Origin of the sequence: Amycolatopsis marina (genome assembly GCF_900111885.1) — a bacterium.
In the GTDB taxonomy this organism is placed as follows: Bacteria; Actinomycetota; Actinomycetes; order Mycobacteriales; family Pseudonocardiaceae; genus Amycolatopsis; species Amycolatopsis marina.
Window position 1 is genome coordinate 230,687 of record NZ_FOKG01000005.1, and the last position, 110,352, is coordinate 341,038.

115 protein-coding genes and 1 pseudogene (1 of these 116 running past the window's edge) are annotated in these 110,352 nt (G+C 68.4%); 50 read left to right on the plus strand and 66 right to left on the minus strand.

From position 1 onward, the window contains the following. On the plus strand, positions 1-972 hold the 3' portion of the coding sequence (locus BM199_RS10700) for a LysR family transcriptional regulator (RefSeq protein WP_177242567.1). Its footprint begins 9 nt before the window's first position; 972 of the gene's 981 nt are visible here — the last part of the coding sequence; its start codon lies off the left edge, out of view; it ends in the stop codon at positions 970-972. 179 nt (positions 973-1,151) lie between these two features. Next, on the plus strand, positions 1,152-1,430 hold the full coding sequence (locus BM199_RS10705) for a hypothetical protein (RefSeq protein ID WP_177242568.1): 279 nt from the start codon (positions 1,152-1,154) through the stop codon (positions 1,428-1,430). Positions 1,431-1,505: 75 nt separating this feature from the next. On the opposite strand, the gene BM199_RS10710 is transcribed toward BM199_RS10705, so the two are convergent. Genes BM199_RS10710 through BM199_RS10720 form a run of 3 tightly spaced genes read right to left on the minus strand, consistent with a single transcriptional unit; the run spans position 1,506 to position 4,320 of the window. Then, on the minus strand, positions 1,506-2,726 hold the full coding sequence (locus tag BM199_RS10710; protein WP_245788280.1) for an aminotransferase class V-fold PLP-dependent enzyme: 1,221 nt from the start codon (positions 2,724-2,726) through the stop codon (positions 1,506-1,508). Next, a complete protein-coding gene (locus BM199_RS10715; protein WP_091672493.1) occupies positions 2,723-3,505 on the minus strand; it encodes a tryptophan 2,3-dioxygenase in 783 nt (260 codons plus the stop codon). Before BM199_RS10715 ends, BM199_RS10710 begins: the two co-directional genes overlap by 4 nt. Continuing rightward, on the minus strand, positions 3,502-4,320 hold the full coding sequence (locus BM199_RS10720; protein WP_091672495.1) for a PaaX family transcriptional regulator: 819 nt from the start codon (positions 4,318-4,320) through the stop codon (positions 3,502-3,504). The genes BM199_RS10715 and BM199_RS10720 overlap by 4 nt, the downstream gene beginning before the upstream one ends. 265 nt (positions 4,321-4,585) lie before the next feature. Between BM199_RS10720 and BM199_RS10725 the strand changes: the two genes are divergently transcribed. Continuing rightward, the gene (locus BM199_RS10725; RefSeq protein WP_091672496.1) at positions 4,586-5,347 is read left to right on the plus strand and encodes a creatininase family protein; all 762 of its coding nucleotides are present in this window, start codon (positions 4,586-4,588) and stop codon (positions 5,345-5,347) included. A 4-nt stretch (positions 5,348-5,351) separates the two neighbouring features. Next, the gene (locus BM199_RS10730; protein ID WP_245788281.1) at positions 5,352-6,887 is read left to right on the plus strand and encodes a benzoate-CoA ligase family protein; all 1,536 of its coding nucleotides are present in this window, start codon (positions 5,352-5,354) and stop codon (positions 6,885-6,887) included. 13 nt (positions 6,888-6,900) lie between these two features. Here BM199_RS10730 and BM199_RS10735 read toward each other — a convergent pair whose 3' ends face one another. The 3 genes from BM199_RS10735 to BM199_RS10745 all read right to left on the minus strand — a co-directional run bounded on the left by BM199_RS10735 (position 6,901) and on the right by BM199_RS10745 (position 9,330). Continuing rightward, positions 6,901-7,818 carry a lysophospholipid acyltransferase family protein gene (locus tag BM199_RS10735; RefSeq protein ID WP_245788282.1) on the minus strand — a complete coding sequence of 306 codons (918 nt, stop codon included), beginning with the start codon at positions 7,816-7,818 and terminating at the stop codon, positions 6,901-6,903. Continuing rightward, positions 7,815-8,597, minus strand: a complete 783-nt coding sequence (locus tag BM199_RS10740) for a GNAT family N-acetyltransferase (RefSeq protein ID WP_091672499.1) — start codon at positions 8,595-8,597, stop codon at positions 7,815-7,817. The genes BM199_RS10735 and BM199_RS10740 overlap by 4 nt, the downstream gene beginning before the upstream one ends. 121 nt (positions 8,598-8,718) lie before the next feature. Beyond that, positions 8,719-9,330 carry a TetR/AcrR family transcriptional regulator gene (locus tag BM199_RS10745; protein WP_091672501.1) on the minus strand — a complete coding sequence of 204 codons (612 nt, stop codon included), beginning with the start codon at positions 9,328-9,330 and terminating at the stop codon, positions 8,719-8,721. A 58-nt stretch (positions 9,331-9,388) separates the two neighbouring features. On the opposite strand from BM199_RS10745, the gene BM199_RS10750 reads away from it, so the two are divergent. Both BM199_RS10750 and BM199_RS10755 read left to right on the plus strand, forming a co-directional pair. Further along, a complete protein-coding gene (locus tag BM199_RS10750) occupies positions 9,389-9,796 on the plus strand; it encodes a hypothetical protein (protein ID WP_091672503.1) in 408 nt (135 codons plus the stop codon). A gap of 12 nt (positions 9,797-9,808) precedes the next feature. Next, the gene (locus BM199_RS10755; RefSeq protein WP_091672505.1) at positions 9,809-11,044 is read left to right on the plus strand and encodes a cytochrome P450; all 1,236 of its coding nucleotides are present in this window, start codon (positions 9,809-9,811) and stop codon (positions 11,042-11,044) included. Between the two features lie 53 nt (positions 11,045-11,097). On the opposite strand, the gene BM199_RS10760 is transcribed toward BM199_RS10755, so the two are convergent. The 5 genes from BM199_RS10760 to BM199_RS10780 form a co-directional block, all read right to left on the minus strand. Further along, complete coding sequence (locus tag BM199_RS10760) at positions 11,098-14,262, minus strand: M36 family metallopeptidase (RefSeq protein WP_091672506.1); 3,165 nt, start codon at positions 14,260-14,262, stop codon at positions 11,098-11,100. A gap of 166 nt (positions 14,263-14,428) precedes the next feature. After that, entirely contained in the window at positions 14,429-15,277 is an 849-nt protein-coding gene (locus BM199_RS10765) for a hypothetical protein (RefSeq protein WP_091672508.1), read from the minus strand. Further along, positions 15,274-15,852 carry an RNA polymerase sigma factor ShbA gene (gene shbA / locus BM199_RS10770; protein WP_091672510.1) on the minus strand — a complete coding sequence of 193 codons (579 nt, stop codon included), beginning with the start codon at positions 15,850-15,852 and terminating at the stop codon, positions 15,274-15,276. Before shbA ends, BM199_RS10765 begins: the two co-directional genes overlap by 4 nt. Before the next feature lie 275 nt (positions 15,853-16,127). Continuing rightward, positions 16,128-17,087 carry an electron transfer flavoprotein subunit alpha/FixB family protein gene (locus BM199_RS10775; RefSeq protein WP_091672512.1) on the minus strand — a complete coding sequence of 320 codons (960 nt, stop codon included), beginning with the start codon at positions 17,085-17,087 and terminating at the stop codon, positions 16,128-16,130. Between the two features lie 38 nt (positions 17,088-17,125). After that, positions 17,126-17,911, minus strand: a complete 786-nt coding sequence (locus tag BM199_RS10780; protein WP_091672513.1) for an electron transfer flavoprotein subunit beta/FixA family protein — start codon at positions 17,909-17,911, stop codon at positions 17,126-17,128. A 264-nt stretch (positions 17,912-18,175) separates the two neighbouring features. Here BM199_RS10780 and BM199_RS10785 point away from each other — a divergent pair, with 264 nt between their 5' ends. From BM199_RS10785 to BM199_RS10800, 4 genes are all read left to right on the plus strand, one after another. After that, positions 18,176-19,012 carry a DegV family protein gene (locus BM199_RS10785; protein WP_091672515.1) on the plus strand — a complete coding sequence of 279 codons (837 nt, stop codon included), beginning with the start codon at positions 18,176-18,178 and terminating at the stop codon, positions 19,010-19,012. Positions 19,013-19,087: 75 nt separating this feature from the next. After that, positions 19,088-19,288 (plus strand): hypothetical protein, encoded by a 201-nt coding sequence (locus BM199_RS10790; RefSeq protein ID WP_091672517.1) that lies wholly within the window; start codon positions 19,088-19,090, stop codon positions 19,286-19,288. 49 nt (positions 19,289-19,337) lie between these two features. Further along, a complete protein-coding gene (locus BM199_RS10795) occupies positions 19,338-20,123 on the plus strand; it encodes a class I SAM-dependent methyltransferase (protein ID WP_091672518.1) in 786 nt (261 codons plus the stop codon). After that, the gene (locus BM199_RS10800; RefSeq protein WP_091672520.1) at positions 20,120-21,610 is read left to right on the plus strand and encodes a 1,4-alpha-glucan branching protein domain-containing protein; all 1,491 of its coding nucleotides are present in this window, start codon (positions 20,120-20,122) and stop codon (positions 21,608-21,610) included. The genes BM199_RS10795 and BM199_RS10800 overlap by 4 nt, the downstream gene beginning before the upstream one ends. Positions 21,611-21,767: 157 nt before the next feature. Here BM199_RS10800 and BM199_RS10805 read toward each other — a convergent pair whose 3' ends face one another. The 3 genes from BM199_RS10805 to BM199_RS10815 form a co-directional block, all read right to left on the minus strand. Further along, complete coding sequence (locus BM199_RS10805) at positions 21,768-21,965, minus strand: DUF397 domain-containing protein (protein ID WP_091672521.1); 198 nt, start codon at positions 21,963-21,965, stop codon at positions 21,768-21,770. Beyond that, a complete protein-coding gene (locus BM199_RS10810) occupies positions 21,925-22,824 on the minus strand; it encodes a helix-turn-helix domain-containing protein (protein ID WP_091672523.1) in 900 nt (299 codons plus the stop codon). Before BM199_RS10810 ends, BM199_RS10805 begins: the two co-directional genes overlap by 41 nt. Before the next feature lie 213 nt (positions 22,825-23,037). Next, positions 23,038-24,765, minus strand: coding sequence for a glycoside hydrolase family 2 protein (locus tag BM199_RS10815; protein WP_091672525.1), 1,728 nt, complete (start codon positions 24,763-24,765; stop codon positions 23,038-23,040). 84 nt (positions 24,766-24,849) lie between these two features. On the opposite strand from BM199_RS10815, the gene BM199_RS10820 reads away from it, so the two are divergent. Next, a complete protein-coding gene (locus BM199_RS10820; protein ID WP_091672527.1) occupies positions 24,850-26,103 on the plus strand; it encodes a glycosyltransferase family 4 protein in 1,254 nt (417 codons plus the stop codon). 7 nt (positions 26,104-26,110) lie between these two features. On the opposite strand, the gene BM199_RS33825 is transcribed toward BM199_RS10820, so the two are convergent. From BM199_RS33825 to aceA, 3 genes are all read right to left on the minus strand, one after another. Next, positions 26,111-26,257, minus strand: a complete 147-nt coding sequence (locus BM199_RS33825) for a hypothetical protein (protein WP_177242569.1) — start codon at positions 26,255-26,257, stop codon at positions 26,111-26,113. 503 nt (positions 26,258-26,760) lie between these two features. Continuing rightward, positions 26,761-28,401, minus strand: a complete 1,641-nt coding sequence (gene aceB, locus BM199_RS10825) for a malate synthase A (protein WP_091672528.1) — start codon at positions 28,399-28,401, stop codon at positions 26,761-26,763. A 118-nt stretch (positions 28,402-28,519) separates the two neighbouring features. Next, the gene (gene aceA, locus BM199_RS10830; protein ID WP_091672530.1) at positions 28,520-29,812 is read right to left on the minus strand and encodes an isocitrate lyase; all 1,293 of its coding nucleotides are present in this window, start codon (positions 29,810-29,812) and stop codon (positions 28,520-28,522) included. A 213-nt stretch (positions 29,813-30,025) separates the two neighbouring features. Between aceA and BM199_RS10835 the strand changes: the two genes are divergently transcribed. Together BM199_RS10835 and BM199_RS10840 are read left to right on the plus strand one after the other, a co-directional pair. After that, the gene (locus BM199_RS10835; RefSeq protein ID WP_091672532.1) at positions 30,026-31,453 is read left to right on the plus strand and encodes a short-chain fatty acyl-CoA regulator family protein; all 1,428 of its coding nucleotides are present in this window, start codon (positions 30,026-30,028) and stop codon (positions 31,451-31,453) included. A 110-nt stretch (positions 31,454-31,563) separates the two neighbouring features. Continuing rightward, entirely contained in the window at positions 31,564-32,424 is an 861-nt protein-coding gene (locus tag BM199_RS10840) for an SAM-dependent methyltransferase (protein ID WP_091672533.1), read from the plus strand. Between the two features lie 6 nt (positions 32,425-32,430). Here the strand turns inward: BM199_RS10840 and BM199_RS10845 are convergent, their stop codons facing one another. Beyond that, entirely contained in the window at positions 32,431-33,249 is an 819-nt protein-coding gene (locus BM199_RS10845) for an MBL fold metallo-hydrolase (protein WP_091672535.1), read from the minus strand. Between the two features lie 52 nt (positions 33,250-33,301). Between BM199_RS10845 and BM199_RS10850 the strand changes: the two genes are divergently transcribed. Beyond that, a complete protein-coding gene (locus BM199_RS10850) occupies positions 33,302-33,799 on the plus strand; it encodes an ABATE domain-containing protein (RefSeq protein WP_177242570.1) in 498 nt (165 codons plus the stop codon). 24 nt (positions 33,800-33,823) lie between these two features. Here BM199_RS10850 and BM199_RS10855 read toward each other — a convergent pair whose 3' ends face one another. Then, positions 33,824-35,164: a M14 family zinc carboxypeptidase gene (locus BM199_RS10855; protein ID WP_091672538.1), complete on the minus strand. Its 1,341-nt coding sequence runs from the start codon at positions 35,162-35,164 to the stop codon at positions 33,824-33,826. Between the two features lie 134 nt (positions 35,165-35,298). Beyond that, positions 35,299-36,057, minus strand: coding sequence for an acyltransferase (locus BM199_RS10860; protein WP_091672540.1), 759 nt, complete (start codon positions 36,055-36,057; stop codon positions 35,299-35,301). Positions 36,058-36,107: 50 nt separating this feature from the next. Between BM199_RS10860 and BM199_RS10865 the strand changes: the two genes are divergently transcribed. The 3 genes from BM199_RS10865 (at position 36,108) to BM199_RS10875 (ending at position 39,091) form a co-directional block, all read left to right on the plus strand. Beyond that, on the plus strand, positions 36,108-37,079 hold the full coding sequence (locus BM199_RS10865; protein WP_091672541.1) for a nucleoside hydrolase: 972 nt from the start codon (positions 36,108-36,110) through the stop codon (positions 37,077-37,079). 123 nt (positions 37,080-37,202) lie between these two features. Then, positions 37,203-38,309 carry a C40 family peptidase gene (locus BM199_RS10870; protein ID WP_091672721.1) on the plus strand — a complete coding sequence of 369 codons (1,107 nt, stop codon included), beginning with the start codon at positions 37,203-37,205 and terminating at the stop codon, positions 38,307-38,309. 296 nt (positions 38,310-38,605) lie between these two features. Continuing rightward, positions 38,606-39,091, plus strand: coding sequence for a DinB family protein (locus BM199_RS10875; protein ID WP_091672543.1), 486 nt, complete (start codon positions 38,606-38,608; stop codon positions 39,089-39,091). A gap of 78 nt (positions 39,092-39,169) precedes the next feature. Here BM199_RS10875 and BM199_RS10880 read toward each other — a convergent pair whose 3' ends face one another. Continuing rightward, positions 39,170-39,562, minus strand: coding sequence for a winged helix-turn-helix transcriptional regulator (locus BM199_RS10880; RefSeq protein WP_091672544.1), 393 nt, complete (start codon positions 39,560-39,562; stop codon positions 39,170-39,172). Positions 39,563-39,665: 103 nt separating this feature from the next. Here BM199_RS10880 and BM199_RS10885 point away from each other — a divergent pair, with 103 nt between their 5' ends. Together BM199_RS10885 and BM199_RS10890 are read left to right on the plus strand one after the other, a co-directional pair. Further along, on the plus strand, positions 39,666-40,562 hold the full coding sequence (locus tag BM199_RS10885; protein WP_091672546.1) for a zinc-binding dehydrogenase: 897 nt from the start codon (positions 39,666-39,668) through the stop codon (positions 40,560-40,562). A 255-nt stretch (positions 40,563-40,817) separates the two neighbouring features. After that, positions 40,818-41,771: a hypothetical protein gene (locus BM199_RS10890; RefSeq protein WP_091672548.1), complete on the plus strand. Its 954-nt coding sequence runs from the start codon at positions 40,818-40,820 to the stop codon at positions 41,769-41,771. 4 nt (positions 41,772-41,775) lie between these two features. Here the strand turns inward: BM199_RS10890 and BM199_RS10895 are convergent, their stop codons facing one another. After that, on the minus strand, positions 41,776-42,390 hold the full coding sequence (locus tag BM199_RS10895) for a VOC family protein (RefSeq protein ID WP_091672723.1): 615 nt from the start codon (positions 42,388-42,390) through the stop codon (positions 41,776-41,778). Positions 42,391-42,537: 147 nt separating this feature from the next. After that, positions 42,538-42,948, minus strand: a complete 411-nt coding sequence (locus BM199_RS10900) for a VOC family protein (RefSeq protein WP_091672549.1) — start codon at positions 42,946-42,948, stop codon at positions 42,538-42,540. A gap of 89 nt (positions 42,949-43,037) precedes the next feature. Between BM199_RS10900 and BM199_RS10905 the strand changes: the two genes are divergently transcribed. After that, on the plus strand, positions 43,038-43,958 hold the full coding sequence (locus BM199_RS10905) for an aminoglycoside phosphotransferase/kinase family protein (protein ID WP_091672551.1): 921 nt from the start codon (positions 43,038-43,040) through the stop codon (positions 43,956-43,958). A 215-nt stretch (positions 43,959-44,173) separates the two neighbouring features. Here the strand turns inward: BM199_RS10905 and BM199_RS10910 are convergent, their stop codons facing one another. Both BM199_RS10910 and BM199_RS10915 read right to left on the minus strand, forming a co-directional pair. Then, positions 44,174-44,875 carry an SRPBCC family protein gene (locus BM199_RS10910; RefSeq protein WP_091672552.1) on the minus strand — a complete coding sequence of 234 codons (702 nt, stop codon included), beginning with the start codon at positions 44,873-44,875 and terminating at the stop codon, positions 44,174-44,176. Next, positions 44,865-45,470, minus strand: a complete 606-nt coding sequence (locus tag BM199_RS10915; protein WP_091672554.1) for an ArsR/SmtB family transcription factor — start codon at positions 45,468-45,470, stop codon at positions 44,865-44,867. The genes BM199_RS10910 and BM199_RS10915 overlap by 11 nt, the downstream gene beginning before the upstream one ends. A gap of 165 nt (positions 45,471-45,635) precedes the next feature. Between BM199_RS10915 and BM199_RS10920 the strand changes: the two genes are divergently transcribed. After that, on the plus strand, positions 45,636-46,211 hold the full coding sequence (locus BM199_RS10920) for a dihydrofolate reductase family protein (RefSeq protein ID WP_091672555.1): 576 nt from the start codon (positions 45,636-45,638) through the stop codon (positions 46,209-46,211). A 9-nt stretch (positions 46,212-46,220) separates the two neighbouring features. Here the strand turns inward: BM199_RS10920 and BM199_RS10925 are convergent, their stop codons facing one another. Then, complete coding sequence (locus BM199_RS10925; RefSeq protein WP_091672557.1) at positions 46,221-46,883, minus strand: response regulator; 663 nt, start codon at positions 46,881-46,883, stop codon at positions 46,221-46,223. Further along, on the minus strand, positions 46,880-47,998 hold the full coding sequence (locus BM199_RS10930; protein ID WP_091672558.1) for a sensor histidine kinase: 1,119 nt from the start codon (positions 47,996-47,998) through the stop codon (positions 46,880-46,882). The genes BM199_RS10925 and BM199_RS10930 overlap by 4 nt, the downstream gene beginning before the upstream one ends. 196 nt (positions 47,999-48,194) lie before the next feature. Between BM199_RS10930 and BM199_RS10935 the strand changes: the two genes are divergently transcribed. Further along, on the plus strand, positions 48,195-48,566 hold the full coding sequence (locus tag BM199_RS10935; protein ID WP_091672560.1) for a DUF6223 family protein: 372 nt from the start codon (positions 48,195-48,197) through the stop codon (positions 48,564-48,566). Here the strand turns inward: BM199_RS10935 and BM199_RS10940 are convergent. Further along, the gene (locus tag BM199_RS10940; RefSeq protein ID WP_091672561.1) at positions 48,557-49,924 is read right to left on the minus strand and encodes a permease prefix domain 1-containing protein; all 1,368 of its coding nucleotides are present in this window, start codon (positions 49,922-49,924) and stop codon (positions 48,557-48,559) included. The two genes, BM199_RS10935 and BM199_RS10940, sit on opposite strands and share 10 nt — an antisense overlap. Continuing rightward, positions 49,921-50,310 (minus strand): PadR family transcriptional regulator, encoded by a 390-nt coding sequence (locus BM199_RS10945; protein ID WP_245788283.1) that lies wholly within the window; start codon positions 50,308-50,310, stop codon positions 49,921-49,923. The genes BM199_RS10940 and BM199_RS10945 overlap by 4 nt, the downstream gene beginning before the upstream one ends. Before the next feature lie 139 nt (positions 50,311-50,449). Between BM199_RS10945 and BM199_RS10950 the strand changes: the two genes are divergently transcribed. Further along, the gene (locus BM199_RS10950; protein ID WP_091672563.1) at positions 50,450-51,199 is read left to right on the plus strand and encodes a Clp protease N-terminal domain-containing protein; all 750 of its coding nucleotides are present in this window, start codon (positions 50,450-50,452) and stop codon (positions 51,197-51,199) included. Continuing rightward, positions 51,196-52,167, plus strand: a complete 972-nt coding sequence (locus BM199_RS10955) for an asparaginase (protein ID WP_091672564.1) — start codon at positions 51,196-51,198, stop codon at positions 52,165-52,167. The genes BM199_RS10950 and BM199_RS10955 overlap by 4 nt, the downstream gene beginning before the upstream one ends. On the opposite strand, the gene BM199_RS10960 is transcribed toward BM199_RS10955, so the two are convergent. Beyond that, a complete protein-coding gene (locus BM199_RS10960) occupies positions 52,154-52,861 on the minus strand; it encodes a flavin reductase family protein (RefSeq protein ID WP_091672566.1) in 708 nt (235 codons plus the stop codon). The genes BM199_RS10955 and BM199_RS10960 overlap by 14 nt on opposite strands. Positions 52,862-52,972: 111 nt before the next feature. Here BM199_RS10960 and BM199_RS10965 point away from each other — a divergent pair, with 111 nt between their 5' ends. After that, positions 52,973-53,464 (plus strand): pyridoxamine 5'-phosphate oxidase family protein, encoded by a 492-nt coding sequence (locus BM199_RS10965; RefSeq protein ID WP_091672567.1) that lies wholly within the window; start codon positions 52,973-52,975, stop codon positions 53,462-53,464. On the opposite strand, the gene thrS is transcribed toward BM199_RS10965, so the two are convergent. From thrS to BM199_RS10985, 4 genes are all read right to left on the minus strand, one after another. Next, positions 53,448-54,716: a threonine--tRNA ligase gene (thrS, locus tag BM199_RS10970; RefSeq protein WP_342741705.1), complete on the minus strand. Its 1,269-nt coding sequence runs from the start codon at positions 54,714-54,716 to the stop codon at positions 53,448-53,450. The two genes, BM199_RS10965 and thrS, sit on opposite strands and share 17 nt — an antisense overlap. A 132-nt stretch (positions 54,717-54,848) precedes the next feature. After that, a complete protein-coding gene (locus BM199_RS10975) occupies positions 54,849-55,487 on the minus strand; it encodes a maleylpyruvate isomerase N-terminal domain-containing protein (protein WP_091672570.1) in 639 nt (212 codons plus the stop codon). 33 nt (positions 55,488-55,520) lie between these two features. Then, complete coding sequence (locus BM199_RS10980; protein WP_091672571.1) at positions 55,521-55,853, minus strand: winged helix-turn-helix domain-containing protein; 333 nt, start codon at positions 55,851-55,853, stop codon at positions 55,521-55,523. Then, positions 55,850-56,587: a hypothetical protein gene (locus tag BM199_RS10985; RefSeq protein ID WP_091672573.1), complete on the minus strand. Its 738-nt coding sequence runs from the start codon at positions 56,585-56,587 to the stop codon at positions 55,850-55,852. The genes BM199_RS10980 and BM199_RS10985 overlap by 4 nt, the downstream gene beginning before the upstream one ends. 125 nt (positions 56,588-56,712) lie before the next feature. On the opposite strand from BM199_RS10985, the gene BM199_RS10990 reads away from it, so the two are divergent. Beyond that, a complete protein-coding gene (locus tag BM199_RS10990; RefSeq protein WP_091672575.1) occupies positions 56,713-57,210 on the plus strand; it encodes a DnaJ family domain-containing protein in 498 nt (165 codons plus the stop codon). A gap of 10 nt (positions 57,211-57,220) precedes the next feature. On the opposite strand, the gene BM199_RS10995 is transcribed toward BM199_RS10990, so the two are convergent. From BM199_RS10995 to BM199_RS11005, 3 genes are read right to left on the minus strand one after another with little or no spacing between them, the layout of a single operon-like run. Then, entirely contained in the window at positions 57,221-57,880 is a 660-nt protein-coding gene (locus tag BM199_RS10995; protein ID WP_091672577.1) for an MOSC domain-containing protein, read from the minus strand. A gap of 29 nt (positions 57,881-57,909) precedes the next feature. After that, the gene (locus BM199_RS11000) at positions 57,910-58,365 is read right to left on the minus strand and encodes a nuclear transport factor 2 family protein (protein WP_091672579.1); all 456 of its coding nucleotides are present in this window, start codon (positions 58,363-58,365) and stop codon (positions 57,910-57,912) included. 25 nt (positions 58,366-58,390) lie between these two features. Further along, positions 58,391-58,927: a carboxymuconolactone decarboxylase family protein gene (locus BM199_RS11005; protein ID WP_091672580.1), complete on the minus strand. Its 537-nt coding sequence runs from the start codon at positions 58,925-58,927 to the stop codon at positions 58,391-58,393. A 108-nt stretch (positions 58,928-59,035) separates the two neighbouring features. Here BM199_RS11005 and BM199_RS11010 point away from each other — a divergent pair, with 108 nt between their 5' ends. Then, entirely contained in the window at positions 59,036-59,641 is a 606-nt protein-coding gene (locus tag BM199_RS11010) for a CGNR zinc finger domain-containing protein (RefSeq protein WP_091672582.1), read from the plus strand. 10 nt (positions 59,642-59,651) lie between these two features. Here BM199_RS11010 and BM199_RS11015 read toward each other — a convergent pair whose 3' ends face one another. Further along, positions 59,652-60,029, minus strand: coding sequence for a DUF4345 domain-containing protein (locus BM199_RS11015; protein WP_091672583.1), 378 nt, complete (start codon positions 60,027-60,029; stop codon positions 59,652-59,654). A gap of 36 nt (positions 60,030-60,065) precedes the next feature. Here BM199_RS11015 and BM199_RS11020 point away from each other — a divergent pair, with 36 nt between their 5' ends. After that, the gene (locus tag BM199_RS11020) at positions 60,066-60,851 is read left to right on the plus strand and encodes an AraC family transcriptional regulator (protein WP_091672585.1); all 786 of its coding nucleotides are present in this window, start codon (positions 60,066-60,068) and stop codon (positions 60,849-60,851) included. A 107-nt stretch (positions 60,852-60,958) separates the two neighbouring features. Further along, complete coding sequence (locus BM199_RS11025) at positions 60,959-61,411, plus strand: MarR family winged helix-turn-helix transcriptional regulator (protein WP_091672587.1); 453 nt, start codon at positions 60,959-60,961, stop codon at positions 61,409-61,411. Positions 61,412-61,432: 21 nt separating this feature from the next. Here the strand turns inward: BM199_RS11025 and BM199_RS11030 are convergent, their stop codons facing one another. The 5 genes from BM199_RS11030 to BM199_RS11050 form a co-directional block, all read right to left on the minus strand. Beyond that, positions 61,433-62,269, minus strand: a complete 837-nt coding sequence (locus tag BM199_RS11030; RefSeq protein WP_091672589.1) for an alpha/beta fold hydrolase — start codon at positions 62,267-62,269, stop codon at positions 61,433-61,435. A 243-nt stretch (positions 62,270-62,512) separates the two neighbouring features. Then, positions 62,513-63,691 carry a THUMP-like domain-containing protein gene (locus BM199_RS11035; protein ID WP_091672591.1) on the minus strand — a complete coding sequence of 393 codons (1,179 nt, stop codon included), beginning with the start codon at positions 63,689-63,691 and terminating at the stop codon, positions 62,513-62,515. 4 nt (positions 63,692-63,695) lie between these two features. Next, entirely contained in the window at positions 63,696-64,673 is a 978-nt protein-coding gene (locus BM199_RS11040; RefSeq protein ID WP_091672592.1) for a class I SAM-dependent methyltransferase, read from the minus strand. Between the two features lie 7 nt (positions 64,674-64,680). Next, on the minus strand, positions 64,681-65,460 hold the full coding sequence (locus BM199_RS11045; protein ID WP_091672727.1) for an enoyl-CoA hydratase/isomerase family protein: 780 nt from the start codon (positions 65,458-65,460) through the stop codon (positions 64,681-64,683). A gap of 56 nt (positions 65,461-65,516) precedes the next feature. Further along, a complete protein-coding gene (locus tag BM199_RS11050) occupies positions 65,517-66,347 on the minus strand; it encodes an ABC transporter ATP-binding protein (RefSeq protein WP_177242571.1) in 831 nt (276 codons plus the stop codon). A 254-nt stretch (positions 66,348-66,601) separates the two neighbouring features. Between BM199_RS11050 and BM199_RS34500 the strand changes: the two are divergent. Further along, positions 66,602-66,790: pseudogene (locus BM199_RS34500) on the plus strand (rhodanese-like domain-containing protein); the annotation flags it as partial. Between the two features lie 51 nt (positions 66,791-66,841). Here the strand turns inward: BM199_RS34500 and BM199_RS11055 are convergent. Then, the gene (locus tag BM199_RS11055) at positions 66,842-67,366 is read right to left on the minus strand and encodes a DUF4396 domain-containing protein (RefSeq protein WP_245788295.1); all 525 of its coding nucleotides are present in this window, start codon (positions 67,364-67,366) and stop codon (positions 66,842-66,844) included. Positions 67,367-67,457: 91 nt separating this feature from the next. Here BM199_RS11055 and BM199_RS11060 point away from each other — a divergent pair, with 91 nt between their 5' ends. Together BM199_RS11060 and BM199_RS11065 are read left to right on the plus strand one after the other, a co-directional pair. Beyond that, positions 67,458-67,901 carry a BlaI/MecI/CopY family transcriptional regulator gene (locus BM199_RS11060; RefSeq protein WP_091672596.1) on the plus strand — a complete coding sequence of 148 codons (444 nt, stop codon included), beginning with the start codon at positions 67,458-67,460 and terminating at the stop codon, positions 67,899-67,901. Continuing rightward, positions 67,898-68,854, plus strand: a complete 957-nt coding sequence (locus BM199_RS11065; RefSeq protein ID WP_091672597.1) for a M56 family metallopeptidase — start codon at positions 67,898-67,900, stop codon at positions 68,852-68,854. The genes BM199_RS11060 and BM199_RS11065 overlap by 4 nt, the downstream gene beginning before the upstream one ends. 182 nt (positions 68,855-69,036) lie before the next feature. Here the strand turns inward: BM199_RS11065 and glgP are convergent, their stop codons facing one another. Continuing rightward, a complete protein-coding gene (gene glgP, locus BM199_RS11070) occupies positions 69,037-71,601 on the minus strand; it encodes an alpha-glucan family phosphorylase (RefSeq protein WP_091672599.1) in 2,565 nt (854 codons plus the stop codon). A 137-nt stretch (positions 71,602-71,738) separates the two neighbouring features. Here glgP and BM199_RS11075 point away from each other — a divergent pair, with 137 nt between their 5' ends. Further along, positions 71,739-73,106: a neutral zinc metallopeptidase gene (locus BM199_RS11075; protein WP_245788284.1), complete on the plus strand. Its 1,368-nt coding sequence runs from the start codon at positions 71,739-71,741 to the stop codon at positions 73,104-73,106. Between the two features lie 78 nt (positions 73,107-73,184). Then, the gene (locus BM199_RS11080; RefSeq protein WP_091672600.1) at positions 73,185-74,636 is read left to right on the plus strand and encodes a neutral zinc metallopeptidase; all 1,452 of its coding nucleotides are present in this window, start codon (positions 73,185-73,187) and stop codon (positions 74,634-74,636) included. A gap of 218 nt (positions 74,637-74,854) precedes the next feature. On the opposite strand, the gene BM199_RS11085 is transcribed toward BM199_RS11080, so the two are convergent. The 6 genes from BM199_RS11085 to BM199_RS11110 all read right to left on the minus strand — a co-directional run bounded on the left by BM199_RS11085 (position 74,855) and on the right by BM199_RS11110 (position 78,948). Next, positions 74,855-75,784 (minus strand): tetratricopeptide repeat protein, encoded by a 930-nt coding sequence (locus BM199_RS11085; protein ID WP_177242572.1) that lies wholly within the window; start codon positions 75,782-75,784, stop codon positions 74,855-74,857. Positions 75,785-75,912: 128 nt separating this feature from the next. Then, positions 75,913-76,212 (minus strand): thiamine-binding protein, encoded by a 300-nt coding sequence (locus tag BM199_RS11090; RefSeq protein ID WP_091672604.1) that lies wholly within the window; start codon positions 76,210-76,212, stop codon positions 75,913-75,915. A gap of 32 nt (positions 76,213-76,244) precedes the next feature. After that, entirely contained in the window at positions 76,245-77,129 is an 885-nt protein-coding gene (locus BM199_RS11095; protein ID WP_091672606.1) for a WXG100 family type VII secretion target, read from the minus strand. After that, on the minus strand, positions 77,129-77,479 hold the full coding sequence (locus BM199_RS11100) for a type VII secretion target (RefSeq protein WP_091672608.1): 351 nt from the start codon (positions 77,477-77,479) through the stop codon (positions 77,129-77,131). Before BM199_RS11100 ends, BM199_RS11095 begins: the two co-directional genes overlap by 1 nt. 2 nt (positions 77,480-77,481) lie before the next feature. Beyond that, positions 77,482-78,048 (minus strand): YbaB/EbfC family nucleoid-associated protein, encoded by a 567-nt coding sequence (locus BM199_RS11105; RefSeq protein ID WP_091672610.1) that lies wholly within the window; start codon positions 78,046-78,048, stop codon positions 77,482-77,484. Positions 78,049-78,090: 42 nt separating this feature from the next. After that, positions 78,091-78,948, minus strand: a complete 858-nt coding sequence (locus BM199_RS11110) for a hypothetical protein (protein WP_143101815.1) — start codon at positions 78,946-78,948, stop codon at positions 78,091-78,093. 137 nt (positions 78,949-79,085) lie between these two features. Between BM199_RS11110 and BM199_RS11115 the strand changes: the two genes are divergently transcribed. After that, positions 79,086-79,586, plus strand: a complete 501-nt coding sequence (locus BM199_RS11115) for a MarR family winged helix-turn-helix transcriptional regulator (RefSeq protein ID WP_091672614.1) — start codon at positions 79,086-79,088, stop codon at positions 79,584-79,586. Between the two features lie 89 nt (positions 79,587-79,675). Here the strand turns inward: BM199_RS11115 and BM199_RS11120 are convergent, their stop codons facing one another. Further along, on the minus strand, positions 79,676-80,044 hold the full coding sequence (locus BM199_RS11120) for a DUF3817 domain-containing protein (protein ID WP_091672616.1): 369 nt from the start codon (positions 80,042-80,044) through the stop codon (positions 79,676-79,678). A 486-nt stretch (positions 80,045-80,530) separates the two neighbouring features. Here BM199_RS11120 and BM199_RS11125 point away from each other — a divergent pair, with 486 nt between their 5' ends. Genes BM199_RS11125 through BM199_RS11145 form a run of 5 tightly spaced genes read left to right on the plus strand, consistent with a single transcriptional unit; the run spans position 80,531 to position 85,401 of the window. Further along, positions 80,531-81,517: a LacI family DNA-binding transcriptional regulator gene (locus BM199_RS11125; RefSeq protein WP_091672618.1), complete on the plus strand. Its 987-nt coding sequence runs from the start codon at positions 80,531-80,533 to the stop codon at positions 81,515-81,517. Further along, positions 81,514-82,557: a class I mannose-6-phosphate isomerase gene (locus BM199_RS11130; RefSeq protein WP_091672619.1), complete on the plus strand. Its 1,044-nt coding sequence runs from the start codon at positions 81,514-81,516 to the stop codon at positions 82,555-82,557. The genes BM199_RS11125 and BM199_RS11130 overlap by 4 nt, the downstream gene beginning before the upstream one ends. Next, positions 82,554-83,333, plus strand: coding sequence for an ATP-binding cassette domain-containing protein (locus BM199_RS11135; protein ID WP_091672621.1), 780 nt, complete (start codon positions 82,554-82,556; stop codon positions 83,331-83,333). Before BM199_RS11130 ends, BM199_RS11135 begins: the two co-directional genes overlap by 4 nt. Then, entirely contained in the window at positions 83,330-84,370 is a 1,041-nt protein-coding gene (locus tag BM199_RS11140) for an ABC transporter permease (RefSeq protein ID WP_245788285.1), read from the plus strand. Before BM199_RS11135 ends, BM199_RS11140 begins: the two co-directional genes overlap by 4 nt. Positions 84,371-84,417: 47 nt before the next feature. Next, positions 84,418-85,401, plus strand: coding sequence for an ABC transporter substrate-binding protein (locus tag BM199_RS11145; protein WP_091672733.1), 984 nt, complete (start codon positions 84,418-84,420; stop codon positions 85,399-85,401). 79 nt (positions 85,402-85,480) lie between these two features. Here BM199_RS11145 and BM199_RS11150 read toward each other — a convergent pair whose 3' ends face one another. Next, positions 85,481-85,918: a hypothetical protein gene (locus BM199_RS11150; RefSeq protein WP_091672623.1), complete on the minus strand. Its 438-nt coding sequence runs from the start codon at positions 85,916-85,918 to the stop codon at positions 85,481-85,483. 381 nt (positions 85,919-86,299) lie between these two features. On the opposite strand from BM199_RS11150, the gene BM199_RS11155 reads away from it, so the two are divergent. Beyond that, positions 86,300-87,169: a helix-turn-helix domain-containing protein gene (locus BM199_RS11155; protein ID WP_091672625.1), complete on the plus strand. Its 870-nt coding sequence runs from the start codon at positions 86,300-86,302 to the stop codon at positions 87,167-87,169. A 48-nt stretch (positions 87,170-87,217) separates the two neighbouring features. Then, a complete protein-coding gene (locus BM199_RS11160) occupies positions 87,218-87,904 on the plus strand; it encodes a 2OG-Fe dioxygenase family protein (protein ID WP_091672626.1) in 687 nt (228 codons plus the stop codon). A 23-nt stretch (positions 87,905-87,927) separates the two neighbouring features. Here the strand turns inward: BM199_RS11160 and BM199_RS11165 are convergent, their stop codons facing one another. Both BM199_RS11165 and BM199_RS11170 read right to left on the minus strand, forming a co-directional pair. Then, the gene (locus BM199_RS11165) at positions 87,928-88,680 is read right to left on the minus strand and encodes an isocitrate lyase/PEP mutase family protein (protein WP_091672628.1); all 753 of its coding nucleotides are present in this window, start codon (positions 88,678-88,680) and stop codon (positions 87,928-87,930) included. After that, positions 88,677-89,141: a carboxymuconolactone decarboxylase family protein gene (locus BM199_RS11170; protein ID WP_091672735.1), complete on the minus strand. Its 465-nt coding sequence runs from the start codon at positions 89,139-89,141 to the stop codon at positions 88,677-88,679. The genes BM199_RS11165 and BM199_RS11170 overlap by 4 nt, the downstream gene beginning before the upstream one ends. Positions 89,142-89,187: 46 nt before the next feature. Between BM199_RS11170 and pdxR the strand changes: the two genes are divergently transcribed. Then, complete coding sequence (gene pdxR, locus BM199_RS11175; RefSeq protein ID WP_091672629.1) at positions 89,188-90,603, plus strand: MocR-like pyridoxine biosynthesis transcription factor PdxR; 1,416 nt, start codon at positions 89,188-89,190, stop codon at positions 90,601-90,603. 55 nt (positions 90,604-90,658) lie between these two features. Here the strand turns inward: pdxR and meaB are convergent, their stop codons facing one another. Both meaB and BM199_RS11185 read right to left on the minus strand, forming a co-directional pair. After that, positions 90,659-91,624, minus strand: a complete 966-nt coding sequence (gene meaB / locus BM199_RS11180) for a methylmalonyl Co-A mutase-associated GTPase MeaB (RefSeq protein ID WP_091672631.1) — start codon at positions 91,622-91,624, stop codon at positions 90,659-90,661. A 4-nt stretch (positions 91,625-91,628) separates the two neighbouring features. Next, positions 91,629-92,816: an acetyl-CoA C-acetyltransferase gene (locus BM199_RS11185; protein ID WP_091672633.1), complete on the minus strand. Its 1,188-nt coding sequence runs from the start codon at positions 92,814-92,816 to the stop codon at positions 91,629-91,631. A gap of 237 nt (positions 92,817-93,053) precedes the next feature. Between BM199_RS11185 and mce the strand changes: the two genes are divergently transcribed. Next, positions 93,054-93,497, plus strand: coding sequence for a methylmalonyl-CoA epimerase (gene mce, locus BM199_RS11190; RefSeq protein ID WP_091672634.1), 444 nt, complete (start codon positions 93,054-93,056; stop codon positions 93,495-93,497). Here the strand turns inward: mce and BM199_RS11195 are convergent. Further along, complete coding sequence (locus BM199_RS11195) at positions 93,491-94,126, minus strand: TetR/AcrR family transcriptional regulator (RefSeq protein ID WP_091672636.1); 636 nt, start codon at positions 94,124-94,126, stop codon at positions 93,491-93,493. The two genes, mce and BM199_RS11195, sit on opposite strands and share 7 nt — an antisense overlap. 77 nt (positions 94,127-94,203) lie before the next feature. Continuing rightward, positions 94,204-94,575 carry an SPW repeat protein gene (locus BM199_RS11200; protein WP_091672737.1) on the minus strand — a complete coding sequence of 124 codons (372 nt, stop codon included), beginning with the start codon at positions 94,573-94,575 and terminating at the stop codon, positions 94,204-94,206. Positions 94,576-94,794: 219 nt separating this feature from the next. On the opposite strand from BM199_RS11200, the gene ccrA reads away from it, so the two are divergent. The 4 genes from ccrA to BM199_RS11220 all read left to right on the plus strand — a co-directional run bounded on the left by ccrA (position 94,795) and on the right by BM199_RS11220 (position 99,214). Continuing rightward, positions 94,795-96,141, plus strand: coding sequence for a crotonyl-CoA carboxylase/reductase (gene ccrA, locus BM199_RS11205; RefSeq protein ID WP_091672637.1), 1,347 nt, complete (start codon positions 94,795-94,797; stop codon positions 96,139-96,141). A 115-nt stretch (positions 96,142-96,256) separates the two neighbouring features. Beyond that, positions 96,257-97,396: a coiled-coil domain-containing protein gene (locus BM199_RS11210; RefSeq protein ID WP_245788286.1), complete on the plus strand. Its 1,140-nt coding sequence runs from the start codon at positions 96,257-96,259 to the stop codon at positions 97,394-97,396. Positions 97,397-97,530: 134 nt separating this feature from the next. Further along, positions 97,531-97,980 carry a universal stress protein gene (locus tag BM199_RS11215; protein WP_091672639.1) on the plus strand — a complete coding sequence of 150 codons (450 nt, stop codon included), beginning with the start codon at positions 97,531-97,533 and terminating at the stop codon, positions 97,978-97,980. 7 nt (positions 97,981-97,987) lie between these two features. Next, entirely contained in the window at positions 97,988-99,214 is a 1,227-nt protein-coding gene (locus tag BM199_RS11220; protein ID WP_091672640.1) for an adenylate/guanylate cyclase domain-containing protein, read from the plus strand. A 30-nt stretch (positions 99,215-99,244) separates the two neighbouring features. On the opposite strand, the gene BM199_RS11225 is transcribed toward BM199_RS11220, so the two are convergent. The 3 genes from BM199_RS11225 to BM199_RS11235 all read right to left on the minus strand — a co-directional run bounded on the left by BM199_RS11225 (position 99,245) and on the right by BM199_RS11235 (position 102,446). Next, complete coding sequence (locus BM199_RS11225) at positions 99,245-100,522, minus strand: aldehyde dehydrogenase family protein (RefSeq protein WP_091672642.1); 1,278 nt, start codon at positions 100,520-100,522, stop codon at positions 99,245-99,247. A 196-nt stretch (positions 100,523-100,718) separates the two neighbouring features. Next, entirely contained in the window at positions 100,719-101,438 is a 720-nt protein-coding gene (locus BM199_RS11230; RefSeq protein WP_091672644.1) for a M50 family metallopeptidase, read from the minus strand. Between the two features lie 9 nt (positions 101,439-101,447). Further along, positions 101,448-102,446, minus strand: a complete 999-nt coding sequence (locus BM199_RS11235) for a DNA-3-methyladenine glycosylase family protein (protein WP_091672646.1) — start codon at positions 102,444-102,446, stop codon at positions 101,448-101,450. 497 nt (positions 102,447-102,943) lie between these two features. Between BM199_RS11235 and BM199_RS11240 the strand changes: the two genes are divergently transcribed. Both BM199_RS11240 and BM199_RS11245 read left to right on the plus strand, forming a co-directional pair. Beyond that, positions 102,944-103,828 carry a ribosomal RNA small subunit methyltransferase A gene (locus BM199_RS11240; protein ID WP_091672648.1) on the plus strand — a complete coding sequence of 295 codons (885 nt, stop codon included), beginning with the start codon at positions 102,944-102,946 and terminating at the stop codon, positions 103,826-103,828. Between the two features lie 50 nt (positions 103,829-103,878). Continuing rightward, positions 103,879-104,646, plus strand: a complete 768-nt coding sequence (locus tag BM199_RS11245) for a class I SAM-dependent methyltransferase (RefSeq protein WP_245788289.1) — start codon at positions 103,879-103,881, stop codon at positions 104,644-104,646. Positions 104,647-104,670: 24 nt separating this feature from the next. On the opposite strand, the gene BM199_RS11250 is transcribed toward BM199_RS11245, so the two are convergent. The 4 genes from BM199_RS11250 to BM199_RS11265 form a co-directional block, all read right to left on the minus strand. Then, complete coding sequence (locus BM199_RS11250) at positions 104,671-105,825, minus strand: acyl-CoA dehydrogenase family protein (protein ID WP_091672650.1); 1,155 nt, start codon at positions 105,823-105,825, stop codon at positions 104,671-104,673. Continuing rightward, a complete protein-coding gene (locus tag BM199_RS11255; protein ID WP_091672740.1) occupies positions 105,822-107,816 on the minus strand; it encodes an acetyl/propionyl/methylcrotonyl-CoA carboxylase subunit alpha in 1,995 nt (664 codons plus the stop codon). Before BM199_RS11255 ends, BM199_RS11250 begins: the two co-directional genes overlap by 4 nt. 13 nt (positions 107,817-107,829) lie before the next feature. After that, positions 107,830-109,503 (minus strand): carboxyl transferase domain-containing protein, encoded by a 1,674-nt coding sequence (locus tag BM199_RS11260; protein ID WP_245788290.1) that lies wholly within the window; start codon positions 109,501-109,503, stop codon positions 107,830-107,832. Positions 109,504-109,590: 87 nt separating this feature from the next. After that, positions 109,591-110,328 (minus strand): SGNH/GDSL hydrolase family protein, encoded by a 738-nt coding sequence (locus BM199_RS11265; protein WP_218160333.1) that lies wholly within the window; start codon positions 110,326-110,328, stop codon positions 109,591-109,593. Positions 110,329-110,352: the final 24 nt, after the last annotated feature.

The window sequence follows — 110,352 nt, forward strand, 5'->3', positions numbered from 1 at the left end:
GAGATTCGGCATCTCAAGGTTCTGACGACCATCGCAGAGCAGGGGAGCATCACCAGAGCCGCACCGATTCTGGGCGTGTCCCAGCCCTCACTCACCGCTCAGCTACGCCGGATCGAGCAAGCCATGGGGTCACCGCTGTTCGAACGCTCGCGCGGCGGCGTCCAGCCGACGGCCTTCGGCCGCACGGTGCTGGCCAAGGCTCGGGCCGTGCTCACCGAGATGGCCGATCTCCGTATCCAGCAGCCACCGGGCACCGACTCCGACCAACCGACGGAACTGCGCCTCGGCAGCCTCCCCGGCCCGCTGCTGCCCGCGGTACTCCCCCGGATCGTCGAGTTGTACGACCGGAGCAGAAGTCCGTTGCGACCACAGGTGGAGATCCACGCGCATACCGACGCCTCGATGGCGGCGCTGCTCGCGCTGGTGCACGCCGGCAGGCTCGATGTCGCCGTGATCGCTCAGACCATCGGCTTCGAGACCACGGTGCCCGACAGCGTGCGGACAGCGGTCATCGTCCCGGTGGAGCCCGTGTTCGTCGCGTTCGCGGAGGATCACCCACTCTCGGCGAAAGAGACGGTGGAGCTCGCCGAACTCGCGGATGAGCGCTGGCTGGTCGACCCACAGGAGGACCTCGGCGGCGCCGCCTACCTGCGTGCCGCGTGCCGCAGGGCGGGGTTCGAGCCGGTGATCGCGCACGAGGTGAGTGACGTCAGCACCGCCCGCGGCTTTCTGACCAGCGGTCAGTGCATCAGCCTCGCGCAGGCGACCTCGCAGGAAGGGCGCGGAATCGTCGTCCGCCCACTGGCGGGCGATCCGCTCGCACTACGCATCGACCTCGCCTGGACCGACCCCTGCCCGGTCGATCCCGCGCTCATCCGCCGCGCCGCCGCCGACGCGTATCCCAAGATGGTCGACCGGAATCCGAGCTTCGAGCGATGGTGGGCGGAGCACGCCGCGGACACGAGGCTTTGAGCGCGCGCTGTGCATATCGAGCCCGCGATACACCCTCTCCGCCTGGAGGGGTAGCGCCGATGTTATGGCGGATTGGGATGACCATCACACCGTCGTATGCGGCAAGGTCTGGACCTACAGAGTGAACTCCACTCCGGCTGGCACCAACGGCCGGGGCCCCTGCACAAGGAAACACGAGTATGTCCACACCAGTGACAACGGTTCCTGGCCGCGCGCCGACCGGACGGAGCTTGGCGATCCTTCGCGCCGTCGCGGCCGGCCGCGCACAACTGACCCTCGGTCGTGAGCCCGACCTGCTGGTGGACGGCATCGCCTGTTGTGACCAGTTCGCGGCACACATGCTCGTTCAGGACGGCCTGATAGCCGCCACCGACACCCACGGCTCGACGAAGCTCGCTCCGGCGACGCTGACGCGGGCCGGAACAGCCCTCCTGGCCTCCGCGCATCCTGCGGCGTGACGCCTGGCGTGAGGAGGGCGCCCGCTCCGATGCGGCCGGTTCGTAACCGGCCGCATCGGGGCGGAGCGGGTTCCTTCAGCTCCTGATGACCTCACCGAGCGCGTCCATCGCGGACTCCAGCTGCCGGTCGGAGAGGTAAGGAGCGGGGCCCAGCCGCAGGTACTCACCCCTGCTGTCGGTGCGCACTCCCCGCTCGGCCAGTGCGCGGCGTACCCCCGCCGCGTCCCGGCAGCGCAGCGCGAGGAATCCGCCGATCCCGGCAGGCGGAGTCTCCCTGTCCCTGACGATCTCCCGCTCCGGCAGGTCCAGCGAGTCGAAGCGATCGGCGAGCAGCCCGACCTGGTGCCAGGAGATCTCCCGCAGCAGCGGGGAGTCCAGCCCGTGCTCGGCGAAGAACCGGAACACCCGCGCCGCGCGGTAGTGGCTGGTCGGGTCGTACGTCGCCCCGGCAAAACGCTCGGCGCCCGGCGCGTACCCCACCCTTCCGGTGGCCCGCTCCCGGTCGAGGTCGCCGAACTCGGCGAACCATCCGGTGACGACCGGGCGGAACCGGTCCGCGTGCGAAGGCAGCCGCAGGACGCAGTTGCCCTCACCGAGCTGCAGGTACTTGTAGCCGCCGCCGAGCACCCATGCCGTGTCGAGCCCCAGGTCGTGAACGGGCGTCGGCACCACACCCAGCGCGTGATACGCGTCGACGACCAGCTCCACGTCGTTGCGTACGCAGGCGGCGGCCAGTGCGCCGAGGTCCGGAACGATCCTGGCGCTTTCGAACAGCACCCGCGACACCAGCACCGCGGCCGTGCCCGGCGTCGCTTCGGCGGCCAGCCGCTCGGCCAGCGTGCGCACCGGAGCCGAGGGAACGCGCACGATCTCCAGCCCGGCCTCTCCGAGGCGGGTCAGTTGGCGGCGCACGGTGTGGAACTCGCCGTCGGTCGTCACGAGCCTCGGCCGTTTGCGCAGGTCGAGCGCGGACAGCAGCCGGATCAGCAGCTCGTGGGTGTTGGCTCCCAGCGCGAGCACGCCGCCCGGGTCACCGAGCAGTCTCCGGTAACCGTCGCGCACTTCTTCGGCCTTCGCGAAAGCCCGCTCCCACTTGCCGTCCACCTCCTGCGCGGCGTCGTCGAAGGCCTCCAGCAGCGCCTCCCTCGCCGCGTCCGGCCAGGCCTGGTGGGAATGTCCGGTGAGCGAGAGCCGGTCCGCGACGCGGAACCGGGAGTAGTGCCGGGCGAGCGCGTTGGGCGAACGGCGGACGTCGGCCAGCGTGATCGGCGAAGTCGGCGAGGTCGGCGAAGTCACAGCCTGCTCCGCACGGCCCACAGGTCGGCGAACATCGGTGTGAACAGGGTGGTCCGCAGGTACGCCGCACCCGAGGAACCGCCGGTGCCGGACCGGTCACCGATGGTGCGTTCGACCATCTTCACGTGCCGGTAACGCCACTCCTGCATGCCCTCGTCGAGATCCACCAGGTGCTCACACACCGAAGCCGGACCCGCGTCGTCGGCGTAGACCCTCAGCAATATCTCCTGCACCTCGGCGGAGGGCTCGTACGGCGTGGCGACATCCCGGCCCTCCGGCACCGGGTAACCGTGCACGCCGAGGTAGGCGAGGAACGAGTCGAACACCGAAGGGCGGGACATCGCCGCCGCGATCCGGTCGCGCGCCGCACTGCCCTCGGCGTAGTGCCCGAGCACGCGCTCGTCCCGCCTGCCGAGCACCACCTCCAGTTCCCGGAACTGCGCGGACTGGAACCCGCTCGCCGCGTCGAGCCGCTCACGGAAACCGGTGAACTGGCTCGGCGTCATCGTCTCGAGGACATCGATCTGCGCGACCGCGACCTTGAGCACCGTCAGCACTCTGCGCAGTGTGCGCAACGTGTGGGCGGTGTCGCCCTCGGCGAGCCGCGCCTGCGCATAGGTCAGCTCGTGCAGCAACTGTTTGAACCAGAGTTCGTAGACCTGGTGGATGACGATGAAGAGCAGCTCGTCGTGTTCGTCGGAGCGCGGGCGCTGCGCGCCGAGCACCTCGTCCAGCGCGAGGTAGGAGGTGTATGTGAGTGCGGGATTCGGTTCGGTCATGGCTTGGTCACCTCGTCGAAGTGGCGCTGGGCCGGTTCGGCCAGCGCCGCGTAGAGATCATCGAACAGTCGTACCGCTTCGGCGCGGCTCGTTGGCGGTGCCACGAGAGCGCCGGGCAGCTCGGGGTCGAACATGGGGAACTGCCGGAACGCGTGCGTGAGCGTGGTCCTGACGCCGAACGCGGCGGGGTCGTCGAGCGGCAGGCCATCCCGCCCGGTCCCGAGTCCGCGGAACCTCTGGACGAACTCCGTGTAGCGCCTGCCGAGTTCCTCCAGGTCCCAGGCGCGGCGGATCAGCGTGGCCGGGTCGAGCGCTGCGGCGAGACCGCCCCTGAGCAGCGCCGCGTGCCGCTCGATGCCGAGTTCACCGAGCAGGGCCACGACATCGGCTTCCCGGTCGTGCGGTGTGAGCCAGATACCGTCGCCGAGAGTCCCGAAACCGAGGAACCGCAGGCGCCGGACCAGCCGCTCACGTTCGGGCCGCCGGTCCTCGGGCACGTTGTGCCACAGCAGGGTCCACTCGCCTGGCTCGGTGCGCTGCCTGCCCAGGGCGAATATCCGCCGGTCACCGTCCTCGAGCAGCGATGTGGCGCGGTCGGTGAGGGTGTAATGCACCCTGCGCCCGTCCTTGCGCCGGTGCAGCAGCTCGCGGTGCACGAGACGGGCCAGCGCGATTCTGGCCGCCCCCTCCGAGAAGCCGAGCTCACCAAGCAGGGTGACCAGACCGCCTGCCCACACGGACCGCTCCGCCCTCGGCCGGAGGTAACTGCCGAGCATCGTCACGACCAGTTCCTGCGGTGCGCGGGCGTCGGTCATACCTGCCGGCCCGGATTCTCGCGGAAGTCCCGACCTTCGGCCGGAGCGCGTTCACCCATTCAACTCCCATCATCACGAGGAGAACAGCTCGTTTGACTGTATACACCCATCCTCGCCCGGGTGTAATTTGTCCGAGATGAGCATGGGTCATCGCCGCTACCGGCCAAAGCCGCGGTGACCGGCCTGATCCGGCTCCACACTGGCCGGGGCACCGTCGGCATGCAGGGCCGGCGCGGTGCGACGCGGACACCTCTGGGGAGGGAACATGACCTATTTCGCCGAACTGGCCTCACCTCAGGTGGACGCGCTACGGACCGGTGATCGCGTACCGGTGCTCCTACTGCCGATCGGCGCGGTGGAGCCACACGGTCCGCACGCCCCACTCGGCACCGACGGCCTGATCTCCTCGGCGATGTGCGAAAGGGCCGTCGCCCACTTCTCCGGGGACGAGCACGTGCGGCTGCTGATCCTGCCCGCGCTGCCCTACGGCGTCACCAGGTACGGGGCCTCGTTCGCGGGTGCGGTGCACATCAGCGAGGACACCCTGCACTCCCTCGTGGTCGAGGTGTGCACCGCGTTGGTGGAACAGGGCCTGCACCGCGTCCTGCTGGTGAACAACCATTTCGAGCCGGAGCACGTCGAGACCCTCCGTCGCGCCGTACGGACGATGGAGGTCCGTCACGGCGTCCACATCGGACATCTGGACCTGGTGCGCAGGCGGCACGCAGCTCAACTCACCCCGGAGTTTCGTGCCGGAGAATGCCACGCGGGACGCTACGAGACCTCGCTCCTACTGGCGGAACGCCCCGAACTGGTCGACGCCACCTCCATGCGGACGCTGCCGAGGGTCCGGGTGAACATTCCGGCCGCGGTGGCCAACGGAAAGTCGACATTCGAGGCGATGGGAATGGGTCAGGCTTATTGCGGGGCCCCCGCCGAAGCCAGCGGGGCGGAGGGTTCCACCACCTACGACACCCTGGTCGCGATGCTCGCCGATGCCGTACGGGAACTGGCGAAGGAGGTGTGACCGCGTGAACCTGTCGGCGTACTTCCTGGACCGCAACCTGGACGAAGGCCGTTCCGCCGACACCGCGCTGATCTGCGGCGACACCAGCCACACCTACGCGGAACTGAAGGAACTCACCGACCGGGCGGCCGGTGCACTGCGGGAACTCGGCGTCGGCAAAGGCGACCGCGTCCTGCTCGCCTGCAGTGACAGCGTGGAGTTCGTCGCGGCATGGTTCGGCGCACAGAAGATCGGTGCGGTCACCGCCGAGGTCTACACCTTCCTCAAACCCGAGGACTACCGGTACTTCCTGCGCTACACCGAGGCTTCGGTCGTACTGGTGGACGCGCAGACCATCGAACCCGTCCGACAGGCGCTGGGCACCCTCCCGGACGAGGACCGGGCGGTCGTCGTGGCGACAAGGGTCGCACCGGAACTGCTCCACTCCGGCGAGCATCCTTTGGAGACACTGCTCAAGCAGGCCGTCGCAGTGCGGGAAGCGGTCACCATGGCGGCCGAGGACATCGCGATCTGGAAGTTCACCACCGGTAGCACCGGGGCGCCGAAAGCCTGTGTGCATCCCGTTCGCAGCGCACTGAAGAGCTTCGAGTGCTACGGGCGCGGAGTGCTGGGGCTGGGCTCCGACGATGTGGTCCTCGCGGTGCCGAAGTTGTTCTTCGGTTACGCGCGTGATCTCGTGGCGCTCTTCCCCTTCGCGGTCGGCGGGACAGGGATCGTCTTCGCCGAGCGCAGCACACCCGAACTGATCTTCGAACTGATCGAGCGGCATGGCCCGAGCATTCTGGTCAACGTGCCGACGATGATGAGCGCCATGGCCGCCCATCCGCGCCGGCACGACGCCGACCTGAGCTCACTGCGGCTGTGCACCTCGGCGGGGGAAGCACTGCCCGCGGAACTGCTCCGCCGCTGGGACCGCGCCTTCGGCGTCCCGGTGCTGGACGGAATCGGCTCGTCGGAGGCTTACCACATCTACATCTCCAACCGGCCCGGCGCGACGCGGCCGGGCACCGTCGGCACCCCGGTTCCCGGCTACACCGCCCGGATCGTGGGCGAGCGGGGCGAGCGCCTTCCGGACGGCGAGATCGGCACGCTCGAGGTCACCGGGCCGACAACCGCACTGGAATACCGTGGTGCGCCGGAGAAAACGGCCGAGACGTTCGACGGCGACACCGTGCGGACCGGAGACCTGTTCAGCCGTGATTCCGACGGCTTCTTCACCCATCACGGGCGCGCCGACGAACTGCTCAAGGTCGGCGGGATCTTCGTCGTTCCCAGCGAGATCGAACATCGGCTGATCGGGCATCCGGACGTCGTGGACTGCGCCGTGGTCGGGCACTCCGACGGGGAACTGGTCCGGCCGTGGGCCTACGTCGTACTGCGCGAGGGGGCGACGGCCGACGGCACCCGACTACGCGAGTTCCTCAAGGCGAAGCTGCCCGGATACAAGTGCCCCAAGACGTTCCACGTCGTCGACGAACTCCCCCGCACGGCCAACGGCAAACTCGACCGCAAGGCGCTGCGGGCGAGAAACCGGCCATAACCGCGCACGATCATCACACGCTGGCGCGGCCGCGTGCCGGGATGTCGATCTCGGGCGCGGGAATGTCGAACACGCGTGCGGGGAACGCGAACACGCGGTCGTGGCCGAGTGCCGCGTCGACCGCGGCTTGGGCCAGCGCGGCCAGTTCGCGGCGGTCGGCCGCCCGGCCGGGGGCGATCTCCGGGCAGACGAAGACCTCCAGGACCAGTCCGCGCAGGCGGGCGACCCGGCGCACCGAGTCGATCAGTGACTCCGGCCCGATGAAGGCTGGTTCCGGCGTCTCCCGGCCATCGGCCAGCCGGTAGCGCAGCGCGACCGGGCGCACGGGCACCCCGCCGTCGATGGCCGCCTGGAAGGCAGCCGTGGTGAACCGGCCGGAGCCCAGCCCGCACCACGTGGTGCCCTCCGGGGTGACGTTGACCAACGAGCCATCGCGCAGCACGGTGGCGAGCTCGGCCATCGTCGCGGGGAGGGTGGACAGCCGCTCCCGGTCGAGGAAGATGCTGCCCGCCCTCGACACGAGACCGCCGAGCACCGGCCAGCTCGCGATCTCCTTCTTTGCCAGCGCGCGCATCGGCCGGACGGCGTTGACCGCGGCGATGTCCAGCCAGGAGATGTGATTGTTGACCACAAGGGCACCGCGACCGGCAGGCGAGTTCCGCAGATCCGCGCCGCCCCGCACGATCAGGCGCACGCCGAACGCCCGCAGCACGCCGGTGAAGACCAGGCGTACCAGCAGCTCGCGCGCTCGCCGCCCCAGCACGAACAACACCGGGGCGAGCAGCAGTGCGCCGAGGACCACGCCGATCGCCGCGCTGAGCCGCAACACCCCGCGGGGGAACGCGACGGCGGGCGCGGGCTCGGTCAGGCAGGCATCGCCGCAGGGGGAAGTGGGCATCCACGGATGCCTGCCCGGGATCGCGGTGGTCATGACCCGATCCCGAGGAAGAACTTCAGGTAGCGCTCGTCGATGCGCTGAAGATCCAGCAGGACGAAGAAGTCGGCGACATCGAAGTCCGGATCGAACGCCGGTGGCCCGCAGACCTGCGCGCCGAGCCGGACGTACCCCTTGAGCAGCGGTGGCAGCACGGATCGAGTCGGCCGCGCGACACCGGTGTCGTCCCAGGGGTGCAGGGGCACGACCCGCCGCGAGTCCGGGGAATAGTGGCGTGCGCGAACCACATCCCACACGCCTGCCGCGTAGCTGCCCCCATCACTCAGCGGAACCGATGCGCAGCCGACGAGGTAGCGGTGCCCGGCGAGGAGCATGTATCGGGCGATTCCCGCCCAGACCAGGCTCACCACGCCGCCACCACGGTGCGCCGGGTCCACACAGGAACGTCCTGCCTCCACAAGCGACGGACGAAGGCGGGACAGTGCGGCCAGGTCGAACTCGGTGTCGGAGTAGAGCCCGCCCGCCGCCGCGGCGCGTTCCGGTGGAAGCATCCGGTAGGTTCCGACGATCTCGCCGCTCGTGTCCTCGCGGACCACGAGGTGGTCGCAGAAGGCGTCGAACTCGTCGATGTCCAGACCGGGCTGTGGGGAGCGGATCGTCGCCCCCATCTCCTCGGCGAAAACTCGGTAGCGAAGCCGTTGGGCGGCAAGGACTTCTTCGTTGTCGTTGGCGACGAGCAGCGAGTAGCTCGGAGTACCCGCCGGGAGCTCGGCACCCGTCTGATCAGTGCTGACGAGTAGCTGGGACCGCGTCATACCCTAGGTCTACCGGCCGGATCGGAGACACGGAGAGTCCCATCCGGTGACCCTTCGATGCACACTCCGTTAACGCGAGGTTCTCAGGTTCCTCTCAGCCTTGGGCTCGCCCGGTTCCAGCTCACGTTGCGGGTGGCCGCAGCCCGCTCAGCAGCCGCGACATCACCTGCGCGCACTCCTCCCGCACCCGGGCCTTGTCCGCGTCCTCCGCATCGGCCAACAGCATTCCGGCCGCGCCGAGCAGGGAAAAGGCGAACCGGGTCGTCGTTTCCATGGGAGTCGGCTCGATGTGCCCGCTCTCGACGAGGGCGCCCAGCATCTGCTCGACGAGGCCGTACGCGAACTTCTCCTCACACAGCTTCCAGCCGTGCCAGCCGAGCGCGACCGGCCCCTCGTGCCAGACGAGTCTTCCGTAGAGCGGGTCGCAGCAACGTTCGAGGAACTCGTTCAACGCGACCATCGCCGACTCCCAGGGATCGGCGACCCCGGCCGCCGCTTCGGCCACCCGTCGCATCGCATCGGACTCCATGACCTCGAATACGGCCTCGAACAGGGCTTTTTTGCTGGAGAAGTGGTGATAGACGGCGCCACGGGTGACCTGGGTGGCCGTGGCGACGTCATCGAGAGCGGTCCCGGCGAACCCCCGCTCGGCGAACATCCGCGTCGCCGTTTCCAGTAGGGCCGCGCGCGTGGCCTCCGAGTACTGCTCCCGCCGACTCTTGACAGATGACATACGGGAAGCATAGAAACATACACAGAGTATGTCACCAACACAGAGCAGGTGAGCCGCCATGACCGAGGCATGGGAACGCGCAAGACGGCGCAGGCAGCTGACGCACGCGGTGCTGGACGGCCTCGTTGACCAGCGGAATCCGGTACTCACTCACGCGCAGTGCGCCTCCATCGAGGCGGAGTTCGGTGATCTCGACAGCTTTCTCGGAGAGGTCCAGGCTTACTGGTACCGGGCGTTCGACGCCCGACTGGACCAACTGCTGGCCGAGGACGACCCGGAACTGGGCGCGCGGGTCGACGCACTCTGGCAGGCGCTGTCCCGGGAACAGCCCGCAGCGCGCCGCCTGCTCGACGCGTACGCGGATCGACCGACCCTCCGCGCGGGCCAGGAACACCATCGGCAACGACTGCTGACGGCGACGGGAGCCGACCAGGAGTTTTTCCGGAAGCAACGAGCCATGACGTGAAGGAGTAGTGGAATGACGGAGAATGTGGTGACGGAGAACGACGAGGTGCTGTTCGATCCGTTCGCGCCCGGATTCACCGACGACCCGTATCCGCAGTACCGGCAACTGCGCGAAGCCGGACCGGTATACCAGCATCCGCTGGGGTTCTGGCTGCTCACGCAGCACGCCGAAGTGTCGGACCTGCTGCGGTCAGGGCTTTCCGTCGAGGACCGCAACCTCGGCCCGAGTCCGATGCGGGACCTGCGCGAGCAGGCGGGCATCGACGTGGACCCGCGCGCAGGCGGACTGTCCATGCTGGACCGCGATCCGCCCGACCACACCCGGCTGCGGTCGCTGGTGTCGAAGGTGTTCACTCCGCGCTCGATCGCGGCACTGGAACCCGAGGTGACCGCCCTGGTCGACGAGGCACTGGACCGAATAGCGGAGGCCGGCAGCGTCGACCTCGTCGAGGAGCTGGCGTTCCCACTGCCGTTCGCGGTCATCTCCCGGATGCTGGGGATGCCGCCGGTGGACCACGTCCGGCTGCGGGAACTGACCGCACAGCTGGTGCGCTCCCTCGAACCCGTGAACGATCCGGCGACGCTCGCCGCGATCGCCGCAGCCGATGCCGAGCTGTCCGCCGTCATCGCCGATGTGATCGCGTGGAAGCGGGACAACGAGGCGGACGACCTGCTCACCGCGCTGATCGCGGCCGAACACGACGGCGACGTGCTCAGTGACGAGGAACTGGTGGCGCAGGTGGTGCTGCTCTACGTCGCGGGCCACGAGACGACCGTGAACCTCATCGCGGGCGGTGTGCTCGCGTTGCTGCGAGAGCCGGACCAGCTGGCACTGTTGCGTGAGCGGCCCGACCTCGCGGGCGCCGCGACCGAGGAGCTGCTGCGCTACGACAGCCCCGTGCAGCTCAGCAGACGAATCACCCTCGAACCGCACACGATTCTCGGGCACGTCATCCCGCCGGGGTCCTTCGTCATCGCAAGCCTCGCCTCGGCCAACCGGGACGAGCGGTTCTGGGGCCCGGACGCCGACCAGGTGCGCATCGACCGGCCGGACGCACGCAGACACGTCTCCTTCGGCGGCGGCCCGCACCACTGCCTCGGCGCGGCGCTGGCCCGGCTGGAGGCGCGGGTCGCGTTCGGCAGGCTCGTCGAACGCTTCGACACGCTCGCCCTCGACGGCGAGGTGGAGTGGAACGGTCGCATCAACCTCCGCGGTCCCGGCCGGTTGCCGGTGAGCGTGACGGCATAACGACGTCAGGGGCACCCTGCCGTGTGGCAAGGGTGCCCCTGACAGCTTCTGTCCTACTGGGTGTCGGTCGCGGTGAGGGTGATCGGGATTCCCGCACCAAGCCAGAGCTGGCTCAGCACGAAGCGGGTGCCGCTCGGCAAGGTCGCGGACTCGTCGGCAGCCGCGGAGGCGGCCGAACCGGTCGGCGAGCAGGATGCGTCATAGAAGTACAGATCCAGGTCGTACGGGGCCGTGCTGTCCCCGGTGACCATCACCTTGTGCGCACCGTCGCCGAAGCTCGCCGGGAGTTCGGTGACCCAGCCGTCGGCGCCCTGGGCGGGCGGGGGCGGCACAGTGCAGTTCGACGTCAGTGCAGCCGCGGTGACGCCGGTCGGCGCGGATCCGGTGGACGGGTTGCCCGCCGCGATCGTGCCGTTGTCGACCACCGGCTCGTCCGGCGGTGTCGGTGGCAACGGCTCGACACCCTTGACCTTGCCGGAGAACACCTGCAGCTCCGCCGCCTGCACCCGCGTCTTCGTCTCGCCAAGCGCGGAGTCCGTCCAGAAGCGCACGTAACGAGCATCCACCGGATTGTCCAATGTGAACGTCCGGTAGTGCAGATCCGGTGCGGTCGGGCGAGGTGTCTCGTAGCCGAAGGCGTCGGTCTCCACTCGTACCGTCTGCCAGTTGACCCCGTCCGTGGATGTCTGCAGCGCGAACCCGCGCAGGCCCTCGAAACGGGACGTGGTGAACGCACTCACCTGCACCGCGGAGATCGGCGCAGCCTTGGCCAGTTCGATCGTGGCGTTGCCGGTGCCCGGCGCCGCCGCCCAGCTGCTGGCCTCGGTGTCGTCGAGCAGTTTGTCCGCTCCTGCCGAGGTCGAGGAGACGACCTTGGCACCGTTGGCCGTCGAGGCCAGGTTGGGCTGCATCGAGAACTGCTTGGCGGTCGTCTTTCCCGCGCGAACCGAGACGTCGGTGAAGGTGTGTGCGCCGAAGCCGGGGGCGGAGATCGTCACCGGATAGCTGCCCGCACTGACCGGGGCGGAGAACGCACCGGTGGAGGAGGTCTTCCGCAACGGGCTCACCCTTGCTTCGAAGACTCCGAGCATCACCTTGGCCCCGGCGATGGGCTCACCGGTCGACGCGTTCACCACAGTGCCGGTGAACGTTCCGTTGTGTGCCGGGTTCACGTGCGCGAACGAGGGCACGGGATCGGTGTCCTCGCCCCCTTCGGTCGTCGCGGCGACACCGAGCCCGCGCTCGGCGAACGCACCGAAGACGAGATCGACGACCGTGGCGTAGTCGGTCCGGGAGTGGTACCGGTTGTCCAGCGCGGTACGCATTGCGTCCCGCATGTCGATAAAGGACGGATTAGGCGGCGAGAGCGGCATCGCGTCGGTGACGATGCGGGCGCTCATCTCCCCACCTGCCTTCTCGCCGAACTTCGCGACGAGCGCCTTCCGGACGTCCCACAGCGCGGTCGTCCAGATCTCACCGTCCGAGTGCACCTCCGCGCCGACGAGGTCGTAGCCGATGTCGCCGAACGTGGTCGGGTTCTCGTCGTAGTCCCAGTTGCGAATGCCCCGGTCCGCGTTGCCGGTGACGTACTCACCCACGACCGCACGGTCGGCAAGGCCGTTGCCGTAGAGGTAGTTCAGCGCATACCAGTCACCCCAGCCCTCGCCCATCGATCCGGACTGGTGGGTGCTCAGGGCGTTGTCCTCGCCACTGACGTACCGGTTGGACAGACCGTGCGCGTACTCGTGCTCGATCACCGTGGCATCGAAGTTGCCGTCGGTGTACGGCCCCTCGAACGCGTCGTTGATCGGCTCCCAGAGGAACATCCCGCTCCACGGCGGCAGACCGTCGGGAAGCGTGAGCATGTACGCGTTGTCCCTGCCGGTGTAGGTCGGCGCCCCGCCGGTGGCCGCACCGGCGTGCACGAGACCGAGGATGGGATCCCCGCCCTGGCCGCCCTTCCCGCTGTTGTTGACCTGGAAGTTGCCCGCCGACTCGGTGAAGCCGAGGGCGTAGAACTCGTCGTGAATGCGGTTGTGCTGCCAGAACAGGTTGGTGCTGGCCGGGTCGACGTCGAGGGCATAGCTCGGCGGGACCGTCTCCCCCTCGCTGCGTGCCCAGTTGCTCGCATAGGAGTAGTTGAACTGGGAGGTCGCGCTGACCGGTCGCGGACCCTGGTCGGCGGGAACGAGGAAGTTCGAGTAGTTGGCGTAGGTGTCGGCGTTGTTGCCCGCCGTGGTGGGGCCGGCCAGGCCGGCGATACCACTGGGGTCGACGTAGCCGGAGGGGGACTGCTCGGTCGGCCCGAAGGGTTTGATGACCGGCGCTCCGCCGCGTTCGGCACCGGGGTGGTTCTCATACACGGTGCCCTCGGCCTCGTGGTCGACGAGGCTCGCCCGGTAGAGCACCACGCCACTCACGGCGTCGATGACGGTGTCCCAGGCCTGATCGAGCGCCTTGACGAACAGCACGTGGTAGGCGGGCCGAGCTCCGTCCGCAGTGGGGAACGCAGCGCGACGCACGTAGGACTCGGCACCGAAGGGGCCCTTGGCGAACACCTGGAAACCGGCCCGCTCACCTGCCGCCTCTGGGGTGAAGTCGACATCCGGCGCCAACTCCGCCGCCGTGGCCCCAAGCGCCGCGGCCGGGGTCAGCTGGTGCTCCTCCAGCAAACCGCCGCTGCGGACCGGGTCGCCCGCGTAGGAGAGCACGCGACCGTCCTCGGTCACGGCGATGGTGAGATGCCCGCCACGGACCGCTCGGACGCCACCGAACGTCTGCACGAGGGTCACGACCGTGGTGCCGGTTCCGTTCAGCTCGTGCTCGCCGACAACGTCCAGCGCGGCGACATCCTGCTCGGTGAGGCCGAACAGCGCCTTGTTCACCTCCACAAAGGACCGAGCGACGGTCACCGGGTCACCCGATCGCGGTTCGGTCAGCCAGCCGCCGTCCTGCCTGATGGTGCGGGGGGTGCCGAATCGAGGATCCCAGGTGACCCTGGTGCCCGCGCCTGCCTGGCTCAGCAACGGCGAGACGGCGTCGATCTGTTCGGCAGTCGGTCGCACCTCTCCGGCGCGGCGCACGTCAATGACCGCGTCGGTATCGGCCTGGCGTACGGCTAACTCCGCCGGATCAACGGCGGCCGAAACGGCAGCGGGAGCCATCGCCATGGTGATGACGAAGGCCAACGCTGCCGCGACTAGCGGGCGGACACGCATGAACTGCTCCTCGGTGTCTGATTCGACTTCGCTCGGCTCTGAACTACGGGTAAGCGATCGTTCATAGATCGAGACGGCAGCCAAGGCGCAACGCAATGAGGACACATCGGACGGAAATGCGACCGAACGGTCCTGGGCCGATACGGCATTCGGCGCAGTGGCGGTCTCAGCCGGGTAACGGCGGAACGTTCAGCGTGGGAGCGGGAACGCCCGGTTGGACCGGCACCGCGGTGAGCGGCGCGGGGGGAGCCACCTCGCCGGTGTCCGGCGCGGGCACGACGTTCCGCTCCGGCGGGACCGTCGACCGCGCCGGGCCACGGGCGGGTGCGGCGGTCGATGGCACGGCCTCGGCCGGAACGGCGGGTGCAGACCGCTCGCCGGCCGACGGTGCCTCAACACGAGTTCGCGGAGCGGGGCGGCCGACCTCGACTGCGACGACCAGTACGCGCAACTGCTCGACCTCGGTACGCAGACGTTGTGCCACAGCAGGTTCGCGGACGTCGGTGAGCAGGACACTTGCCTCGTCGAGCAGACGGTCCGCCTCCGTACCGCGTCCTTGGTCCAACGCGGCCCTGGCCGCACCGAGCGTCTGTACAACCGCGTCGGCCGCGGTTCTCGACTCGGCACGGTCCGGGTACAGGACGCGGGTGACCGGCCACAGCGGACTGTCCGGTCCCGCGTTCGCCGCCGCGAGACTCGCACCGCCGAAGGCGACGACCGTGGCAGTGGCACCGGCCAGCACAGCGCGAGCCGCACGGCCACCGAACCGGCGGGAGCGCGGCACTTCGGGTGCGGACAGTACGGACAGGGGCTCACGGACATCCGCTTCCGTACCGTCAGGCAGGGCGCGACGCCATTGTGCGAGCAGGTCCGCCACCGCGCCGGAGTCGGTATCGGCCTGCTGCTCACCCCGGCCCAGTCGGTCCAGCAGCAGGTCATCGGCGGCCATGGTGACCTCGTCCACCTCGTCCACCGCGTCGTCCCGGCGCGGGCCGGTCGAGCCGAATGTGGTCACAGCGCCAGCACCTCCCCCACCGCGTCCCGGGTCCACTCCCGCAGACGGGCGAGCGCCCTCGATTGGGCCATCCGCACGGCCGAAGGGGTCATGCCGAGCACCGCGCCCACCTCGTCCGCGGACAGACCAGCGGCGACCCGGAGCGCGATGATCTCGCGCTGTGTCTCGGAAAGGTGTTGCAGCAGTCCGGTGACGCGGCGGAACATGTCCGCCGCGACGGCGTGCCGCTCCGGGCCGGGAGCCTCGTCAGCGGGCTCGGCGATGGTGTCTACCGGCCGCACGAGCGCGAATCTGGCAGCGGCACGGTGGGCATCGGCGACCTTGTTGGCCGCGATGCCGTACACGAACGCGGCGAAGGGCAGGCCCCGGTCCTGATAGCGGGGCAGGGCCTGGAAGACGGCGAGGCACACCTCCTGCGCGACGTCGTCTGGTGCGACATGAGTCGCGCCGAGCGGGCCGAGCCGGGCCCAGCAGTAGCGCAGCACCCCCGGCCGGATCGCTGTCAGCAGCTCCGCCGCGGCAGCACGGTCGCCACGAATGGCCCGCCACACGACGCCATCGTCGAGCTCCGCCATCGGGACAGCTTCCGCGCCGGCTCACCAAAAAACAAGACACGAACGACGTCAGTGCTTGTCTGAAAACTCGGGTCCGCGATCGAATCGCCAGGGCCCTGGCTCCCAGGAAGTGTCCGGTACTGCTGCTTGACGCCCTGCCGCCTCGATAGCGGGACTTCGTCGGCCGAGTTTCACGAATCACCGTGACCTCGGAGTCCGCCGTTTCCAGACGCAGGTCAGGGCCACCCCCGCCGTGACGGGGATGGCCCTGACCGTGTTGCGTTACCGGTGTGCGATCAGCCCTTGCGCGCGGCGATCGCCTCGGTGAGCTGCGGTGCGACGTTGAACAGGTCGCCCACGACACCGAAGTCGGCGATCTCGAAGATCGGGGCCTCCGGGTCCTTGTTCACCGCGACGATCGTCTTCGACGTCTGCATACCGGCCCTGTGCTGGATCGCGCCGGAGATGCCGAGCGCGACGTACAGCTGCGGCGAGACCGTCTTACCGGTCTGGCCGACCTGGAACTGCGCCGGGTAGTAGCCCGAGTCGACCGCGGCACGCGAGGCACCGACGGCGGCGCCGAGCGAGTCGGCCAGCTTCTCGATGACCTCGAACTTCTCCGCGGAACCGACACCACGACCACCGGAGACGACGATCGAGGCCTCGGTCAGTTCGGGGCGGTCGCCACCGACGACCGGCTCGATGCCGGTGATCTTGGCGGCCTTGGCCGGGTCCACCGCGGGAAGCTCCACGGTCTCCTCCGCGGCGGCGCCGTCGGCCTGCGTGGCCTCGACGCTGCCCGGACGCACCGAGATGACCGGGGTGCCCTTGGCAACCTTGGCCTTCACCGAGAACGCCCCACCGAAGATGGACTGCTCGGTCGTGCCGTCGGAGTTGACGTCCACGACGTCGTAGAGCAGACCGGAGCCGATCCGGATGGCGAGCCGCCCGGACACCTCCTTGCCCTCGGCGGACGCCGCGACCACGACCGCGGCAGGCGAGGCCTGCTCCACGAGCGCGGCCAGCGCGTCGACCTTCGGGGTCACCAGGTAGCTGCCGGCGTCGTCGGACTCGGCGACGTAGACCTTCGCCGCGCCGTAGGACGCCAGCGACTCCTTCACCTTGCCGGCCGTGCCGGGCGAGCCGACCACGACGGCCGACGGCTCACCGAGCTCGCGGGCCGCGGTCAGCAGCTCGTAGGTGACCTTCTTGACCTCACCGTCGACATGGTCGACGAGGACGAGTACTTCAGCCATTTGTTACTCCTCGAGGAAGACTGGAGATGTCAGACGGATCAGACGAGCTTCTGGCCGACGAGGTACTCGACGACCTTGGTGCCGCCGTCGCCCTCGTCCTCGACCCGCTGACCCGCCTCGCGCGGCGGCTTCGGGGAGGCCTCGAGCACGCTGGACCACGCGTTGTCCAGGCCCACCTCACCCGCGTCGACACCGAGGTCGGCGACCGTGAGCTTCTCCACCGGCTTCTTCTTCGCGGCCATGATGCCCTTGAACGACGGGTAGCGCGGCTCGTTGATCTTCTCGCCGACACTCACCACCGCGGGCAGGTTCGCCTCGAGGTGGGTGATGCCGTCGTCGGTCTCCCGGTCGACCTTCACCGTGGAGCCCTCGACGCTGACCGTGCGTGCGTGGGTCAGCTGCGGCACGCCGAGCACCTCGGCGAGCATGGCCGGAACGGCACCGCCGCGGCCGTCGGACGCCTCGTTGCCCGCGATGACGAGGTCGAAGCCTCCGGCCTTGTTGATCGCGGCGGCCAGCACCTTGACGGTGGCGACGATGTCGGAGCCGCGCAGGCCCTCGTCGGAGACGTGGATGGCCTTGTCGGCACCCATCGACAGCGCCTTGCGGATCGCGTCGGTCGCGCGGTCGGGGCCCATCGAGAGCACGGTGACCTCGCCCTCACCGGCTTCCTTGATCTTCAGGGCCTCTTCGACGGCCTTCTCGTTGATCTCGTCGAGAACGGCGTCGGCGGATTCGCGGTCAAGCGTGTGGTCACCGCTCGAGAGCTTGCGCTCCGAGTAGGTGTCCGGCACCTGCTTGACCAGAACGACGATGTTGGTCATGGGTCTACTTCGACCTCCCGATACTGGAGCGCTCGTGCACCCGGACAGGGCTCTACTGGCCGGTAGATTATGGGGTTTTCCGGCCGTTGGCCCGGCGAGGTGACCGCATTCACCTGGAATCCCGGTTTATTGGGACGATGGTCCCGGTAATTCTACGTCCGACGTCGCTTATGTTCACCTTGATCATTACTTCTCGTGGCCCCGGGCGTCCGTTCGGGTGCAAGGCACTACTTCGACTGGGTGCAAACGAGTTAACCTCCGGTCGTGCCCGTAGCAGTAATCACCGATTCGACAGCCTGCGTGCCGGACCAACTGGCCGCACAGTGGGGCATCAGCGTCGTCCAGGTCCAGATCCACGTCGACGAACGAACCGACGACGAAAACCGGTTCGACCGGGGCGAACTCATCAACCTCCTCCGGTCGGGAGCCGACATCTCCACGTCACCCCCCGACCAGGGCGCGTTCTTCTGGACCTACCAGCAGGCCGTCAGCCAGGGCGCCGACGCCATCGTCAGCCTGCACATCTCCGGGAAGCTCTCCGCGACCGTCGAGGCGGCGCGAGCGGCGGCCCAGCAGGTCCGCGTCCCGGTGCACGTGCTGGACAGCAGCACCACCGGGATGAGCCTGGGCTTCGCAGCACTGTCCGCCGCACGGGCCGCCGCGGCGGGTGGGCACCCGAGACGGGTGATCGAGGCCGCCGAGCGCAGGCTCTACGGCAGCTCCGAGTTCATCTACGTGGACACACTCGAGTTCCTGCGCAAGGGCGGGCGGATCGGGGCCGCGGCCGCGATGCTCGGCACAGCGCTTTCCCTGAAACCGCTGATCACCATCCGCGGTGGCGAGGTCGCGCCCCTGTCGCGAGTGCCGGGCACAAAACGAGCACTGACCAAACTCACCGACATCGCCGTCGAGTTCGCCGGCTCGCGGCCGGTGGACATCGCCATCGCCAGTGCGGCGCCGTCGGAACGGGAGATGGCGATGGTGCAGCAACTCAGGGAACGGCTGGTGGACCTGCGGGAGATCGTCCTGGTGCAGGGCAGTGCCGTGATCGGTGTGCACACCGGGCCCGGTGCGCTGGGCGTCACCGTGTCGCCCGCCTGACGGGCCGGAACTGACAGCGGCCCCCCGACGTTGGAGAATGGTCGAGACGGATTCACTGGCGCCGGAAGGACCGACATGGCATCGCTCTTCAGCAAGGTGGCCCGCTTGGCCAGCAGCCCACAGGGACGCCGCGCCATCGCGCAGGCGAAAGAGTTCGCCAGCGACCCCCGCAAGCGACAGCAGGCCAAGGACGCACTGAACAAGCTGCGTGATCGTGGCAAGGGCGGCGGCACCGGGGGCAGCGGGGGCAGCACCCCACCACCTCCCAGCCACTGACCGGCGGTGCAGCGGGAGCGTCTCGGCACTGCGGTTAGGGTCCCTACCTGTGAGTACTCCATCTGCCGAGGCGTCCGCCCGCGCCGACGCCCTGCACCTGACCGGCGAGCGCACCGTGCCGGGCATCCCGGAGGAGAACTACTGGTTCCGCCGACACGAGGCCGCGTACGTCGCGCTCCTGCCCTACTGCACGGGCGCGACGGTACTGGAGGCGGGCTGCGGTGAGGGTTACGGCGCGGGGCTGATCGCGCGGCGGGCGGAGCGGGTACTCGCGCTGGACTACGACCAGCCGACCACCGTGCACGTGGCCGCCCGCTACCCCGGCATTGCCGTCGCGCGGGGCAATCTGGCCTATCTCCCGGTCGCGACCGCGAGCATCGACGTCGTCGCGAACTTCCAGGTGATCGAGCACCTGTGGGACCAGGGCGGCTTCCTCGCCGAGTGCCGCAGGGTGCTGCGACCGGGCGGACGACTGATCGTCACCACGCCCAACAGGCTCACCTTCACCCCGGACAGCGATACGCCGCTCAATCCCTACCACACCAGGGAACTCGCACCGTCCGAACTGGACGAATTGCTGCGTGAGGCCGACTTCGACGTCGAACTGCTGCACGGCCTGCACCACGGCCCCGGTGTGCGCGCACTGGACGAGCGGTACGGCGGGTCGATCATCGACGCCCAGCTCGACGTCGTCATGGGACAACTACCCGGGCAGGCCGTCTGGCCCGAGCCGTTGCTCGGTGACATCGCCGCGATCCGCGCGGAGGACTTCGCGGTGCACGGCGACGATCTCGACGCGAGCCTGGACCTCGTGGCCGTGGCGGTGGCGCGATGAGCGGGTCGGAGGGCACGTTCTGCCTGGTACTGCACAGCCACCTGCCGTGGCTGGCCCATCACGGGAACTGGCCGGTCGGCGAGGAGTGGCTCTACCAGTCGTGGGCGCACTCGTATCTGCCGGTGGTCGACCTGCTGCGACGCTTCGCCGACGAGGGGCGCAGGGACGTGCTCACCCTCGGGGTGACTCCGGTGCTCGCCGCGCAACTCGACGATCCCTACAGCCTGCGGTCGTTCCACGAATGGCTCGGCACCTGGCGGCTGCGCACCGAACACGCCGCGGGCCTGTGGCGCGGGCAGGACGCGCTCAGCGCACTCGCCGCCGACGAGCACCGGACGGCGACGCGTGCACTGGAGGACTTCGAAACCCGGTGGCGGCACGGGTTCTCCCCCGTGTTGCGTTCCCTTGTGGACTCCGATGTGGTCGAACTGCTCGGTGGCCCGCTGGCGCACCCGTTCCAGCCGCTGCTGGAGCCGCGGGTGCGCGACTTCGCGCTGCGCGGCGGACTGGACGACACGCGGCTGCGGATCGGGCGCAGGCCCGAGGGGATCTGGGCGCCCGAGTGCGGCTATGCGCCCGGCATGGAGACCGGCTATGCCGAAGCCGGGGTGCGGCGGTTTCTGGTCGACGGTCCCTCGCTACGCGGCGACACCTCGGCGGCGCGCACGGTCGGGTCGTCGGACGTGGTGTGCTTCGGCCGGGATCTGGAGGTCACCTACCGGGTGTGGTCCCCGAAGGCGGGCTACCCAGGACACGCGAACTACCGCGACTTCCACACGTGGGCGCACGAGGTCGGGCTCAAGCCGTCGCGGGTGACCGGTAAGACGGTGGAACCGGCCGACAAGGCCCCGTACGAACCGGCGCTGGCCACGGAAACCCTTGGCGCGCATGTGAAGGACTTCGTGGACACCGTGGTCACCCGGCTGCGGTCGTTGCGCGAACAGCACGGACACGAGTCGCTGGTGGTCGCCGCGTACGACACCGAGTTGTTCGGGCACTGGTGGCACGAGGGGCCCGCGTGGCTGGAGGGCATTCTGCGGGCGCTACCCGAGGCCGGGGTGCGGGTGACGACCCTGCGCGGCGCGCTGGAGGCGGGACACCTGGGCGGGCCGGTGGACCTGCCCGCGTCCTCGTGGGGCTCGGGCAAGGACTGGCGGGTGTGGGACGGCGAGCAGGTCGCCGACATGGTGGCGGACAACACCGCGCTGCAGCACCGGCTGCTGGCGGCGCATGAGCGCACCGGGCTGCGCGACCCGGTGCGCGATCAGGCCCTGCGCGAGGCGATGCTGGCACTGTCGAGCGACTGGGCCTTCATGGTCACCAAGGATTCCGCGGCCGACTACGCCCGCCGCCGCGCCCAAACCCACACGGCAAGATCCGACGAGCTGCTGGCCCTCCTGGACACCGACCCCGCCCGTGCCCTGTCCCGCGCGTCCACCCTCCGAGCCGAGTCCCCCTTCGGCCACATGGACGCCCGCACCCTCTAGCCCGAGATTGCCATCTGCGTACACGAGATCGCTATCCACGCACACGCGTTCGCGTTTGCCGCACACGAGTTCGCCGTTCGGGTGTCAGTTCGGCCCGCCGAGGAACAGCCCCTGCTGGTTCCCGGGGCTGCGACTCATCGTGTCCGGATCGGTCCCGCTACGGACGGGCGGCGAGGTCCGCCAGGAAAGCGTCCCACCCGTGCCGATCGACGCTGAGCGCTCCGGCCGCACGGTCCTTCGTGTCCCGCACCCGTACTCCGGCCGGACCGCACGCCACCTCCACGCAATCACCATTGCCACCCGAGTAGCTGCTCTTACGCCAGACCAGTCCGCCCGGCTCGTGCGCTGTCGTCATGGTTGTCCCGATCCCCGTAGAGTTCGACCGCCAGGGTGGCGATCAGCTCCCGGGATTGTCCCTCATCCAGTGCGGTTTCCGCGAGGGCGCGCAACACCTGGCGATACGCCGCGATCTCCACCGGTTCTTCAAGAAACAGGGTGGATGTCTCGCTTTCCAGGTACACGACCGGCGGAAACGCGGTGAACTCCATCAGCTTGAAGTGCCCGGCCACTCCCGCGTGCGCGCCCATGCCGCTGGGGACGACGCGCAGCGAGATCGACGGACGCACGGACAGCTGCAGCAGGTGATGCAGCTGCTCGGACATGACCGAGCGGCCACCGACCGGAAGCCGCAGCACGAACTCGTGCACGAAGAACGTGAAGAGCGCCGGGCGCGGCCGGACAAGCACGTTTCTCCGGCGGAGCCTCGCCGCCACGCGACTCTGCACCTCGGCCCTCGGCACGTTCGCGGTCGCCGAGATCAGCGCATGTGCGTAGTCGGCCGTCTGCAGCAGTCCGGGGACCATCGCCAGTTGGAAGTCCCGAATGCAGACCGCCTTGTCCTCGTGGTCGATGAGCGTGCTCAGCTGGGTCGGCAGGCGGGAGCCGAACTGCTGCAACCACCCCGGTGTGTCCAGTTCGCCGCACAGCCGGAGCAACCGATCGCGGTCCGCTCCCTTCACCCGGCATACCGCGAGGAACGACGCGACGTCGAGCTGCGCTCCGCCGCGTTTTCCGCTCAGCAGGCGGGAAATCCGGCTCTCCGACCAGCCGAGTTCCCGTGCCGCCTCCTTGCCGGTCAGCCCCGCCCTGTTCATCGCCGCGCGCAGTTCCTCGCCGAGCTCCCTGCTGCGCACGGTCGTCTCCCGATCGCCCATGGGATCGAAACTAGAGGGCGCGAGGCGGTTGTCCGCAGGCCAATTCGATTGTCCACCGGAACGGTGCATACCGTGTCCGGGGCGCAATTTCCGGGGCTATCCCCCGATCGGTGGTGGGAGGTCCGCGGTCGTTGTACATGAACGGCGATCTCGAGTGCGGGAAAGGGGAACTCCTGTACACAGATGGCGATCTCAGGTGCAGGGAACGCAAAGTCAGGGGGTGGGGGTGCCGGCTTGGATGGCTGCCTTTGCGGCGGCTCTGGCGGCCTGCGGGTCCACTTTGGTCACTCGGCGGTCGTAGGTCAGGAGGCCGTTGACCTCGTTCTCGACGTCGGTGGTTTGGGTGTAGATCGCGCCGGAGAGGCCCCTTTCGGCGGCGATTCTTGCTAGGTCCCGGCTCACCTCGACGTAGCGACGGGTGAGGTCCTCCCGGGTGGACGTCATCTCGTAGACCATGGGCTCGCCGGGCCAGGCGTGGCCTTCGATCACGAGACCGAGGCCGCCGTACTCGCCGTCGAACGTGGCGCGGCCGTCCCGCACCTCCGGCGTGCCGGGGCCGACGTAGGTGTGGTCGTCGTAGACGTCGCCCGCGCCGGTGTCGGGATGGGAGTGGCAGCAGTTCACGCCGCTGTCGGCGATCACCAGCCTGTCCGGGTCCCGCGACTTCACCAGGTCGGCGATACGCCCGGTGTCGTACTCGCCCCAGCCTTCGTTGAACGGGACCCAGCCGATGATCGACGGCACGCTACCCAGCTGGTCGAGCAGCTCCATCAGCTGCGCCTCGAAGTTCCGCCGCGCCTCGGCCACGGGCGGCGCCTGGGGGCCCGGCGGGTTGTCCAGCACCACGGGCAGTGCAGGCATGTCCTGCCACACCAGCAACCCCAGCCGGTCGGCCCAGTGGTACCAGCGTGCGGGCTCCACCTTCGCGTGCTTGCGCACCGTGTTGAACCCCAGTTCCCTGGTGCGCTCCAGGTCGAACCGCAATGCGTCGTCCGTCGGCGCGGTGTACACGCCGTCCGGCCAGTAACCCTGGTCCAGCGGGCCGTGGGAGAACGTGATCCGCCCGTTGAGGGCGATCCGCGGCCGGTCGAGTTCGTCGGAGACCAGGGAGACCGTGCGCAGGCCGGTGTATCCGCGAACCTCGTCGACCAGTTCACCGTCGGCGGTCAGGAGCCGCACGGTGAGGTCGTAGAGGTGGGGGTCGTCCGGGCTCCACAAGCGCGGCGACGGCACATCCACCCGCAGCCGCCACTCGGCGCGCCCGGACACCCGCGCCGCCTCGGTCCCGTCCTGGTCGGTGGCCACCACCTCGACGCGGTGTTCCCCGCCGTGCGCGACACGGGCGACGAGATCGAACCCGGTGAGGTCAGGGCCGATGTCGAGCCGCGCGACATACGCGTCGGGCACCGGCTCCAGCCACACGGTCTGCCAGATGCCGGAGGCACCCGTGTAGAGAATCCCGCCCGGCTGCTCTGCCTGCTTGCCCACCGGGTGGGTCCCCCGGTTGCCGAGGTCCTCGGCGCGCACCACGATCTCCTGCTCGCCCTCGGGGCGCAGCGCGGCGGTGATGTCGGCGCTGAACGCGGTGTAGCCGCCCTCGTGCACCGTCACGCGCTGGTTGTTCACCCACACCGTCGCCACCTGGTCGACCGCGCCGAAGTGCAGCAGCACCCGCGACCCGCGCCAGTCCCGCGGGATCTCGACCGTCCGCCGGTACCACATGCGTTCGTCGCGGCGGCGCAGTCCGGACAGGGCCGACTCCGGCGGGTACGGGACGAGGATGTGACCGCGGAATCCGTCCGCGCCGGTGTACTCCCAGGTGCCGTTGAGGTTGTGCCAGCGATCGCGCACGAGTTGAGGACGCGGGTACTCGGGCAGGGCGTTTCCCGGCCCGGCCAGGTGCGTCCATGGCGTGCTCAGAAAGTCAACGCTATTCGACATGAATCAACACTAGCGATCATCGCGGGTAAACGTGAGGGATGCCATGGCAGCACCTGGACCAGCAGGTGCGAGGATCGACGGACCATGCGCGTATTGATGCTGTCCTGGGAGTACCCGCCAGTAGTCGTCGGCGGCCTGTCCCGGCACGTCCACGCACTGGCCCGCCATCTCGTCCGCGACGGCCACGAGGTGGTCGTGCTGTGCCGTCATGTCGCGGGGACCGACGCCGAGACGCACCCGACGACCGACAGGGTCGTCGAGGGAGTCCGGATCATCCGGGTCGCCGAGGACCCGATGCACGTGACCTTCGAGCGTGACCTCGTCGCCTGGACCCTCGCCATGGGCCACGCGATGGTCCGCGCGGGAACCGAGTTGCTCGGCGGCTGGCGACCGGAGGTCGTGCACGCGCACGACTGGCTGGTGACCCACCCGGCGATCGCGCTCGCCGAGGCCGCGCAGGTGCCGCTGGTCGGCACGATCCACGCGACCGAGGCAGGCAGGCACTCCGGTTGGCTGTCGCACCCACTGAACCAGCAGGTGCACTCGGTGGAGTGGTGGCTGGCCAACCGGGTCGACGCGCTCATCACGTGTTCGCAGGCGATGCGGATCGAGGTCTCCCACCTGTTCGAGGTCGACCCGGATGACATCACCGTCATCCACAACGGCATCGAGGAACGCGGCTGGCAGGTGGCCGACAACGAGATCGCCCGTGCCCGCGAGGCGCACAGCCCCGCAGGCGCTCCCCTGCTGCTCTACTTCGGCAGGCTGGAGTGGGAGAAGGGGGTGCAGGATCTGCTGGCGGCGATGCCCGCGATCCGCCGCGAGCACCCTGGCACCCGGCTCGTCATCGCGGGCAAGGGCCGCCACCTGGACGAACTCGTCGAACAGTCGAAGAAGCTGCGGCTGCGCCGGGCGGTGGACTTCGTGGGGCACCTGTCCGACCGGGACCTGCGTGCCGTCCTCGCCGCGGCGGATGCCGTCGTGCTGCCGAGCAGGTACGAGCCGTTCGGAATCGTGGCGCTCGAAGCCGCCGCGGCGAAAGCCCCGCTGATCGCGTCGACCGCGGGCGGACTGGGTGAGGTCGTGATCGACGGCGAGACCGGGATCGCCTTCACACCAGGGGACGTACAGGCGATCGGGACGGCCGTGGACCAGGTACTGGCCGACCCGGACGCCGCCGGAAGGCGGGCGCATGCCGCGCAGTCCCGCCTTGCCGCCGATTTCGACTGGGGACGGATCGCCGCGGAGACCGCAGCGGTTTACCGTCGCACCCGAATCGGCGAGCCGGCGATCCTGGGACGTCCCAAGATCGCCACCGGCAACGCCTTCGAGCCCTAAACCCGTATCAGAGCGGGCACCTCAGGCACTCCGCCACGGAAACCGAGCTGGACAGGTCGGCCTTCTCGGGACCAGTAGCGGCCAGTGCGGGGGTTGCGGCGCCGAACATCAGCGCAAGGGCGGCGAGCAGGGACAGAACAAAACGTGTCTTCATAGCCAGACTCCTCGAGAGGCAGGGAGAGGATCCGTAAGCGGAAGCATCGTTCGTCCGGCGCCGAGAAACAACCAGGGTTTCAGTAGGTATACGTACCCTATTCCAAAGTTGCTCCTCCTGAACTGATTCAGCCCCCCAGGTGGCCCAACCGGCTTACGGCCATCCGGCGGTGTCACCGACAGGAAAAGGTACTTTCTACACGAAAACACCCCCGTTGCGTGTGCACGTAGGTCACTTTCCCGGGAAAGTGCCGCGACCTGCCGCTCCACCCCCAGGTCACCTGCTTCTCAGCTCGCACTTTCCCGGGAAAGTGCGATACACCGCGCGGGGCACGTGGGTCACTTTCCCAGGAAAGGGACGTCGTTGCGTGTGCACGTAGGTCACTTTCCCGGGAAAGTGCGGGCGCGCAGCGGGGCCGGACGGGTGATCCCGTCCGGCCCCGAAGGCACGCTGTCCGACCAGCGTGACCGGTCTCCCCGTCAGGAGTGAGGGAGACCGGAGTCTCAACTCGCGGCTCCGGCGGGCTCGGTGAGGTAGCGGGCGTACGCGCCGGTGGTGAAGAAGCTCGGCAGCTTCTCCCCGAGCGCGGTCTCGGCGAAGATCTCCCGCGCGTCGGCGAGCCGGTTGTCCGAGCCGAGGTCCGCCCGCACCTCGGCGAATTCCTCGTCGAGCAGCCGGGTCGCGAACTCCGCCGTCACGGCCGTGCCCTCGGTGAGCTTGGTGCCGTTGCGGATCCACTGCCACACCTGACAGCGCGCGATCTCCGCGGTGGCCGCGTCCTCCATCAGCCCGGAGATCGCGGCGGCACCGGTGCCGCGCAGCCAGGCGTCGATGTAGCGCAGGCCGACGTTGATGTTGGCCCGCAGCCCCTGCTCGGTCACCTCGCCGCCACTGCTGGCGACGTCGAGCAGATCCTCCGCCGTCACCACGACGTCGTCACGCAGCTTGTCCACCTGGTTCGGGCGGTCGCCGAGCACGCCGTCGAACACCTCGCGGCACGTCTCGACCAGGCCGGGGTGGGCCACCCACGAGCCGTCGAAGCCGTCGTTCGCCTCACGTTCCTTGTCCTGGCGCACCTTGGTCAGGGCGGTGGCGTTGGCCTCGGGGTCCTTGCTGGGGATGAACGCGGCCATCCCGCCGATGGCGTGCGCGCCCCTACGGTGGCAGGTGCTCACCAACAGCTCGGTGTAGGCCCGCATGAACGGCACCGTCATGGTCACCTGTGCGCGGTCGGGCAGGACGAAGTCGGCGCCCTGCTCGCCGAAGTTCTTGATGACGCTGAAGATGTAGTCCCAGCGGCCCGCGTTCAGGCCTGCGGCGTGCTCGCGCAGCTCGTAGAGGATCTCGTCCATCTCGAAGGCCGCGGTGATCGTCTCGATCAGCACGGTCGCGCGGATGGTCCCCTGCGGGATGCCGAGTTCCTGCTGGGCGAGGCGGAACACGTCGTTCCACAGCCGCGCCTCGAGATGACTCTCCAGCTTCGGCAGGTAGAAGTACGGACCGCTGCCCCTGGCGAGCAACTGCCTCGCGTTGTGGAAGAAGTACAGCCCGAAGTCCACCAGGCTCGCCGAGACCGGCCGCCCGTCGATCCGGATGTGCTTCTCCACCAGGTGCCAGCCACGGGGCCGGGCGACGATCGTCGCCGGGGTGCCCCCGATGCGGTACTGCTTGCCCGCCTCGGTGGTGAAGTCGATGTTGCGGCGGATGGCGTCATACAGGTTGATCTGCCCGCCGATGACGTTCTGCCAGGTCGGCGAGGTGGCGTCCTCGAAGTCCGCCAGCCACACCTTCGCCCCGGAGTTGAGCGCGTTGACCGTCATCTTGCGGTCGGTGGGCCCGGTGATCTCGACCCTGCGGTCCTCCAGACCGGGCGCGGCGCCGGTGACCTGCCAGTCGCCGTCCTCCCGGACGGACCTGGTCTCGGCGAGGAAACCGAGCGTCTCCTCCCCCGCGGCCAGGCGCTCGCGGCGCAGCCTGCGCGCGTCGAGGAGCTCACGACGACGGCCGGCGAACTCGTTGTCCAGCCGCGCTACGAAGTCCAGCGCCGCCGGGGTGAGGATCTCGTCGAACCGCGCGTGCGTGCGGTCGCCGGTGACCTGGATCCGTCCGGCCTTGTCGAAAAAGCCGTTGAGTTTGTCAGCCATGTCGTCCTCCGGGGTTCATCACAAGTGAGGGGTGGCGGGGAATTCGTCGACGACTTCCTGGCGTCACGACGGGCCAGGTGCGGGTAAGCCGTCGACGAATTCCCCGCTCAGGGGAGGGTCAGAACTGGGCTTCCTCGGTGGAGCCCTTGAGCGCGGTGGTCGAGCTCTCCGGGTTCAGCGCGGTGCTGACCTGGTCGAACCAGCCGGTGCCGACCTCACGCTGGTGCTTGGTGGCGGTGTAGCCACGGTCCTCGGCGGCGAACTCGCGCTCCTGCAGGTCGACGTAGGCGGTCATGCCCTCGCGGGCATATCCGTGCGCCAGGTCGAACATGGAGTAGTTGAGCGAGTGGAAGCCGGCCAGCGTGATGAACTGGAACTTGTAGCCCATGTGGCCGAGCTCGCGCTGGAACTTCGCGATCGTCGCGTCGTCCAGGTGCTTACGCCAGTTGAACGACGGCGAGCAGTTGTAGGCGAGCATCTGGTTCGGGTACTTCGCCTTGATCGCCTCGGCGAAGTTCCTGGCGACCTCGAGGTCAGGCTCGGAGGTCTCCATCCAGAGCAGGTCGGCGTACTCGGCGTAGGCCAGACCGCGCTCGATGCAGGGCTCGATGCCGTTGCGCACCTCGTAGAAGCCCTCTGCGGTGCGGCCGCCGGTGAGGAACTTCTGGTCCCGCTCGTCGACGTCACTGGTGAGCAGCGACGCGGCCTGGGCGTCGGTGCGCGCGATGATCAGCGAGGGAACACCCGCCACGTCGGCCGCGAGCCGGGCCGCGTTCAGGGTGCGCTCGTGCTGCTTGGTCGGGATGAGCACCTTGCCACCGAGGTGACCACACTTCTTCTCGGACGCGAGCTGGTCCTCCCAGTGCACACCCGCGGCACCGGCGGCGATCATGCCCTTCATCAGCTCGAACGCGTTGAGCGGACCACCGAAGCCCGCCTCGGCGTCGGCGACGATCGGCGCGTACCAGTCGATGTCGGTGTTGCCCTCGGCCCAGTTGATCTGGTCGGCGCGGCCGAGCGCGTTGTTGATGCGGCGCACGACGGCGGGGACCGAGTTGGCCGGGTAGAGGCTCTGGTCCGGGTAGGTCTGCCCGGAGAGGTTGGCGTCGGCGGCGACCTGCCAGCCGGACAGGTAGATCGCCTTCAGGCCGGCGCGCACCTGCTGCACGGCCTGGTTGCCGGTGAGCGCACCGAGCGAGTGGACGTAGTCCTCGGTGTGCAGCAGGTTCCACAGCTTCTCGGCGCCACGGCGGGCGAGGGTGTTCTCCTCGACGACGCTGCCGCGCAGCTTGACCACGTCGGCCGCCGAGTAGGACCGCTTCACGCCCTCCCAGCGGGGGTCGGTCTCCCACTGCTTGGCAAGCTCTGCTGCCGCTTGCTCCAGGTTGGCCTTCGGGGTTGACGCTGCCATCGGTTCTCCAACGTTGCGAACTTTGCGATCACTCGCCTTCTGTTCGCAACCATGGCATGCGCTGGGGAAACAGGAACAGAGAGCTAATTTGCCAATTTATGCGAATATTCCGTAGCATCTTGTGAAGCTTGCGAATCAACAGATTCGCAGACCGGTCAAACTGCAGAACTTGATCGGTACGGACAGGAAAAGTTCCGGAATCAGGCGGTCAGAATGGACAAGACGTTCGCCGGCGCACGGCTGCGGCACCTGCGCGAGAACCGGTCGATGAGCCAGGCAGACCTCGCTCGTGTGCTCGAGATCTCACCCAGTTATCTCAACCAGATCGAGCACAACTCCCGCCCCCTGACGGTCCCGGTGCTGCTGCGGATCACCGAGGCATTCGGTGTGGACGCCGAGTTCTTCGCCAACAACGACACCGCCCGGCTGGTGGCCGACGTCCGGGAGGCGCTGCTGGACGAGTCGGTCGGCGCCGACGTCTCGACCAGCGAGATCAACGACCTCGCCACCAATCTCCCGACGATGGCGCAGGCGCTGGTCACGCTGCACCGGCGCTACCGCAACGCGGTGGAGAGCACCGCGGCCCTGGTCACCGAGAACGGCACCGGCCTGCACGGCAGCGCCGCCGCACCGCTGCCCCACGAGGAGGTCCGCGACTTCTTCTACGAGCGGGAGAACTACGTCGCCGAACTGGACGAGCGGGCCGAGCGGATGGCCGCGGACCTGGACCTGCGTCGCGGCGAGGTGCTGACCCGCCTGCGCCAGAAGCTCGAGGAGACCTACCGGGTCACGGTCACCAGCGAGGGCATCGACGAGGCGGCGGGCCAGCAGCACCGGTACGAGCCGGGGGCCAGGGTGCTGCGGCTGGCCCCCAGCCTGCGGATCGGGCAGCAGGCGTTCCGGATGGCCTCGCAGATCGCGCTGCTGGAGTACGACGACCTGATCACGGAACTGGCCGACTCCTGGGCGTTCTCCGGCCCGGCCGCGAGATCGCTCGCCCGGGTGGGCCTGGCGAACTACTTCGCGGGCGCGCTGATCCTGCCCTACCGGATCTTCCACGCCCGCGCCGAGGAGTTCCGCTACGACATCGAGCGGCTGTGCGACCACTTCGGCGTCGGGTTCGAGACGGTGTGCCACCGCCTTTCGACACTGCAGCGGCCGAAACTGCGCGGTGTCCCGTTCTCCTTCGTCCGCGTGGACAGGGCAGGCAACATGTCCAAGCGGCAGTCGGCCGCGGGCTTCCACTTCTCCAGGGTCGGCGGCGCCTGTCCACTGTGGAACATCTACGAGGCCTTCACCTCGCCCGGCAAGATCCTCACCCAGGTCGCGAGCATGCCCGACGGCAAGAGCTACTTCTGGATCGCCCGAACCGTCTCGCGCAACATCGGCGGCTACGGCAGTCCCGGCAAGATGTTCACCGTGGGTCTCGGCTGCGAGCTGCGGCACGCGCGCAGGTTGGTGTACTCGACCGGCCTCGACCTCGACGACACGGCCGCGGCCACCCCGATCGGGATGGGCTGCAAGGTGTGCGACCGGCCCGCGTGCTCGCAGCGCGCGTTCCCGACCATCGGCAAGCAGCTGACCGTGGACGAGAACACCAGCACCTTCGTCCCCTACCCCGCCGTGCCCAAGAGTTCCTGAAGCACGACAGGGCAACCGGGGGCTGCACAGACACGCCCTAGTGGTTTCGTGTTCGCCTCGCTACGTTAGGTTGGCCACTCGCCGACCGCCCTACCGATTGCGAGGAAGCGATGTCCGCCTCAACGTCCTCAGCCCCCAGTTCGGTCCCGGTCGGAGTCGACCCGAACAGGGCGAGCATCGCGCGGGTGTACGACGCGGCACTCGGAGGCAAGGACAACTACGCGATCGACCGCGGCGTGCTCGAGGAGATCGGCAAGGTCACGCCCGACATCCAGATCATGGCGTGGGCGAACCGGAACTGGTTGATTCGCGTCGCACGGTTCCTGACCGACCAGTGCGGGATACGACAGTTCATCGACTGCGGATCCGGCCTGCCGACCGCGGAGAACACCCACGAGGTCGTGCAGCGCATCGCGCCCGAGAGCACGACCGTCTACGTCGACAACGATCCGGTCGTGCTCGCACACGGCAACGCATTGCTCGCCGAGAACGACAGCACGCACATCGCGAGCGCCGACATCTACAAGCCAGCCGAAGTACTCGGCCACGACCTCGTCCGCACGCACATCGACTTCACCGAGCCCGTCGCGCTGATGCACGTGAGCACGATGCACCACTACATCGGCGACGACGGCGACCGGATCATGCGGGAGTACATCGACGCGCTGCCCAGTGGTTCCTACGTCGCCCTCAGCCATTTCTACGACCCTGCGGACCCCGCGGCGCCGGAGCACAGCGCACTTGCCCGGAAGATGGAGGACATCTTCGTCCACAGCGCGATGGGCAGTGGCGTCTTCCGAACCAGGGAACAGATCATGGCCCTCCTGCCCGGACTGGAGATCGTCCCGTCCGGCCCAGGCAAGGAGCCAGACCTGGAGCTGTGTGCGTACTGGTGGCCGGACGGCCCCACCCTGCGCCCGCTCAGCGGTGTCGAGTTCTGCATCGCCGGGGCCGTCGGCCGCAAGCCCTGACCTGTCCTAGCCCACCGCGCGAACGCCTTCCTGAAGCACGACACGTTCACCCGGCACGGGCAGGAGCAACCGGTCGAGGAGACCGGCGTCGGCGAACGCCTTCCGCAACACGAAGGCGCCTTCGCTGAAGTGCCGCCAACCCTCCATGTGCACGGGCACGATCCGGGCTTCGCCGAGGATGCCCGCCACCTCGACAGCGGCCGCGCTCGTCAGCGTGAGCGGTCGGCCTCCGGCGATCACGGGCGAGCGGGCCGCGCCGACGAAGAGCACGGCGTGGTCCGGAACGCCGAGGCGGCGGACGATCTCGGCGACGACCGAGGGTGCGGCGTTGTCACCGCTGACGTAGACGGTGGGCAGGTCCGGTGCGCTGAGCACGAAACCGGTCACCTCCGCGTGCATGCCCAGGTCGACGTCCTCGGGTCCGTGCTGTGCGGGCGTTCCGGTGACGCGCAGGGTGGTCCCGTCCGGGCGGGCGAGTTCCACGCTCTCCCACGGTTCGAGGCCGCGCACCGGAGCACCGAGGCGCGTGGCGCCACCGGGAGTCGTCAGCACCTGCGGCACCCGCCCGAGCAGCGCCCGCCCCGCGACATCCAGGTTGTCGAGGTGCTGGTCATGGGACAGGAGCACGACGTCGATCGGGTCCAACTCGGCCGGGGTCAGCACGGGACCGGCGAACTTGCTCAGCCGCTCATCGAGGTAGTGGCCGGGTGGGTCGAAGGTGGGGTCGGTGAGCAGTCGCAGGCCGCCCAGTTCGAGTAGCGCGGTCGGCCCGCCCACCACGGTGACACCCAGTTCGTTCTCACGTTTACCAGTTCTATTTTCCATGAGAACGAAGCTAGTGGCTCTAACGGAAACACACAAGGGTTACCATGAGAAGATGACGGCAGCTCCCGGCGAGGACCTCTCCCCAGCACTGGCCCTGGTGAACACCCGGCACAGGGACGGCGACGATCTGCCGTCGTGGCTGGCCGACCAGACACTGGCGGACAGTGAACACGACCGCTTTCAGCGGCTCCGAGAGGTTGTCCGGGAACTGTTCCTGGCCAGGACCGAGTCCCGGCAGCCCGCCCCATCCGCGCTGTCCGAACTGGACGATGTGTTGCGTGTGGCGCCGGGAACGCCCGCGCTGACGTGGGCGGAGCCCCCGCACCGGGAGTGGCGCTGGCTCGGTGGCACGAAGGCGGAGCGGACCGCCGCCGCGATCGCCGCGGACGCGATCGATGTACTGACAGCCAGGGGCGAGGCACTCGCACAGTGCCCCGCCCCTGGCTGTGTCAAACTGCTGCTGCGCACCCACCGGCGCAGACACTGGTGCAGCACCCGGTGTGGTGACCGCGTCCGGGCCGACCGGCACTACCACCGGCAGCGGCCCTGACGCCTGTCAGCGCATGACGCCCTCTCAGTTCTCCAGCACCTGGATCCGCTGCTCGTCGGACCGCGACCTCGCGTCGGCGCTGCCGATGTTCGGGCCGCGGGGCGGGATGGCGTCGTAGGCGGCGGGATCGAGCTGGTTCACCCTTCCGCTGGCGACGGCGGAGAGCATGCCGTCAAGTCCGATGTAGACCGAGCGGGTCAGCACGGCCCGGTACTTCTGGCCGAGTGTCTGGGTCTGGCCGCGCACCTCGAACAGCACGGTCCCGCTGCCGTTGAGCGCGAACGAGCCGAGCCCGGTGCCGGGCAGGTTGATGTCCTGCGGGTACAGGGTCACGTTGCCGAACAACGGACGGTTGTTGGCCGCGCCCTGCAACGCGTTGTACACCGCGACGTTGAGCCGCTTCGAGTAGTCCAGGTCGTAGTCGTCGGCGTACTTCTCGTAGCCGGGAGTGCCCGCGGGGTCGTCGACGAACTTGCCGGAGATCGACAGCGTGACGAACTCGTCCGGATCGTCCGGCATCACGTAGCAGGCGCCCTGGTGGTGCAGGTCGACGTAGGTGTCCACCTCGCCGAACTCCATGCTCAGCCCGCGGTACACGTCCCGCACGACCTTCGACTCGGGGGTGATGTACCAGCCCGTCTCGGCCGAACTGCCGGGAAAGTCCTCCGCCTTCGGGACGTAGGACAGGTCGGGGTTGTAGTCGCGGTTGGTGTCGAAGCCGGGCCGCTGGGAGTAGTCATCGCCCTGCAGCGAACGGGTGTAGTAGTTCCAGGCGGGCTCACTGCCCCGCAGTTGCGGGTAGCGCGCGACGACCTCCTGCCAGGACATGTCGTTGCCCCTGCGGTCGAGTTCGGCGCCGTCCGGGTTCATCTTGGGAATCGCGACGATGGTCAGGTTCTCCCGCCACCGCTTGGCTTTCGGCGACTCGCTCGTCCCGGCCCAGTGCAGCAGGTCCAGGATGGCGTCGGTGCCGGTCTTCTCGTTCCCGTGGATCTCGCTCGTCAGCAGCACCGCCTTGGGGCCGGTGCCGACCCGTGCGGACCAGATCTCGCGGCCACGGTTGCTGCGGCCCACCTGCTCGACGTCGACCCGGCCGTCGCTGACCCGCTCGATCCGGTCGAGCTCGATGCCGAGTTCGCGGTGATCGGTGAACTGGTGGATCGGCAGATCACGCGGCGCCTCGCTGCACTGTTGCGCCGCGGAGACGAACGCGTCGTCCTGCGGCTGTGCCCGATCGAGACTGGTGGAGTAGGCGGGCGCATCCGGGGAACCGGGCGCACCGAGCGCGGGGCTGCCGGTGACGAGCAGTGTCAGCGCGGCGGCACCTGCGACTCCGGCGAGCAGTGGACGGCTGTTTCTGGACACCAGCGATTCCTCCAACGCAGGGAGAACCCCAGCCCCCCGGGCCCGGGTTGCGGACGGAAGCGATGAGAACACCGGTGTGAAAGTTAGTTATACCAACGAACGGCCGTGTACGGGAAGCCCCATTCGGCGGCGGATCAGTCCCGCTCGCCCAGCGTCTTCTGCAGCGCCTTGCTGGCCTTGCGAGCCATGTCCTTGACGGCCTCGCGGCGCTCGGCGTCCGCCTCGTAGTCGGCCTTGCGGTCGCGCACCACGCGCGCGGGGGAACCGACGGCGATCGCGTAGTCCGGGATGTCGCCGCGCACGACGGCATGGGCACCGAGAACGCAACCCCGGCCCACCCTGGTCCCGCGCAGGACGGAGACCTTCGTGCCGATCCAGGTGTCCGGCCCGATTCGGACCGGCGATTTCACGATGCCCTGGTCCTTGATCGGCAGGTTGATGTCGGCGATGACGTGGTCGAAGTCGCAGACGTAAACCCAGTCCGCGACCAGGGTCGCGGCGCCGAGCTCGATGTCCAGGTAGCCGTTGATCACGTTCTGTCTGCCGAAGACCGCCTTGTCACCGATGCGCAGTGAGCCCTCGTGACAGCGGATGGCGTTGCCGTCCCCGATGTGCACCCAGCGGCCGATCTCCATCCGCCCGTACCCCGGCCTGCAGTGGATCTCCACGTTCTTGCCGAGGAAGACCATTCCCCGCAGGATGATGTGCGGGTTGGCGAGGCGGAACTTCAACAGGCGGTAGTACCGCACCAGGTACCACGGGGTGAAGGCCCGGTTGCGCAGCACCCAGCGCAGCGAGTCGACGGTGAGGAACCGCGCCTGCTGGGGGTCGCGGCGGGCACGGCGCCACCCCTGGACCCGGGACAACACGGGTGAACCCCACATGGACGTCATGCCCGTGACCGTAACCTGTGCATGGAGTGGCCACGAGACGAGGGAGCGGCATGGGGACCAGGCTCATCATCGACACCGACCCCGGAGTCGACGACGCCTTCGCTATCGCGCTGGCCGCGCTCAGCGAGGACGTGGACCTGCTCGGAGTCACCACCGTCTTCGGCAACGTCCCGCTCGCGGCCACCACCCGCAACGCCCAGCGCGTGCTGGCGCTGTGCGGGCGCTCCGACGTTCCGGTGGCCGCGGGGGCCGAGCGCCCGCTCGTGCACCCGCACCCACACCGCGCGCACTACGCGCACGGTGTCGACGGGCTGTCCGGCCGGTCCCAGGTCCTGCCCGAACCCGAACGCGAGCTCGAACGCGCCGACGCGGTGGAACTGCTGGTCTCGCTGCTGAACGCGGCGGACGAACCGGTGACGATCGCCCCGATCGGCCCCCTCACCAACATCGCCGCGCTGCTGGCCGCGCATCCCGGCGTGCGGGAGAAGATCGACCGCGTGGTGATCATGGGTGGTGCACTGGGCCACGGGAACACGACAGCGGCGGCCGAGTTCAACATCTGGAGCGACCCCGAGGCCGCCCGTCGGGTGCTGACCGGCGGCGAGGTGTCGTGTGTGCTCGTCCCGATGGATCTCACGTATCGCTGCGCCGTGGACGCCGAGTGGCTGGCCAAGCTGAATGGCTCGGGCCCGATCGGGACGGCGCTGTACGCACTGACCCCGGACTACCGGGAGCACTACAACCGGGCGCTTGGCTGGGACGGCATCGTCATGCACGACGCCGTCGCGGTCGCGGAGGCGATCAAACCAGGCATCCTGCGCACCGAGCGCTTTCCGATCGATGTCGACTGCACGCACGGCCCCTCCCGTGGGGCGACGCTGGTGGACCGGCGACGCGCGGAACTCCGGGACGACACCGAAGCCACGGACGAGGTGGCCGACGTGCGAGTCGGCACCGACACCGATCTCGACGGCCTGCGCGGGTTCGTCCTCGACCGGCTCGCCACCGTGACCGGCCGGTGATGCCGCGTGCGCGAATCGCCATATCCTGATCCCGTGCCTTCCGATGAGACGCCCGATGTCGACGCTGCCGACACTGCCGACGACACCCCGGCTCCTGCGGCTGGTGGCTCCCGCAGGCGCACGCTGATCATCGCGCTGGGCGCGGTCGTCCTCGTCCTCGCCGCATTCGTCGTCACCCAGCGACTCGGCCCGGACGGCGAGGCCACCACGCCCGCGGCCACCGCCTCGATTCCGCCGAGTTCCACCACACCGCCACCGGCACCGGAGACCAGCGCCCCGAAGAAGGCGGCGCAGGTGCCGCAGGACAGCGGCCCTCGGTTCCAGGAGTGGGTGGACGAGGTGGCCGGCTGGCTCGATATCCCGCAGGAGGCGATGCACGCCTACGCGGGCGCGACCGTCGCGCTCGGCAAGGAGCAGCCCGAGTGCCACCTTTCCTGGGTGACCCTGGCCGGGATCGGCAAGATCACCACCGATCACGGCAGGGTGAACGGCGGCTCGATCGCGAAGAACGGCATGGTGAGCGCCCCGATCGGCACGGTCGAGGTGAAGGACTTCTCCGGCGCCACGATTTCCGATCCCGGCGCCGCGGGCCCGATGCAGCTCGCTCCCGCGGTGTGGAGCAAGTGGAAACACAGCGCCGCCAGCGGGGCCACACCCAACGTGCAGAACATCAACGACGCAGCACTCACGGCTGGCCACGCACTGTGCGCGGGTGGACGCAACCTCGAAGACGGCGACAGCTGGCTGAAGGCGGTGTCCTCGCTGCAGGACGCACCGCTGTTCCTGCACCGAGTACTGGCCACCGCCAACGTCTACGGGACGGTGGGCCAGAATTCTTCGCCACCGAACCCGGCAGCGCTGAAAGCCGTCAGCTTCTCGATCGAAAAGATTGGGCTGCCCTACATCTGGGGCGGGAACGGCAAGGAGAAGGGCGACCTGGGCTTCGACTGCTCCGGGCTCACCACCGCCGCGTACGCCAGCGCCGGTATCGAACTGCTGCGCACCGCGCACTGGCAGTACGGGAGCGTGCCGATCATCCCGGCCGATGCGGAGCCACAGCTCGGCGACCTGATCTTCTACGGCGAACCGAGCACGAAGATCCACCATGTCGGCATCTACATCGGCAACCAGCAGATGATCGACGCGCCGACGTTCGGCCAGGCCGTGCAGGTGCACCCCTACCGCAAACCGGGCGACAGCTACGCGGGCGCGGGCCGGCCGGCAGCGTAGCGAACGAGGCTTCGGATCCACGCCGCCATCGACCGACTGTTGCGCGGCGAGATCGCACCTGCATAGAATTTGCGCAACGCCTGCGCGTGATACGACAGTCCGCCGTCCTTCCGGCCCCGCGACGCGCAGATCTCGCGACTCACAGCTGACTTCCGCGCACCAGCCATCGTGCGTCGGCCGCCCAGCGCGGGAAATCATCCGCCCCAACCACGGCGCAACGCGGTCATCCGCCCCTGTCGAAAACGGGGCACAAGCACACAGGCAGATCCATCCCCACGAACAGAATCGAGCCGACAATGACCTGGTCGATACCACGAATCACCACCGGCGCTGAACGCCGCTTGCTCGAGAGCACGCTCGACCGCAACCGGGCCGAGTTGATCAACACGGTGCATGGTCTGTCCGAAGTGGAGGCTCGGCGTCGCCTCGTTGCGTCGCCGACCACCCCGATCGGATTACTCAAGCACGCAGCGGTCGCCGAACGGATCTGGTTCCAGCACGTCCTGGGGGGCGTGCCCAAGAGCGAATGTGGTGGCGGCACGACAGCGGGCGACGCCAGTTTCATCGTCGACGACAACGAGACCCTGGCCGACGTGATCGCCGAATTCGAGCGCGCCAGCGAACGCTCGCGCATGATCGCCGCCGAATTCGACCTCGACGACACCAAGACACACCCCCACCTGGGCGACGTGAATCTGCGGTTCATCTACCTGCTCATCAGCGAGGACTTCGCGCGGCACGCCGGCCACGGCGACATCCTCCGCGAGCAGATCAAGGGATAACGCTTTGCGGTCGGATGACGGAGCATGAATACGCGCTTCGCCATGGGTCGTGGACAGGTGTGCTTCGACATCCGCCGATCACTGGTGCTTCCGGTCGTACATCGCCCGCGCGTCGTCGACCTCAGACATGTGAGCCTCTGCCCAATCCTTGAGGTGGCGAATCGTATCCAGGAGAGACCGGCCCAACGGCGTGAGCTCGTAGTCGACGCGAACGGGCACCGATGGAGTCACCGTACGAGTCAGCAGCCCGTCCCGCTCGAGACCTCGCAGAGTCTGGGTCAGCATCTTCTGACTCACCCCGGCGATCCGCGCGGAGAGCTCGGAATAGCGCATCCGCCCCTCCAGGCCCAGGGCCACGATCACGAGACTGACCCACTTGTCGCCGATCGTGTCGAGCAACCGTCGGCTGGGACAGGATGCGGTGAACGCATTGAATCTCACTGGCTGCCCATCTACAGGTGTCCTGCCCATATGGCTTACCTCCAGGTTCCTACACCACCATTAAGTACCTACTTCCCAAAAGAGAGTAAATCACCGATGGTTGTATTGCTCCACTAACGGAAGGAAAACCACGATGACGCTAGCTCTCGTATCCACGCCCGAGACTTCCGCGCCCACCCTTGAGCAGATAACGCTGCCCCCGCCGGGTCCCCATGATCTCCGGGTCCGCGTGACAGCGGCATCGGTCGATCCCGTCGACACCCTCTTCGTCAACGGGCCGGCCCGTTCGATCTTCGGCATCACCGGCGCGGCTGGCGTCGGCTGGTCCCTCACCGGTGTGGTCACCGATACCGGTGCCGCGGTCACCGGCTTCTCTGTCGGCGATTCCGTCGCCGCAGTCCACACCGACTTCACCGCCCCGGTCCGCGCACACGCCGAGGAAACCCTCGTGGCAGCCGCGGCAGCCGCCCCGCTGCCGGGCGGAATCGACCGGACCGACGCGGCCTCCCTCCCGCTCAACGCCCTGACGGCTGCACAGATGGTCAACCGGCTCGGCCCAGCCGACGGACGAACCCTGCTGGTGACCGGTGCCGCTGGCGCCGTGGGTGGATACGCCGTCGCGTTGGCCGCCCACGCCGGTTGGACCGTGGCAGGACTAGCACGCGAGTCCGACCGCGAATTCGTGCTCAGGGCCGGTGCCGATGAGCTCCTTACGGAAATGCCGGGGCCGTCGTTCGACGCCGTCGTCGACGGCGCCGTCCTGCATGCGGCGGCCCTCGTCGCGGTCCGCGACGGCGGGATGTTCGTCGGCGTGACCTCGTCATCTCCAGCCATGGCCGAACGGGGCATCGAGGTCGGCATCGTGAGTGTGCGGCCCGACGGTGCCCAGCTCGCCGAGCTGCTCACCCTCGCTGCCGCCGGCGCCCTGGAGCTGAGGGTAGCCGGCCGGGTGCCGCTGAGTGAGGCGGCGACGGCGTACGCCAAGGTCGCCGACGGCGGACAGCGCGGCCGATGGCTGCTGGTGCCGTGACCCGGTTGTCACGCCTCCGGCGACGTCTGCGGGATAACGCTTTGCGGTCCGATGACGGAGAGAAGCCGCAGTTTTCATGGCTACCCTCGTGTACATCCTCGAACCCGGCAGATAAGCGCACGACGAACGTGGCCGCTGACACCGCCGCCGCTGCTAAACTCGCTGTGACCGACTGACTGCTTGTTGCTACTCCCCAGTCGGCGTCGTTCTGCTCCCGGTCACACCGTCCGTCCCAGTCATGACGTGCGAGGAGACATGAGCTACGTACAGTACGTCGAGCCATCACGGTTCGGGCCGGATGGTCGTGCGGCCGCCGAGCGCAGCACAACCGAACGGACGCCGCTGGGCAAGGCGGCCCGCTGGGTCGCCGACAAATCGTTGAACACTTTCTTGGAATCGTTCTTGCGAACGTTTCTCACGGGCGAGTGGTACGTCCGCCTTGCCGGCGCGATACTCACCGGAGTCGCCGCGGGCTCAACGGTCTGGCTGATCTCCGGGACGATCCTTCCGGCGGCTCTTGGCGCTCCGGTCGCTGCCATGACGATCGGGCTCGGTGCCGTGGCCGGGGTTGTCATGGGCTACAGCGGCGGGCTGCTGGCGGGGGCCGGTGCGGGGTGGTTGCTTTCGATCATCGCCGAGTCGATCACCACTGAGCTCAGCAAGGATCCGCTCGGGCTCTACTTCGAGTCGTGGGCGCTCTGGTGTCTGTCGGTTCTCGTCGGTGGCATAGCGGGTTGGGCGACCGGCAGGGCCGCGAACTACGTTCAGCAACGCTCGACCGTTGCCGGGCCCGCACTTCGGGCACTCAGCTATCTGCTCCTTTTCGTCTCGACTGCTGTGGTTCTGCGCCGAACGGGGGCGTCTACCGCGCTCTGGAACAGTTTCGCCGACCTTGCCGTGGCCACCGGACCGCAATCGGATGCGCTTGCGGTCGGGGTCGGGCTGGGCTTCGTCTGCGCGTCCGTGGCAGGGTTCTACCTGCTCTGGCTGATACCGAAAAGTGGCAGGACATACCGGATCCATCTGCCGCTGGCCCAGGCCGTCGTGACAGCCATGCTCTGGACGCTGGCCATCATCGACTCCACCGCCGGCAGCACCGGTTCGGTGGCCGCAATTCTGAGCGTTGTCGTGTGGATCGTGCCGTGGGCACTGGCAGTGGTGTGCCGGGGAGCTGCCGAGGTATGGCTGCGGTGGGCACCGCGGCGTTGAGTCCTCAAGGCGCCGTGGCCTCCCACGTGAACCCGTCCGGGTCGGTGAACGGCCCGGCATCGCTGCCAAGCACAAGCCGGTGCGACCCACTGCCGTCCGGCGAGACACCGGCGACCTTGGCGAGATCGCGGTGCTTGTAGAGCGCCAGCTTGATGGGACTCGCCGGTTCGGCGAACTGCACGTACTTGCGGCCGTAGCTCTTGGCCACGGCGAAGCCGCGCTCGACGTAGAACCGCTTGCTGGCGGCCACATCCGCGACTCCCAACTGGAGCACGATCTCGTCGATCTCACGGGAGGCCGGACCCGTGTCCTTCTTCGTCGAGGACGCGACCGTGCAGATCGTCCCGTCCGGCGCTCGTACGGCACCGCCGTAGCCCCAGAGCGACTTCGCGGCCGGCTTCAGCGTCGTGGCACCAGCGTCAAGGGCAGCGTTGATGAAGCCGTTGACAGTGGCCGGCTGGGGTACGACGAGCGACAGTGTGAACCCACGGAAGCCGGTCGTCGGCGCCTCCGACAACCGCGGACGCACCTCGCTGTCCAACCCGAACACGGTCGAATAGAAACTTTCGGCGGCTGTGGGGTCCGCCGCCTCGACGGCGACGTGTTCGATGGATGCCATGGCCGTCACGCTAGGCCGACTCGGGAGTCCATGCTTCTCGATTCCTGATCGGCTGATCGCCGACGACGATGTGTCCGTAGCGGAATGCTCTCGGGTAAGCGCTTCGCGGTATGCGTCTGGACAGTCCATAACCGCGGAACCGGGTCCTCAGCGGAGTTCCTGGAGGCGGATCAGGTTGCCCGCGGGATCGCGGAACGCGCAGTCGCGAACACCGTACGGCTGCTCGGTCGGCTCTTGGACGACCTCGGCGCCGCGTGTCTGTAGTTCCCGGAAGACGCCGTCGAGGTCCTCGGTGGCCAGTTGGAGCCAGCCATAGGTGCCCTTGGCCATCATCTCCGTGATGACGTGGCGCTCGTCGTCGGTGATGCCGGGGTCGGCGGTCGGCGGCGCCAGGAGGATGGAGGTGCCTGGCTGGTCGGCCGGACCGACCACGATCCACCGCATCGTGCCGGATCCGACGTCGCTGCGGACCTCGAAGCCGAGGATGTCGCGCCAGAAACCCAGGGATTCCTCCGGGTCGACATGTGGCAGGACGGTCGTGTGGATGCTGATGTTCATAGCGGCCACGCTAACCCCGGCCTGATGACCGCGCTTCTCGATTTCTGATCGCTTCCGTTGTGTTCGGCGCAGGTGGCACAGTGAGCCCCATGCCGTCGGACGACCTGCCTGACTGGCTGCCGCACTGGTGTGTGGACCAGTTGGGGAACGAGCCGGTCAGCGTACTGTTCAAGCTGCGGCGGATGTCGGCTGTGTTCGGGCTGCAGTTGGCCGACGGACGCGATGTCGTGGTGAAGGCGCGGGAGGACGAAGGCCGGGCCGCGTCGTGCGTTGCCGCGCAGGCACGGCTGGCGGAGCGGGGATTTCCGTGCGCCCGGCCGCTCACGCCTGTGATCGGCGTGGACACACTGGCCGTGCACGCCGAGGAGTCACGGCCCAGCGGCGACCTCCTGTACGGGGACTCGCCGGACATTGCCGTGCGTTACGCGGTGGTGTTCGCCCGGCTGATGGCCGGACTGGCCGACGCGACCGTCGCGCCCCCGCTGCCAAATCCGCGCTGGGCGCGTTGGGACCACACGGATTCCGGGTTGTGGCCGACGATCCCGGAATTGGACTACCGGGATCAGCGCGCCGTACCGGCATACGTCGTCGACACGGCCACCCGGGCACGCAAGCGGCTGCTGGCCGCGGACCTGCCGTGCGTGCTGGGCCACGCCGACTTCGAAGCGCACAACCTGCGATGGCGCGGCCGAGAGGTGTGGGCAGTGCACGACTGGGACAGCTTGGCGTGGCAACCGGAGGCAGCGCTGGTGGGAGCGGCGAGTGGAGTGTTCCCCAAGACCGGGCCGGCCACACTGCCGCCGATCGAAAGTTCCGAGGCGTTCATGCTGACCTGTCAGGACCTTCGGGGGCGCCGGTTCACCGTGGAGGAGCAGGAAATCGCGTGGGCGGCCAGCTTGTGGCCCGCCGCGCACGACGTCCGATGGGAAGCACTACACGGTGACAAGGCAGTGTCCGACACCGCGCTCCGCGCACAAGCAGCCGAACGCCTCCGCCGAGCGAACGCCTGATCGCGAGGTGGGCACTTTCCCGGGAAAGTGCCGGCTCAGGGATGGTGCGTCTGCAAGTACCACCAAGCAAGATCACCGGCGCCGCAAACTACCCCCGACCGCACTTTCCCGGGAAAGTGCGGTGAGTGGTGGGTGCGGGTGCGCTGTCTGGGTGATCGGCCGGTGTCGAGGGCGCCTACACCACCATCGGCGCGGTTTCTGCGGGGCGCCCTCGGTCATGCTTGCCCTCCTTGGTCGCCTGTGGCGGCAAGCCATTGCTGCCAGGACTCGGCACGCCGCTGCGGATCGGCCAGTGCGCCGTAGTGGTGGTCGCTCACCGCGATCGGCAGACCGATCACGGAACGTTCGTGGAATCGGATGAGTTCGTCGGCTGTGCGCAGCCCGATGAACTTCTCGCTCAGGTAGTCCACCTCGCCGACGATCCGCGGTCCGCCCGGCAGGCTGACCTCGACCTGTCCGCCGAGCCGGACCGAGCCGAGCACCCGGCGCAGCCGCTCCCATCCGCCGACCGCGGGCGCCTCTGCCTCCACATAGGAAGCCGGACGACCATGGAAGTGGCGCAGGTACTGGGCGAGTGTGAACAGGTACATGTCCCAGCCGCTGCTGGTCATGCCCTCGTACTCGTCGCTCCAGTCGTCGCCGAGGACGCCACTGTGGACGAACCGGAGCACGCTCGTCCCGCCGGCTTTGCCCTCGATCAGGTATTCGAACGCGTTCGTGGAGCCGTCCTCCGCCTCCGGGGTGCGAATGGTCAGCTTGCGTGGCGGCTCCCACTCGTTGCCCCCGTCGCTTTCCGGGTCGATCTCCATCGGCATGAACCACGCCGCCAGACCCTGCTCGGTGGCTATTGCCGACCAGACCTCCTCCGGCGAGGCCGGCAGCTCGATCTCCTTGGACAGCTCGAACTCACGCCCCATCTCGCGCCTCCTCCTTTTGCCCCATCGAGGGGTGCAACGCCACGACGAGCCGGTGTGAGCGCCCTTCGGCGGCACCCTCGTCGTGGTACTGCGCCACCAGGCCCGCGACCGCATCGGAGAGATCCTGGGCGAACGCGGCTCGTTCCGCCGCTCCCGCGAAGCGGACCTCCCCGTCGATGGCGAATGTCGCCACCCGCTTGCGCGCCTTGGCTCCAGCGCCCATCAAGGCGCCGACGTCCTGCACCAGGCGGGAGGCCAGGGCCAGCAGCCACTGGGCGGAGAGCCGGTCCGGTGAGCGGGACGGATCCGGCGCGAGCGGACCAGCGGTCGAGGGCGAGATCACGTAGGCACCAGCGCTCGCGCACATCACGCGCTCGGTCATGTTGCCCTTGCGCCGCTCCTCGACGAGCTCGACGAGGCCGTGCTTCTCCAGGTCGCGCAGGTAGTAGTTGACCTTCTGCCTGCTCAGGCCGAGTTTGCCGGCGAGCGTTGACGCCGAGGCGGGTTCGGCGAGTTCGTGCAGCAGCCGCGCGCGCACTGGTTCCAGTGTCACCGCAGCCGCGGACGGCTCATTGATGATCGCGACATCCAACATGGCATCGAGCCTGACACTGTCAAAGATTCTTGTCAAGACAAGATTTCTTGTCGGTACCGGATCAGGCTCGCCCCGGTAGAACTTTTTCTGCGCGAGGTGTCGAATAGGACCGCTCCCGTTCGACGCCCTGATGACAGCACCCCAATCCGACCAAAAGGAGCACCAATGCGCACTCTCATCGCCACCGCCTTCGTCTCGCTCGACGGCGTCATCGAGGGGCCTGGCGGCGAGCCTGGCTACCGCAACTCGGGCTGGACCTTCAAGGACATCGCGTTCGACGAGGCCGCCTACGAAATGAAGGGACGTGAGCAGAGCGAGGCCACAGCGATGCTGCTGGGCCGGGTCAGCTACCAGGCGTTCTCACCGGTGTGGCCGGACATGACCGAGGAGTTCGCCGACTACAACGCGATGCCGAAGTACGTCGTGTCGACCACGCTGAAGGACGAGGACCTGGTGTCCAACTGGGGCGAGACCAGCATCCTCCGTTCGCTCGACGATGTCGCCGCACTCAAGGAAACCGAGGGTGGACCGATCAGCATCCACGGCAGCGCCACCTTGAACCGCAACCTGTCCGATGCCGGCCTGATCGACCGCTACCACCTGCTGGTCTTCCCGGTCCTGCTCGGCGCGGGCAAGCGGCTGTTCAGCGACACGGACAAGGACAAGCAGAACCTCGCCCTCACCGAGAGCGAGTCCTACGGCAACGGGATCCAGAAACTCGTCTACGACGTCGTCCGCTGACCGCGGAGGTCAGCAGCTGCCGGGCGCCACCAGACCGGATTCGTAGGCGAGCACGACGAGCTGGGCACGGTCGCGGGCGTGGAGCTTGGTCATGGCTCGGTTGATGTGGGTTTTCGCGGTCAGCGGGCTGATCACCATTCGGCTCGCGACCTGCTCGTTGGACATCCCCTGTGCGACCAGGGCCACGGCCTCGCGTTCGCGGTTGGTCAGTTCCTTCAGCCCCTCACCGGTAGTGGCGTTGAGCGGCTGACTGACGTAGCGATTGATCAGCTTGCGGGTGATCGACGGTGCGAGCAGGGCGTCGCCGCGCGCTGCGACGCGGACGGCGTGCAGGAAGTCTTCGGGCTGGATGTCCTTGACGAGGAACCCGGCCGCGCCCGCTCGCAGCGCGTTGAAGACGTATTCGTCCAAGCCGTAGTTGGTCAGGATGACGACGTGTACCGCGGCCAGGGCCGGGTCCGCCGCGATACGCCGGGTCGCTTCGATACCGTCGACGACCGGCATCTGGACGTCGATGAGTGCGATATCGGGCAGGTGCTCCCTGGCCAGGGCCACGGCTTCGCTGCCGTCGGCAGCCTCGGCCACGACCTCGATGTCGTCCTCGATGTCAAGGAGCGCACGGAAGCCACTGCGAATGAGCGGCTGGTCGTCCACCAGCAGGACACGGATCATGGCGTCGGAGCCACGGGCAGTTCGGCCTGGACGGTGAAGCCGCCCTCGCTGCGCGGTGCCGCGAGCAGCTGACCTCCGAGGGCAGCGACCCGTTCGCGCATTCCGAGCAGCCCGACGCCGGGCGTCGGCGCTGCGTGCGGCGTGGCCTTGCCGTCGTCGTCGACCCGGATGACCAGGGCGTCGGGACGGTAGTCGATCCGGACCGAAGCGGTAGCGGCGGCGGCGTGCCGGGTGATGTTGGTCAGCGACTCCTGAACGATCCGGTAGGCGGTCCGGCCCACCGCGGCAGGCACGTCGTTCCGGCTTCCTACGATCGTCAGTTTCGCGTCCAGGCCTGTGGTCCGGGTCCGCTGCACCAGATCCGGGACGTGATCGAGCCCGTGCGGCGGGTTCTTGTTGTCCTCCCGCAGCGCCTCAAGGGTCGCTCGCAGTTCGCGCGCCGCCTCTCGACCTGCCTCCCGGATGGCCAGCATGGTTTCCGGCACCTGCTCTCCCCGCTTGCCGGCCAGGTGGACGGCCGCTTCGGCCTGCACCTTGATGACGGAGATCTGGTGGGTCAGCGAATCGTGCAACTCCCTCGCGATGTGCAGCCGCTCCTCGTCGGCGCGGCGCAGCGCGGCCTCCTCACGGGTGCGCTCGGCCTCATCCGCCCGGCGCTCGGCCTGCCGCAGCGCTTCACCCGCCGCACCGGCGGCGATCAACCAGGCCAGTTGCAGGACGTCCCTGGACTGCGTGAACGCCTCTCCCATCAGCCAGTCATGGGGAGAGACCAGAATCGCGAGCGGCAGGACGGCCATCATGAGCACCGCACTGGCCACCGTGAGGATGCGATGTCCGGCCCGGACCGCGGAGTACACCGCGAACAGGTACGCGACGACAGGCACCTCGAAACCGACAGCCTGGTAGCCCAACGCGCACAGCGCCGTCACGGCCAGCACGGTGACCGGAGCCCGGCGACGCGCGGCCAGCACCAGACCGCCGGCTGACAACAACACGTAACCCAGCGGGTCGAGGCTCGTGGGAACGTGCTGCCCGGACAGCCCGGCGACCAGCAGCGCTCCCGCCACACCGACGGCTATCGCCCAGTCCCGGGCGGCCAACCGTCCCCTGCTCATGCGCGCAACCCTAGCCGGATGTCGGAGGGCGCAAGTCCTGCACACGGATGATCAGCCGACTACCGCACGCGCAGTACTTCCGCCGCTCCTGCGGCGTCGGCGGCAGCGTGGTTTGTCTGCGTCCGCTCGACGACGGGCAGTGCGTCCAGCAGACACAATCAGCGACGTTCAGCCGTAGGAGAAGAAGGAGTACCTCATGTCCGTCCGTCACCTGCTTGCCGCCGCCGATGTCTACGCCCTGAGCGCGGGGCGGATCTGGGCCTTCGTGGCCGCGTTCCTGGGCCTGACCGCTGTGGCGCTCGGCGGACTGGCTTTGCTCCGATTCAGCCGTACCGGAACCGGTTTCGGGCCGCGCGGAACAATCGTGGCCACGGTGGCCGGACTGCTCGGCATCGTCATTGGCGGACTCGTTGTGCTCACCGCCGACGGTGGCCTCGGCACCGGCAACGGTCTGGGCGGGGGCGTCGTGGCCAGCGTGCTGGGACTGACCGGCATCCTCCTCATCGGACTGGCGCTGGCTCGTTCCCGCCGAAACCGGCCGACCACAGCACATCGTCCTCAGAAGTAGTTGAACAACGGGGGAAATGCCAGGACAACGATCCAGGCCCACACGGCGAACACCGGTAGGTAGATGGTCTGCCAGTGTTCGAGCGCCGCGAACGGTGCGCGTCGGCGGACAAGACGCAGCACCAGCCAGGCCGACCAGGCGAGGTTTGCCAGCAGGATGATGTTCTCGCCGAGTGCCGCCGCCTTGTTCGGCGTGGCTCCGTACTCGCTGATGCGACCGGCGATCTCCAGCAGCACCAACACGTCGATGAGCAGCGCGCTGACCACGAGAGCGAGCTGCAGCTTGTCGAACAAAGCCGGCGGGGCCAACGGATCGCGGGCCGAGATCGAGTAGAGCAGCAGGCCAAGCACCACGACCAGCAGGAGGTCGAACAGGATCAGCGCTTCCCGCTCGACATCGATTCCGGCACTGGTCACACCAAGGGTGACGAGGAAGGCCAGCAGTGCCGCGGTGAACAGTGGCGTGAACAGTCGAGTGAGGACCGGGGCAATGTTCTCGACGACGCTCTGCTTGGCCTCGACGAGCCACCCGGCCACCACCACCGCCGCCGCGGCGCCACAGGGAAGGAGCCATTGCGCCAAGAAAGTGTCCGGGGATATCCCGATGGCCTCGAACGTCCCGAACATGAAGGCTGTCAGTACCCCGCCACCGAGTGCGATGAGGACAGAGTAGACAAACCATTCGCCGGTGAAGCGGATGAAATCCATGCGTCGGCGCGACGAGCGCACGTCGTCGGCCACATAGGCCAGACCCACCACGAACCACAGCGCGATGGGGAGATGGATGCTGGTCAGGACCACTGATTGGGAGTCGTCCGCGAGCGGATAGACGTTGGCCGCGACGGCACCGAGCGCGAACAACGCCAGCAGTACGCCGACCAGTGCTTTCGTGGCATGACGGCGCCAGGCCAGGAAAGCGGCCAGCCAGGGCAGCGCGAACAGTCCGGCATTCGGCCCGTAGAAGGCGCCATCCTCTTCGAAGCTCAGACCGAACAGTTCCGGAATCTTGACGGACACCGCGGCGCCCGCCGCGCAGGCGGCCATCGCCAGCAGGTCACGTCGCGACCGGGTGTTCGTCACCGAGCTGTCCGTGTCACCGGTCAGCACCAGCTGCTTCCACAGCCGTTCCGAATGCTCCCTGGCGAACTCGTGGGACAGGTCGTCCAGGCTCCCCATGCGTTTGACCGCGACCAGGAATGCCTCGTCGGGGCGGAGGCCGGCCGCGACGAGTTCGTCGACGGAACCGCGGAGGTGGTCTTCGAGTTCATCAGCGTCGGACTGCCGAAGCTCCCGGCGACGCTGCACGTAGTGCCGCCACTGGGTGAACTGTGCCTCCAGTTCGTCCTGCCGGTCTGTCATGCGGGGCCTCCGAACGGCATCGCGGTCATCGGACGGGAATCACCGTGGCCACGCCAGATCTCCTTGAGCGCGTCCACGACCGTCTCCCACTGACGGCGTTGTTCGGCAAGCTCAGCCAGGCCACTTTCGGTGATGCTGTAGTACTTTCGCCGCCGCTCCCCCGCGACCGACTGCCAGCTGGACTCCACATAGCCGAGGCGCTCGAGCCGGTGCAGCAACGGATAGAGCAGCCCTTCGGTCCAGTCCAGCTCACCCCCGGACAGCTCGTGGATCCGCCGGATGATCGCGTAGCCGTAGCTGTCCGCCTCGGCCAGGATGCCCAGCACCATCGGGGTCGCCGAAGCGGCCACGAGATCCTTGGTGACTTTCACGAGACCTCCGGTCACACTCGTACCCTAGAAGTACGATGCATAGTACTTCTAGGTATCAGATGGCCGCAAGGAACGGCAGTGCAATAGACATAACCCCCCGTAGGGTTATAGTTGGGGTTACATCCAATGCCCGCTGTCCTTGGGAGCGATATACATGCCGAAGATCAACGTGTACGTGTCAGACGAACTGGCGGAGAGCGTGAAGGCTACGGGCGTGCCGGTCTCGGCCATCTGCCAGCGGGCACTGGAACAGTCGGTGCGTCGAATGGCCGCGATCCGGGCGACCGTGCTGGGCGATCTCGAGTCCGATGACCCGACGACGGAGCTGTCCCAGTTCACCGAGCGAACGCGTGCCGTGATCAGGCTGGCGATCGAGAAGGCCAGGGCGGACGACGCGGCCAGCGTCGGCAGCGAGCATCTGTTGTACGGAATGCTCGCCGAGGGAGGCAATCTGGCGCTGCATGTGCTGCGCGCCGTGGATGCCGATCCCGCACAGGTGGAACGAGTGTTGACCAGAGCGGCAGCCGCTTCCGCCGATCGGCCCGAGAACGCCACGGCGACCCAGTTCAGCGGGCCTGCCGCCAGCGCACTCGAACTGACCGTCACCGAAGCCATCACACTGGGACACAACTACGTGGGCTGCGAGCACCTCCTGCTCGGCCTACTCGGTGAACCCGAAGGAACTGCGGGAAATGTCCTGCGCGAACTGGGCATCGAACTACGCTCTACCCGCCGTGCGGTCGTGGCCGCGCTCAGCGGCTACACCCACCTTCGCGCCCAGGCAGGCGCCGGCACTCCCGCGGACGCGGCGACCATGATCTCCACGATCGTCCGTCAGGAAATGGGGCCCGTACTCGCCCGAATCGAACGGCTGGAGCGGCAATCCGGGCCGGTCGCGGAATGACTGACGTTCTGCTCGTGACGACCGGCGACACGATCGCCTATCGCCAGTATTCCGGCCAGCCCACGATCGCGTCGGGCACCGAACTGCTCGCAGCCGCAGCCGTGGACACGGCACCGCTCCAGACGCGGGTGGAGGAGGTGCGGGCTGAGCCCAGTTGGGATACCTCTCCCGGCACCATGCTGGCCCTGGCGCGCAGAGTGCGTACGGCGCTGCTGGACGACGGATTCGAGGGAGTGGTCGTCACCCACGGCGTGGACACCCTCGAGGAGACGGCATTCCTTACCGACCTGATGGCGGGTTGTGCCGCCACACGGGGTGGGATCGTCTTCACCGGAGCCATCCGCTGTCTGGACGCGCCCGACACCGATGGTCCGGCAAATCTCTCGGCTGCCATCACCGCGGCGGCTGCCCCAGCCACCACCGGTCTCGGTGCTCTTGTCTGCTTCAACGGCGTTCTGCACTCCGCCCGCTGGGCGACCCTTGCCGACACCACGATCAGGTCGCCGTTCTCCTCGGCACCACATCCACCTCTGGGCCGTGTCACCGACGGCGAGGTCGTCGTTACCGGAATCCCACCAGCGCGCCCCCAGTACGTCGACGGAATCCCGGAATCGGACGTGGCGGTGATCAAGACCTATCCGGGAATCACCTCCGCCCTGCTGCACGCCGCTGTCGACGCCGGCGCGCGAGGCATCGTGCTCGAAGGCACCGGAACGGGAAACGTCCCCGTCGAACTGTTCTCCACCATCAACGAACTCACCGAATGGGATATCCCCGTCGTGCTCGCGTCACGTGCCCGCACTCACCGTGCGGCCGCCGACCAATCACGCGACGGCAGCGGGCTCGCCACGAAGGTCGGAGCGATCAGCGCCAGAGGTCTCACGTCCACACACGCACGCATCGCCCTCATGGTCGCCCTCGGGGCAGGAGGAGTAACCGCCGTACGGAACTGGTTCAGCCAGCTCTGACACCCCGCGTTGGCACCTCACGCGCCCGGTCGATGTCCGGACCTCGGTAGAGCCGCTCCGGGATCCGCGCGAGGGTGGACGGGTGCACCTGGGGACCCAGCCCGTAGAGCTTCTGGAAGCTCATGATCAGCGGCCGCCACGCGTCCGGATCGATACGGTCGTCCGTTCCCCGCAACCGAATCCGCTCGTGTACGTGCACCCGCTGGATGCGCACCTCGAAGGCCACCACAGCGCCCCGCTGCGCCGCGTCGGCATCGGCCACCGAATGCTCTGCCTCGACCACCGCTTCCATGACCACGGGGCACTCCGCCACCCGGGGCGGCGACACGGTCTCGGAGGCAATCGGGGTCAGGCCGGCCCGGTCGAACTTGTCCGGCTCGAACCGGTAGCCACGGTCGACCTTTCGCGGAGGCACGGGGTTCGCGCCTGTGGTCAACGCCAGCCGGTCGACGGCGGCAGCGAGCGAATCGGACGGCAGGTTCAGCACGCACTCACCGGTCCGTCGCATGTTCTGCGCCGTCTTGGAGCGGGTGCCCAGCCCCAGCATGGCGCGCCAGCCGAGCCAGAAGGCCGAGGACATCGGAGCCAGGTTGGCCGACCCGTCCTCATTGTCGGTGGAAAGCAGCACAACCGGCGTCCCGAAGTACAGGATGCCGGGTTCGATCCGGGTGTGTGCAGTGGTCGTTGCCGTCATGCGCCAAGTTTTGCCGCAGGGCGAGCCGCGGGGCTGGCGGCAATCGGACGTCTCGTTCACGCCAGGAAACGATGACGGGACCTGTCAAGGTATTGCCGGACAGTCGCCGTTATGACCAGTTGGCAAGAGTTCACCGAAGGCGCGCCGCGCACGGCCGAGATCTTCGTCCGCCGTCATACCGCGGCAGGCAATCTCTGTCTACTCGCGACGCTGCGCTCGGACGGCTCCCCACGGATCAGCCCGGTCGAACCACGAGTCTTCGAGGATCGGCTGTGGATCGTGGGAATGCCGAACACCACCAAGTTCCGCGACCTCGCCCGAGACCCGCGCTTCTGCCTGCACACCGCGACCGTCGATCCGGAGGTCAAGGAGGGAGACGCGAAGGTATGGGGAGTGGCCAACGACGTCAGGGACACAGCGCTGCATCAGCGGTTCGCCACCGCACTGTACGAGGAGACCGGCTTCGACCTGCGCGGGCAGGAGTTCGACCACTTCTACGAAGCCGTGCTGACCAGCGCTTCGGCCGTCCAGGTCGGCGAGGGTCATCTGGACGTCACGATCTGGAAGCCCGGCGAGACCGAACGGGTCATCCGGAAGCACTGATCTCTCCCCACAGGCCGGTACCGCGATCGGCGATCAGCCCGGTGATCCGGCTCAGGGCTTCCTCGGCGGGCAGGGGATGCGGCCTGCGTCCGTCACGCAGGCGCAGGGTTAGGTGCCCGCTGGCGACCTCCCTTGCGCCGATGACCGCCTGAAAGGGAACGAGCCTGAGAGCCCTTATCCGAGCGCCAAGAGTGCCGTGGTCCGGCTCGAGAATCTTCGCCCGCAGCCCGATGTCGACACATCGGTTCAGTAACCTCCTGGCTTCCGGCAGTTCGGCGCCGGTGACCGGAAGGACCGCGATCTGGGTGGGCGCGAGCCAGGCGGGAAACGCGCCACCGTTCGACTCGACGAGGTGCGCGACGGCTCGCTCGACGCTGCCGATGATGCTCCGGTGAACCATGACCGGCCGGTGCTTCGCGGAGTCGGGACCGACGTAGTGCAGGTTGAACTGCTCGGGCTGGTGGAAATCGATCTGGACGGTGGACAGGGTGGACTCACGGCCGGCGCTGTCGGCGACCTGCACGTCGATCTTGGGGCCGTAGAAGGCCGCCTCCCCTTCGACAGCGTGGTAGGGGAGGCCGGAACGGTCGAGCACGGTGGTCAGCAATGCCGCGGCACGCTGCCACATTCCGGAGTCCGCGACGTACTTGCCATCCGCCCCTGGCAGGGAGAGCCGATACCGGACGGCGTGGATACCGAGCGCCTCGTACGCCTCGCCGATCAGGTCCAGCGCGGCGCTCGCCTCATCGGCGACCTGGTCCGGAGTGCAAAAGACATGTGCGTCGTTGAGCTGGATCGCCCGTACCCGGGTCAGCCCGCCGAGCACGCCCGAGAGTTCTGCGCGATGCATGCCACCCAGCTCGGCCAGGCGCAGGGGGAGTTCGCGGTAGCTGTGGGCACGGGAGCGGTAGATCAGCGCGTGGTGCGGGCACAGGCTCGGCCGGAGCACGAACTGTTCGCCGCCGAGCTCCATCGGCGGGAACATGTCCTCGCTGTAGTGGGACCAGTGCCCCGATATCTCGTACAGCTCCCGTTTGCCCAGCACGGGCGAGTACACATGCTGGTAGCCCGCTCGGCGTTCGACGTCCCGGATGTACTCCTCCAGGGTGTGCCGGACAACCGCGCCGTCGGGCAGCCAGTACGGCAAACCGGCGCCGATCAACGGGTCGGTGTCGAACAGGCCCAGTTCGCGGCCGAGCTTGCGATGGTCGTGCATTGTGGTCTCCTCGCGGATGCTGAGACGAGTGACCACACGACGAAGCCCCGGGGCACTCGCCCCGGGGCTTCGGACTCAAGACAGCTGTCAGCGCGCCGGGACACTCTCCGGCGTCGTCGTCATTCCTGCGCGCTGCATGCCGTTCACGGTAGCAGACCTCCCGACCTCTCAGAACGCCGTGATGGTCTCCGGGGCGCGTTCGGCGCGGCTGAGGGCGCGCAGAACCGCGGTCTGGCCGTGCCTGCGCACCGCCAGCCGGGACAGGAGATCGATCACCTGCTCCACGGCACTCCGTGGAAGGGCCGGTGTATCAAGGCCGACGCTGACAGCCAGGTCGTCGGAGTGCACCGCGAGTTCCATCATCCGAGTGATCAACAGGTCGTCGAGCAGCAGCGACCACGGTCCCCAGAACGGCATGCGCACAGGCCTGTCCGGCTGCGTGGCCAGGGTTTCCGCCAGCTCGTTGATGGTGGAATCGAGCCGCGCGACCAGTTCCGGATGACCCTCGGCCGCGATTTGCTCACCACCCTCGCGGATCCGGACGTTGACGTCGTCGTCCAGTGCCGCGTCGATCCACTTCACCTGGGCGTAGTGTTCCAGCAGGGGAACGGTCCGCTCCTGCGGCAGCGGCCCGCTCAGGAGCTGTGGCACCGCGAGAACCTGTTGTGCCAGGTGACCTGCGAGGCCTGCGACAGTGAACTCCGGCAACGCACTCGGCTCACTCCACCCCGCGGCCACCGCGGGATCACGGAGCAGATCCGCAGCGGAACGGGCAGTGTGCAGGAAATCATCTCTGGTACCAGCCATTCCCGCACGCTACCCGTTCCCGATGCCTCGGCCTTACTCTTTTTCCATTGTGGAATCCAGCCTGGCGACCAGTTTCTCCATCAGTTCGAGCTGGCTGCGCAGCGACTTTCGCCCCTGCTTTGTCAGCTTGAGCCACGTACGAGGCCGCCGGTCCTCGAACGTCTTGCGAAGCTCGACCAGGCCCGCCTCCTCGAGGATCTTGAGGTGCCGGCTCAGATTCCCGTCCGTGAGTTCGAGCTGCTCGCGCAGCGCGGGAAACGTGCACTCGGCCGTTTCCGCCAACACCGCAAGGATACCGAGGCGGACTCGCTGATGTGTTGTCTCGTCAAGGGCAAGCGCGGGGTGGGACTCGGGGTCTGGTTTCATCGTGCGCCCCTGCGGTCTTTCCACCAGCCCAGTACCCCGAAAACGAGGAGCGGGAGCGCCGCCAGAATCAGCACCGGCCCCGGCAGATGCAACCCGAACAGGGTGAGTTGGCCATTGGGCAAGCCACCCATCGACATCGTGCAGTGCCAAGCCGCGATCAGTCCCAGCCACGCACCGCCGAAGGCCAGAGCCCGACTGCGCTCCACCACAGCGAGCGCGATCGCGGCCACAGCCACCACGAGCAACGGGGTCAGCACGCCTGCCTGCCCCGGAGCCCCAGGCGCACCGGTGGGGAGAACCGGCTGGCTCGGAACTGCCGCCACGATCGCCAGCAGGCCGAGCACCGCCAGCGTGATGCCCGCGTACCACTGCCACGCGACCGTCATCCCGAGTTTGCGGCCCCGCCATCGGTACCACGCTCCGGTAAGGATGACGACCAACGGCAGTCCAAGGAACCAGAAGAGATAGGCCCCGAGATAGCTGTGCGGCGTCGCGGGAAGCCCCATCCAGTAGGGATAGCGCCAGCCGTCCAACTCTGCGACTCTGAGCACCCCGTCGGCGCTGGCCACTGGTTCGGCAAAGGGGTACTTGTACAAAGCAATGCTGGCCAACACAAGGGCGCCGAGCAGCAGTGCGGGCAGCCAGGCGCCGCCATGCGTCAGTTTTTTGCTTCGCTCCCGGATTCGCTGGATGTCGGACAGGGTCTGTTCTGCTTGCTGGGCCTGACTGTTCACCGTTTCCCCGATCGTTGACTTTGCAACACAAAGTACATTCCCGAACAGAGCCCGTCCAGTCCCGCTCGTATTGATACTGATGTATCATCATAAGTGGTTACCGCCGCCGTCCCCGGGGGGAAGTCATGACCGAACGCAAGCCACCCGGCGTCACCTTCGAGTCGTGGGTGGACAAACAGATTCGCGAAGCCGGTGAGCGCGGCGAGCTGGACAACCTTCCAGGCACCGGAAAACCTCTGCCCGACCTGAACAAACCCCATGACGAGATGTGGTGGATCAGACAGAAGATGGAGCGCGAAGGACTGTCGGCGGAAGCGCTGCTGCCGACCCCGCTGCGGCTGCGCAAGGAAATCGAACGGTTGCCCGACGCGGTGCGCGGCCTGCCAACCGAGCAGGCGGTGCGCGACGTCGTGGCGGAGCTCAACGAGCAGATCGTGCGATGGTTGCGGGCACCGTCCGGCCCGCAGGTGCCACTGGGGCCGGTGAACGTTGACGACGTGCTACGGCAATGGCACGCGGACCGGGCCGAGGCCGGAGAGAAAAAGGCCACCACGCCGGAGGAGCCGAATCAGCGGACGACGTGGTGGCACAGATTTTCCGGCCGGCGCAAGGAATCCGGCTAACGTCTCACGGTCAGGCGCCCCTCGGCCGTGCCTCCGTCGAGACGAGCGCGACCGAGTCGCCCGGCCGAATCGTGCCGGGCTCGATGACCCAGCAGTTCAGACAGAGCTCGTTGCCGAACAGGGTGCGGATGCGCCGGGACACCGCGAGGTCCTGCTCCCCTGAATCGGGGTCGATGGAGGTGACGATGCACCGCTGCCGGACGGAGTGGATGCCGATGACCGCGTCGCCGACAGCCAGGGCCTGGCCCGGCCACTCCCGCTCGGCGTCCGGCGGCACGTCGCCGACCAGGATGTTCGGTCGCAGCCGCCGGATGTCGCCACCGAACCGGCGCACCGCACCGTCGGTGGCGACCAGCAGGTTGAGCACGTCGAACCGCTCCGGCCCCTGGTAGGCAACGAGATGTGCGTCCGCTCCCCCTCGCGCACGCACGGTGGCCGCGGCGGCGGGGGTGTCCCACGGGTGGCCGTTCACCCGTGGGACACCACGCGGCCCAGTGGTCACAGGCACCGTGAGCAGACCGCTGCGGGTACGGCCGGTCAGCAACCCGCGTTTGCCACGGACATGCACCACCCGGTCGCCGGTGATGCCGTTGTCGGTGAGTTCCGCCTCCTCCAGTGGTTCCCCGCCCATCGACTTCACCGGATACCGCCACAGTCCCGAGATGTGCATGCCTTCTCCCTGGATCGTCAGTTTCCGGGTCAGCGCAGGGGAATGACGTGCTCGCGCTCGTCATCGCCGCGGGGACCGAAGATACGACGCTGTTCGGCCGTGATCGGCACATCGTTGATGCTGGCTTCGCGGCTGCGCATGTAGCCGTCGGCGTCGAACTCCCAGTTCTCGTTGCCGTAGCTTCGCCACCACTGTCCTGCGTGGTCTCGCCACTCGTACTGGAACCGGACGGCGATGTGGTCCTCGGTGAACGCCCACAGACTCTTGCGCAGCGCGTAGTCGAGCTCTCGCTGCCACTTCTTGGTCAGGAATTCCACGATCTCCTCGCGTCCGGTCACGAAATCCGACCGGTTTCGCCATACGGAGTCCACTGTGTACGCCAGGGCCACGCGCTGCGGATCCCTGGTGTTCCAGGCATCCTCGGCGGCCTGCACCTTCTGCCTTGCACTGGCTTCATCGAAGGGGGGAACGGGTGGACGAGTCATCGGTACTCCTGTCGTACTTGTGGGTTCAGGCCCTGACGTGGGGAAAGTCGATCTCCACGGCGATCGCCTTGTTGAAGTAGTTGGTCAGCACGTTCAACGCGACCTGCCCGATCGTCTCGGCGATCTCCGCATCGTCGACGCCGGCCTCCCGCGCCGCGTCGAGCACCTCGCCCCGCACCGCACCACGGCCCTCGTTGACGGCTGCGGCCAGCGCGAGGATCGCTGCGGTCTTGGGGTCGGCTGCCTGCGCCTTGCGCGCTTCCGCGATGTCGTCCGCGTCGAGGTGGGCAACGTGCTCTGCCAGGTAGCTGTGGGCCGAGAGGCAGTACTCGCAGCCGTTGGCCTGGGCAACGGTCAGGGCGATACGTTCGCGGGTTTCCGGACTCAGAACGCCCTGGTTCAACGCACCCGACAACCCCAGGTACCCGTTCAGCAAGGCGGGACTGTTTGCCATCGCCCTGGTCATGTTCGGGACGACGCCGAGGTTGCGCCGCACGGCGTCAAGCAGATCGGCGGCCGGCTTCGAGGCGGTCGCGGGGTCGATCAGACGGAGCTGGCTCATGAGTAGTCCTTTGACCGGGAAGCAATTTCTAACGGTTGCTTCGAATTGTTGACGTTAGAAGCTAAGCAGATCTGCCTAACGGATGCAAGTGGGTGATACCGTTAGGTGATGGACAGCCTGAGTGAGCCGTTCGCGCTGCCGCTTCCGGAAGAGCCCGCTCCGGTGCGGTTGATGAGCACTATCTGGGCCGACCGCGGCGGAGTGCACGATTCGCTGCGGACCATCGGGGACCTGCGCGCGTGGCTGACAGCGGTACACGAGCCGGACGACGGCGACCCCGGCGGCTGGGAGCTGACCCGGAGGGATGTGGACCGGTTCCGGACCCTCCGGGACGCACTGCGCCGCCTTGCCGCGCTTCTGACCGAGGACTCCCGTCCGGCCGCGGAGTCCGCGACCACCGACCTCGGGCGCGCCGTCGCCGACGTCAACCACACGGTCACGCAGGCGACCACGTGGCCGCAGCTCGACCTCGACGAGGGGCGGTTACGGCGACGCACCACGGGCACCGCCACCCCGGCCACCCGTTCACTGGCCACCATTGCCACCGACGCCGTCGAACTCTTCACCGGCGAGGACCGGCTGCTCCTGCGTGCCTGTTACGCCCCCGGCTGCGTCCTGTACTTCGTCAAGGATCACCCGCGCCGGGAGTGGTGCTGCACCGCGTGCGGTAACCGCGCCCGAGCCGCGCGGCACTACCAGCGCCACCGCGGCTGACCGGCGCCACTCACAGCTCGGAGAACTGCGCTATGACGAGCACTCCGGCGGCGACGACCTCCACCCAGAAGTAGAACCAGACCGGGTAGAACGAGGTCGGACGATCCAGGAACCTGGAGACCAGCCTGCCGAAGGCCATTCCGGCCAGTGCCGCCGCGACCGTGACCACGACACCCGCCCGAATCCCCGCCACATCGAAGACCGCCAGCACGAGCACGACCGCGACGGCGATGCCGAATCCGCCGTACACAGCGCGGATTTCCGACCGGCTCTCCGGTTCCTCGACGACGATCCGGAAGGGGCGAGCCAGCGCCGCGGGGGCGGTCAGCGCATAGACACCCATGGCCAGAAAGAACACTCCGACTGCGATGATCACCACGTTGGCCACGTATCCTCCTCGGCACCGGCACTCAAGGGAGCCAGGATGAACCAGCAGTCCACGCGCCCGCTTCCAGAATCCTGCTGTCCGGCACTGTGGTTGTGGCCTGGCCAGGCCCTTTACCTGGGGCCGTCACTGGACCTCGGCCCACATTCGGGGTCGGTGTCGTGCCTCGCGGTCGGCGTGGACGCCCCGTTCACCGTCGACACGTCCGAGCACGGCGAACGTACCGTCCACAGTGCTCTGATCGCCGCACGCTCCACGCACCGGCTGATCGCACACGGACAGCGAATGGCGTTCTGCTACCTCGATCCGGCTTCCGGCAGGGAACTTGCCTGCCGTGCACGGATGACCCACGGTGACGATCGGGTCCGGCATGGACATTCCGCCGAAAACGCGCTGATCGATCTCGCGGCGCGGCTGACCGGATCGGCCACGCACGTCGAAGCCGGACACTGGCTCGATCTCGCCGGGCCCGAAACGCACGCCACGAGGGACGGTCGAATGGCCGAAGCCGCCCGCCGCCTGCTCGAACCGGAAGGCTCCACACTGTCCGCGGACGAACTCTCGCGGTCGGCAGGCCTGTCGACGTCGAGGTTCCTCCACCTGTTCCGTGAGCACACGGGCACAAGCTTCCGCCGGTACCGGCTGTGGGCCCGAATGCTGCGGGCAGGCGTGCTGCTGGCCGAGCGGCACGACCTCACCAGGGCGGCGACGGAGGCGGGTTTCGCCAGCCCCTCCCACTTCAGCGACAGCTTCCGGACGATGTTCGGACTCTCCCCGACCCGGCTGCTCGCGATCGAGACCGCGATTCGGGTCGTTCGACAGTGACAACGGTTGCATCGGCTGATTAGTTGCAAGCGCGCCATAAAGGCGCGAGCGTGTATAGTGCGAGTGTGGCGATGGCCTTGCCGCGCCGCTCATACGAGGAGGTTGCGATGGGGATCGCCGACGACGCCGTGGAGATCCGGGCCCACGGCTGGCGGACCCTGGCCGCGCTGTACGGGCTCATCGAGACCACACTCGAGAAGGCACTGCGCAGGCACGAGCTCTCGGTCGTTGAGTTCACGGTTCTCGATGCGCTGTCGCGGCAGGACGGGTGGCATATGCGCATGCAGCAACTTGCCCGCGCCGCCGCCCTTTCGGGCAGTGCGACCTCGCGGCTGGTGAACCGCCTCGAAGACCGCGACCTGCTGACCAGGGTCCTGTGCAAGGACGACCGGCGGGGGATCTACACCGAGCTCACCGAGCGCGGCTGGGCGTTGCTGGGCGAGGCCCGCCCTACTCACGACGCAGCACTCGAAAGCGCCCTGGCCGAGGCGAAGCAGACGCCCGAACTCGCTCCGCTGGCCGGAGCCCTGAACGATGTGCCGTCCTCGGACAGAAACTGACCGGGCGACCTCGAACGCGCGTCAGCGTTCGCCGAGAAACTCCACCAACGCCGCGGTGAGTTCGGCGGGTGCGTCTTCCTGCACCAGATGACCCGCTCCGGGGATACGCCGCAGTCGCGCTCCCGGGATGGCATCGGCGAGCTGCTCGCCCTTCGCGACGGGGATCCAGGTGTCGTCCTCGCCCCAGCACACGAGCACCGGGAGGTCGATCTCCGCATAGCGTGGCTCGATCTCGTCGGTGTAGCGCTGGTCGGCCTGCGCGATCTGCCGGTAGAACGCGGCCTGCCCCTCCCCCTCGAGCCAGGGCTGGACCAGTCTGCCGAGGGCGGCCGGATGCAGACCGGGACCGCTGGCGGAGTTCACGTACTCACGCACGAGCGCGGCATGCAGACCGGCCGGGAGCTGCCCGAACACGGTCGCGTTGTCGCGGACCAACCGGAAGAACGGCGAACCCCACGGCGCGAGCGCGACCGGGTCGACGAGGGCGAGCGCGCGGTAGCGCACACCACTGAGCAGATGGGCGCGCAAGGCGACGGCTCCGCCGAAGTCGTGCGCGATGACCGTGGGTTCGTCGAGCCCCCAGTGCTCCAGCAGTGACGCGAAGATGCCCTGTTGAGCGGCGAGGGAGACGTCCTGCCCCGCGCGCATCTCGGACTGGCCGTAGCCGAGCATGTCCCAGACGTAGACCTGATGCGTACGCGCGAGGGCCGCGGCGATATCCCGCCACACGGCCGAGGAGAACGGCGTGCCGTGCAGCAGCACCACCGGCTCGCCCTTCCCCATTCGCGCCCAGCGGACCACCCCGCCTGCCGTCGCGTGCCGCTCACCCAGTTCCCAACCTGCCGTACCTGCACTCATACCATCAAGTTACCATCAATCCGCTCTAGCCGGTAACACGCCGATATGCCTTTGCGTGCCTGCAAGTACACCCAAGCAAGATCATGGGCGCAGTTTTCCGTCGCCGAGCAGGGGTTCTGACACCTCTCACTACGGGTTAGCCATCCCGCTTCCGAGCTGCACTGGGATGCGGAAACAGCTAAGTGGATCTTGCTTGGGGGTACTTGCAGGCGCACCAACCTGGGCGCGTGGGTGCGGGGCGGCTCAGGCCGGGATGCGCTCCGCTCGGCAGAGGAACGCTCGGGGAGAGCGGCCGATCCGGGTCAGCACGACGCTGGCTTCGGACCTGCCGCTCGGCTTCAGACGTTTGCGCAACGCGTTCGGGTCGATGTCCAGCCCGCGGACGAGGATCTCCACCCGGCCGACGTCGAACCGGCGCAGGGTCGCCCGCAGGCTCTTCTCGCTGTACGGGCCGTCGTCGAGCACCCGGAAGGCCCGCACACCGGGCGGCGGGGCATCGCCGGTGAGGTAGGCGATCCGCTCGTCGAGCTGCCACAGGCCGTGCCGAGCTCCGTAGTGCCGGACCAGGCCCGCACGGACGACCGCACCGTCGGGATCGACGATCCACTCACCTGGCTCGCCGACACCGGTGTCATCCGGTTCCCGGTCCGTCACCGTCCACTGTGTTCCGTCCGAACGCAGGACGGTCGCCCTTCGCGCGGTTGTGGCCAGGCCCGGACCGAACAGGCAGGCTTCGCGCACCTGGCCGTCGAGCGACACCAGCTCCACCTCTCCCGCCCACGGGGCGACGGCCGGGTCGATGCCGGGTGCGCACTTCACCACCAGGTCCCGGCCCGGATAGGCGTCGGCCAGTTCGTCCAGTGGTGGGGCGAAATCGCCGGGACGCCAGGTCCGCCTGCCGGCGGAGTCGCGGCGCGCGGGATCGGCGACAACGACGGTGCCCCTCGACGTCGGGCGCAGGGCGTCCGCCAGCGTGAGCACGGGCGCGACCACCGCCTCAGCGCAGTTGTGCCTGGCCATCGACAGTCGCACCGGGTCCAGATCCGACCCGATGCACCGGTTGGCGACGGCGGCCAGCTCGACAAGATCTGCCCCGATCGAACAGGTGACGTCGTGCACATCCCGGCCGGCGAGCCGGCCTGCCCTGTGGGCGGCGACGGCGGTCGCACTCGCCTGCTGCAACGCCTCCCCGGTGAACAACCATGCCCCGGACGCCGCCAGCTTGGTCTCCGCCTTCCGGCGCAGCATCACCGTCTCCAGCACCGCGGCGGCATGCTCAGGGCCGCAGATCCGCCGTGCCGCCGCGACGTCGCCGATGCGGCTGTCCGCGGTCAGCGGCAGATCGGCGCACGCCGCAAGGGCGTCCTCGCCGCCGCTCGAGCGCAGAAAGGCGATGTCCGCCGCGGAGAAGGCATAGGCCAATTAGCTACAACTCCGTCGCCGCAGGCGGCTTCACACCGGTGATCATGACGTTGTAGAACAGCTGCCTCGGCACCACCTTCGACAGCAACTTCTTGTCCAAAGCAGACAGTTGCAGCCAGAGCTTGTACGCGAACAGGCGCCAGCGCAGGGTGAGTTTCTCCTGCGGCACCGCGGCCTCGAACGTCCGGATCGGCCAACCCGCCAGCGCCGCCGCGAACTCCTCGGTGACGGCACGGACATCGATGGCCCCCGCGCCGAGTGCCGTGCGCTCGAGGTCGGCCGGATCAAAGGTGTGCAGGTCGACCACGGCTTCCAGTGCCGCCGCCCTGGAGGACTCGTCCAGCTCCTCCTGCGGCCTGCGCCACGCGCTCAACGCGGGCAGCCTGGTCACCTTCGTGGTGAGCCACCAGGTCAGCTGCCCGAGCTTTCGCGCATAGGTGTCACCGATCTTGGTCGGCTCGCCGCAGAACACAAAGCGGCCGCCGGGCTTGAGCACGCGCAGCACCTCACGCAGCGCTGCCCGCACGTCCGGAATGTGGTGCAGCACGGCATGCCCGATAACCAGATCGAAGCTGTTGTCCGGGTACGGGATGCGCTCCGCGTCGGCCACCCTGCCGTCCACGTCGAGACCGAGCTTCTCGGCGTTGCGCAACGCCACCTGCACCATTCCCGGCGAGAGGTCGGTGACGGACCCGCGCTTGATCAGCCCGCCCTGCATGAGATTGAGCAGGAAGAATCCGGTGCCGCTGCCAAGTTCCATCGCCGTGGGGTAGGGCTGGTCCTGCTCCCCGGCCACCGCGGTGAAGACGTCCGTCGCGTAGGTGATGCAGCGCTCGTCGTACGAGATCGACCACTTCTCGTCGTACGTGCCCGCTTCCCAGTCGTGGTAGAGCACGTTGGCCAGCTTGGGATCGCCGAAGGCCGCCTGCACCTGCTCCGCGGTCGCGTGCGGGTTGGGGACCGGGTCCGTCACGTCCGTCATGCCCGTGTCACCTGCCTTCGAAAGTGGCCTTGCCGGGGCCGTTCTCGATGAACGACTGCATCCCGTTCCGCTGGTCCTCGGTTGCCCACAGTGCGACGAACAGGTTCGTCTCCAGCTTGAGACCGTTGCGCAGGTCCATGTCGAGCCCGCCGTCGATCGCCGCCTTGGCCGCCTTGAGAGCAACCGCGGGACCGCCCGCGAACTGCGCGGCCCACTTGTGCGCGGCGGCGTAGACGTCGTCCGGGGCCACTACCTCGTCGACAAGACCGATGGCGAGCGCCTCATCGGCCTTGACGAACCGTCCGGTGTAGACGAGGTCCTTCGCCTTGCTCGGACCGATCAGCCGGGCCAGTCGCTGCGTGCCGCCGGCCCCGGGGATGATGCCGAGCTGAATCTCCGGCTGGCCCACCTTGACGTTGTCGCCCACGACCCTGCGGTCCGCGGTGAGCGCGAGTTCGAGCCCGCCGCCCAGCGCGTAGCCGGTGATCGCGGCTACCGTCGGCTTCGGAATCTCGGCGAGCGCCGTGAGCGAGTTGGAGAGGTCGGCGCCGAACGAGGACATCTCGACGTAGGACCGCGCGGCCATCTCCTTGATGTCGGCGCCCCCCGCGAAGGTCTTCTCACCGCCGTAGAGGATCACGGCGCGCACGTCGTCACGCTCGCTCGCCTCCCGCGCGACAGCGGCGAGCTCGCGCTGCACCTGGTCGTTCAGGGCGTTGACCGGCGGACGCTCCAACCGGATCGTGCCCACACCGGCCTCGACCTCGAGACGTACGAACTCGCCCACGCCCATCCTCCTCATACTCGTGGTATCCGTGCAGGCTACCGGTCAGTAAATGCAGGCTACCGGCGCCGGGCGAAGAAGCGATCACCCGAGCGCTGCAACATCAGGTCCTGCCCGAAGGTTGCGGAGAGATTCTCGCTGGTCAGCACGTCGTCGATGAGTCCGGAGGCGACGGTGCGGCCGTCGCCGAGCAGCAGCGCGTGGGTGAAGCCGGGCGGAATCTCCTCCACGTGGTGGGTGACCAACACCATCGCGGGCGCGTCCGGGTCCATCGCGAACGTGGACAACCGGGCGACGAGGTCTTCCCTGCCGCCCAGGTCGAGCCCCGCGGCCGGCTCGTCGAGCAACAGCATCTCCGGGTCGGTCATCAACGACCTGGCGATCAGGGTGCGCTTGCGCTCGCCCTCGGACAGGGTGCCGAAGGTCCGGGTGGCCAGGTGCTTGATCCCAAGGGCGGCCAGCAACTCGTCGGCGCGCTCGGTGTCGAGCGACTCGTACGCCTCGCGCCACCGCCCGAGCACGGCGTAACCCGCGCTGATGACGACGTCCCGCACGGTCTCGTCACCCGGGACCCGATTCGCGAGTGCGGCGGATGTGAAGCCGATCCGCGGTCGCAACTCGAAGACGTCCACCCGCCCCAGCCGCTCGCCGAGGACATGCACCGTGCCCGACGTCGGATGCAGTTCCGCGGCCGCGAGCCGGAGCAGAGTGGTCTTGCCCGCGCCGTTGGGCCCGAGCACCACCCAGCGTTCGTCGAGCTCCACCGACCAGTCGAGGTCGGCGAGCAATGTGTTGCCCCCGCGTCGCACGCCGACGCCGGCCATCCGCACCACGAGGTCGTCAAGATCAGCAAGGTCACTGTGCTGGGTCGGCTCGCTCACGACCCCCATTGTCACCGACCCGGGCGACAGCCATCACGACGACCCCTCCCCCGCTTCCACCTGCTGGGAAACGTGGGGGCGGGGCGACCGTGGCCACCGCCTTCGGCGCCCCGCTGACGGCGCTGCTGCGCTTCGACCCCGCAGGCACGGCACCGGATCCCGCGGTGGGGTTCGGGATAGGCAGGGCCTGCTGATGGGTGGCATCGAGGAGCGCTCGTCACCGCCCGCGCGCGGCTGGTCAGGGCCACACCGGCGCAGGCCGCATGCTGCGGCAGGCAGGAGCGCTGCTGGTGGACATCCGGCCGGTCGCGAACCGGGTCGCGGAGGGCACGATCCCCGGCTCGGTCCCGGTCGAGCGCATCCATCCGGAGTGGCGCCTGGATCCGGCGTGCGAGCACCGCATTCCGCTGATCCGCGCGGACAACAAAGTGGTCATCTTCTGCAACGAGAGTTACTCGTCGAGCCTGGCCACCGCCATGCACGACGCGGCGCCGGGCTGCCGGTCAGTGGTGGTAAGCGTGCGCGACGGCGTGCCCGCGGCCCTTTCCGATCAACCACTTGTTGACTGGAACCGTCACGACGAACGCGACGAGGAAGGCGAAGGCCAACGCACCCCAGAACAACACGCTGGCCAGACCGGCGGACATCGCACCGGGAACGACGACCATCACGCCGTTGTCGACGATCTCCATGACCGTGATCGAGATCGTGTCCGCGGCGAGCGCCACCTTGAGGGCCTGCCTGAACCCGACGCCTGCCCGCATTACTCCGCGCATGCTCAGCGCATAGCCGAAGAAGAACGCGAGCGCGATCGCGAGCGCGATGGTGGCGACCGGATGCAGTCCGAGCCAGGTGCCGATGACCATGCCGAGCACTTCGCCGATCGCGCAGCCGGTGAGGCAGTGCAGGGTGGCCGAGGCGGCGCTTCCCCAGGTCGCGCTGTGCGCACCGCCGTGCTCGGCGTGTCCCGAGGCACGGTGCTCGTGCTGTCCATCGTGGTGGTCGTGATGCTCGTGCTGGTGCTGCACAGACACAGTCGTGCGCCTTTCTGCCGAACTCGGTTGATTCCGCTGCCGCGCGGGGGCCTTCGCGTCAGAACATTATACGGGTAGGGGGTATATGACAAGCACGCTGATCACCCCGCGGATCGCGGGGCGGCCCGCGCGACCCAGTACATTGAAACCTCGCGAGGAGGTGACCGCCGTGCGGCTTGGTGCACTGGAAGCTTCGGTGATGGACGTGCTGTGGCGTGCCGCCGAACCACTGCGGGTGCGGCAGGTGCTCGAGGAGCTGAACCAGCGGCGCAATCTCGCCTACACCACCATCCTGACCGTTCTGGACAACCTGCATCGCAAGGAGCTGGTGGTCCGTGAGCTGGACGGACGCGCCTACGCCTACCGCGCCGCCAGCAGTCGCGAAGAGGCGGCGGCGCTCGCCCTGCGCGAGGTGCTCGACTCGACGGGCGACCCCGAGTCGGTCCTGCTGCATTTCGCCAGGTCGGTTTCCGCCGAGGAGTCGGAAGTCCTGCGCAAGGCGTTGCGCGGCCGGCCGGGAAGGCGATGATCCTCGCAACCGCACTGCTGCTGGGCGGGGTCGTGATCGGCTGGTGGGGGCCCAGAGCCCTGCACAGCCTCAGCGGTGTGGTCGATCCGGCGATCGTCATCGTGTGCTGGCTCGCGGCGATGGTGGGCACCGGCGTCACCGTGCTGGCCGGCGGCCTGCTGCTCGTGCTGCCGGGACACGGTCCCGCGGGCACGATCACGCAGGCCATGCACCACTGCTGGGCGGCACTGGGCCACAGCCACCTGCCCCAACTCGACCCGGCGGTCGCCGCGCTCAGCCTCGCTGTCGCGGCGGTGGTGCTGGTGCGCATGGCCGCGTCCACGGCCAGAACCGCCCGCAGGCAGGACGCGGTTCGCCGACCCCATCTGGAGGCACTGCGCATCCTGCGGCCGTCGCGCGACGGTGTCGCCCCGATGCTCTGGATCGAGCACGACAGACCGATGGCCTACAGCCTCGGTGGTCGCGACGCCCTCATCGTGGCCACTCGCAGCCTCGCTGACCGGCTGTCCCCCGACGAACTGCGGGCCGTCCTCGCCCACGAACACGCGCACCTGCACGGGCGCCATCACCAAGTGATCGCGATCGCCGAAACCGTGGCGAAGGCCCTGGGATTCGTCCCCCTGATGCGGCTGGCGCCGGGCGTGCTCCGACTACAGGTCGAGCTGGCCGCCGATCGTGCGGCGGTTCGGGAGTGCGGGCGGGGCGCCGTGCGCTCCGCCCTGCTCACCCTGACCGCGCAGTCCACTCTCCCCGGCGCACTCGCCATGGCTGGTGGAGAGACCGCTGCCCGACTACGCCATCTCGAGAGAACCGACACATGGCCCCGAGCCGTACGTCACTTCGTCACCGGTGTCGCCGCCGTGCTGGCCGTCGCCCTGCCGACGCTGACGGCATTCGCACTGCTGGGCGCGCTCAGCGTCCTCGTCTGCCCCCTGTTGCCGAGCGCCGGGTAGGGCCCCTGGGGGTCAGGCCCTACCCGGCATTCGACACGAAGGCCGGAGCCGAGGGGGGAGGCGGCTCACGGACTTCGGCAGCAGCGGTGCGAACCGTGGGCTCGCGTCACTACTAGGGTCGATAGTACAAGATTCTACCTTCGTGGCGGAGAACCGCCGCGCGAAAGTTCCCGCGACCCTCCTCATGGGAGGATCACCTTGCCGAGTTCCGCCGGACTGGCCAGCAGATCGTGTCGGGGCAGGACCCGCACCGTGTAACCGAGGGCACCGGCGTGCGGCAGGCGCAGCGTGGTGCTGAACTCGCCGATTCCGGTGTGGGACATCGGCACGGTCACCGGATGCAACAGGTCGTCGGTGTCCCCGACCTTGCCCACCACCGCCTGGACGTGCACATCGGCCGGGTCGAGGCCGGCGAGATCCACATTCGCCCGCACCCTGATCTCCTTCCCCACGACGAACGCCGCATGGTCCTCCGCGACCTCCGTCTGCAGTTCGGTGTCGAGGATCCGCACCCGCCCCCACGACATCCCCAGCCTTGCCCGATATCCGGCGAGCGAACGGGCACCCGCGTAGTCACCGCCGATCGCGGCGGCGGCCATGGTCGCGGCCGGGCGGTAGTAGGACTCGACGTACTCCCGCACCATCCGCGAGGCCTGCACCCTCGGCCCCAGCGTGCGCAGCGTGTGCCACACCATCGACAACCAGCCCGCAGGCACCCCCGCCGCGTCCCGGTCGTAGAACAGCGGCGCGATCTGCTGGCCCAGCAGTTCGTACAGCGCGGCCGCTTCGAGGTCGTCCCGCCGCAGCGGATCGGTGACCCCGTCCGCCGTCGGAATGGCCCAGCCGTTGCTGCCGTCGTAGCACTCGTCCCACCAGCCGTCGCGGATGGAGAGGTTCAGTCCGCCGTTGAGCGCCGACTTCATCCCGGACGTGCCGCAGGCCTCCAGCGGCCGGGTCGGATTGTTGAGCCAGACGTCACAGCCACGGTAGAGGTATCGGGCCATCGACATGTCGTAGTCGGGCAGAAAGACGATGCGGTGGCGCACAGCGGGATCGTCGACGAAACGGACGATCTGCTGGATCAGGGCCTTCCCGCCCTCGTCGGCGGGATGCGACTTCCCGGCGACGACCACCTGGATGGGGCGCTGCTCGTCCAGCAGCAGCGCCCGCAGCCGCTCGGGGTCGCGCAGCATCAGTGTGAGCCGCTTGTACGTCGGCACGCGCCGGGCGAAGCCGACCGTGAGCACGTCCGGGTCGAACACCGAGTCGGTCCAGCCGAGTTCCAGCGCGGAGGCGCCCCGCTGCAGCCACGAGGCCCGCAACCGCCTGCGTACCTCGGCCACCAGCTTACCGCGCAGATCCCGGCGCAGGTCCCACAACTGCTCGTCGCTGACCGCGCTGGCCGTGCCGGAATCGCCGTCGTGCCCCCATTCCTCGTCATTGCCACCCAGCAGCGCCGTCATCTCGCGCGCGACCCAGGTCGGCCCGTGCACCCCGTTGGTAACCGACGAGATCGGCACCTCGTTCTCGTCGAAGCCCGTCCACAGCCGCGCGAACATCCGCCGCGACACCCTGCCGTGCAGGGCCGAGACCCCGTTCGCGCGCTGGGCAAGGCGCAACCCCATATGTGCCATGTTGAACATCCCGGGGTTGTCCTCCGCGCCGAGGGCGAGCACCCGCCGCACCTCGATGCCCGGCAGCAACCTGCCCTCACCGAAGTAGTGCTGCACCAGGTCGACGGGAAACCGGTCGATACCGGCGGGCACGGGTGTGTGCGTGGTGAACACGGTCCCCGCTCGCACGGCCGACAACGCCTCCTCGAATTCGAGACGTTCACCGCCGAGGATCTCACGCGCCCGCTCGAGCCCGAGGAAGCCCGCGTGGCCCTCGTTGGTGTGAAAGACCTCCGGCTGCGGATGCCCGGTCAGCTCACAGTAGCGGCGGACCGCCCGCACCCCGCCGATGCCGGCCAGGATCTCCTGCCGGATGCGGTGGTCGGCGTCCCCGCCGTACAACCGGTCGGTGACCCTGCGCAGGTCCTCGTCGTTGGCTTCGACATCGGTGTCGAGCAGCAGCAACGGGATCCGGCCGACCCTGGCCATCCAGATCTGCGCCCGCAGGTCCCGCCCGCCGGGCATCTCCACCTGGACCAGCACGGGCTCCCCGCTGGGCTCGGCGAGCAGTTCCAGCGGCAACCCACTGGGATCGATCACCGGGTAGTGCTCCACCTGCCAGCCGTCCAGCGAGAGTGCCTGGCGAAAGTATCCCGCCCGGTAGAGCGGGCCGACACCGATCAGCGGGGCGCCGAGATCGGAGGCGGCCTTCAGGTGGTCCGCCGCGAGTACCCCCAGCCCGCCGGAGTAGTTCGGCAACGCCTCGGTGACCCCGAACTCCATCGAGAAGTAGGCGACGGCAGCAGGAAGCCTGCTGCCGTCGCCGTCGACCGCGGAGGCGCGACGCTGGTACCAGCGCGGCTCGGTGAGATAACGCTGCAGGTCCTCGGTCGCGGCCCTGGTGCGCTGCAGGAAGTCCGCGTCATCCGCGAGCTCCTCGAGCCGGGCGGGGTCGACGGTGGTCAGCATCCGCAACGGGTCCTTGAGGCTGCGGAACAGGTCGTCGTCGATGGAGGCGAACAGGTCCCGGGTCGGCGGATGCCACGTCCAGCGTAGGTTGGTGGCCAGCGCGCCCAGTCCCGACAACGACTCCGGCAGACTGGGATGCACGGTGAACCGGCGAACTGCTCTCATGGTCGCGACCCTAGCCCGCACGGCAACCCACTGCGGTCGGCCCCGCACCCACAGTGTGAGCCGGGCACGCGGACACCGTGGCGCCCCTCGCGCAGAATGGGACCGTGACACACCGCGCGGCAATAAGGCTGGTACCGGTGCTCGCCCTGCTTGCCCTGCTGGGCAACGGGTGCGCCGCTGTCGGCGGCACGGCTCACCCCAGCTCGACGATTGTCGCCGACACGGTCGAGCGGAACACGGCCTCCCTTGTGGACCCGGGGTTCGTGCGGGGCAGCGATGGCGGGGAGATCGACCGGCTGGCGGCGACGGTGCTCACCGACGTGCAGGACTACTGGCGTCAGCGGTATCCCGAGATCTTCGGCGATCAGTGGCAGGAACTGGACGGCGGCTTCCACTCGTCCGATACCGCCGATGCCGGTGCGACGGCTCCACCCTGCACCGAGGACGCGGCGGTCATCGCGGGCAACGCCTACTACTGCCCCAGTGAGGACGTCATCGTGTGGGACAGGGCGGCGCTGCTGCCGGTACTGACCGAACGCTACGGCGCGGGCGCGGTCATGCTGGTGCTGGCGCACGAGATCGGCCACGCCGTCCAGCAGCGGGCGGGCATCGCCCGGGGCCAGGCGGACACGGGCGGGCTCTACCCGACGATCGTCACCGAGGCAATGGCCGACTGCTACGCGGGCGCCTTCCTCCGCTGGGTCGTCGACGGCGAGGCCACGCACCTCCGGCTCGAGCCACGCGACCTCGACCCCGCGCTGCGCGCGCTGATCACCTTCCGCGACCCGGTGGGGACCGGCACGCACGAGCAGGGAGCACACGGCGATGCCTTCGACCGGGTCTCGGCGTTTCAAGACGGCTACGCCGAAGGAGCACAACCGTGCTCGGAGATGACGGCACGCAACCGGGAGTTCACGCAGCGGGAGTTCACCAGCATGGCGGATCTGGAGCGCGGCGGGAACCTGCCGCTGCCGGACCTGGTGAACGCGATGTCCGCGGATCTCGGCCCCTACTTCACCGGACTCGTCGAAGGGGCGGGCGGTCAGTGGACGCCACCGCCCCTGGACACGGTCGACAGCGAGCCCAGCTGTTCCGGCGCGGCGCAGGGAGCCGCCGCCTACTGCCCCGACGCGCGGGCGGTGCGGGTGTGGGCGGACGCCACGGTGCGCGAGGTGCACACCTCGATCGGCGACTACGGCACCGGAACCCTGCTCGCCTCCAGGTACGCGCTGGCCGCACTCCATGCCACAGGGCGGCCGGTCGAGGGAGCGAAGGCCCAGCGGGCGGTGCTGTGTCTCACCGGCGCATACACCGGCTCGTTGCTGCGCCCGGAGCGGGATTTCACCGTGTCGCCGGGAGATCTCGACGAGGCCGTGCAGGTGCTGCTCGGCTACGAATATCCGGCCAGGGACGTCGCGGGCGCGGCCATCGGCTCCGGCTACGAACGCGTGGCGGCGTTCCGCGATGGCGTCACCGACGGCCCCGGTAGCTGCGGCCTCGGGTGATCCGGGGACGGCACGTCATCCCCCTGGGTAAGGTGCCTGCGACCGGGGTGGCGCGAACAGGACGGGGAACGGGCGAGCATGAACTATCGACGGCGGCACGGGGGACGGACGGCGTTGATCGCGATGCTGGCCGTCGCCGCGCTCGGCGGCACCGCCGCATGCGACAGTGCGGAGAGGGCCGGGCAACCGCGCACCGTCGGGGACGTGGCCGGCCTGCCGGTCACCCATTTCGAAAGCGGACTCAAACCCGACGCCCCAGATCCGGGCCTCGACGTCCGGGGGGTCACGAAGTCCGAAGAGGACACGATCGCGACCGCGGCGATCGCCGATGTCAGCGCCTACTGGTCCGAGCACCTTCCCTCGGTGTTCGGGCAGCAGTTCGAACCGGTGAAGTCACTGCTGTCCTACGACCCCGACGGCAAGGCCGTCGAGGTGTGCGGGGCATCGACCCGCGACGCGATGATGAACGCCTTCTACTGTCCGCCCGAGGACCTGGTGGCCTGGGACAGGGGGCAGTTGCTGCCGCTGCTGCGCGAACGCTTCGGCCCGATGGCCATCGTGACGGTGCTCGGCCACGAGTACGGCCACGCCGTCCAGTACCGGCTCGGGGACAAGGCCGGAATCGACAAGCGGACCACGACGATCGTGAAGGAGCAGCAGGCGGACTGCTTCACCGGCGGCTACTTCCGCTGGATGGCCGAGGACCGCAGCCAGTACTTCAGCGTGTCCACTTCCGAGGGGCTCAACCAGGTTCTCGCCTCGATGTTCTTCATCCGCGACCAGGCCGGGCAGTCGGCGCGGGATCCGGGCGCGCACGGTACCGCGTTCGACCGTACGTTCGCGTTCCAGCTCGGCTTCGAGGACGGGCCCGCGGCCTGCGCGAAGATCGACCAGGCGGACGTGGACTCGCGGATCACCGAACTGCCGTTCCACTCCGGGGACAAGGGTGAGGGTGACACCCGGATCGACGCGAAAGCGATCGGCCATCTGCAGCAGAGCCTGGACCAGGCCTTCTCGGAGGCGGGGGTGCAGGCGCCGAAGATCGCCGATGACGGCGGCAGCTGCCCGAACGGGCCGAGCACACCACCGGCGTCGTACTGCGCGGACAGCAACACGGTGAGCATCGACCTTGCCGCACTGGCCGAACTCGGGCAGCCGGTGGACCGCGAGGCGGAGTTCCGCGGCAGGGAGACGACCGGCATCGGCGACTTCGCGGCATTCGCCGAGATCGCCTCGCGGTACGCGCAGGGCATCCAGCACGGGGTCGGCGCGGAGCTGGACAACGTCAACGCGGGCCTGCGTACCGCCTGTCTGGTCGGAGCCTGGGCCGGAGCGACGAACACCGAAGGCAACATGCTCCGGCTCTCGCCGGGCGACCTCGACGAGGCGATCGCCGAACTGCTGCAGCCCAAGAGCCTCATCGCGGCGGATGTCAACGGCATCCCGGTCGCGAGCGGGTTCGCCCGCGTCGCGGCACTGCGTACCGGCTACCTGGAGGGTTCCGGCCCCTGCAGCACGAACTACGCCTGAGAGAGCGTCTGAGAACCGGAAGTTGCGTGGTCACGGTGATCCGTGGAACTCGGCCGACGAAGTCCCGCTATCGAGGCGGCAGGGCGCCAACCAGCAGAACCGGACAGTCCCTGGGACTCAGCGCCCTGGCGACTCGATCGCGGCCCCGAGTTCACAGACAGGTCCTGAAGTCAGTGCCCTGGCACCGTACAGGTGCCAGGGCACTGGTCAGTTCGTACTCAGAACAGCGCGCTGGCGAGGTCCCTGCGGGCCTTCAGCACACGCTCGTCGGCGGGGTCGAACAGGTCGAAGAGGCCGACCAGGTGCTCGCGCACACGGTTGCGGTCCTCTCCCGACGTCCGGCGCACCGCGGCGATCAGCCGGGCGAAGGCGTCCTCGACCCGCTGCTGCGCGACCTCGACGTCGGCGGCGGCGAGCTGCGCGTCCAGGTCGTCCGGCGCCGCCTCCGCGCGGGGGACGGCCGAAGGATCCACCTTGCTGGCCCGTGCGGCGAACTTGACCTGCACCAGCGCGGCCTTGGCCTGCTCGTTGGCCGGTTCGGCGTCCAGGATGCGCTCGTAGGCGGCCTCGGCCGCGGCGAAGTCCCCGCGCTCCAGCGCGTCCTCCGCCTCGGTGAACCGAGGGTCCTCCTGCTCCTCGCCCGCATCCGCCACGCCGGCCTGTTCCGCGGCACTGATGCCGGGCAGCTTGTCGCGCAGCGCGTCGAGCAGGGAGTTGAGCCACTGCCGGATCTGCGGCTCCGGCAGTGCGCCGGAGAACGCGTCCACCGGCTGCCCACCCGCGATCGCCACGATCGTCGGGATGGACTGGACACCGAACAGCTGCGAGATGCGCGGGTTCGCGTCGACGTCGATCTTCGCGAGCACCCAGGCACCGTTCGCCTCGCCTGCGAGCTTCTCCAGCAACGGGCTGAGCTGCTTACACGGCCCGCACCACTCGGCCCACAGATCGACGACGACGAGTGTCTCCATCGACCGCTCGACGACCTCCGCCTGGAAGGTGGCCTCGCTGACGTCGATCACCGCGGCGCCGCCGCCCGAAGCCGGGGCGCCGGAGCCCGCGGGGGCGCCCGCCGGTTGCTGCCGGGCCGCGTCCGCGCGGGCCTTGAGACCGGACAGATCGACCGCGCCGGACAGCGCGGCGGACATGGCTGCTGACTGTGCTGATCCGCGTGGGTGTGTCACGACTCCATCCTGGCACGAGTCGGTCGCGGCTTCACCGCAGGTCGGGACATACCCGTGTGCTGTTCAAAAGTCGGGTTGTTCACCCCCGGCAGTCAGCCGAGGCGCTTCTCGACCCGTTCGACCTTGGCTTCGAGTTGTCCCTCGTCATAGCCGGGACGAATGTCGGCCTTGAGCACCAGCCCGACCCGCGACGCTCCCTCGCCCGCGGCCTCGACCGCCCGCTTCACGACGTCCATCACCTCGTCCCAGGAGCCCTCGACGTTGGTGAACATCGCGTTGGTCGAGTTGGGCAACCCGGACTCGCGGACCACGCGCACCGCCCGCGAAACGGCCTCACTGACTCCGCCGTCCGGTTCCCCGCCGGACGGGCTGACGCTGAATGCGACGATCATGGGCGATTCCTCCGATCAGCTGCTGCTGTCCTTCACCACGAACCTCCGCCCGCTCCTGCGGGAGCCGTCTGCTTTCCCTCCTCCAGCGCGTTCAGCGCGCGGATGAAACCGTCGAGCAGGTCGCGCAGCACCACCAGCAGATCCAGCGCGCTGAACAGCGCCTTGCCGAGGGACTTGAGCAGCAGACCCACCTTGGTCACCACGCGGGCGATCGCCGAGGTCGCCTGCGCCACCACCAACGGGGCCGCCGTTCCCAGCGAGGCCAACAGCTCGATGGTCCAGCTGATCAGGGACCCGGCGATGCTCGCGATCAGGTCGCGCACCGCCGTGCGGACACCGTTGACGACCTCGGCCATGCTGGTCGTCAGGGAGGCGATGCCGTGGGCCACGCCCGCGGTGCCGCCGTAGAGTCCCGCCAGCGCCTCGGCCTTCTTGCGGTAGGCGTCGCCTGCCTCGCCCGTCCAGGTCACGGTCCCGCGCGGCGCCTCGGCCTGCAGCTCCGACCCGACGGCCGTCATCTCCTCCTCGATGTTGGTCCAGGACTGCGCGTACGCCTTGACCATGTCGGGGTTGCCGGCCAGCTCGTTGAGCGCCTCCCGTGCGGGCTCGATGTGCTCGAGCATCCAGGAGATCACCTGGCCCGCGACGTAGCCGAGCGGATCGGTCACGGCTCCCGCGACGTCGAGGCCGCCCGCGACGAGGCCGCTGACCGCGACCATCCAGTTCCCGCTGTCGATGCCGTCGGCGATCGCCCAGCCTGCCTCGAACGCGGTGACCCCGGTCATGAACCCGGTGCCGGACTCCGGGTCGGGAGCGCCCATGTTCGTGAACGGGTCGCCGTCCTCGCGGTCCTCGGCGTAGTAGTTGTCGGGGTCGGTGTTCGGCTCGACCAGCGGCTCGTCGGTTCCGGCGGTCATCAGGCCTCCACCGTCGGCACGCAGGCGCCCGCATCGGTGACCGAGCGCTCCAGCTGCACCATCAGCTCCTCGATCCGTTCTTCGAGCTGCTCGTAGGCATCAGCCGCCGCGGTGAGGCCCTCAGCGAGGCTTCCGGTGACGTCAGCGGTCTTGGTCAACGCTTCCGTGCCACGGCTCTGGGGCTCGTTGAGCATCGCGCCGAAAGGCTGGCAGAGCACGCCGTACGCGTCGTCGAGACCACTCAGGTGGGTACCTGCGGCGGCTGCCTTCGCCGCCCTGTCCTGGAAACCCCGTACCGTTTCCGCGTGTGCGCGGACCCGCTCCGGTTCGACCTCGTATCCCTCGCTCACCGTCAGAACTCCCCTCGACGCAGGATCGACTGGCCACCCCAGTCGTCGTCATCGTCAGAACGTGGACGCGAGGCGGGACGCTGTGGTTCCGACCGCGGGGACTCCGGCGGCTGCTGCTGGTCGGGGCGCCGCGATTCGCGGTTCTCCACTTCGAGGTTGCCGATCGCCATCTCCGTCGGCCCCTCGTCGGCTCCCGGCTCCTGCTGGTCCGGGAAGCGTTCCGCGTACTGACCGATGATGTTGTTGCCCGGCCCGTCGTCGCCCACGGTCTCGTGCACGAGACCGCTGACCTCCTCGCGCAGCTTGGCCTGCGCACGCCGCATGGTCGCCATGACCTGGGCCGCCACCGCGGGCGGGTCCATCCCCCGCGTCCGCTCCCCGAGGCTGAGCGCGGTGGGCACCCCGTTCGCGTCGACGGTGATCGTCACCTCGCCGCCCTTCGAGGTCTCCGTCACGCTCGTGGCGTTGAGCCGCTCGTGCAACTGGGTGTAGCGCTGCGCCTTTCGCTGCAGGCCCTCGGCCCACTGCTCGAGTTTCTCGCCTGCCTCCGCTGGGTTCGGACTCACCATGACCGCTGCTACCTCCGGGTGTGCGCCGCGTTTCAGGGCACCCTAGCGAGCCGGCCCTCCCCGCCACGCCGCAATCCGCCGATTCAGCAGGTCGGCGAACAGGCCCGCGTCGGCAATGGGGAGCATGCACTCCCCCGCGTCTGTACTCAGGATCACCGCCGGTCCCGGCGAGGTGTACATCGTGGACCCGTCGGAGAGCCGTAACCACGGGATGTGCTGTGTCGCGGGTGGCAGCGCCGACACCCGGACCGCCCGCACGTGCTCGAAGGTGAACTGCCCCTCCGCGGTCGGGCCGCCACGGCCCTTGTGCCGCCGTGCCGACCACTCGACCCGATCCCGTGCCACGCGCGCCGAGCCGGAGAGCAGGCCGTCGCCGATGTTCGGCAGGCGGGCCCGGAAGGCCACGGTGAACGGCGTCGCGGCGAGTTCCGGGCAGACCGGGACGAGCAACACCCTGCTCGCCCGGTAGGCGAAAACACAACCGAGAACGAGCAGGGCCCACTGCGCGAGGAAGGCGACCGTAGCGGCCGCGGAGGCGCCGCCCGACCCGGCGTTCACGGCCATCCCGACCGCCGGGATACCGCCGATGAGCAGTTGGCAACCCGCGGTGAGGAACGCGGCCTTGAGCCAGCGGTGCGGTTCGAGTGTCAACGTGGACAACCGGGCCGCCAGCACCAGCGCGGGCAGCGCCGACCCTAACAGGGGCAGCACCAACCACCAGGCGAACTCGTGGGCCGCGGCCACGGCGACCAGCAGCGCACTGGACAGCAGGATCAGCAGCGGGACACCGGCCAGCGCCACCAACAGGTACGAACGCGCCCGCGCCCACCTCGGTTGCAGGACGTGCAGGATATGGCGGTCGACGACGCCGGGAATCAGGGAAGGAACACGCGCCGCCACGAGCGTCGACGTTAGCAGTGCGAGCGCGGCCCAACCGTACTTTTCCGCGAAAGTGCGCTGCTTCGGATGACCGTCGGGGACCGCGGAATCGACGCCCTTGCCCAGCTCAGGGGTACCCGCTGGTAACTTCGATTCCCATGAACCGTCCGCTGCCGTTCGACCCGATCGCCCGCGCGGCACAGCTGTGGGAAGACCGTATCGGCCCCTCCGACACCATGGCCGCGGTCACCGGGCTGATGCGCGTCCAGCAGATCATCCAGTCCGCAGTGGACAACGCGCTGAAGCCGCATGGGCTGACGTTCGCCCGCTACGAGGCGCTGGTGCTGCTCACCTTCGCGCGCAGCGCCAGCCTGCCGATGCGGGTGATGGGCGAGCGACTGCAGTTGCATCCCACGAGCGTCACCAACATCGTCGACCGGCTGGAGAAGGACGGGCTGGTCAAGCGCGTGCCGCATCCGACGGACCGGCGGACGACGCTGGTCGAGATCACCGACGACGGCCGGGCGCGCAGGGAAGCGGCGACGTCGGCCGTCACCGAGATCGACTTCGGCATGCGGGGTCTCACGTCGAAGCAGACAGCTCAGCTGATCGACCTGTTGACCCGGATCCGCAAGGCCACCGGCGACTTCGGCGAGTAGCCAGGCTCGCACTTTCCCGGGAAAGTGCGGTACTTGCGCGTGCACGTATCGCACTTTCCCGGGAAAGTGCGAGTAACCGGGAGTCGCGCTCAGACGCCGGCGGGTTCCGCGGACTTCGACACGAACAGGCCGGTGCCGCCGTACACGCTGCGCTGGGGGCCGTCGAGCCTGCCCGAGCGCAGGGCCCACTTCTCGAAGGCCCAGGTGACCAGCGGCGGAATGCTGGCGAGCAGCGCGAGCACCAGCGTCCTGGGACGCCAGGCCAGCGGCTTGAACACCGCGAGAGTCACCACGACGTAGAGCACGAAGACGATGCCGTGCACCATGCCGAGCACGGGCACCCCACCTTCGCCCTGCTCCAGGACGTACTTGAAGAACATCCCGATCAGCAGCCCTGCCCAGGAGAAGGCCTCGGCGACGGCGACGACCCGGAACAGAACTGCGGCCTTGGTGGACACACATCCTCCTCTGTACTTGCGCACAAAAATCGTCCGACCACGTGCTTTCGCCGATGGCGACCGTCTCGGACCACCATCGACGTCAACCACACTGTCGGACGTTGCGATTCCAGTGTGCAGCGTGATCGCCCTCACGGGAACATCGGGGCGCTGTGAGAGTTGGCACTTGCTACGACGCAGATCACGCCTGGCCCACGTCCCAGCCACCGTCCAACGCGGACTTCTCCGCAGGTGACTCCTGACAACCTTGTCGAAGCGGTTCGGCGAGCCCGACATTGTCTACACCAGAACGCGATGCGTCCAGCGCCTGACAAAATCCTGTCCGGTCGCAAACGAAGCTGATCTTGTTGGGCCATAACAGAACGGGCTCGATTCCGGTCGAGCGCGGTGTGACGCCATTGACATTTCACCCGATCGTGGTGTGCACTCTACCGCATTATGACAACGTTGTCGTCGCGTGGGCGGGGCGGATCCCGCCGAGCCACCATGAGTGATGTCGCCCGGCTGGCCGGGGTGAGCATCAAGACGGTCTCCCGTGTGGTCAACGATGAGCCCGCAGTGCACCCGGAGACCGCTGATCGTGTGATCGCGGCCATCGAGCAGCTCGGGTTCCGGCGCAACCTCGGGGCGCGCAATCTCCGCAGGGGCTCCAGTTCGGGGACCCTCGGACTGATCGTCGAGGACGTCGGCAACCCGTTCTACTCGGAGCTGAACCGGGCGGTGGAACGAGTGGCGACGTCCTACGGCAGGCAGGTGCTGACCGGATCGTCGGACGAGAACCGCGACCGTGAGCGTGAACTGGCACTGGAGTTCTGCGCTCGCAGGGTCGACGGGATGCTGATCGTGCCTGCCGGAATGCAGCACGGGTACCTCGTGCCCGAGATGCGCGCCGGTACCCCTGTGGTGTTCCTCGACCGGCCGGCGGGCGACATCGTGGCCGACACGGTGCTGGTCGACAACATCGGCGGCACCGTCGAGGCGGTAACCCACCTCGCCGCTCACGGCCACCGACGAGTCGCCTTCCTGGCCGACAGCCCGGACATCTTCACCGCCGCCGAGCGACTCCGTGGCTTCCGGGAAGGGTGCGCCCGCGCCGGGATCCCCTATGACGAGCGGCTGGTGATCATGCGGACGCCGACGGAGGAGAACGTCGGGGAGGCCGTCCGTCACCTGTTGGCCGGCCCTGCGGCGGCGACGGCCGTTGTCGCGGGCAACAACCGGGTGACGGTGCACCTGCTGCGCGCGCTGGCTCACGCCGGGACCCGCCCCGCGCTGGTGGGCTTCGACGACTTCGAACTGGCGGACCTACTGGATCCGCCGGTCACCGTCATCGCCCACAACGTGAGCGCACTCGGCGAAGCGGCGGCAGAACTGCTCTTCGCGCGTTTGCACGGCGACCAGTCCACCCCGAGAAAGGTAGTTCTTCCTGTGCGACTCGTCCCCCGCGGATCCGGCGAGGTGCCCCCGGCATGAACCATCCGCTCGAGCCGGTCCGGCTTCCGGCGAACCAGCCGCCGCAGTTCTATCGAGGTGGCGGCGCGATCGCCGCACTGCGCGGCGCCGACGGCAGTAATGGCGAGTTCGGCCCCGAGGACTGGGTCGCCTCCACGACCACCATGTTCGGCAGCCCGCAGACCGGGCTCAGCACGCTGCCGGACGGACAGTGGCTGCGTGACGTGGTGCGCGACGACCCGCAGGGCTGGCTCGGAGCGGCACACGTGTCCGCCTTCTCTTCCTCGACGGGGCTGCTGGTCAAGCTGCTGGACGCGGGACAGCGGCTGCCCGTGCATTTCCATCCCTCGGACTCGTTCGCGCGCAGGCATTTCGACTCCCATTTCGGCAAGACCGAAGCGTGGATCGTGGTCGGCACCTCCGGCGAGGCGCCGACCGTCCACGCCGGTTTCCGGGAGACGACCAGCGCGCAGGTCGTGGACCAGTGGGTCAGGGAGCAGGACGCTCCCGCGATGCTCGACGCACTGAACAGCCTGCGGGTGCGCCCCGGCGACACCGTCTACATTCCGGCCGGACTGCCGCACGCGATCGGCGCCGGTGTGTTCGTCGTCGAACTGCAGCAACCGACGGACTTCTCCCTGACGATGGAATGGCGGGACTTTCTCGCCTCGCCGGACAAGGGGCACCTCGGGCTCGGTTTCGACACAGCTTTGCGAGCGCTGGACACCTCGGGGTGGGACGCCGAGCGGCTGGCCTCCATCGTCCGCCGGACCGGGACCGACCGAAGATCCACTGTGGATCTGCTCGCACCGCAGTCGGCGGAGTTCTTCCGGGCCGATCAGCTTCGGCCCGACCCCGTACTGACCCTGCGCCCGTCGTTCGCCGTACTCGTCGTGCTCGAAGGTAGCGGAACCCTGCGCTGGGACCACGGTGGCGAGGCCGCGGTCGCCAAGGGTGACACGCTCGTCGTTCCGTACGGGGCCGGTGAACTCGAACTGGCGGGTGCGCTGACCGCGATTCGTTGCAGGCCGCCGGAACCAGAGAAGAGGTCGAGGTCATGACCCAGAGCGACCCCTCGGTGCTGCTCGAGGCCGAGAACCTGGTGAAGCACTACGGCTCGGTCGAGGCCCTTCGCGGCGCTTCCTTCCAGGCTCGCGCCGGTGAGGTCACCGCGCTGATCGGGGACAACGGCGCCGGAAAGTCCACATTGATCAAATGCCTTTCCGGTGCGGAGCAGGCCGACAGCGGCCAGATCCTGCTGGACGGCAGCCCGGTCTCACTCGACACGCCGACCTCCGCCCGCGCACTCGGTATCGAGACCGTCTACCAGGACCTCGCCGTGGCACCCGAGCTCGACCCGGCGGCCAACCTGTTTCTCGGCAGGGAACTCCATCGCCCTGGCCTGCTGGGGAAGCTGGGAATGCTGGACAAGGCGGAGATGCGGCGCAGGGCGGTGCAGGAGTTCGAGCGGCTGGGAGTGACGCTGCAGAGCACCGACGTGCCGATCGGGTCGTTGTCCGGCGGCCAGCGCCAGAGCGTCGCCGTGGCCCGCTCGGTGGTCTGGGCGAGCAAGGTCGTCTTCATGGACGAGCCGACGGCCGCACTTGGCGTGCGGCAGCGGGAGCGCGTGCTCGATGTCATTCGCAGGGTCAGAGACGAGGGCATCGCCGTCGTACTGATCAGTCACAACATGCCGGAGGTGTTGTCCGTGGCCGACCGTGTCGAGGTACTCCGGCTCGGCAGGCGAATCGCCCGCTTCACCGCGGCCGAAGCCACGCTCGAGGACCTGGTCGGCGCGATGACCGGCGCCCTGCAGCAGGAAGGAGCCGAGCAGTGAGCCACACCCTCACACCGGTGGACGATCTGTCCGGCCTCGGAAAACGCACCCTGAGCGAGCGGCTCCGCACGAGCAACACCTTCTGGATCTTCTTGGTGCTGCTGGTGCTGCTCACCATGTTCAGCCTGCTGCGCCCCGAAACCTTCCCGACCTTCCAGAACGCGCAGTTGCTGCTGATCGAGACCTCCGTCCTGCTGGTGCTGGCGGTGGGGATGACGTTCGTGATCACCACGTCCGGTATCGACCTTTCGGTCGGCTCGGTGCTGATCTTCTCCGGAATGGTGGCCGCGAAGACGATGGAAGGGTTGAGCCCCGGTGGCGACGCGTCCGCGGCAGGCTGGGGAGTGATCACCGTCGGCCTTGTCGCAGGGGTACTCGCGGGCGCGGTGTGGGGCCTCGTCAACGGCCTCCTGGTGGCGATCGCCAAGATTCCCCCACTGATCGTCACGCTCGGCACCATGGGCGCGGCGCTCGGCGCCGCCAACCTGCTCAACAATGGTTCCGACATCAACACCGTGCCCACCGAACTGAATCAGACGCTGGGCTACGGCACCTCGCTCGGAATCGTGCCGAACATCGTGCTGGTCGCCGTGGTGATCACCGCGCTGGGCGCGTGGTTGCTGCACACCACGAGGTTCGGCCGCTACACGTACGCCATCGGCTCGAACCGGGAGGCGGCACGGCGCTCGGGCATCGGGGTCACCCGGCACCTCCTGCTGGTGTACCTGTTGACCGGATTCCTCGCCGGGATCGCGGGATTCATGTCGCTGGCCTACTACAACTCCACGACCATCGCGGCGCACACAATGGACAATCTCGACGCGATCTCCGCCGTGGTACTCGGCGGTACCAGCCTGTTCGGCGGGGTCGGTTCGATGATCGGCACCGTCATCGGCGTCTTCATTCCCGCCGTGCTGACCAAGGGCTTCAACATCGTCGGAATCCAGGACTTCTGGCAGCAGATCGCGCTGGGCGCCGTCCTGATCGCCGCGGTCTGGTTCGACCAGCAGCGCAGGCGGTCCCGCAACAGCCGCTGAGCCTTCATTTCTTCTTGGACAACGACGTCGACGAGAGATGGGAAATCATGAAGAGAACACTCACCATCACCGGTTCGATCCTGGCCGCGGCCGCGCTGCTCGCGGCCTGCGGTGGCCAGGTCGGCGACAGCGGCGGAGAACCGGTGGACCAGGCGGGCAACAAGGACCTCACCCTGATCACCGGCACACAGAACGAGCCGTTCTACATCTCGCTCCGGTGTGGTGCGGAAGCAGCGGCCAAGGAGGCCGGGTACGAACTGACCACGCAGGAGCCGGCGAAGTTCGACGCGACCCTGCAGACGGAGAAGGTCAACGCACTGGTGTCCGACCCACCCGCCGCACTGATCATCGCTCCGACCGACGACAAGGCGATGAAGGCACCGATCCAGCAGGTGCAGAACAAGGGCTCGAAGATCGTGGAGGTGGACACCGCACTGGCGGACGAGTCGGTGGCCGCGTCCTCCATCTCCTCGAACAACGCCGACGGCGGGAAGCTGGCGGCGCAGACGATGGCCGAACTCGCAGGCGGGAAGTCCGGCTCGGTGCTGGTGCTGGACACCATCGCCGGTACCTCGACCACGAACGAGCGGGCGCAGGGATTCGAGGAAGAGCTGAAGAACCACCCGAACCTGAAGTCGATCGGGGTGCAGTTCACGCAGAACGAGCCCGCCGAGGCGAGTTCGAAGGTGACGGCCGCTCTCGCCGCGAACCCGGACCTGATCGGCATCTTCGCGACGAACCTGAACACCGGCGAAGGCGCGGCCACCGGGCTGCGCAACACCGGCAAGATCGGCGAGATCAACCTGGTGGGCTTCGACGCGAGCCCGTCCGAGGTCGATGGTCTGCGCAAGGGCGAGTTTCAGGCCCTGATCGCACAGGACCCCGCTGCGATCGGCAGACAGGGCGTCGAGCAGGCGGTCGCGGCGATCGAGGGCGAGCCCGTCGAACGCAAGATCCTGGCCGAACTCCACGCGATAACCCAGGACAACATGGACGCGAACGAGCAGTACTTCTACAAGCAGCAGTGCTGATCGGCTGACGGACGGCTCCAGATCCCGTGGCGCCTGCTTGTCGATCGAGACAGGCGCCACGGGATCCACAATGGAGTAATCAACCAAGCACCGCCTCCGGCATGCCACACTCGGCGGCGTGGGTACCCGAGTGCCTGCGCAGGAAGTGCCCCGAGGCGAAGCCCTTCGTGCCAGCGGCATCACCGCTGAACCATCGCACGTCACCGGATACCGCGGTGCCCTTCTGCCAGCACTCGACGGTGAATGGCTTGCCCTCGCCGAGCTTGCCCACCCTCACGCAGCCGAGATCCGGGCAGGCGCGCAGGTTCAGGCCCGCGCCGCCGGTCCCCTCGACCCGGTACTGCGATGTCGGTGGCGCACCGGCCAGCTTCGAGTTGATCGGCGGTGGACCGAAATCGCGTTCTTCGGTGGCACGAGGCGCGACCGCGGTACTCAGCAGCACCGCGAGCACTCCCGCGACCACCGCGACCACCACCAGGACCCGAACGAACAATCCCGCTCGCAACGACACGAACATTGGCTGAACCTCCTCCGCTCGACGAGCCAAGACGAGTCCCTCCGACGTTCGTGCTCGATGGTCTCCCTCCGGTGGACGTGGTGGGCACTCAGGTGACAGGGCTGGGACTGCAGCTCCAGTATCCCGTACTGCATGCCCGTGCTGCAATTCCCAAAATCCTATTCCCACGGCGTGTTCGCCTGATCGGCCTAGCGGCTACAACGGCCCCACCCACCGGCCCAACCGCTTACTTCGAAGAACGTGCAGGTAGATGACCTTTTTGACATAGGCGGGTCCCAAATAACGCCGTCGTCACGATCTGGGGCTACAATCCCCGGATTGGGAATCCCAGGAAGAGATCCCAGTGCGAAATATCCAGTTGCTTCCCTCTAGCGAGGTGCGATGGCAGTCCAGGGCCCGGTGATACCCCGGCGCCGTATCGGCGACACGCTGCGTAGGCTGCGCGCCGAGTCCGGCCGCACCCTCGAGGACGTCGCGACGGAGCTGATGATCTCCACCTCCAAGCTCTCCCGGCTCGAGAACGGCCAGGGCAGTCCGCAGCCACGTGACGTGCGGGACCTGATCCGGCTGTACAAGATCGAGGGAACCCAGATCGCCGAGCGGCTCAACCGCTGGGTACGGGCCTCGCACCGGCAGGGCTGGTGGGAGGACCACAGCCGAGCGATTCCCGAGGAACTGGGCACCCACCTGGCCTACGAGGCCGAGGCGCATATCGCGCGGGTCTACACGATCCCGGTGTTGCCCGTCCTGCTCCAGACGGCCGACTACGCCAGGGAGTTCTATCGCAGTGCCGAGACCTGGTGGTCCGCCGACGAGGTGGAGCAGTTGGTGGAGATCCGACAGAAGCGCCAGGCCATGCTCGATCAGCGGGAAGGGCAACCCCCGCTCGAACTGATCGCCGTGACCCACGAGTCGAGCATCCGGCAGTTGGTCGGCTCACCCGAGATCATGCGAGCGCAACTCGATCACCTCATCGAGCGTTCGACGAACGCTAATGTCGAGCTTCGGGTGTTCCCGTTCTCGGCCACTCCGCGGTTCACCAGCACCTGCATGTACGCCTACCTCGAATTCACCGACGAGCTCGACCGCGACGTCGTGCAGATAGAAACGCACGCCGGCTTCCGGAACCTTGAGGTTCCGGGCCAGGTCAAGAAATATCGTGGCTATCACGAAGCGCTCCGGCAGCACTCGCTGCCCCCCGAGGACACCCGCGCGCTCATCCGCTCCGTCCGCGATGAGCAGTTCTCCTAGACGCCGTTCCGTGGCGTCCCCCTACTCCATTGACCGTATTGGACCCCCATGAATCCCGAAACTGCGACCCTTACCAGGAAGCAGATCGAGACCGAGGGCTTTGCCGTCGTCAGCGACGACGAACTCGGCTTCTCGCCCGAATCCCGTGCTCACCTGCATCGCGAGTTCTTCCGGCCGGGCATCCTCCGGTCCTATCCGGACGATCTGCCCGTCGACCGGGAACGGGCACGTGACGTCGTCCGGTACGACTGGAACGACGACCAGTTGACGCTCACCGAGTACGAGAGCATCGTCATCGAGAATCGCGGGGAACGCCCGGAACCCCGCGAGTACGCACGCGTGGAAGTACTGACCGACCCCTGCTTCGAGGAATGGATTCGACTCGCCCTCGGCCTGGTTCCCGGCTCGACCCGGGACACGAAGGGCACCTTCGGCGTCAATCTGTTCCGCACCTACACCAATGTGGTCACCAGACCACATCAGGACGGCGAGAAGTTCGTCTTCATCTATGTGCTGGACAAGGTCGGCCAGGGTGCGCAGACGTGGCTGTACGGCCCGGAGGAGAACGACCCGGTGCTTTTCCAGGACACCCTCGGACCAGGCGACCTGCTGGTGTTCGAGGACGCGCGATTCCGGCACAGCGTCACTCCACTGGAGAATCCGCCCGGGGGCACCGCCCGGCGCGATGTCCTCGTCTGCACGGTCAACTACGACCACACCTACCCACTCGACTGAACGCCGAGTGCCGGACTGCACGGTCAGTAGGGCGGGGTGCCCCCGGCCAGCTCACGCAGTGCACCGGACAGCCACGATCGGCCGGCGCGCCAGAGTCCGGCCCCGAGCGAGATCCGGGCCACCCCGCAGCTCGCCAACCCCACCAGGTCCGGCCCTGAGGGCAGGTACGCGGTGTTGACGGCTGCCGGAGCGACGGCCTCGGTGAACGAGCGCAGCACCGGGGCCGAGGTGATGTGGATCGGATAGACGCAGTCCACGCCCGCGGCGAGATACCGCCTCGCCCTTTCGATCGCGTCCGGTAGCACGGCGTTCTCCGCGCCCGCGCTTCCCGCGCTGAGGAAGCAGTCGACCCTGGCGTTGATCACCAGCCCGTCCCCGGCTGCCTGCCGGACGGCGGCGAGGAAGTCCGCCTGCTCTCCCGGCGCGCGCAGCCCGCCTGCCCGGAGATCGGAGTCCTCCAGGTTGCAGCCGACAGCACCGGTCTCCCCGAGCCTGGCCACCAGTTCGGCGGGAGCCAGCCCGTACCCGGCCTCGGCGTCCACGGTCACCGGGACCTCGACCACCCGGACGATCCGGGCCGCGGCCGCGAACATCTCGCCGGCAGGCGCCTGCTCGCCGTCGTCATGGCCGAGCACGGCGGCGATCGCCGCGGAACTGGTCGCCACCACGGGAAACCCGGCCTCGACGACGAGCCGCGCACTGTCGGCGTCCCAGGCGTTGGGCAGCACGAGTGGGCTGCCGGGAACGTGCAGTTCGCGCAGGGCCGCAGCGGTCACGAAACCTGCTCCGGCAGTGGCTTGTGACTGGGGACGCCGAACCTGTTCAACATGTTGATGACGCCGATCGTCCACATCACCGCGACGTACTGCTCTTCGGTGAAGACCTGCGTCGCCTCCTCGTAGAGCGCGTCCGGCACGTCTCGCGTCTCCGACAGCCGGGTGACCTCCTCGGTCAGTGCGAGTGCGACTCGTTCGGCCTCGGTGAACAGTCCGCTCTCCCGCCACGCGGGCAGCAGGAGCAGCCTGCGCTGGGACTCACCGAGTTTCAGCGCGTCCCGGCTGTGCGTGTCGATGCAGTAGGAGCAGCCGTTGATCTGCGACGCCCTGATCCTGACCAGCTCGAGCAGGGTCGGAGCGAGACCGGCGTCGGCTGCCGCCTGCTGGACGACCTTGTGCAGGGACGCCACGGACTTGTATGCCTCGGGCAGGACTGAGGTGATCTGGATTCGCTTGGTCACGACAATGACGTTACCCACGACTGGCTTACGCGTATGGTCCAGTTCTATGCAGGTTTCGTGGTCCAGTTCGACGGACCTCCACTTGGACTGGGATCCCGCCTCCGGTCGGGAGGGACTCGCCGGCGCGCTGCGATCGACCCTGCGCGCCGGCCGGTTGCCGCAGGGGTCCGTGTTGCCGTCCACCAGGGCGCTCGCACTCGATCTCGGCGTGGCAAGGGGCACGGTCACCCGGGTGTACGCGGATCTCGCGGCCGAGGGCTATCTCCAGACCCGGCAGGGCGCGCCGACCACGGTGGCCACCGCGGGCACTCCGGCGAGTTCACCTCCTCCCCCCGGCACGAGGCCTTCGACGCCCCGGTGGAACCTGCTCCCCGGTAGGCCGGACGTCTCCTCCTTCCCGCGAACACTGTGGACCTCCGCCACCCGTCGGGTACTCCGCGACGTCCCCGCTGGTTCGTTCGGCTACGCGCACGAGCTCGGGATGCCGGAACTGCGCGCCGCGCTCGCCCGCTACCTCGCCCGGAGCCGTGGTGTCCTCGCGGATCCCGACCGGATCGTCGTCTGCGGCGGACACGCACACGCGATCCACCTGCTGGCGACTGCCCTTCGCGATTCCGGCACCTCGGAGATCGCGTTCGAAGACCCCTCATTGCCTCACTTCCGCGAAGTCGCGGCCGCCGCGGGCGCCTCCGTCGTCGGTGTCCCCGTCGACGACGACGGAGTCGTTGTGTCCGAGTTAGACAGCCCGGTTGTGGTGGTCACCCCGGCACACCAGTACCCACTGGGTGTCACCCTGGCCGCCGACCGACGAGCCACGCTGACCCGATGGGCGGATTCGTCGGGCGCACTGGTCGTCGAGGACGACTACGACGGCGAGTTCCGGTTCGACCGGCAGCCGGTCGGCGCCGTGCAGGCCCTGGCGCCGGAGCGGGTGGTCTATGCGGGCACCGCGAGCAAGGCATTGGCGCCCGCACTGCGGTTGTCGTGGCTGGTACTGCCCAGGTCGCTGGTCGGGCCCGTGCGGGCGGCGTTACTCGCCACGGGCTGGCGCACCCCCGGCCTGGAGCAGCTGATCTTCGCGGATCTGCTCAACTCCGGCGCCTATGACCGGCACGTCCGCCGTCGCAGACTCGCCTACCGCACCCGCCGGGACCGCCTGCTGGCAGCGGTGCCCGACGGCCTGCGCCCCCTGGGTATCTCCGCTGGGCTGCACCTGGTGCTGATGCTGCCGGACTCCGGCCCCACCGAGGACGACGTGCTGACGGCGGCGGCTCGGCGGCGGCTGGACCTACATGCGCTCGGCAGCCACCGGATGCGCGCGGGGCAACATCCACAAGGGATCATCGTCGGCTATGCGGCCCCTGCCGAGCACGCGTTCACCCCGACGGTCGACGCCCTGCTGGCCACGCTGGCCGACGTCGGCCTTGGCCAGGCATCGCACTTTCCCGGGAAAGTGCGATAGTTGCACGCGCGGGGTATAGCACTTTCCCGGGAAAGTGCGGGTTTGGGGTGCGAGGTCAGGAACGCAGGCCCTCGATCAGCTGATCGGCGGCGGAGAACGGGTCCACGACCCGGTCAACCACACCCTCCGCCAGTTCCGCGAGCCTGCGCCCGCCCCGCAGGTCCACCAACTCGGCGTGCAGGGACTGCAGCGCGATGGCCTCGACCTCGCCTGCCGCACGGCCGGCACGGCGCCTGCGCAACTCGTCGTTGGCCTCCAGCCAGGTGTGGTGCTCGGTCAGGGCCTCGACCACCTGGGCGGCGCCCTCGCCCTTCACCGCGACGGTGCGCACGATGGGCTGACGCCAGGAGTGCCCGCGTACTTCCCTGCGTGCCAAGGAAATCATCTGCTTGAGTTCGCGAACCGTGGTGTCGGCTCCGTCGCGATCCGCCTTGTTCACCACGAACACGTCGGCGATCTCCAGCACGCCTGCCTTGGCGGCCTGGATTCCGTCGCCCATGCCGGGAGCCAGCAGCACGACAGTGGTGTCGGCGAGCCGCACAACATCTACTTCAGACTGTCCTACCCCGACTGTCTCGACAAGCACGACGTCGAACCCGGCCGCGTCGAGGACACGCAGCGCCTGAGGGGTGGCCCAGGCCAGACCGCCGAGATGACCCCGCGTGGCCATCGAGCGAATGAACACACCGGGATCCACGGCGTGCTCGGTCATCCGGATGCGGTCACCGAGCAGGGCGCCCCCGGAGAACGGTGACGACGGGTCGATCGCCAGCACACCGACCCGCTTGCCCTCGGCTCGCAGGGCGGAGATCAACATCGAGGTCGATGTCGACTTGCCGACTCCGGGAGGCCCGGTCAGCCCGACGACCGTGGCGTTGCCGGTGTGCGGCGTCAGTGCCGCCGCCACCTCGCGCAACTGTGGATGCGCATCCTCGACCAGCGAGATCAACCGCGCGACAGCGCGCTGCTGGCCGCCGCGCGCCCGCTCCACCAGCTCGGCGACGTCGACCGCGACCGCCACCCGGTCAGCTCTTCGGCACGGTGATCAACAGCGCGTCACCCTGGCCACCACCACCACAGAGTGCGGCCGCACCGACGCCCCCGCCACGCCTGCGCAGCTCGTAGGCCAGGTGCACGGCCAGCCGGGCGCCGGAAGCGCCGATCGGGTGGCCGAGCGCGATGGCTCCGCCGTTGACGTTCACCTTTTCCGGGTCGATGCCCAGCTGCCTGGTGGAGACGAGGCCGACGGCCGCGAACGCCTCGTTGATCTCAACGAGGTCCAGTGCGCCGACGTCCAGCTTCGCCTTCGCCAGCGCCGCCTTGATGGCGTTCGCGGGCTGCTCGTGCAGACTGGCGTCCGGACCGGCCACCACCCCGTGCGCACCGATCTCGGCGAGCGGGGTGATGCCGAGCTCCTCGGCCTTCTCCCTGCTGGCGACCACGACCGCCGCCGCGCCGTCGGAGATCTGTGAGGCCGAACCCGCGGTGATCGTGCCGTCTGCGGCGAAGGCGGGACGCAGCTTGCCGAGCCCGTCCACGGTGGTGTCCGCGCGCACCCCCTCATCGGTGCTGAAGACGATCGGGTCCTTCTTGCGCTGCGGGATCTCCACGTCGACGATCTCGTCGGCGAAGTGACCGGCCTCGATCGCCGCCGCCGCACGCTGGTGCGACCGTGCGGAGAACTCGTCCTGCTCGGCCCTGGTCAGTTCGTAGCGCGCGTTGTGCTTCTCGGTGGAGGCACCCATGGCGACCTGGTCGAACGCGCAGAACAGACCGTCGTGGGCCATGTGGTCGACGAGTGTGGTGTCGCCGTACTTGAACCCGGAGCGCGACTTCGGCAGCAGGTGTGGGGCCTGGGTCATCGACTCCTGCCCGCCCGCGACCACGAGGTCGAACTCACCGGCGCGGATGAGCTGGTCGGCGAGTGCGATGGCGTCGAGCCCGGAAAGGCAGACCTTGTTGATGGTCAGCGCGGGGACGTCCATCGGGATGCCCGCGGCGACAGCGGCCTGCCGTGCCGGGATCTGGCCCGCGCCCGCGGTGAGGACCTGCCCCATGATCGTGTACTGCACCGCGTCCGGGGAGACTCCCGCCCGTTCCAGTGCCGCCTTGATGGCGAAGCCACCGAGCTGGGCCCCGGAGAAGTCCTTCAGGGAGCCGAGCAATCGACCGATCGGGGTACGGGCAGCACCCAGGATCACAGAACCGGACACGGCAGCCTCCAAGCCTCGTCGCAGGACCAACCTGAAAAACGATACCGGTCGGGGACGGTTGCTGAATCGCTCACTGTGTCCGATCCAATACTCGGGTTCTTCACCGCCGACGGGACACCCATGCACGGACGTCACCCGCAGTCGGCAGCCACGACCGCCCCTCCCCGACTTGTGAAAAACCCTCACTGTGAGCGGACGCACGGCAGAGACGGCGGATCAGCGCATATCCTCCCACCCATGAATGACGCGCTGAAGCCGTTCGTCACCACGATCGACCACGTCGGCATCGCCGTCGCCGACCTCGACACCGCGATCGCGTTCTACGCGGACAACTTCGGCATGCAGGCGACGCACACCGAGGTCAACGAGGAGCAGGGCGTGCGGGAGGCCATGTTGCACGCGCCAGGGGACGAGACTGGCCCCGCCGTGCAGCTGCTCGCCCCGCTGCGGCCGGACTCCACGATCGGCAAGTTCCTCGACACGAAGGGGCCCGGCCTGCAGCAGCTGGCCTACCGGGTGACCGACGTGGACGCGGCGGCCGAGGCGTTGCGTGCGAAGGGCCTGCGCCTGCTCTACCCGGAGGCAAGGCGCGGCACCGCGGGCAGCAGGGTGAACTTCGTGCACCCCAAGGACGCGGGCGGGGTCCTGGTCGAACTCGTCGAGCCGGCCTCGGCTCACTGACCGGGTTTCAGCGCACCGCCGAGTTCGTCACCAGTGCCCGCACCGCGCTCGCTCGCACGCGCCGTGAGGGCACTGGCGATGAACTCGAGTTCGCGTTCCATCTCGTCGGGCCCCTCGTCCACCGCGTGCCGCGCCACCGAATGCCGGTAGCTCACGGCCAGGGCCAGCAGACCCGATGCGCTGTCGATATCGGCGACCGCGAGGCCGCCCACTCCCGCGGCCAGAATCACCGCTCGCACCTGGGCCACCAGCTGCTGGTACCGGTCCTGCAACGCGTCGCGAACTCCGGTGTGGGTGTCCGCCTCGCGCCACAACAGGTGCGAGAGCATCACCGATGAGGACAAACGCCGGTCGAGTTCGGCGACCAGCCTGCGCAGACTCTGCGCGATGTCACCCGGCACGACCACCTTCGCGGTTTCGATCCGCTCGTCCGGCAGCCGTTCGACCAGAGCGGTCAGCAGGTCCGCCTTGCGGCGGAAGTAGTAGTGCACCAGCCCCTTGGGCACGTCAGCCCGCTCGGCGATGCGGGAGGTCGGTGTCGCGTCGAACCCACCCGCCGCGAAGAGTTCCTCCGCGGCGACGAGGATTCGCTCCCGCGCCGATCCGTCGGCAGGCCGCGCTCGTGCCACCGATTGGTCCTTTCGCGTACGTGGGCCCACGCCGGCGGTTGCGCCGTCGTGGGCCCGTTACCCGGAGAATTGTCCTGTCAGTGCTGGCCTACCGTACGACTGTGCGCGGCGTTGGCCACGGGCAGCGCGGCGGCACCCACGATGATCGTCAGGGCACCGACGACCCAGGACATCCAGGCCGCACCTGTCAGTTCGGTGTAACCGATCACCCATGGCGACAGTACGAGCAGGGCACCGAGAACGATCTGGATGGCCTCGCCGTAGACCATGCCGGGCATCGCCAGCGAAGCGAGCCCGTCCAGTGCGACCAGGGCACCCATCACGATCAGCGTCCACATCGCCGCCGTGCTCGTTTCCAGCACCAATGGTGACAACACCGCCACGACACCGAGGACAACCTCGGCCCAGTCGTGCGGCCTCGTCCAAGGACGTACCGAAGTCTCGCGCATCCTGATCACCTCCGAAAGGTCCATCGATCTCCGTCAACTACTTCACGGCTTCCACCTGCAAGTTTCCTCCTTGGTTGGCCAGCCGGTCAAGATGTCCGGCCACACTTTCGCGTACCTCGGAAAATGCCGACGTGCGCCTGCTCTCGTACAGTTGTGCCGGTACGTTACCCGCCAGTAGTTTCATCCGGCGAGCCCGAAACCACTTCACCGGAGGCCCCGATGTCGCACAACGCGCTCAGTGAGATCACGCAGGCTGTCCTCAGCGACAACTTGGACGCGATCTCCGCACTGCCGGTCCCGGAGACCTACCAGGGCGTCACGGTGCATGCCGACGAGGCCGAGATGTTCGCCGGACTGGCCAGCAGAGACAAGGACCCGCGCAAGTCGCTGCATCTGGACGACGTCCCGGTGCCAGAACTCGGCCCCGGTGAGGCACTGGTCGCGGTCATGGCCTCGGCGATCAACTACAACACGGTGTGGACCTCGATCTTCGAGCCGCTGTCGACGTTCAAGTTCCTGCAGCGCTACGGCCGGATCTCACCGCTGACCAAGCGCCACGACCTGCCCTACCACGTGGTGGGCTCCGACCTGTCCGGCGTGGTCCTGCGCACGGGCCCCGGTGTGCACCGCTGGCAACCTGGCCAGGAAGTCGTCGCCCACTGCCTCAACGTGGAGCTCGAAGGGCCGGACGGGCACAACGACACGATGCTCGACACCGAGCAGCGGATCTGGGGCTTCGAGACCAACTTCGGCGGGCTCGCGCAGGTCGCACTGGTCAAGGCCAACCAGCTGATGCCGAAGCCGCAGCACCTCACCTGGGAGGAAGCGGCCTGCCCCGGGCTGGTCAACTCCACTGCCTACCGGCAGCTGGTTTCGCGCAACGGCGCGGACATGAAGCAGGGCGACATCGTGCTCATCTGGGGCGCGTCCGGCGGCCTCGGTTCGTATGCGACGCAGTTCGCGCTCAACGGCGGCGCCATTCCGGTGTGCGTGGTGTCCAGCCCGGAGAAGGCCGAGATCTGCCGCAAGATGGGCGCGGAACTGGTGATCGACCGCAATGCCGAGGGCTACAGGTTCTGGAAGGACGAGAACACCCAGGACCCGAAGGAGTGGCAGCGCTTCGGCGCGAAGATCAGGGAGCTGACCGGCGGCGAGGATCCGGACATCGTGTTCGAGCACCCAGGCAGGGAAACCTTCGGCGCCTCGGTCTACGCGGCCCGCAAGGGCGGCACGATCGTCACCTGCGCCTCCACCTCGGGCTACCTGCACCAGTTCGACAACCGCTACCTCTGGATGAACCTGAAGCGGATCATCGGTTCGCACTTCGCCAACTACCGCGAATCCTGGGAAGCCAACCGGCTGATCGCGAAGGGGCTGATCCACCCGACGCTGTCGAAGACGTACCCGCTGGCCGAGACCGGTCAGGCAGCCTTGGACGTGCACCGAAACGCCCATCAGGGCAAGGTCGGCGTGCTCTGCCTCGCCCCCGAGGAAGGACTGGGTGTGCGCGACCACGAGCTGCGCGAACGCCACCTCGACGCGATCAACGTGTTTCGCGGTGCATGAGCGCCAGCGAATACTCCGCGGAAGCAACAACTCAAGTCGCGGTGCCTGAACGCACAGGCGCGCGGGCCCGGCGTTGCCCGGCCACCTCGGAGCACCTCCCGATAGGGTGGGTGCCATGAGCCTTGGCGATGAACGGGAGCTCGTACCGCTGGGGGCCGGCTTCGATCTTGAGAAGCGCGGCTACGACCGGGTACAGGTGGACGAGCATTTGGAGCGGCTGGACGCCGACCTGAAGATGCTCACGTCGGACCGCGATGCCGCGATCTCGCAGGCGGGCGATCTCGCCAGGCAACTGGAGATAGCCCGCGGCGAGATCGACGACCTGCGTGGGCAGGTTGAGCGACTGGCCCAGCCCCCGACGACGCTCGAGGGCCTGTCCGAGCGGCTGCAGCGAATGCTGCGGCTCGCGCAGGACGAGGCGGCCGACACCCGGGCGCGCGCCGAAGCCGAGGCCGGGCACATCCGCGCCAAGGCCGAGAGCGACGCCAGCGCGATGCGGGCGCGGTACGAGGAACTGCTCACCGAACTCTCCGAGCGGCGCAAGGAGATGGAAGCCGAGCACCGGTCGGTGCTGGAGACCGCCCGCGCCGAGGCCGAGAAGATCGTCTCCGACGCCGCTGCCGAACGCGATCGGCTGGATTCCGAAGCCGAGCAGCGCCGGGTCCAGGTCGAGGAAGACTTCGAGATCGCGATGGCCGGACGTCGCACGGAAGCGATGCGGGTGCTGGCCGAGCAGGAGGCCGCCAGCAAGGCCGAGGCCGAACGGCGGGTCCGGGAAGCCACCGAAGAGGCGGCTGCCATCAGGACCAAGGTCGCCGAAGAGGAAGCCGAGGCGAAGGCCGACATCGAGCGGCGGCAGCGCGAGTCCGTCGCGGAGGTGAACCAGCGCAGGCAGAACTCGGTCAGCGAGGCGAACGCGCGGGTGGCCGAGGCGTCCGACGAGGCGCGACGCCGGGTTCGCGAAGCCACCGAGCAGGCGAACCGGCGGATCGCGCATGCCGCCGAACGGGTGCAGGCGCTGCGCTCCCTGCGCGCGACGATCGCGGAGCAGGTACGTGCCGCTCGTGCCATGCTCGCGGAGGCCGACACGGCATTGACCAGCGCGGCCGCCCAGGCACTTTCGGCCGAGGACGACTACCCCACGGTGCAGACAGCACCCTCGCCGGGCCCGAAACCGACGCCGAAGGGCGACGTCGGCGCAGGGCAGGCCAAAGGGGGAAACAATCGGACGGTACAGAAACCAACTCGCGAGTAGGTCAGGGCTGCGCTGGGCCGCCAGGGCCGCTATGGTCTGCGTCTACACCAAGAGGGTTATTCACCCGACCTCGGACAACACCGACTGTAGCTCGACCTACTGCCGAGTACGCCGACCTTTCGTGGAGGACTTCGATGGCCGCCTATCAGACCGTGGTGGTAGGGACCGACGGTTCGGAATCGTCGTTTGCCGCAGTCGACCGAGCGGCCAGTGTGGCCGCCGACTCCGGCGCCCAGCTGGTCGTCGTCTGCGCCTACTACCCGGCGAGCAAGCACGACGTGGAGAAGGCTCAGGACGTACTCGGCGACGAGGCGTACCAGGTCGTCGGGTCGGCTCCCGCCGAGGACACGCTGATCAGCGCCAGGGACAGGGCGACCAAGGCAGGTGCCCGCAACGTGGAGACCGTCCCGGTGGTCGGCGAGCCGGTCGAGGCACTGCGCAAGACCGTCTCAGACCGTTCGGCCGACCTGCTGGTGGTCGGAAACCGCGGGCTCAACACGCTCGCCGGGCGCATTCTCGGGTCCGTGCCGTCCGAGGTCGCCCGCAAGTCCGGGGTTGATGTCCTCATCGTGCACACCACCTGAGCCGCGGATGACCGAGGAGCACCGGTCGCGCGGCCAGCCGGCGAGTGAGGCCAGAAGAACTCGCCCCGTCGACTCCCTCGCCACCGGTGAGCTGCAGCAACGGCTGGAACGAATCCTGCTCGGCGGTCGGCGCAAGTACACGCGGCTGCAGGTGGCGGCCAAGACCGGGATTCCCGAGGAGCGAACCCGCAGGCTCTGGCGAGCTCTCGGATTCGCCACGGTGAACGACGACGAGGTCGTGTTCACCGACGCCGACGTCGAGGCGGTGCGCATCGCCGACGGACTCGTCCAGGCCGGCCTCGTGGATCCGTCGCTGGAGACCTCGGTGACCAGAGCGCTGGGACAGCACCTTTCCCGGTTGGCGGAGTGGCAGGTCCACCTGCTGTGGACATTGATCACCGAGAACCAGGAGCTCGGCCAGAACGAGCGGCAGGTCGCCCGGCTGGTCGACCAGGTGCTGCCCGAACTGGAGAAGGTGCAGAGCTTCGTCTGGCGCCGCCATCTCGCGGCGTATGCGGGCAGGGCACTGGCCAGCCCGGACGAGGACCTGCAGGCCCGCACTGAGGCCGTCGGGTTCGTGGACATGGTCGGTTACACGCGACTGACCCGGCGAATCGACGAGTCCGAGCTGAACGAGGTGCTGGAGCGCTTCGAGGCGATCGCGAGCGAGGTGATCGCCGAACACCGTGGGCGAGTGGTCAAGATGATCGGTGACGAGGTGCTCTTCGTCGCCGACTCCCCCTACGACGGCGCCGAGATCGCGCTGACCCTCACCGAGCGCACACGGGCCGATGACGGCCTGCCTGCCGTGCGGGCCGGGCTGGCCAGCGGCCGGGTGCTGAACCGCTTCGGGGACGTCTACGGCTCGGTGGTGAACCTCGCCGCCCGGCTGACGTCACTGGCCCGGCCGGACACGATCCTGGTGGACAAGGAGATGGCGAACGCGCTCGCCGACGAACCCGGCTACGAACTGCGCACCCGGCGACCGGTGTCGGTCCGTGGCTACCACCGACTGCGGCCTTCGGCCCTGCGCAGGGCGAAGCAGCAGCCTGACTCCAGTGGGTTGTTCGAGAGCGGGCAGCAGTTGGCGGCGGAACTGCTCGGTCTCACCCCGACGACGTCGGAACCACCAAAGGCGAAGCCGGAGCCGGAGGTTCGGGACGAGAAGAGTGATGCCGAGGCGGAAGACGGCGAGTCAGCGCCTCGCACCAAGGGCCGTCGAAAGCGCCGCTGACGGAGTACGAACTGCTGCCCCGCGCCCAGTTCAACGCTCGGCGGGCAGCACCGCGTACTGGCGGACGTAGAGGTCGGTGTAGGTGACCGGGCCGCGCGGGCCGGGGACGCGGTCCAGGTTGATCCCCGTCTCCGGGACGCCGAGCAGCTTGAACCCGTCGAGCAGGCGGGTCGGCGCGTTCCAGAACACGCCGGTGCCCTGGTAGGCGTCGAAGAAGGTTTCGGCCGTCGCCGCGTCCTCGGTGGCGATTCCCGCCGCGAGACCTGACGTCTGCTCGTTGGCGATGGTGACGGCCTCGGTGAGGTCGGCGACCCTGGCCACGGTCACGGTCGCCTCGTGTTCGGAGTCCAGAGCCCACTCGTAGCCGATGGCGTGCTCGTGCGGCGGCAGGGAGGGACGCACCGAGCGCTCGTCGAGTGCGCCGGAGATCGTCGGCCACAGCTGGTCGTACACCGCGGTGTGGATCAGCAGCAGGTTCAGCCGGTTGCAGACCCCGAGCCGGTCCAGACTGCCCGCGACCAGCGCACGCACCGTTTCCGCGTCCGCCGCCTCGTCCACGTAGAGCACTCCGCCGCCATCGGCGTGTGCCAGCGTGCGCACACCGTGCGTCGCGGCCTCGGTGGCCAGTGACCGGGTGCTCTCCCCGCTTCCGCGGAGGATCACCAGCGGGACCAGGCCGGGCAGGCTGACCAGCGCCGCAGCGGCCTCGCGCTCGGCCCGCGGAACCAGCTGGATGACCTCGGGGGCGATTCCGGCCGCGCTCAGCGCCGGGGCGATCACCTCGTCGAGAAGCCGCTGCGCCGAACCGAGCGCCGCCGAACCCGTACGCAGCACTCCTCCGTTGCGGGATTTGACCAGCTGTGAGGCGACGTCGACCGTGACGTTCGGCCTGGCCTCGTAGTTCGCGCCGATCACACCGACAGGGCGCCTGCGCTCCACAAGTCGAAGACCGTCGTCCAACGAGGAGATCGGCACACTGCGCTCCTGGTGCGGCGCGGCGGCCAGCAGACGAAGTTGCTCGGCCATGCCGGTGAGCCGGTCCTCGGTGATGGTGAGGCGATCCAGCAGTCCCGCGCTCATCCCGTCCGCGCGCGCCTTCTCCAGGTCCGCGTGATTGGCCTCGAGCACCGAGTCCTTGGACGTCAGCAACCGGTCGGCCATCGCGCCGAGTGCGGTGTCGATGGCCTCGTTGCTCGCCGTGGCGAGAGATGGCGCCGCCTGCTTCGCCGCACGCGCGCACTCTTCGACCGTTTTGGCCACCTCGTCTGTCACCGCTGTGCCTTTCGTGCCTGCTGCCGGGTCTGTCACCAGATGTCTTATTCACAAGTCGGGTTATTCACCCTGGAACCGATGGTTGATCACGATCCTCACCTGCAGTGAGCCGTCGCGACCCGCCCCTACTGCGGCACAAAAAGCCTGCCACAGCGGGACCTGTCCGGGCGGGCCCCGCCAACTCACTTGTGAACAACCCTCCGGGGCACCAGTGTGCCGCACAGCCCGAACCTCAGCGGAGAGCGGGTTCGAGCAGCAGTGCGCCACCGAGCACGAGACAGGTCAGGGCGATCACCGCGAGCACCAGCACCCAGAGCAACGCGGGCAGGCCGGTGAGCCGGGCCAACTGGTCGGCGTCGGAGTCCCGCGCCGCTCCTCTGCGCCGTTTGCGCTGCAGTTCGAACACCGGCCGCAGGCCGCCGAGCACCAGGAACCAGGTCATCAGGTAGACGAACGCGGCCTGGATCTCCGACGGCGCAAGTAGAGCGACCGCAGCGAGCACCCCCGCCGAGGCCACCACCGCGAAGACTCCGTACGCGTTGCGCACCATCACGAGCACGCCCAGCAGGAGCACCGCGACGATGGCGAGCACAGCGGCCATCCGGTCACCGGAAAGAAGTCCCGCGAATGCCAGTCCGAGCAGCGCCGGAGCCGGATATCCGGCGAGGGTCGTGAGCACCATCCCCGGCCCACTCGGCTTCCCTCGCGAGACGGTGACCCCCGAGGTGTCGGAGTGCAGCTGAATGCCGCGTAGCCGCCGTCCGACCAGGACCGCGACGAGCGCGTGCCCTGCCTCGTGCACGATGGTGACGATGTTGCGCGCGAGCCGCCACGGAGTCCCGGACAGGACCAGCACGAGCGCCGCCGCCCCGGTGATCAGGACCACCGCTTCCGGAGGGGGCGGCTGGGTCTCGAAGATCCGCCAGAACCCGATCCCTTCGCTCAATTCCACCCGGACAGCTCACCACAACGCCTCCTGCGGTCCGCGTGAGCCCCGCGCCTCGCTCCTGGACGCACGCGGCCCCGCTCGCTCGCCGGGGGCACGCTGCTCCCTCGACAACCGGAACAGCAGGGCCACCCAGCTGCGAAACGGGTGCCAGGCCTCGGCGATCCGCTCCAGTGACGAGACGTCATCGGGATCCGCGCCGTAGGCAAGAGCCATTTCCTCGAGTACCCCGAGCTCGCCCCGGGGAAAGACATCCGGATGACCAGCGCCTCTGACGAGTACGAGTTCCGCCGAGAACGGCCCGATCCCGGGAAGCCGCCGCAGGAACCGCATCCCGGCCTCTGGTTCCATCGCCCGCAACGCCGAGGCGGTGAGCTCGCCGTCGTGCGCGATCTCCGCGACCGCCCGCAGTCGCGCGATCTTTCGTTCCGGCAGCCGGAGCGAACCACTACGGGCGTGCAGTTCCGCCGGAGCGGGGAAGGACGAGAGGACCGTGTCACCGACGACGATCCTCCTGCCGTGTTCCTCTGCCATGTTCCGCATGATCGAGGTGGCCTGCCTGCTCCCTATTCGGTTGCCGATGACCGCCCAGCAGGCGGCTTCATAGGGCGAATGGAACAGCACGGGACGCACTCCCCTGAACCAGGACTGCAACTGCCCGACCACTGGATCGGCTCGGCCGATCGCGGTGAAACCTCGGGCATCGGTGTCGAGCGAAAGGATCCTGCGAGCCTGCGCTGTCGCCGCGGCCGTGACCGTGGGTGGCGCCTCGGTCTGGATCCGGACGGTTCGTTTCGCGAGCGGGCGCACCAGCACCCCCGCCGTCTGCCAGTCACCCTCGACCGCGAACGCCATCGGCAGGACCGCTCGCGCGGCCCGCGCCTCGGGTCTGGACGTCGGGATGAACTCCCGGGCACAAGCCGGTACCGCGGCCAGGTCGAGTGGGCCACCGACGTGCAGATCGGTGATGTCGGGCGTGCACAGGGTCGTGATCGGTGCCGGTGTCGGAGACATACCTGCTCCCCCTCAGTCGTGGGCACTGCTTCGGGTCGTTGGTCGCCGGAGCGGCGGCAACTTCGACGCTATGAGGACTGGCCAGACGTTTCACCGGGTTCTTGGCACGACTGGACCGTTCGCTCCCCATACGGGATCGAACGGTCCAGTCGTGAACATCCGAGGAGAAATTGACTTGCGGACAGTGCTACGTTCCGAGGCATGGGATCCATGTACGCCTTCTGCGCCGTGTTCGCGCGTTTGCGCTCCGCCTGAGCGCAGCGACCACGGAACCACACTGAAACGAGCCCTCGTCCCGGCGAGGGTGGTAAGCGGCGTCGCCCTTCATCCATGAGGGACAGTCCGACGCGCACGCGAAGCGTGTGCTCGTCCGCTTTGGCCGTGGCCCGTTCCCGGTAACGGCACATCCCATTCTGTTGGTGGCCATGGTCGCTGCGTCATGACGTCCTGGCGCGCGTTTTCGCGCGCTCACCTCGTACATGACGTGGAGATCACCCATGCCCAGACCCGGGCACAGCCATGCGCGTAACGTCCGTTCTCAGCCCAATCCTTCCGGCGTTCACTTCCTCACCGCCACTTCAGTCGTCGACCGCCTGATCCGGGAGTGCTCCGTGGGTCCCGGCGAAGTGGTGCTGGATTTCGGCGCGGGCAAAGGAGCCGTCACGGCCCGGCTTGCCAGAACCGGCGCCACCGTGATCGCGATCGAGCGCGATCCCGAGTTCGTGCGGCAATTGCGACGGCGGCTCTCCTGCCACGACAACGTGCGGGTCGTCCCCGCCGACGCCCGTACCATCTCGCTGCCCCGACGCGGCTTCTCCGTGGTGTCGAGCATTCCCTACGGCATCTCGACAACCCTGTTGCGGCGCCTGCTGACACCACAGTGGACAAGTCTGCGCCGGGGTGCGCTCGTCGTCGAATGGGGCTTCGCCAGGCGAGTCACGGCAGCGGCTCCCCGCGATCGTGAGGTGGCGTGGTGGGCCGCACGTTTCGAACTGGAGCTCGTCACCCGCGTCCCGGCCGCCTCGTTCCGGCCGGAGCCTGCTGTGGATTCCGCCCACCTGTCCGTTCGCCGTGTTCCCGGGATGACTCCGCGAGTCGAGACCGCACTGTGGACGCTGCTCGACATCGCCTACGCCGCGGGGAACGCCACTGCGCACAAAGCCCTCGCGGGCACGATCGGCGGACGGCTCACCCGCGGCGCCTTGTCGGCCTGCGACGTCGACCCGTCCCTTCCGGTCCGCTCGGTTCCCGCCCGCGCCTGGTCGGAAATCGCGCGTCGGCTGGTGCGGGAACGCAGTCTGCACTGGCCTCGGCTGCCCGCCACACTCGTCAAGGACGATCGGGCACGGTCGGCGAAACCACGCAAGCCGCGAAGGCGATAGCGTGTCATTTGCGACAGGCTCGGCGAAGTGGATGTTGTGGGGAGTACACGGTGGCGATCAACGCACAGGCACGGTCCCGGCTTCTGGAACTGCTCACCGAACCGCCCTCGGGTCCGGACGGCCACGACGACCCGGTGGTGGACCTGCTCGGCGGCGCGGACCAGGCCGGGCCGCCCACCGGACTGGCGCAACGGCTCATGCGCACGACCGCGGTGCCGATGATCTACGAGCGGTACTGGCGGCCGGCGCTGGGCAGGATCGCCAAGGGGCCATTCGGGCCGAGCATGGACGGCGAACTCAGCATGACGATGGACCTGCTGCGCCTGCGGCCCGGCCACACGGTGCTCGACGTCGCGTGCGGGACAGGACGGTTCACCAGGGCGTTCGGCCGCGCCGTGGCACCGGGCGGGCTGGCCATCGGCCTGGACGGAGCCCGCCAGATGCTCGCCAAGGCGGTGGCCGCCGAGTCGCAGCCGGACACCGTCGCCTACCTGCGCGCCGATGCCGTCTCGCTGCCCTTCCCGCCGGCCAGTGTGGACGCGCTCTGCTGCTTCGCCGCCCTGCACATGTTCGCCGATCCCGACGCCGCGCTCGAATCGTTCGCCGCGACGATCACCCCCGGAGGGCGGCTTGCGCTGCTCACCAGCGCACGTCGCGGGTGGCAACCGGCGCGGCTCGCGGAGACCGCGCTCGGCGCCGCCAGCGGGCAGCGCATGTTCGACCGCGGTGAGATCACGGCGAAACTGCGCGCACTCGGCTTCTCCGAGATCACCGAGAAGTACGCGGGCGTGACGCAGATCGTGGCCGCCACCCGGTGAAGCACGAGCGCGAACGGGCTGCCGTCACCGGAGACCGAGTTCCCGTGCGATCAGCATGCGCTGGACCTCGCTGGTGCCCTCGCCGATCTCCAGGATCTTCGCGTCACGGTAGAAGCGACCCACCGGGAACTCGTTCATGAACCCGTAGCCGCCGAAGATCTGAGTGGCCTCACGGGAGTTGTCCATCGCCGCGTTGGACGCCGTGAGCTTCGCGATCGCCGCCTCCTTCTTGAACGGCTCACCTCGCAGCATCTTCGAGGCGGCGGCGTAGTAAGCCAGCCGGGCCGTGTGCGTACGCATCTCCATGTCGGCGATCTTGAACTGGATCGCCTGGTAGGCCCCGATCTTGTGACCGAAGGCCTCTCGCTCGCCGACGTACCGCAGGCATTCGTCCACACACCCCTGCGCGAGACCGACACTCAGCGCGGCGATGGCAACCCTGCCCTCGTCCAGAATGGACAGGAACTGGGCGTACCCACGACCGCGTTCCCCGAGCAGGTTCTCCTCGGGAACCCTGCAGTCGGAGAACGACAGCTCGTGCGTGTCGGAGGCGTTCCAGCCGACCTTCGAGTACTTCGGCGCGACCGCGAAACCGTCGGTGCCGGACGGGAGGATGATCGCGGAGATCTCTTTGCGGCCATCCGGCTTCTGGCCGGTGACCGCGGTGACGGTGACGAGCCGGGTGATGTCGGTGCCGGAGTTCGTGATGAAGGACTTGCTGCCGTTGATCACCCACTCACCGTCCACCAGCTTCGCGGTCGTGCGGGTGGCACCCGCGTCCGAACCGCCACCCGGCTCGGTCAGGCCGAACGCCCCGAGCGCCTCGCCGGAGCACAGCGCGGGCAGCCACCGGCGCTTCTGCTCCTCGGTCCCGAACCGGTAGATCGGCATGGCGCCGAGCGAGACCCCTGCCTCCAGGGTGATCGCGACGGACGAGTCCACCCTGGCGAGTTCCTCCAGCGCGAGGCAGAGCGCGAAGTAGTCGCCGCCCATCCCGCCGAACTCCTCGGCGAACGGCAGGCCGAACAGCCCCATCTCGCCCATCTTCGCCACCAGGGCGTAGGGGAACTCCTCGCGCTCGTAGAAGCCGCCGATGACCGGGGCCACCTCGTTCTGCGCGAAGTCCTGGACGGTCTTGCGCAGCGCGTCGTACTCGTCATCCAGTCGGAAGTCGATCATTCGGTTTGCTCCTCGGGGGTTACCACGGCAAGCGGTTCGTCCAGCGCGACCTGTTGGCCTGTCTGGACACGGAGTTCACTGACAACGCCGGCGACCGGGGCCGTGATGGTGTGCTCCATCTTCATCGCCTCGACCACCAGCAACGGCGTACCTGCGGCGACCACGTCACCTTCGGCCGCCTTGACCACCAGCACGGTGCCCGGCATGGGACTGGTCACCGGCCCGGCCTCGGCCGAGTCGGCGTGCGTCGCCAGCAGATTCGGGCGCTCGCCGACGGCAAGACAACGCCCGGCACGCGCGAGCCACACGTCACCGTCCGGAGCCTCGGCACGCCGGTAACGCAGCAGCTCGCCGCCATAGCGCAGTTCGACCCCGCCCGGCTCACCGTCGACGCGCCGTGCGGAGACTGCCTCGGGTTCGGCGCCGTCGACGCTCACCACGGCGTCAGCGGGCGTGCCTTCGACCCGCACGACGGACTCGGCACCCCCGGCCCGCAGCCGGAACGTCACGCCGCCCCGCGCACCGAGGCGCCAGCCGTCCGGCACGTCCCACGGGTCCACGACAGGACCGGCCGGTTGCAGTCCGAGCAGCCGGTCGAGCGCGGCGGCGACGAAGAAGTCCGTGGGCACCGTGCTCTCGGTCAGCGAGGCCAGCCTGCGGTCGACGAGTTCGGTGTCCAGGCGCCCCGCCCGGACTTCCTCGTCGGCCAGCAGCGCACGCAGGAACGCGACGTTGCTGGTGACACCGAGAACCGCGGTGTCCGCGAGTGCCCGGTCCAGCCGGTGCAGGGCCGCCACCCGGTCCGGCCCCCACGCGATGACCTTCGCCAACATCGGATCGTAGTGCGAGCCGATGACGGCGCCGCGGCGCATCCAGGAATCCACCCGGACGCCGGGACCTTCCGGCTCGGTGACCGCGAGGACGGTTCCGCCGGTGGGCACGAACCCCCTGGACGGTTCCTCGGCGTAGACCCGCGCCTCGATGGCGTGCCCTTCGAGGCGCACATCCTCCTGCGGCAACGTCAGCGGCTCTCCTGCGGCGATCCTGACCTGCCATTCGACCAGATCGAGCCCGGTCACCAACTCGGTCACCGGGTGCTCGACCTGCAGCCTGGTGTTCATCTCCATGAAGAAGAACTCGCCGGGGTCCTTCGACGACACGATGAACTCGACCGTTCCCGCGCCGACATAGCCGACCGCGCGGGCGGCTTCCACCGCGGCGGAACCCATCCTGGCCCTGGTCTGCTCGTCGAGCAGCACCGAGGGGGCCTCCTCGATGATCTTCTGGTGCCGCCGCTGGAGGCTGCACTCGCGCTCACCGAGATGGATCACGTGGCCGTGTGCGTCGGCGAGCACCTGGATCTCGATGTGCCTGGGGGTCGTGACGAAGCGTTCCAGCAGCAGGGTGTCGTCACCGAAGGCCGCCCTGGCCTCCCTGCGTGCGGACTCCACGGCGTCGGCCAGTCCTTCGGGCGACTCGACCAGCCGCATCCCCTTGCCGCCACCGCCCGCCGACGGCTTGAGCAGCACCGGGTAGCCGACCTCGGCGGCGGCCTCGGCGATGTCGGCGTCGGCGAGGCCGCCACCAGAGGTGCCGGGAACGACGGGAACGCCCGCCGAGGACACGGTGGCCTTGGCGCGGATCTTGTCGCCCATGGCGTCGATGGCCCCGGCCGGCGGCCCGATGAACGCGACTCCGGCCGCCGCGCATGCCCTGGCGAACTCGACGTTCTCCGAGAGGAAGCCGTACCCGGGATGTACCGCCTGCGCCCCGGTCCGCCGCACGGCGTCCAGGATCGCGGGAATCGACAGATAGCTGTGCGTGGCGTCCGCAGGTCCGATGTGGACAGCTGTGTCGGCCTCGTGCACGTGTGCAGCGTCGACGTCCGCGTCGCTGTACACCGCGACGGAGCGAATTCCCATACCGCGCAGGGTGCGGATGACCCGCACGGCGATCTCGCCGCGATTGGCGACAAGGACGGTGTCGAACATCTGGTCGCTCATGTCACATCCTGAAGACGCCGTAGGAGACCGGGTCCAGCGGCGCGTTGGCCGCCGCCGAGAGTGCGAGGCCGACCACGGTGCGGGTGTCCGCCGGGTCGATCACGCCGTCGTCCCAGAGTCGGGCCGTCGAGTAGTAGGGACTGCCCTGCTGCTCGTACTGCTCCCGGATCGGGTCCTTGAAGGACTCCTCCGCCTCGGCGGACCATTCCTCGCCCCGAGCCTCGATCGAGTCGCGGCGCACCGTGGAGAGCACCGACGCCGCCTGTTCCCCGCCCATCACCGAGATCCGCGCGTTGGGCCACATCCAGAGGAACCGGGGCGAGTACGCCCTGCCGCACATCGAGTAGTTGCCCGCGCCGAACGAACCACCGATGATGACGGTCAGTTTGGGTACCCGGGCACAGGCAACAGCGGTCACCATCTTGGCTCCGTGCTTGGCGATACCGCCCGCCTCGTAGTCCCTGCCGACCATGAAGCCGCTGATGTTCTGCAGGAAGAGCAGCGGAATCGAGCGCTTGTCGCACAGTTCGATGAAGTGCGCGCCCTTCATCGCCGACTCGGCGAACAGCACCCCGTTGTTGGCGATGATCCCGACGGGGTGACCGTGGATCCTGGCGAACCCGGTGACCAGGGTGGCGCCGTACTCCTTCTTGAACTCCGCGAACCTGCTGCCGTCCGTGATCCGCGCGATCACCTCGCGCACGTCGTACGGCGTCCGCGAGTCGGTGGGTACGACCCCGTAGAGCTGCTCCGGGTCGACCGCGGGCTGCTCGGTCGGCAGCACGTCCCAGGGACGGGGCGCGCGCGGTCCGAGTGTCGCGACGATGGAGCGGACGATGCGCAACGCGTGCGCGTCGTCGGTGGCGAGATGGTCGGTGACGCCGGACGAGCGGGCGTGGACATCGCCGCCGCCGAGCTCCTCCGCGGTCACCACCTCGCCGGTCGCGGCCTTCACCAGCGGTGGGCCGCCAAGAAAGATCGTGCCCTGGTTCCGCACGATCACGGCTTCGTCGCTCATCGCGGGGACGTAGGCGCCGCCCGCGGTGCAGGAGCCGAGCACGGCGGCGATCTGCGGGATCCCGCGTGCGGACATGGTGGCCTGGTTGTAGAAGATCCGCCCGAAGTGCTCGCGGTCGGGAAAGACCTCGTCCTGTCGCGGCAGAAAAGCGCCACCGGAGTCCACCAGGTAGATGCACGGCAGGTTGTTGTGCAGCGCCACCTCCTGCGCACGGAGGTGCTTCTTCACGGTGAGCGGGTAGTACGTCCCGCCCTTCACCGTTGCGTCGTTGGCGACGACGACACACTCGCGCCCGGACACCCTGCCGATGCCGGTGATGATCCCCGCCGAGGGCGCCTCGTCGTCGTACAGGCCGTTCGCGGCGAGCGGGGAGAGTTCGAGAAACGGCGAACCGGGGTCGAGCAACGCGTCGACGCGGTCCCGGGGCAGCAGCTTCCCGCGTTCCACGTGGCGGATGCGCGCCTTCTCCGAACCGCCCTGCCGGGCGACCGACAGTCGTTTACGCAGGTCCTCGACCAGTTCAGCGTGCGCGATGGCGCTTCGCGTGTAAGTCTCGTCCCGTGGGTCCGCGGTACTGGTGAGCACCGGGATATCGGACGTGGCTCCGGGTGACAACCCACGGCCTCCCTCGTCGTCGGCACAGCATGGAACATGCATGAACAGCTAGGTTAGCAGGCGTTAACTCTCCATGGGAGGTTATCGACCGCTAACCTAACTGTCCAGGGCCGGACGAGGGGACGGACGTCAGTCGGTGACGGCGTTCAGGGCGGGCAGGTAACCAAGCGCCTGCCCCTCCTTGGTGGGGTGATAAGACTCGATGATCGGCCAGACAAGACTGTGCAGCCAGCGATCACCCGAGCAGATCTCGTGCCCGGTGAACGGCCCCCGCATGTCGACGAAGGTGAGCCCGGCATCGGCGGCACGCTTGGCGGTGACCTCGGCGAGCGTGTCGGATCCCGAGTTGATCGCGGCACGCTTGGTCTCACTCAGGCCCACGGAGCAGGAACCGTTCAGCTTGTAGAACTTCGGGTATCCCAGGACGATGATCTCAGCGTTTGGAGCGCGGTCGCGCATCTCCGAGTAGACGTTGTCCAGCAGTCCGGGCAGGGTGTTGCGCGCGTAGTCCTTGGCGACCTCCACTCGGTCGACGCAGGACTGGTCCGACCCGAGGGTGCAGTCGGTCATCACGTCGGCGAAGCCCGCGTCGTTTCCGCCGACCGAGATCGTCGCCACGGTCGTGCTGGCGCTCAGCGCGCTGACCTGCTTGCTCAGTACGTCACCCGTCCGGGCACCGGAACAGGCGACGAAACTGAAGCTGGACACGCCGTGCGAGTTCGCCCAGAGCTGGGGATAGGAGTTGGCGCTGCGTCTGCAGTCGCCCGAACTGCCGTAGTCACCGGCACCGACCCCGGAGGAGTAGGAGTCGCCGAGCGCGACGTAGTTCGGCCCGGCCGCACTCGCCGGGATCGTCAACCCCAGCATCGCCAGTGCGGTGAGCAAGAAGAA

Excerpts from the sequence above, each read along its gene's own strand:
- BM199_RS11155 (WP_091672625.1), top strand. The coding sequence starts at position 86,300 with ATGGCAGTCCAGGGCCCGGTGATACCCCGGCGCCGTATCGGCGACACG.
- BM199_RS10955 (WP_091672564.1), top strand. The coding sequence starts at position 51,196 with ATGACTGACGTTCTGCTCGTGACGACCGGCGACACGATCGCCTATCGC.
- BM199_RS11010 (WP_091672582.1), top strand. The coding sequence starts at position 59,036 with ATGGACAGCCTGAGTGAGCCGTTCGCGCTGCCGCTTCCGGAAGAGCCC.
- BM199_RS10895 (WP_091672723.1), bottom strand. The coding sequence starts at position 42,390 with ATGGCATCCATCGAACACGTCGCCGTCGAGGCGGCGGACCCCACAGCC.
- BM199_RS11145 (WP_091672733.1), top strand. The coding sequence starts at position 84,418 with ATGAAGAGAACACTCACCATCACCGGTTCGATCCTGGCCGCGGCCGCG.
- ccrA (WP_091672637.1), top strand. The coding sequence starts at position 94,795 with ATGTCGCACAACGCGCTCAGTGAGATCACGCAGGCTGTCCTCAGCGAC.
- BM199_RS11220 (WP_091672640.1), top strand. The coding sequence starts at position 97,988 with ATGACCGAGGAGCACCGGTCGCGCGGCCAGCCGGCGAGTGAGGCCAGA.
- shbA (WP_091672510.1), bottom strand. The coding sequence starts at position 15,852 with ATGGCGGAGCTCGACGATGGCGTCGTGTGGCGGGCCATTCGTGGCGAC.
- BM199_RS10845 (WP_091672535.1), bottom strand. The coding sequence starts at position 33,249 with ATGGAAAATAGAACTGGTAAACGTGAGAACGAACTGGGTGTCACCGTG.
- BM199_RS10900 (WP_091672549.1), bottom strand. The coding sequence starts at position 42,948 with ATGAACATCAGCATCCACACGACCGTCCTGCCACATGTCGACCCGGAG.
- BM199_RS11065 (WP_091672597.1), top strand. The coding sequence starts at position 67,898 with ATGATCCTCGCAACCGCACTGCTGCTGGGCGGGGTCGTGATCGGCTGG.
- BM199_RS11115 (WP_091672614.1), top strand. The coding sequence starts at position 79,086 with ATGAACCGTCCGCTGCCGTTCGACCCGATCGCCCGCGCGGCACAGCTG.
- BM199_RS10965 (WP_091672567.1), top strand. The coding sequence starts at position 52,973 with ATGACCAGTTGGCAAGAGTTCACCGAAGGCGCGCCGCGCACGGCCGAG.
- BM199_RS11200 (WP_091672737.1), bottom strand. The coding sequence starts at position 94,575 with ATGCGCGAGACTTCGGTACGTCCTTGGACGAGGCCGCACGACTGGGCC.
- BM199_RS33825 (WP_177242569.1), bottom strand. The coding sequence starts at position 26,257 with ATGAAGACACGTTTTGTTCTGTCCCTGCTCGCCGCCCTTGCGCTGATG.
- BM199_RS11255 (WP_091672740.1), bottom strand. The coding sequence starts at position 107,816 with ATGTTCGACACCGTCCTTGTCGCCAATCGCGGCGAGATCGCCGTGCGG.
- BM199_RS10865 (WP_091672541.1), top strand. The coding sequence starts at position 36,108 with ATGGGGACCAGGCTCATCATCGACACCGACCCCGGAGTCGACGACGCC.
- BM199_RS10975 (WP_091672570.1), bottom strand. The coding sequence starts at position 55,487 with ATGGCTGGTACCAGAGATGATTTCCTGCACACTGCCCGTTCCGCTGCG.
- BM199_RS11240 (WP_091672648.1), top strand. The coding sequence starts at position 102,944 with ATGCCCAGACCCGGGCACAGCCATGCGCGTAACGTCCGTTCTCAGCCC.
- BM199_RS10960 (WP_091672566.1), bottom strand. The coding sequence starts at position 52,861 with ATGACGGCAACGACCACTGCACACACCCGGATCGAACCCGGCATCCTG.
- BM199_RS10715 (WP_091672493.1), bottom strand. The coding sequence starts at position 3,505 with ATGACCGAACCGAATCCCGCACTCACATACACCTCCTACCTCGCGCTG.
- BM199_RS10875 (WP_091672543.1), top strand. The coding sequence starts at position 38,606 with ATGACCTGGTCGATACCACGAATCACCACCGGCGCTGAACGCCGCTTG.
- aceA (WP_091672530.1), bottom strand. The coding sequence starts at position 29,812 with ATGGCAGCGTCAACCCCGAAGGCCAACCTGGAGCAAGCGGCAGCAGAG.
- BM199_RS10800 (WP_091672520.1), top strand. The coding sequence starts at position 20,120 with ATGAGCGGGTCGGAGGGCACGTTCTGCCTGGTACTGCACAGCCACCTG.
- BM199_RS11215 (WP_091672639.1), top strand. The coding sequence starts at position 97,531 with ATGGCCGCCTATCAGACCGTGGTGGTAGGGACCGACGGTTCGGAATCG.
- BM199_RS10810 (WP_091672523.1), bottom strand. The coding sequence starts at position 22,824 with ATGGGCGATCGGGAGACGACCGTGCGCAGCAGGGAGCTCGGCGAGGAA.
- BM199_RS10920 (WP_091672555.1), top strand. The coding sequence starts at position 45,636 with ATGCGCACTCTCATCGCCACCGCCTTCGTCTCGCTCGACGGCGTCATC.
- BM199_RS10705 (WP_177242568.1), top strand. The coding sequence starts at position 1,152 with ATGTCCACACCAGTGACAACGGTTCCTGGCCGCGCGCCGACCGGACGG.
- BM199_RS10880 (WP_091672544.1), bottom strand. The coding sequence starts at position 39,562 with ATGGGCAGGACACCTGTAGATGGGCAGCCAGTGAGATTCAATGCGTTC.
- BM199_RS10815 (WP_091672525.1), bottom strand. The coding sequence starts at position 24,765 with ATGTCGAATAGCGTTGACTTTCTGAGCACGCCATGGACGCACCTGGCC.
- BM199_RS11260 (WP_245788290.1), bottom strand. The coding sequence starts at position 109,503 with ATGCATGTTCCATGCTGTGCCGACGACGAGGGAGGCCGTGGGTTGTCA.
- BM199_RS10720 (WP_091672495.1), bottom strand. The coding sequence starts at position 4,320 with ATGACCGACGCCCGCGCACCGCAGGAACTGGTCGTGACGATGCTCGGC.
- BM199_RS10980 (WP_091672571.1), bottom strand. The coding sequence starts at position 55,853 with ATGAAACCAGACCCCGAGTCCCACCCCGCGCTTGCCCTTGACGAGACA.
- BM199_RS10735 (WP_245788282.1), bottom strand. The coding sequence starts at position 7,818 with ATGACCACCGCGATCCCGGGCAGGCATCCGTGGATGCCCACTTCCCCC.
- BM199_RS11060 (WP_091672596.1), top strand. The coding sequence starts at position 67,458 with ATGACAAGCACGCTGATCACCCCGCGGATCGCGGGGCGGCCCGCGCGA.
- BM199_RS10745 (WP_091672501.1), bottom strand. The coding sequence starts at position 9,330 with ATGTCATCTGTCAAGAGTCGGCGGGAGCAGTACTCGGAGGCCACGCGC.
- BM199_RS10760 (WP_091672506.1), bottom strand. The coding sequence starts at position 14,262 with ATGCGTGTCCGCCCGCTAGTCGCGGCAGCGTTGGCCTTCGTCATCACC.
- BM199_RS10750 (WP_091672503.1), top strand. The coding sequence starts at position 9,389 with ATGACCGAGGCATGGGAACGCGCAAGACGGCGCAGGCAGCTGACGCAC.
- BM199_RS11090 (WP_091672604.1), bottom strand. The coding sequence starts at position 76,212 with ATGATCGTCGCATTCAGCGTCAGCCCGTCCGGCGGGGAACCGGACGGC.
- BM199_RS10995 (WP_091672577.1), bottom strand. The coding sequence starts at position 57,880 with ATGCACATCTCGGGACTGTGGCGGTATCCGGTGAAGTCGATGGGCGGG.
- BM199_RS10820 (WP_091672527.1), top strand. The coding sequence starts at position 24,850 with ATGCGCGTATTGATGCTGTCCTGGGAGTACCCGCCAGTAGTCGTCGGC.
- mce (WP_091672634.1), top strand. The coding sequence starts at position 93,054 with ATGAATGACGCGCTGAAGCCGTTCGTCACCACGATCGACCACGTCGGC.
- pdxR (WP_091672629.1), top strand. The coding sequence starts at position 89,188 with ATGCAGGTTTCGTGGTCCAGTTCGACGGACCTCCACTTGGACTGGGAT.
- BM199_RS10935 (WP_091672560.1), top strand. The coding sequence starts at position 48,195 with ATGTCCGTCCGTCACCTGCTTGCCGCCGCCGATGTCTACGCCCTGAGC.
- BM199_RS11030 (WP_091672589.1), bottom strand. The coding sequence starts at position 62,269 with ATGAGTGCAGGTACGGCAGGTTGGGAACTGGGTGAGCGGCACGCGACG.
- BM199_RS11160 (WP_091672626.1), top strand. The coding sequence starts at position 87,218 with ATGAATCCCGAAACTGCGACCCTTACCAGGAAGCAGATCGAGACCGAG.
- BM199_RS11250 (WP_091672650.1), bottom strand. The coding sequence starts at position 105,825 with ATGATCGACTTCCGACTGGATGACGAGTACGACGCGCTGCGCAAGACC.
- BM199_RS10850 (WP_177242570.1), top strand. The coding sequence starts at position 33,302 with ATGACGGCAGCTCCCGGCGAGGACCTCTCCCCAGCACTGGCCCTGGTG.
- BM199_RS11135 (WP_091672621.1), top strand. The coding sequence starts at position 82,554 with ATGACCCAGAGCGACCCCTCGGTGCTGCTCGAGGCCGAGAACCTGGTG.
- BM199_RS11020 (WP_091672585.1), top strand. The coding sequence starts at position 60,066 with ATGAACCAGCAGTCCACGCGCCCGCTTCCAGAATCCTGCTGTCCGGCA.
- BM199_RS10910 (WP_091672552.1), bottom strand. The coding sequence starts at position 44,875 with ATGGGGCGTGAGTTCGAGCTGTCCAAGGAGATCGAGCTGCCGGCCTCG.
- BM199_RS10790 (WP_091672517.1), top strand. The coding sequence starts at position 19,088 with ATGGCATCGCTCTTCAGCAAGGTGGCCCGCTTGGCCAGCAGCCCACAG.
- BM199_RS10775 (WP_091672512.1), bottom strand. The coding sequence starts at position 17,087 with ATGGCTGAAGTACTCGTCCTCGTCGACCATGTCGACGGTGAGGTCAAG.
- BM199_RS10725 (WP_091672496.1), top strand. The coding sequence starts at position 4,586 with ATGACCTATTTCGCCGAACTGGCCTCACCTCAGGTGGACGCGCTACGG.
- BM199_RS11005 (WP_091672580.1), bottom strand. The coding sequence starts at position 58,927 with ATGAGCCAGCTCCGTCTGATCGACCCCGCGACCGCCTCGAAGCCGGCC.
- BM199_RS10740 (WP_091672499.1), bottom strand. The coding sequence starts at position 8,597 with ATGACGCGGTCCCAGCTACTCGTCAGCACTGATCAGACGGGTGCCGAG.
- BM199_RS10780 (WP_091672513.1), bottom strand. The coding sequence starts at position 17,911 with ATGACCAACATCGTCGTTCTGGTCAAGCAGGTGCCGGACACCTACTCG.
- BM199_RS10990 (WP_091672575.1), top strand. The coding sequence starts at position 56,713 with ATGACCGAACGCAAGCCACCCGGCGTCACCTTCGAGTCGTGGGTGGAC.
- BM199_RS10925 (WP_091672557.1), bottom strand. The coding sequence starts at position 46,883 with ATGATCCGTGTCCTGCTGGTGGACGACCAGCCGCTCATTCGCAGTGGC.
- BM199_RS11125 (WP_091672618.1), top strand. The coding sequence starts at position 80,531 with ATGAGTGATGTCGCCCGGCTGGCCGGGGTGAGCATCAAGACGGTCTCC.
- BM199_RS10940 (WP_091672561.1), bottom strand. The coding sequence starts at position 49,924 with ATGACAGACCGGCAGGACGAACTGGAGGCACAGTTCACCCAGTGGCGG.
- BM199_RS10835 (WP_091672532.1), top strand. The coding sequence starts at position 30,026 with ATGGACAAGACGTTCGCCGGCGCACGGCTGCGGCACCTGCGCGAGAAC.
- BM199_RS10905 (WP_091672551.1), top strand. The coding sequence starts at position 43,038 with ATGCCGTCGGACGACCTGCCTGACTGGCTGCCGCACTGGTGTGTGGAC.
- BM199_RS10805 (WP_091672521.1), bottom strand. The coding sequence starts at position 21,965 with ATGACGACAGCGCACGAGCCGGGCGGACTGGTCTGGCGTAAGAGCAGC.
- BM199_RS11095 (WP_091672606.1), bottom strand. The coding sequence starts at position 77,129 with ATGACCGCCGGAACCGACGAGCCGCTGGTCGAGCCGAACACCGACCCC.
- BM199_RS10915 (WP_091672554.1), bottom strand. The coding sequence starts at position 45,470 with ATGTTGGATGTCGCGATCATCAATGAGCCGTCCGCGGCTGCGGTGACA.
- BM199_RS11210 (WP_245788286.1), top strand. The coding sequence starts at position 96,257 with ATGAGCCTTGGCGATGAACGGGAGCTCGTACCGCTGGGGGCCGGCTTC.
- BM199_RS11000 (WP_091672579.1), bottom strand. The coding sequence starts at position 58,365 with ATGACTCGTCCACCCGTTCCCCCCTTCGATGAAGCCAGTGCAAGGCAG.
- BM199_RS11040 (WP_091672592.1), bottom strand. The coding sequence starts at position 64,673 with ATGACGGACGTGACGGACCCGGTCCCCAACCCGCACGCGACCGCGGAG.
- BM199_RS11025 (WP_091672587.1), top strand. The coding sequence starts at position 60,959 with ATGGGGATCGCCGACGACGCCGTGGAGATCCGGGCCCACGGCTGGCGG.
- BM199_RS11235 (WP_091672646.1), bottom strand. The coding sequence starts at position 102,446 with ATGTCTCCGACACCGGCACCGATCACGACCCTGTGCACGCCCGACATC.
- BM199_RS11085 (WP_177242572.1), bottom strand. The coding sequence starts at position 75,784 with ATGTCCGCCGCGCTGTCCGGCGCGGTCGATCTGTCCGGTCTCAAGGCC.
- BM199_RS11105 (WP_091672610.1), bottom strand. The coding sequence starts at position 78,048 with ATGGTGAGTCCGAACCCAGCGGAGGCAGGCGAGAAACTCGAGCAGTGG.
- BM199_RS11150 (WP_091672623.1), bottom strand. The coding sequence starts at position 85,918 with ATGTTCGTGTCGTTGCGAGCGGGATTGTTCGTTCGGGTCCTGGTGGTG.
- glgP (WP_091672599.1), bottom strand. The coding sequence starts at position 71,601 with ATGAGAGCAGTTCGCCGGTTCACCGTGCATCCCAGTCTGCCGGAGTCG.
- BM199_RS10840 (WP_091672533.1), top strand. The coding sequence starts at position 31,564 with ATGTCCGCCTCAACGTCCTCAGCCCCCAGTTCGGTCCCGGTCGGAGTC.
- BM199_RS10860 (WP_091672540.1), bottom strand. The coding sequence starts at position 36,057 with ATGACGTCCATGTGGGGTTCACCCGTGTTGTCCCGGGTCCAGGGGTGG.
- BM199_RS11050 (WP_177242571.1), bottom strand. The coding sequence starts at position 66,347 with ATGGGGGTCGTGAGCGAGCCGACCCAGCACAGTGACCTTGCTGATCTT.
- BM199_RS10885 (WP_091672546.1), top strand. The coding sequence starts at position 39,666 with ATGACGCTAGCTCTCGTATCCACGCCCGAGACTTCCGCGCCCACCCTT.
- BM199_RS10755 (WP_091672505.1), top strand. The coding sequence starts at position 9,809 with ATGACGGAGAATGTGGTGACGGAGAACGACGAGGTGCTGTTCGATCCG.
- aceB (WP_091672528.1), bottom strand. The coding sequence starts at position 28,401 with ATGGCTGACAAACTCAACGGCTTTTTCGACAAGGCCGGACGGATCCAG.
- BM199_RS11080 (WP_091672600.1), top strand. The coding sequence starts at position 73,185 with ATGAACTATCGACGGCGGCACGGGGGACGGACGGCGTTGATCGCGATG.
- BM199_RS11130 (WP_091672619.1), top strand. The coding sequence starts at position 81,514 with ATGAACCATCCGCTCGAGCCGGTCCGGCTTCCGGCGAACCAGCCGCCG.
- BM199_RS11265 (WP_218160333.1), bottom strand. The coding sequence starts at position 110,328 with ATGCTGGGGTTGACGATCCCGGCGAGTGCGGCCGGGCCGAACTACGTC.
- BM199_RS10950 (WP_091672563.1), top strand. The coding sequence starts at position 50,450 with ATGCCGAAGATCAACGTGTACGTGTCAGACGAACTGGCGGAGAGCGTG.
- BM199_RS10890 (WP_091672548.1), top strand. The coding sequence starts at position 40,818 with ATGAGCTACGTACAGTACGTCGAGCCATCACGGTTCGGGCCGGATGGT.
- BM199_RS10930 (WP_091672558.1), bottom strand. The coding sequence starts at position 47,998 with ATGAGCAGGGGACGGTTGGCCGCCCGGGACTGGGCGATAGCCGTCGGT.